Here is a 115,343-nt window from a genome sequence, read left to right on the forward strand (position 1 = left end):
TTTGAGAATGGTCAGGTGAATCAATATGGCATCGAGGAAATCAGTAAAGATCACTTAAACGACGACGCCAATCACTTTGGTAATTACGTGCAAAAAGGCTTATTTGAAGAATACGCCACCTTTGGTCGAGAACATGGACATGACCTTGCTCCTTACGAAAGATACCATCAAGAACGAGGTTTGCGCTGGCCAGTAGTTGACGGTAAAGAAACGCAATGGCGATTTAAAGAAGGCTCAGATCCTTATGTAACAGCAGGCGCGGGTTGGGAATTCTATGGTAAGCCAGACGGTAGAGCCGTTATTTTTGCCTTACCATACGAGCCACCTGCAGAAGAGCCAGATGATGAATACGATATGTGGTTATCCACCGGTCGAGTACTGGAACATTGGCACTCGGGATCTATGACCCAACGTGTACCTGAGCTATATCAAGCAGTACCCGATGCACTGATTTATATGCATCCAGATGATGCTCGTAAAAAGGGTTTTAGACGAGGTGACGAAGTTAAAGTGATTTCACGCCGAGGCGAAATGAAATCTCGAGTGGAAACCCGTGGCCGTAACAAACCACCTAAAGGGCTGATATTTGTACCTTGGTTTGATGCCAGTCGTTTAATTAACAAAGTGACATTAGATGCCACTGATCCCATATCTAAACAGACTGACTTTAAAAAGTGTGCAGTTAAATTAGAGAAGGTGTAACAAGATGAATAAATTCATAACTTTACTCACTATTTTTGGAGTATTGACTGCCAGCGCCTTGTTTGCCCAAGATATTGCAACTCTGCGTAATGGTGTGGAAATCTCTAAACAAGAAAAATCTCAACCTATCCCTAACCCGATTAAAGATGACATTAAAGTCGGTCGTAATTACCCTATGCAACCACCTATCATCCCGCACAATATTCGAGATTATCAAGTAGATCTGAATGTTAATAAATGCCTGTCTTGTCATAGTAGAAACCGCATTAGCGAAAGCCAAGCCACTATGGTCAGTGTGACCCACTATATGGATAGAGACGGTAACTTTTTAGCGGAAGTGTCACCTAGGCGTTATTTTTGTACCCAATGTCACGTTACCCAACATGATACAAAACCCTTAGTTGAAAATGATTTTATTGATATGCAAAAGTTAATAGCAATAAGAGCTGAAAAAGCCAAATAAGGGAATACCATGAAAAATTTGATTGTTAAATATTGGCAAATACTCAGAAAACCCAGTGTCCACTTTAGCTTAGGCTTTTTAACCCTAGGCGGCTTTATCGCTGGGATCTTTTTTTGGGGGGGCTTTAATACCGCTTTAGAAGTGAGTAACACAGAAGCATTTTGTATTAGTTGCCATGAAATGGAAGATAATGTTTACGAAGAACTTAAGTCAACCATTCACTACACTAACCGCTCTGGAGTAAGAGCCACCTGCCCAGACTGCCACGTGCCTCACGAGTGGACCAACAAGATTGCCCGTAAAATGCAGGCCAGTAAAGAGGTATGGGGCAAGATTTTTGGCACCATAGATACTCGCGATAAATTTTTGGAGCATAGGTTAACCTTAGCTCAACATGAATGGGCTAGATTAAAAGCTAATGATTCTTTAGAGTGCAGAAACTGCCACAACTTTGAATTTATGGACTTTACTGCCCAAGGTAAACGAGCGGTTCAACAGCACTCCACGTCTTTAGCCAATGGTGACAAAACCTGTATCGACTGTCACAAAGGTATTGCTCATCAGTTACCAGACATGAAAGGTATAGAAGGTTGGCACTAAAATACTCTAATTGGTAAAAAATCGATTATAAATTTCAATGGGCGAGACCGATTAGATTTCGCTTTTTTATTTCTATATCGCTATACCAATAAGTTCACCACAACCAGTAATAAACCAATTAAGCCTAAAACAAAAATAACCCCGACTACCACAAAAGGGATAAATGACGGTTGCTCGAAATCACTTTGATAATTGGCGTTACTTTGCACACCTAACATGCTGGCTGCTACACCTTTAAATACCTGCCACCAATTGGCTTTTTTTTGATTTTTTTTCATACAAGTTACCTAATAAACTAAACACTCAATACAAAAAAAGCCAGCAAACGCTGGCTCAGTATCTAATAAACAAATTTAAAACTTAACCTTGGTACTTCTGCATTACCAGAGTACAGTTTGTACCACCAAAACCAAAACTATTTGACATAGCGGTAGTCAATTTAGCTTCGCGAGTTTCGGTCACCACATCCATACCTTGTGCTTCATCGTCTAGGTTTTCGATGTTAATTGACGGGGCAATAAAATCGTTTTCCATCATCAAAATAGTATAGATAGCTTCATTCACACCCGCCGCACCTAAAGCATGACCTGTCATAGCTTTAGTGGCACTTAATGCTGGCGTTTTGTCACCGAACACTTCACGGATGGCCCACAACTCTTTTACGTCACCCACTGGCGTCGAGGTACCGTGTGTATTGATGTAATCAATTGGCTCTTCAATCCCTTGCATAGCTTGTTGCATACAACGCACTGCACCTTCACCTGAAGGAGCAACCATATCTGCACCATCTGAGGTCGCACCGTAACCTACGATTTCACCGTATATTTTTGCACCACGAGCTAGAGCATGTTCTAGTTCTTCAACCACTACCATGCCGCCACCGCCAGCACCCACAAAACCATCACGGTCTTTGTCGTAGGTACGAGAAGCTTTAGTAGGATCATCGTTATATTTAGTCGACATGGCACCCATAGCGTCGAACTCAGCTGACAAGGTGTAATGTAATTCTTCACCACCACCAGCAAATATAATGTCTTGTTTACCAAGTTGAATTTGCTCTAAAGCATTACCAATACAGTGAGCACTTGTTGAACAAGCAGAACTAATTGAATAGTTCACACCTTTAATTTTAAAAGGTGTAGCTAAACAAGCTGAAACCGTGCTGCCCATACAACGGGTTACCATATATGGACCAATACGTTTTACGCCTTTTTCACGTAAAATATCAATGGCATCCACTTGGTTTTTTGAAGAAGCGCCACCAGAGCCAGCAATGATGCCAGTTCTTAGATTGGAAACCATATCGTCAGTCAAACCAGAATCTTCAATAGCTTGTTGCATAGCGATATATGCATAACCGGCCGCTTCACCCATAAAACGTAAAATTTTACGATCTATGTGTTCTTTGATATCTAGATCAACTTTTCCCCAGACTTGGCTACGCATGCCTGCATCTGCAAATTCCTGTGAAAATGTAATACCTGAACGGCCCTCTTTTAAGGACGCTGTTACTTCTTCTTTATTGTTACCAATACTAGATACTATGCCTAGTCCAGTAATTACCGCTCTTCTCATGATTTACCCTTCAAGATAATTTTGCGCACATTTTAATGATTTTCGTAACTCAAGTGGTCTGCTTTGAGCGTACAGCTGTTAGCTTAAATTAAAATGCTTGGATATACTAGTTTATCCCAGCCTATTGCAAACATTTCAAAGCCACCTCAAAATACGCCAAAGCATTATTACGTGCATCATCTGGCCAAGGTTTACAATTGAGCATCAAACAAGCAAATATTGAATTTAACGAAAATGGCGCCCCTGTTGCCACAGAATTTGCCGATATATATTTTTCTGATGCTGGCGCGTTTGAAGAAACCCAACATGTGTTTTTATCAAATAACTCAATTCCCTTACGTTGGGAGACATGGCCACAAAAATATTTCACCATTGCTGAAACTGGTTTTGGTACTGGTTTAAACTTTTTAATTACCCTAAAGTGCTTTAGTGATTTTATTGAACAACAGCCTGATACCAATTTTAATTTACACTTTATTTCTATCGAAAAATTCCCTATTAGTTTGGCAGATTTAAAACAAGCGCTTGCCGTTTACCCTGAACTACAAGAATTCAGCAATGAGTTGTTGAACCAATACCCTGAACCGATAGCAGGTTGCCACAGGCTGCATTTTTTACAAAATAGAGTCACCCTAGATTTATGGCTAGGTGATGTACATCAAGTATTGCCACAAATTAACGACAGACCTGACGGAATAGTTGACGCTTGGTACTTAGATGGGTTTGCCCCGAGTAAAAACCCAGATATGTGGACCCAAAGTTTATTTGAGCACATGGCTAGACTGGCGACAGAATGTTGCACCTTTGCGACCTTTACTGCTGCTGGTTTTGTGCGTCGTGGCTTAATTCAAGCTGGCTTTGATGTACAAAAAAGACCAGGTCATGGCCGTAAACGAGAAATGTTAGCCGGCCAAATAAACAAAAAGCAGGATACTCCTACTGGTTTGCCCTATTTTGTGCGTAACTCCTACCAAGCTGCAAATCAGCCCAGCACAAATCAATACTACACAAGTCAACACAAAACAAACAAACCAAGTATTGCCATTATTGGCGGCGGTATCGCTGGCGCCAATTGTGCTTATGCATTGGCTAAAAAAGGCCTTCAAGCAACTATCTATTGTAAAGAATCACAATTAGCCCAAGGGGCTTCGGGTAACCCCCAAGGAGGGTTTTACCCACAATTAAATGCTGAAGCCAGTGTTGCTAGCCAAATTCAGGTGAGTGCTTTTACTTATGCAGCAAGATTGTATAAACAATTGTTGGCAGATGGATTTAACTATAGCCATGATTGGTGTGGCACTTTGCTTATGGCCTTTAATGACAAAGTCACAACTCGCTATCAAAAAATGGTCAGCAACCAAACTTGGCCAGAATCGTTAATCCATTGGGTTGATAACCAACAAGCCAGTGACAAAGCGAATATGCATATTCCCTACTCAGGGTTGTTTGTGCCCAGTGCAGGATGGATTAATCCACCAGAGCTAACCCAGGCATTAATCAAAGCCGCCCAAACACAAGTCATAACAAATCATCAGCTAATGTCATTAGACAGAGATGCAAATCAATGGTGCCTCACTTGGCAAAACCAAACGCTCACTCAGGCAGATATTGTTATATTTACCACCGGCAGCGACAGCGTAGACATGCCATATCTTGAAGAATTACCATTTAGATTAGTGCGTGGCCAAGTAGAAGCGATCCCAACCAATAACGAGCTTGATAAACTTTCCACTGTGTTATGCCACAAAGGTTACTTCACCCCCAATTGGCAAGGACATCATGCTTTAGGCTCTACTTATGTAAAAGAAGATAGAAGTTGTGAATATAGACAGTCAGAACAATCTCTCAATCTAGGCATGCATCAAAGGTCACTAGATAAATGTGACTGGATCCACAATATTCAAGCCGAAGGAAAAGGCAGAGCGGCAATTCGAGCTAGTACTCCAGATCATTTACCTATGGTAGGGGCAGTGCCTAATGTCGAACAGCAAAAACAGCAATATCAGGATTTATATAAAGCCTTGCCTAGCCATTGTTATCCAACAGCAATCGATCACCCTAACCTGTTTATGTTAACTGGTTTGGGCTCTAGAGGATTAAGCACGGCTCCGCTAAGTGCCGAGATATTAGCTAGCCAAATTACCGGACAAGCCCTACCACTGAGTGATAAATTATTAGATGCACTCAATCCCAACCGTTTCTTAATAAGAGCTTTGATTCGTAGGCAAGAGTAACCCCTGCCAAACCCCCAAATATTTCCAGTTTTAAAACTTAGGTGTATACTTTTTATACAGAAGTTTGTTATCCCATTATCTATTAACTCGGGGAACGGAAATTATGAGCGAGCATCCAAAGTCCTTTTTTCAATCATTTACTGGCGTCATCACGGCCATTGCTTCTTTAATCGTGGCGATTACAGGTTTATATGCCGCAACTGACGGTTTTAATTTTGGCTCTAATACTCAACAAACCGAAATTGTTGAACCTAACAATGAACAAGATCATCTAACACAATTACAAAACTTAAAACGCCAAAAAGAAATTGATGACTTACGAATTCAACAAGAAAAAAGAAATTTACTAGCCCAACAAGAAATCGCCGCACTTAAAGCTCAATTACACCAGACAGCGCAAATAGAATCCGTCGACGTTTCATACCAACAAACCAATTCACAATACGCGACACCAAATATTTCTGGTAATTGGACGTTAACCAATCAAATTGGTACCTATGTGTTTGTCATCGAACAAAACGGCAATCAATTATCTGTGCAAGAATACGACAGCTTTAATAACAATGTTGGCAGCGGTAATGGTGTCATTAATGGCACAGATGTAGAGTTAAATTGGACCGAACCTTACCTGTTTGTCATGACAATAGATTTGGAAGCAGACTTAACCTTAAATGCCAGTGGCACGTTATTAAGCGGCACTATGTATTCTGAAGAAAGCCAAGTTCCGATAAGACTATACCGGCAGTAAAAACCTTTTGCTTAATTGTAGTAGGCTACTTAACCGAGATTAGACCTCAAGCAGCATATGCAGATACACTCTGGGTATATTTAGCTTACATTTTCTCTACTGTAGCCAACATCTGGCTAAAGTCGGCCAGTTCCACCTCTAGATATTCGCCGCCATCTTTCCACTCCACACCTATCATCACATTGTCTTCGGCTAAATCTTCTACCCAAAATTCTAACCAGTCAGCTAAGGTTATCGCCACAGGCACATAATCTTGCCATTCATCAATACAATGTTGTTGAGCTAATTCTTGGCTTGACCATAAAGGCATGACATCCGCATTTTCAAAATTGATTGAATCGAGGATTACCCAACCTTCGCTGGCTTGGTCTTGCAAAGCCCAAAGTGTTTGGGTGTTTTTTACTTGTGCCATAAAGTCGGCTGATGGTTGCTCGTTACTTGTCATGATTATTCACTCTCTCATAGCTGATAATTAATCATACTGAGTAACCAGCAAAATGACACTTAAATTGAACAAGTTAATTTTTATAGTACTACACGTATATATGCAGCCGTCTATACTGTGAAGGTGTCATGTTAAAACGTTTTTTAAAAGCAGTCACAAAATTGGAAACATGTGAATAACCCGCCATATATGCGATTTCGCCAATAGATAATCCATCGATTATGAGTGAGGATTTTGCTCTATCTAGTTTTTTAAAACGAATATATTCAATTGCTGTAAGTTTATATTTGTTTTTCACTTTTCGTTGTAATGTACTCACGCTTACCCCTAGTTCCCGCGCAATAATATTTAACGAGCCACTTTGCAAAGCCATGACATTAAATAGGTGAAAGAACTGCTCATCTTGCTCCACTAATTTGGTTAATTTTACCGCAGGTAAAACTGGCCGATTACTTTCAGCCAAGAGTATTGGCACACATGCAGCAATAATATTAAGTGTGGTATGTTCGACTTGTATTTTCCCTGCAAAATCAACACGCTGTCGATTACATATTAAATTTTCACTTAGTTTCACCAAGCCTGAGGGAACCCTAAGCTGATAAACTCGCGGCGTTTTATCAAACAAGTCGTCAATATTTTGCTTTTCAACAACAGATTGACTTCTGGCTAAAAGCCAGTGTTTATCAATTGACACATTGACCTTTTTGACTCTTTGATTTTCAACCAGTCGCCGAGTAAAAATCTCAGTTTGGTCACAAACAAGAATAAACAGAGTGGCATCATTGGTCTTGTTTTCAAAGGTATATTGTTCGTCACCTAATCCAAACGAAACTTTGCCTTGCAACAAAATATTAATGCTCATACAAGGGGCTAATTCAGCGCTACTCGTGGCATTTTGTTTTTCAGTGGTATCGCAACAATGCACACTCATACCAGAAGCTAGCGTATCAAAAGACAAGTTACCTTCCAGCAAAGGCTGATTATTCAACAGAGGCAGGCGCACTTGGCTGGGTACCTGATGTTGTTCAAGCATAGACTTAAGTTCATGCCTATTCATTTTTAACCTCACTCCACTTTCATAGTCATTCTACCTAGCCAAACTCACTAAACACCCTATTGACCTTTTCTCATAATTAAATGGCGATTTTGCATAACAAGAATCACTGAAAACCTTAACAAAAAAGGTATATTAATGATAATTATTCGCATTTACAATAAATTAAGGTTTGTCATGTCTACCAAGGGTTTTACTAGAAGTGTTATTGCACTGAGCATTTCATCATTATTATCTTATGCGGCTAATGCCGAAGAAGATAACGACATTACGCAAGATGAGATTGAACATGTTGCAGTATGGAGTACCGCTATTTCTACTTCGTCTTTATATTTAAAAGGCGACGACATTATCAATAAACAAGCTGATCATATTTCAGACTTATTAAGAACCATTCCTGGCGTGGATGTAGGTGGGGCACACTCGTTAAACCAACGTATTACCATTCGTAGCATGGATGATAAAGATTTAAACATCTCCATCGACGGAGCCGCGCAAAACACCTACATGTACCACCATATGGGTAACCTACAGATCCATGCAGATATCTTAAAATCAGTAGACATCGAAATTGGTTCTAACTCAGTAATCAATGGTGGTTTAGGTGGTTCAGTTAGATTCGAAACTAAACAAGCTAGAGAATTATTAAAACCGGAACAAACTTTTGGTGGCCGTGTTCAAGTCAGCTCAGGTGATAATTCTGGCAATAACTATTCCATCACCGGATATGGCTTATTGGGCGAGTCTTTTGATTTTATTGGCTATTACAACTTCGTAGACAGATCTAACTATGATGTAGGCGGTGGCCAAATATTAGATGCTGATGGAAACGAACTTGCCGATACCGATGGTGAAGTAAAAGGCTTAGAAGGTGAGTTAGATGACTTATTGATAAAGTTTGGCTGGAACATTGGCAACGATCAAAGAATATCTGTAGGTTACGAAAGTTATCAGGATGAAGGTAATTATAGCTATCGTCCAGATATGGGATTAGCCACTGACTTAGCTATTACCAATTCATTACAAGTTCCTTTGTTATGGCCGACTGAATTTACTCGCGATACGTTAACTCTAAATTACGATTTATCCTTTGCACAAAGCTCTCAATTAAAAGTATCCGCCTTTTCAAATACTAGCGAACTATGGCGAGATGAAATGGGCTGGGCCGACAATGAAGCTTACACAAGCTGGGCTGCAATAGTGACTGGCGAAGCAAAAAACACAGGTGTGAATGCACTTGCCACTACTAACTTTGACGATAATTTAGCTGGCGATCATGAACTCACTTATGGTTTAGATTATATTAAACACGACACTGAATATGCGGCGCAATATATTGCGTCTTTAGATACGTCTGCAGAACAAAGCACCAGCTTAGCCTTGTTTTTACAAGACAAAATTCAACTGAATGAATCCTTTGCCATTATTCCAGGGGTTCGATATCAAGACTATGAAATTGACTCTACAGTAGTAGACAATAATTTCGATGACATCACTTTTGCTCTAGCAGCTGAGTATCAAGCCACTGATAACCTCTTGCTTAAAGCCAGTACTACACAGCTATTTAAGGGCCCTGAAATTGGCGAAGTATTTGTAGGCGCTGGTTTATTTGACTCTGCAAATCAAAACATCGAAGCAGAAACCGGCACCAATACTGAGTTAGCTTTTGCTTATCAAAGTAGCGCTAATAAAACCAATCGATTAGCTTTAGGCGCCACTGTATTTAAAACCCAAATTGACGGTTATATTTACGATTATGCAAGTTCGCCAGAAGGCGGATATTGGAAAGACAATATTGGTGATATACAAATTACTGGGTTTGAAGCTTACATTGGATACACAGCCGATAAATTAACTGGACAAATCACCTATTCTTCTGCTGAAAGTGACTTAGATGCTTACGCAGATTATCAAGATCTAGACCAAGCAAGGATAGATCGTGAACAGGGTGACACCTTCACAGCCAACATCAATTACGAGCTAAGCCAATTCAATCTCAGCTTAAACTGGGAAGCCATGCAAGTACAAGATATGGCAGCAGGGATCAACCTAGATGGTGCCACACTAGACAATGCCAAAGATGGCTTTACTGTACATAATGTATCAGCTAATTGGTCACCAGAGAGTATAGAAGGTTTAACGGTTATTTTTGGCGTAGATAACTTATTTGACGAATATTATGCTTCGCAATCTTCTAGAACAGGTACTTCCTTCCATCCTAGATTCGGATCTTTGTACCTACTTGATTACGAACCGGGTCGTAATATTAAAGCCACACTGTCTTATCAATTTTAAACTAAGACTGGCGCTACAAAAGTAGCGCCAACAACAATATTAATTCAAAGCAAAGTATGAATAAAAAGACATTTTTTTCGTGGTCAAGGCTGTTGCACATTTATATGTCAACGGCCTTATTTAGCTTACTGATATTTTTCAGTGTGACGGGTATTACCTTAAATCATTTAGACTGGATAACTAGCAGCAAAGACCCACAACTATGGCAAGGAGAGCTAGATAACACAGTACTTGAGGGTTTTACTCCTCCTGCAACGGACTCTCTACTAAGATGGATGGAAAACAAACACAGTTTAGCTACTGCCTCAAATATTGAATGGGATCAAGATGCCCAAGAAGTCTTACTCGATTACCCATTCCCCGCTGGATACGCTTACGTGATTGTGGATGTTGAAAGTGGTCAATACAGTATTGATTATCAAAACGGTAGTTTTTGGCAAATCATAAATGATTTACACAAAGGCCGACATGCTGGCCAGTCATGGGCATGGCTAATTGATATTTCAGCTGTATTTATGGTGTTGTTTTCAATTACAGGTTTGATCATTCTTTGGCAAAACCGACCTAAACGCCAAGTAGGTATAACGTTAACCTTGTTAGGTACCGGCACGCCGATCCTAATTTTCTTTTTATTAGTTCCTCATTTATCTGGAGTATAAAAATATGCTGACACGCTCTTTATTGGCTTTATGCCTATTATTTGGTGTAGGACTACCAGCTATTGCTGCAAACCAACTAACCATAGACATTAACATTCCTGAATTAGACGTTAACCCCTATCACAAACCTTATGTAGCAATATGGCTTGAAACGCCCAAGCGTCAATACGTGACAACCATACAGCTGTGGGCTGATGACATGGAATGGTACAAAGATCTTCGCCAGTGGTGGCGAAAAGCCAGTCGATCCAAACAAAGTTTTGATGGCGCAACAGGCGCAACCAAAAAACCGGGCAATTACCAAATTAAATGGACAGCAAAAGATGCCAATGGCAAACCACTTCCCGCTGGTGACTATTTATTAAAAATAGAAGCCTCTAGGGAAGAAGGCGGCAGAGAATTTATCAAAAGTAAAATCACTATTGACCAGCAAGCAAACCTTAATCTGGTTGGAAAACGAGAATTGGGTCAAATATCAATCACTACACAAGTACAGGAATAAATAATGCAATCTTTTAAATTATTATTTGTATTAAGCACAATATTTTCATCTAGTGTTTTTGGCCATGGTCGCTGGTTATTACCCAGTCATACCAATCTTACGGGTACTCCTGAACACGCTGTCACCTTTGATATGAGTATTTCTAATGACCTGTTTCAAGGCCATTATGGTTATATTCAAGCATCAAAAAATTTAAAGATCCCAGCCACTCCCGCTTCCTTAGACGTAATTGAGCCCAATCAAGAATGGCGTAGAGATATACCATTTCATTGGTTAAATATTAGAAGTTCAGGTTTCGATACTTTAAAACAAGATGGCACCCATCATTATGTACTCAATCAATCACCTGTTTACATTTCAGTTTTTAAAGATGCTGCAGGAGAATTACACAGACGTTTCAGTAAACCTCAAGATTTAACCTTAGCTGAAGGCGCCAAATTAGAAAAAGCTATGCGTTATATTCCCACCATACATACTTTTGTATCTCGCAATAAATTAACCACACCAGGCAGGTTAAACAATGGCTTAGAGCTAGTAGCTAAGGGCCATCCAAACGATTTATTTGTGGGAGAAAGCCAAAGCTTTGAAGTTTATTTTGAGGGCAAACCACTTACTCAGGAATTAGAAATTCAAGTGGTGCGCGGCAATACTCGTTATCGAAACGAGCGAGAACAACAGACTTTCGTTTTAAAAGGTACCAATCAGTTTGAGGTTATCTTTGAGAAAGCTGGTATGTACTTAGTTGAAGCAGAATTAGTCCAGCCATCTGCTGAGAAAGGTATAGAAATTGACAGGTGGGCACTGTTTACTACCTTAGAAGTGAATCCAGAATAACTATTCGACACTAAGATTTTATAAATAACGATTAGGCCCAGATCTAGGGCCTTAATAAAAAGGCAAAACCAATGAGAAACCAATTCGCAACCAGTTTACTGCTAGCTAGTATTAGTTTTACCATATTCGCAACAGATGTAGACCACTTTAAAGGTACACCTTCACCAGACTTAAAATCCGCTCTATGCAATCTACAAAAGTTTGATAACACCTTAAAAACAATTACCGACAAACCGTTGAGCGCTAATGATATGGTACAGATCCATCAGCTTACCTATACACTAGAAGTCGCCCTTCAAAAAGTTCAGCAAGAGCTGAAAGTAGCAGCTGAAGAGTTGGAAAAAGTACACAAAGGCTCTGAAGTAGTGAGTAAAGAGCAAGTTAATACAGCGGCTAAAAAATACTTATCAAAAACACAGGTGTTAACATCAAACTTAAACTGCGAGTAACACCAAAGCTTTTAAATTATCTAAATCGAATTAGATAACTTATAAGCCTGTATGGCTAAACCTTCACATACAGAGTTAAAGGCATCACCTTCTAATACAGGTAAATCGACTAAACTTATTTGCTGGGTTTCAATACGCTGGATTTCTTTTTGTACAATTGGCGACAAACTCATGCCCCCCGTGACAAATAACATTTCTGGTGGCTCTAAGCTGTTTTCTAAACATTCAGTGACTAAACTTTTCACTTTACGTAACCAAGACTGCATAGAGCGGTTTAAATCCTCTAAGCTGATGTCGACGTTATAATCTGGCTCAATATAATGAAGTGGCAGGGTAATTTGTTGTTTTGATGAAAGCATCTCTTTAGCTAAGCGAGATGAATTCACTAGCCTAGCAGAAAGTTTCTCTTCTTGTACGGTTTGTAAACGCATCAATAATTTAGGATCTTTGAGCATACAGCGGGTTTGGGCGATTTCTAAACCATACTCATCTGAAAAGAACTGATCTAATTTTGGAATGTTATCCACTGCGCACATATCTGAAAAATAGGTAGGTGGCACAGGCAAGTTGTTAAACATCAACTGCCCCATGCCCATAGTTGGAGCGATCCCTTTGACTATCAGGTTTTTATCACATTCCATACCACCTAAGCGAGTGCCAGTCACCGACAACACATCTTGTTGACGATCTAGGCAGGTATTTTTATCGGCTGATAAACGAATACAACAAATATCTGTGGTACCGCCACCTATGTCAACTACAAGGGTGTTTGTTGGTTTATCAAGAGTTTGTTCAATCTTATATGCCGCGGCTATAGGCTCTTCCAAGAATTCAACTTTAACAAAGCCCGCTTTTTGCGCGGCTTGAGTCATAATATCGATAGCTTGACTATTACCTTGCTCTCCACGAGTGCCATGAAATTTTACCGGTCGTCCAATAACAGCCGTATCCACAGTTTGTTGCATTTGAGTTTCAGCACTGGTACGAAAAAAGGCTAATTGTTTGGCAATAATGCCTACAAACGCTTGCTGCTGTCCCGCCACTAAACTGGCACCTAAAAAGTTCTTAGGGGAATAAATCAAACGGCCTTTTTCCGGTGTTTTTAAATAACGTCTAAAACCTTCTTCACCAAAAGCAAACTTTCCGGTTTCAACTAACTGCTGTAATGACAAATCTTGAACTGTCATATCTTTTAACAATAGTTGAATAGCTTTGCGCTGTAGCTCAGGTAGGTTATGAAATTCAGATCTTAAGTCAGAAATTTTATCGCTATACACCTGCTGTTCACGAGGATCTTTGGCTTCGTAATAGCTGTCTTTGGCTTTATCAATTTGTTCGGTGATACTGCGTTTAATTTGCGCCACTTTAGCTTCAATAACTGCCACAGGTGGGTTAGGTAATTCGTGCTCATAATAAATAAACACAGAAGAGCGAATTTTATTCGCATCTTCCATAGCAGGATCTAACTTAATAAAATGGTGTGTTTGACCATCAAAATATACCACCTCTGAATTTGAGGTGCCGTAATCTATACCAATTGCTGCCATTGTGACTGTGTATAACCTAAAGTAAATTATCTAAAAAAATAAAGCCGCGAATTGTAAAGTAAAACGACTTAAGCTTCATTACTTGTTTTATACCAATTACAGCTTCTAGTGAATCGCAATTCTGCATAACACAAAATTGAAAACCTAGAGATTAAAACATAAAAAAACGAGCCGTCGCTCGTTTTTTAAATATATGATAATTACTCAGTCACACTATTAGAAAGCATAGGTGAGGCCTAAGGAGCCGTTGATTGGCGCTCCGTAAAAACCAACTGTAGTTAAACTATTTATGTATTTTTCATTAGTGATATTGTTAACATTGGCCTGTACCGAAAGACTATCTGATATGTCCCAACGGGCAAAAGCATTAACTAATAAATACGCACTTTGTTGAACAGTTTGCTCTGCATTTTGTATTTTTGATTGCCATTTCCCGCCAATTCCTACAATCAGCTCTGAAAAATGAGGAAATGAATATTCAACCGAATAATTAACCAAATCACGAGCTGCCCATAAGTGTTCTTTCTCATCGTTTTCATCTTCTACATCTAAATTTGTATAACCCAGTACCACGCTTAAATATTCGGTAAGCTTTCCGGTTAACTCGAACTCAAAACCTTTCGACTCGACATTGATGCCTTGATATGCATATTGTCCTGCATCCGTGAACCCAGCAAATTTAGATAAATTATCTTGCTCTGCGCTAAAAACAGCAAATGTAGCAAGCAACTTATCATCAAACATTTGCGCTTTAATACCTAGTTCATAATTTAGGCCTTTAGTCGGCGCTAAATAAACACCATCAAAGTCAGTTTGTTCTTGCGGTTGATAGATGTCTGAATAACTCGCGTAGGCATTTATATTATCTGTAATCCCGTAAGTCACCCCAAAATAAGGACTGATTTCACTAGCTTCTTCATCAATAATGACACCGCTATTATGACCTTTACGGTTATATTTAATACCATTAAAGCCAGCCACTACGAATAGACTATCGGTAAAATTAATCTTGGTTGAACCAAATAAACGAGAAAATGTTACATCCATATCTGAATAAATTTCTTTGTCTCCCCAATCAGGCTCTGCAATAGCATCTAATGCCCAAGGAAAAGCCGGGGCAGGAGCAAAGTCCACAGCAAAATCAATAGGGTGTACATACATAAGTTTATCACTTGTAGCATGACTAACCCCTAATGTTACTTCATGCTCTTGGCCAAACAGTTGATAACTACCAATGGTAGTAACATCTAAAAGATCAGCTGTGTAATCGTCGTCATATCGGCCTGGATAACTATATAACCCCAAATTAGTTTCACTATTAAACTGACCATAAGGATCGTAGGCGTAGTGCAATTTATCTTCTGCTTCGAAGTTTTGTCTATTAAATGTGGCTTTCACCTGCCAATCATTAGCAAATAAATAAACATACTCTACAAACGCTGTAGTATTGATGGTATCCCACATTGTCCAATCTAGAGTAGGGCTAGCACCAACATCCCACTCAGCTTGAGGGCTACCGTCTGCATAATTGAAGGTTAAGCCCCCCCACATATTGCCATCGGTATTTGCATCTTGATATGACAAACCTAAAGTAAGGGTAGCGTTATCGGTTAATTGTCCATCAACCACACCATATAAATATACACGGTCATCTTTTAACCCGTCTAGATAGGATCCCTTGTCTTCAGTTACTGCCACTACTCGTGCTGCCCAACTGCCACTTTCAGTTAATAAAACAGAATAATCAGCCTGTAAACGTTTGAAATCCCACGAACCAAGAGACACACCTACATTACCTTGGTTTTCATTTGTTGGGCGTTTACGCACATAATTAATTGTTCCTGCGGCGTTACCGACCCCAGTTAATATTCCATTCGCTCCACGAATCACTTCAATTTCTTCATAACCGTAAGCTTCCATTGCGCCGGTTACAATGCCCCAATCGTTGGGTAAACCTACACCGTCAATTTGTGTGCTCTTAAGTTCAAAACCACGCGACGTATACTGTGTTCGATTAGTTTCCCATTCTTCAACCGTAATACCGGTTGCAAGTTTAAGGGCATCATTTAGATCATTAGCTGCAAAGTTTTCAATTAAATCAGCAGAAACAAGGCTAATAGATTGAGGAGTTTCGTCAATTTCCATAGTTAAACCAGTAGCTCCTTGGCTTACTCGATTTTGTCTAACGCCTACGATTTTTATTTTTTCTATTTGCTCATCATTTAATTCTGCGTTTGCTTGATTCTTATTTTCTTGTGCATACGCTTGGAACCCCATAGCCAACAGCAGCGAAGAAAGTACAAAAGTACGTGTGTTCTTCATGTTCACCCTTATGTGTAAATTAGTTTGCTCTCAAAAGAGAAATAATACTACTACACACAAATGCAAATAACAATTATTACCATTTAAATTTCATACTGGTAGTGATAATTGTTTTTATTTAAGGTTTGAGTTATGCTTACAGCACCATTATTATTATTAGGCTCTATAAAAGAGCACCCATTTAGAATTATTATGTCCAAAATTAGTAATCGTTTCTGGTTCCAACTTCATGGTTGGTTTTCACTTCCAATATGGCTCATATTTTGTTTTGTCTGCCTAACCGGAACAATTTCAGTTATTAGCCACGAATTAACTTGGCTAACTAATCCAGCTGCACGTGCAAGTAACCCACAAGATCTACCAGAAAAACCAACTGCAGAGTTAATTTCAGTTGTACAACAAGCTTATCCGACGGCAAATGTATCTATAGCATTGTCATTTGAGCCATATTTAGTTAACGCTATTGTGTTTAATGACAGTGATAAACCTGTCGCTGTTGCTTACGTGAACCAATACACAGGTGAGATCCAAGAAATCAATTTAGGCATCACCTTTATCAACTTTATGCGCTCGTTACACGGCTGGTTGTTATTCCCTTGGCAGCATAATTACAGTGTGGGTTATTACCTAGTATGTGCCATGGCAATAGTGATGTTAGGTGCGTTAGTGACAGGTTTGCTGGTGTATAAAAATTTCTGGCGAACTTTTACTCAACCCAAACTTCGCTTAAGCCAAGGTAAAAAAACATTACTCTCTGATTTACACAAATTAGCTGGTGTTTGGTCAATATGGTTTCTCATGTTGATGAGCTTGACTGGTTTATGGTATTTGGTTCAAGCCATCATGTGGCATGCAGATATTGATATTGAACCCCACCCACCTACTGTAACAGTCGAACAATTACCTAAATTTGCTGAACAAACTGCCACTATGCCAATTTCAGCAACGGATGCATTTGAAATTGCCGAACAAAGGTTCCCTAATTTTAAAAGTACATACGCCATGTTGCCTGAACACAATCGAGATACTTATAAACTGTATGGTGATGGTGACTTTATTTTTTTCGATCAATATTCTTTAGGCGTCATGGTTAACCCTTGGACGGGTGAAATTGAAGATGAAAGGAATCCAGAAAAAATGGCAGCCTTAGAAACCTTAACCAATGTGGTTAATCCACTGCACTACGGCACCATAGGTGGTATTTGGACAAAGATAATTTGGTTTATATTTGGCGTGTTACTGACAGGTATGTCGATCACTGGCTTTTTAATGTGGGGCACCAGAACCGTTAAAGCAGCCAGAAAACCGACTGTTGAATTAGACCATAACCAGCAAACATTCATTCAACAGGAAACTCACTAATGGCGCGTACTACTCAATCATTCTGGGGCCGAAATAAATATGAAATTAACGGCCTCGTCTTAATTTTACCGCTTTACTTTTTGTACCAGTCATTAACGCCTGTTTTTCCAAAAGCTTGGGCCACTCAAAAAGTAGGAACCTTTGAAATAACCCCCACCCCTTACGACATGGATCAGCCATATCAACATGAAGGACATTTCACTAAAGATTTTTTATTGATATTTAGCCAAGGTAAAGTGGCACACATTCGCCAAGCTTATTTTAATATCGGCGAAGCGCCTATTCCCTTAGCTGAATTACAAACGGGTGATGAAGGCATACTGCATGGCAGCCAACATGGCCAAGAGGTACATGCTATTGCCCCCAAACTCATTAGTGCTGGCCATAAAGCTTGGCTCACCATAGAAAACTGGCAAGGCGAACAATTTATCACTAGCTGGGATATTCCACAGGAATTACAACAAAATTAATAAGCCTAACTTGCGACGAATAGCTTATAACACCACGCCGACATCTAATTTATTTTTTTCAGTCACTCTACGCGCGTGTTCTTGTTTAGCCGCATTTAACAACTCTTGAGCAAAAGAAGAGTGCTGCATAATATGTTGATTTTTGTCTGTAGCTGTTACTGAGTCATTGTAATTCTTGCAACGTACTTCTAATCTGGGAAAGCTATCTAAAGCTTCTTCGCTATGGTCAAACTTTACTCGGCACTTTTGCTTGGGGTCGTTAAATTTAAATAGATAATAAATCCAGCCATCATCAGCAAAGCTATCATCCAAGTCTACGGATTTTGGTTGCCACTGCTGAGTGTAAAAATCAATAATTTTTTGCATCTTTACTGGTGTTTGATCATGTAAGATTTGCACAAGTTCGAGCTCTATTAGCGTGCCAAACGCTGGCACCATATTAAAATTTAACTCCAATAATTTAGGTAGGTTTAATTTATCAAAATAAGGTGCGACTAATTTAGTGTGGTTAGCTATTAAGTTTTGATAATTGCTACGTTTTTTTACGCTTAGTTTTTGGTATTCCTCGCTCTCTTGCTGATTAACTAAAAAGGCTTGCACATCTGTTTGAGTATAATGACTGAGCATGCAATACAAATTTTCATATTGATATAATTCGGGCTTTTCTACTTGGGGTAATACAGATTCAATCAAGTCGGATAGGTAGCCATATTCATCTATTCCCTGCATCATCTCCAATTTTCCACTCAGTGCTGATTTCACCGCTGAGCGTACTTCAAAATAAGAACGGCCTGTTGATTTAGGGCAAATATCGGCCAGTCTCCATTGTTCAAACGCTTTGGGGCTAATATTTAAGTTTTCGTAAAAGGTGTCTGACATGTTAAAGCCAGAAAACTTGATATCTGCAAACACATTGCTACTACACAAGGCAATTAGCCCAAACAATACAAAACGCACGTTAACCCTTAATAACTGAATTTTTAAAATGTAATATATACGAGAAAAAATCAGAACAATAGTTTGATAAACATAAATTTATAACTTTATTAATAAAAAATACTAGGCTATTTTCCAATTGAAATACAAGAACTAAATAAGGTATTAATATGCCCCATCTCACCATAGTCGCGAATATTACTGCAAAGGCTGATAAAGTTGAATTGGTTAAAAATGAGCTGCTAAAACTAGTTCAACCTAGTCTAAAAGACGCTGGTTGTATAAATTACGTTCTACATCAAGATAACGTTAACCCTACGCTATTTATGTTTTATGAGAACTGGCAAACCCGAGAATTGTGGCAAGAACATATGAATACATCTCATGTAAAAGCCCTTAACGAGGCAACGGAAGGGGCTATTGAACATGTGAGTTTACAGGAAATGACAGGGATAGAATAAACACCTCACCTACTGTTTGTATTTACTGTAATGGTCAAGTATTCATGCAGATTCTTAGGAACATTGCAATAATTCCATCGCGTATTGTACTAGTGAGATATTTCCCAGTTTATAATATCTTCGCTTCTGATTAAAAAATGGTTCAATGTAATCAATAATATCAGCTTGTGCTTGATGGCGAGTTTCAAAAAGACTTAATCTACGTTCTAGGACTTTGAAATAGCACTAGCTGTCTTTAATACAGAGCTGTCAATAATGCGCCTTGTTTAAGCCTTTTTAAACTCTCGCTCAGAGGCTACTTATTAGGGTAAATTGGTATTAGTCTAGCCTAGATTTTGAGTGTCTTTAGCCATTTGTATAGACTTAGCTTCAACTTCAGGCGAGACTTTATTTTTCAATTACTAATTTAACCTAAGTTTTCAAGTCTTATTCATACTGATTATCGGTTTTCGAGTCGATTATAATCTAACCAACCACCTTCTATAGGATTTTGTTCCATGAAGGTATAGTTAATTTTATCACTAAACTCCCAGAAGTTTTTGTCTGTACGGCGTACCCCAAATGAATCCAGGAATGCAGCGTAATCTTGTTCGGTAGAAATTTGTTGAGCTTTGGCAACCATTTTAGCTAGGTCTGATTCTTTTACCCGCCAAAATGCATCTGGGTAGCTACCCAGTAAACCATGAACAAGCGTGACATTATCATTTTTAGGATCGCGATTATCTTCTTCACTAAACAGACTATTAACATTGAAATGAGCACTGTTACGTACCAAGGTAAAAATTTCAGTATGTTCGCTACCCTTTGGCTCCACCATAATCATGCTCAACTCAGGTAAAATCGAAGCCCCCATACCTTTAATATTATTAAGCTGTTGTAACAAGGCTTGACTGTTGCTGCTTAAATCACTGTCCTGTATTTTAAATTTTGTTGGTTGTACTTTTGTGACTCGTTTAGCAAATATCTCGAATAGTTCTTTTTTATGCTCAGTGGTTTTAAAATCTATAGCTGTGGGTTGTTCAAAAGGAGTGATTTTACCTTCTACAAAAGACGTTAATTCTGGACTGGCTTTTTGATACCAAGACGCTAGCTCTGTGCGGCGGGTTTTAGCTGGCATATAAGCCAAGAAATTAGACTCTCCTTCTATACGTAAAAAATCCATATATAAACGGGTCATTAACTGATGACCGTAATTGCCATACACATCAAAACCAGCAACCAGCAGATAATGAATTCGTTCAAGCAAAGCATAATCAATGACCCAGGCCGTTTTAGGTTGCTTTCCAACTAAACCTTTAACCACAGTGGCATTATCAAAATGTCGAAAAACAGTTAGGGTGGCATTGTCATTTTCACCGTCACCATCCCAAATATCATTAGCAGTAAAATGCTGGCCATCTTCTAGGGTTTCCGTCATAAAAGTATGCCTAGCTCGCATATAATCGCCTTGGTGTGACGCATATTCAAGCCAACCAACAGCAAATGCTGTGCTGTCTTTTTCTGCAGGGAGATGTAAATTATCTTGTTGAGAAAGGTAGAATTCATTAACTTTGGAAGAAGTGGCTAGTTCAGGTTTAATAAAATATACCCAGAATCTATCATTAATCACATTTAACGCTACCTGGCCACGACAAACCGGCCCCTTGATGTACCCCATAATGGTATTTTGTGCCCGTTCCAACATAAAACGATATCTAGCATTGACTGGCAATTGTGTAAAAGCAGTCAATGGATTAGCTGCTACCTCAGGTTTATAACTAGGTAATTTTTTTACCGTATACTCAGCATCCACAAACCACTTCTGCCATTTGTCAGTTAATTCCTGATGAATGGCGTATGGTTGATGTGCCTTAGCTACAATAGTCGAATGCACTGCTTGTAGGCGGTAATACACACGCTGAACACCCGGCTCATCAAAAGGACGACGAGTGGCAATTGGTACTATAGGTTCTCCTGATGGAGTTTTAGAACGCACTAAATTAAAAAATTGCGGCTGGGTATCGTCCTCGGTCAACTCACTAAAATACAGATGTGAGCTAAATAAATGCTCGTAAATATAACGCGCACTCAACTGCATTTTTAGGTTTTTGGCATTAAGAAAAGCTTCTAGTTTATCTGCTGCTTTTTGCAAAGTGGCAGATATCGGAGCTGGCCCAGGCATATGAGCCCCATCTTCAATCCATCCCATTAAAATATTATGTTCTTTGTCAGTTAACTCTGGCAACGCATAAGGCATACCCGCATACGGCTGATTTTTAGCATAGCTAGGATATTCCTCCATTGTTGGACAGCTTTGGCTGCGATCAATACTCACATCAAACCGTTGGTCTAATAATTTACCATCGGGTTGTGGATATTCTTGTTTCAAGGTCAACATTTTTGCTAAAACAGAAGCCTGCGTATTGGCTTGAGATGTTTGCTCCCTTTCATTTAAAACAGGATAAAACCCACGTTCTCGCCATTTAGGAGTAGTTAAAGTATCAATAAATAATCGCTGTGGTGTAGCAGCTAAAATACGATCTCCATGATAAACCTTTGCTTTATTTGCCCCCCGCTCAATTCCTTCTGGTGAGGTCATTTTCAACTGGCAAGGCGCATCATAACAAGCATGACACACAACGCAGCGCCCCTCAATGATCGGTGCTACCTGTTCCACATAAAGTAAATTTGTAGGGCTATCATTGGTAGGCTGTAAAGTTTCCGGTAACTTGCGGTTACTGGTATTCTCTTGGCCATATAAACTGTTTAAGTCTAGGTTGACAATAGTGGCACAACCAGAACAGATGAGAATAATAAAAATAAGGATTTTAATAGGCTTAATATATATATCTTGCATGGGCATAGTTTTTGAGAATTCTATAACAAGGATTTAAAAAATTTCTGATAATTAACAGTGTACTACATGCACTAGCAGGATGTTCTAGTAGAAATACATCCCCGCACATAATTATGTACTAAGCTTATACCAATATAGGTAAATAATTGGCTACTCAGCGAGAGTTTAAAAAGAAACAACCATTACTACATAGCGATGCCTTGATCAAAAACCGCTGTACGCATTCTGAGTGACTACTTATTTACCTATATTGCTACTAGAGCTATTCACCGACATGGAACGCATTGAATATGACTTCATCAACAAACTGCAAATTATTGTTAATTACTTTCTTATTATCTACGCTAATGCTGTTATCTACTCTTAGTCAGGCTAATGTCGCTGAGAACACCCAAGATACAAGTTATCAACAATTCGCCACTCGTTATCAAGATAAAACTCAGGTAGACGACTATTGGATCAGTGAAAAACTCGATGGTATTCGCGCTCGCTGGAATGGCTCTATACTCATCACTCGAAATGGTAATAAAATCCATGCACCCAATTGGTTTGTAAAAGACCTTCCTGCGCAAATTTTAGATGGCGAGTTATGGCTAGGGCGCAACAGTTTTGAACAAACGACCTCAATCGTTTTACGGGACACGCCCAACCAAGATTGGCAAAAAATAAAATTTATGCTGTTTGACTTGCCTGCACATACCGGTAACTTTAATCAGCGTTTATCTGCTATGCAAAGTTTAGTAAACAAAGTATCTAGCCCCTATTTACAGGTTATTCCACAATTTAGGCTAAACAGCCAAAAGCAATTAATGCACACCTTAGATGAGTTAGTTGCCCAAGGCGCCGAAGGACTCATGCTACATCATCAAAACGCTTATTATCAAGATGGGCGCAGCTCACACCTAGTTAAACTAAAGAAGCATCAAGATGCCGAAGCAAGTGTCATCGCCCATATTCCAGGCAAAGGAAAATACAAAAATATGTTGGGTTCCTTGTTGGTTGAGCTGGTTGACTCAGAACAAAACAAACAAGGCCTACAGTTTAAAATTGGTACAGGTTTTACCGATGCTCAAAGGCAAACCCCACCAGCCATTGGCAGCGTAATTACCTTTAAATATTATGGATATACGGCCAGAGGCATTCCCCGTTTTGCGAGTTTTTTACGGGTAAGGCAAAGTGAGTGAAAGAAGAAAAAAATAATTTTTACCACAGAGGGCTCGGAGGAAAAGCACATAAAACAAAAGAAGTTAAATTGGACTAAAATAGTTTATTTAGACACCCAAAATAATAAAGTATTCAATTGTTGTGAAATCAACAAGTAGAATGTAGGTAAATCCGTGCTTTTTAAGGTGTCAAAATGAAAAGTTTGAGAGCACTTGGGTGCCAATGTATTTCTAACTATTTACAATGAGGTTCAGTTCAAATTTCAAGCAACATAAATAGCGCTTTAATTAGCGGGTAGTAGATTAAGTCAATTCGGGCTGTGGCTTAAGCGTTTTGCAGTAAAGCTCTGGCCTTTGCCATCCCTCGTATTCGTTGATGGTCTGTGTGATTTTTAAATTGTTGTAACATATGTTCGCTACCTACAGCGATATTAAAGTGTTTCTCGAATTCTGTGGTCAGCGTCAACCATTGTTCTGAATTAAGTCCAAGTTTTGCTAATATTGGGCTAAGGTGATGATCTATATAGCTAGCTTTACCTTCTCGGATACACCGACCGGTTGAATCAACCAATTCACAGTAATCAATCAAACTATAAACAATGCCTTTTGACATATTTTGTCTGTGATTGCCTGCAAACCGCATCAGCGTTTTAGGTTGTTCGCCTTTGATAAGCGAGTGAATTCGGGATTGAATGCTAGTGTATTTTGATGTTTCCGGTGCGCTTTCCATCTTGGCGCGAATGGGATTTAAATCCATATAGGCCATACAGGCTAGCACTGCAGTTTCATCTAGAAGTGCTTGAGATTTGAATCGCCCTTCCCAAAATCTACCGGTGCAATCATCTTCTTTATTGGCTTCACGGGCTATGTGCTCATTGAGATTACTCATCAGCCAACTGATGTCGTATAAACGCTGGCGATAAACCTCAACGGTATCTTCTAAGCTGAGCCATTCATCACGACTGAGTTTATCCCCTCGATGAAATTTTTGACTTAATAACGTGCCTTGATAAAGCTGCTGCCAGCGAAATATCACCTCCTTCATAGACCAGCTTTCAGCTAATTCTTTATCTACACACAGCACCACATGAGTATGATTAGCCATGACCGCATACGCACAAATGTCAATGGCAAATACAGAGGCTAAAAACAATAAACGTTCCTCTACCCACCCTCGGCGATGCTCGTAACTATTACCAGTAAATTTATCTATCCCACACAAAAAAGAGCGACGCACACAGCGAGAAACACAATGGTAATAAGGGGTGTCGATTAAACTGATTTGGTTTTTACGTGGTTGAGGCATTACAGACCATCCTTGGTTGTCCGACTACCTTAAAGTTTAGGACAAAGCTGCTAATTTGCTACTTTTTAAAAATGGGTGTCATCATAGTGCTTTAAAATTCTTCGCTTCCTTGTACATACGTATTCACAAACTCTAAATCACCACAGCTGATTAAATATTCGCTAATATTACAATAACCGTACTTAACCAGACGCGACCTAACCTTATGAAACACTTGTTATTAGGAAGTTTTTTTCTACTTTTTTGTTCGTATAGCTTGGCAACAGAAGAGACGTTTAATATTGGCGTAATAGGCCTCACCCATACACATGTACATTGGATATTTGAAAGTGAAAAAAAAGGTGACTTTACTATTGTAGGGATCGTAGAAAAAAACCGAGCATTAGCCAAACGTTATGCTAAACAACATAAATTCAGCATGAACAAAGTATATGATTCGATGGACGCTTTATTTAAGGCTCAAAAAGTCCATGGGGTAACGGCTTTTGGTAGCATATTTGAACATTTAAGTGTGGTCGAGCAGGCTGCGCCATTAGGTATCCATGTCATGGTTGAAAAGCCATTATCAGTCAATATGCAAGATGCACAAAAAATGTATTCACTCGCCCGAAAACATAATATTCATTTGCTCACAAACTATGAAACCACATGGTATCCCACCAATCATGACCTTTATAATCGGGTGCATAACGCTGAGATTGGAAACATTCGTAAAGTCATTGTCAGAGACGGTCATAAAGGACCAAAGAAACTCGATATTAATTCCGAGTTTTTGGACTGGTTATTAGACCCAGACTTAAATGGTGGGGGCGCGTTAATTGATTTTGGTTGCTATGGAGCTAATTTACTCACCTGGTTGATGAAAGGTACTAAACCACTACGAGTCACAGCAATAACCCAACAATTACAACCAGAAAACAACCCCAAGGTAGAAGACGAAGCGACAATTATTCTCACCTATGCAAAATCACAAGCCATTATTCAAGGATCGTGGAATTGGCCTATTGGTAGAAAAGATATGGAAATTTATGGCGAAATCGGGGCTATTTATCAAGATAACCGACACGACATGCGTGTACGCATTGCAAAAGGGTACGATAATTACCAAGAGCAAAGCTTCACCCTCCCAGAAAGGCCCAAACCTTATGATGATCCCTTTTCCTATTTTAAAGCCGTGGCTAACGGAAGTATTCAGGTGTTACCTCATGAGTTATCAGCATTAGAAAACAATATGATAGTGATGGAAATTCTAGATGCAGCCAAACTCAGTGCAAAAACGGGAAAAAGTGTAGACTTGCTGCCTACTATGATAACTAAGGGAGTACCTTAGATTTATTTCGTCAACACCTTATTTAAATGAACATAACAAATTAATTAAATTTATTTTTTAATTACATGAACTAAATCAAAAGTCCTTAGTCCTATTTAGTGTGTGTTTAATTTCATGTGTGTTCCCTAGTATGTGTTTAGCCCAGATATTATCTGGGCTTTTTTTTTGCCTGTTGAATGCTAGATGCTAGTAAAACAGGGTAAAAAATGGGAAGGGTATTTAGGTAAGTATATTTTACTCGCAACCTCGAATATTTTACGCATCAAGATTTTATTTATTTTCTCTGTGTACTCTGTGAACTCTGTGGTTCAACCTCTTTTAGATCCTATCTTTTGGGGGTAGTGTCAGGTAGCTTACTTTTATATTTAGCTTCTTGTTCTAATGCTTCTAAGTCATTAACAATCAGTTGGTTACGCTTTTTGTCTATGGTGCCGTCTTGTTTCCACTCTTGTAATTGTTTATTGACTATTTGGCGCACAGTGCCTGACATACGCGCTAACGTTTCGTCGCTTAATCCTTTGACTATATGCTGTTGTTCATCTTCTCTGCCAGTTATAAAAAACTTAATTTTATTAATATGTTTTAAAATAATCCGACTCAGGCGAGTGGTGACATTGTGCAACACTAAACTGCTGGCGAGTTCCTCTTTTTCACGCATTTTTTGCGCTAAATAAGGCATAAACTGTTGATTGAATGCGGGGTAGTTCCACAACCATTGACGCATAGTATCGAGTTTAACTGACAGTAACCGTACATTGGTTAAAGGCGACACTGTCACATCGTGGGGTTGCCCATCTAATAACACAATTAAGTCAAAACAATCCCCAGCATATAACATATCAAGGGTGGCTTCGCGGCCGGTTTCAGGATTAGTTTGTTTAATTTCAACCTGCCCTTCTAACACCACAAAAAAACGCTCGGTTAATAACGCAGAATTAAAATAATCTCCTTTGTGCCATTCGTTTAGTTGAAACTCTTGCTGAAAATCCTCGATTAACTCAGCTGGTAAATCAGCAAACAGGTTGGCTTGTTTAACTAATACGGGACTAGCTTTGTGAGGCAGGTTTGAAACGGGTTTGTGCATGATAAAAAGTGATGAAGCTCTAGCCTAACAAGTGCTTTCATTCTACCTAGATGCAAGCACATAGTAAAAGTTAATAGCCAATTCATCATAACTGTCACTTTTGTGACAGAAGTAATTTTAGCAGCTGAGTAATATAGCCCCACTTACTGAGCAGCCAAAATTAAATCAGCAATGTTAGTCGATTTATAAAAGGTTGTTTACATAGTCAAACAGCTTGTTGGTTAATAGCCATAAGCAACAGACTTTTTACATTATTTATTAAATAACAGGTGATTATTATGACTAAGATTATTGGAATTGATTTAGGTACAACCAACTCATGTGTAGCGGTGATGGAAGGCGGCAAAGCTAAAATTATTGAAAATGCCGAAGGTAACCGCACCACCCCATCTATTGTGGCTTATGCAAACAACGAAACATTAGTGGGTCAACCCGCTAAACGACAAGCCATTACCAACGCTAACAATACATTATTTGCCATCAAACGTTTAATTGGCCGTAAGTTTGACGACAAAGAAGTGCAAAAAGACATTAAGCTCGCCCCTTATAAAATTGTTAAGGCTGACAATGGTGATGCTTGGGTTGAAGTAAATGGTAAAGCTCTGTCACCACAAGAAGTATCGGCACAAATTTTACGTAAATTGAAAAAAGATGCAGAAGCTTATTTAGGTGAAACGGTAACCGATGCCGTGATTACAGTACCGGCTTATTTTAACGATTCACAACGTCAAGCTACTAAAGATGCGGGTAAAATTGCAGGCTTAAATGTTAAACGAATCATTAACGAGCCCACAGCCGCAGCTCTGGCCTATGGGGTGGATAAAAACGCTAAAGCCGACCAAAAAGTGGTGGTTTACGATTTAGGTGGCGGTACCTTTGATGTGTCTATTATTGAAATATCAAACGTTGATGGTGAAAAACAATTTGAAGTGTTAGCCACCAATGGCGATACCTTTTTAGGTGGTGAAGACTTTGATTTACGCTTGATCAATTACCTTGCTGACGAATTTAAAAAAGACAGTGGTATTGACGTGCAGCAAGACTCGTTAGCTTTACAACGTATTAAGGAAGCAGCAGAAAAAGCCAAAATTGAGTTATCTTCGGCTATGCAAACAGAGGTGAACTTACCTTACATTACCGCAGATGCCAGTGGCCCTAAACACTTAAATGTAAAAGTGACCCGAGCAAAATTAGAGTCGTTAGTTAATGACTTAGTAACAAGTACTGTCGCTCCGTGTGAACAGGCATTAACAGACGCAGGCTTAAGCAAAAGTGACATTAGTGAAGTGATTTTGGTAGGTGGTCAAACACGTATGCCTAAGGTACAAGAAGCTGTAAAAGACTTCTTTGGTAAAGAGCCTCGTAAAGATGTAAACCCAGATGAAGCGGTAGCTATGGGTGCAGCCATTCAGTCTGGCGTGTTGTCGGGCGCAGTTGATGATGTGTTGTTACTAGATGTCACACCATTAACCTTAGGTATTGAAACCTTAGGCGGCGTGATGACTAAACTCATTGAAAAAAATGCCACTATCCCCACTCGGGCGTCTGAGGTATTTTCTACCGCCGAAGACAACCAATCAGCGGTGACAGTGCACGTGTTGCAGGGCCAGCGTGAAATGGCTGCAGACAATAAGTCGTTAGGTCAATTTAACTTAACCGACATAAAACAAGGGCCTCGGGGTTCGGTGCAAGTTGAAGTCACCTTTGATATTGATGCTAACGGTATTTTAAATGTGTCAGCCAAAGACAAATCAACAGGCAAGGAGCAGAGCATTCAAATTACCGCATCCAGTGGTTTAACCGAAGACGAAATAAACCGTTTAGTAAAAGATGGAGAACAACATGCTGGTGAGGACAAACTAAAACGTGAGTTAGTTGAACAACGTAATCAGGCAGATCAACTCATTCATACGGTACAAACGTCAATAAGTAGTTTAGAGACTAGTTTAAATGAAGAACAACAAACCGAGCTTAAAACACTCATCGAACAACTAAAAATGGCGGTGAATGGTGATGATAAAGCTGCAATAGAAACGCGCCAGAATGCTTTGCAACAAGCATACTCTGGCTTAATTCAAGCAGAGCAAGCGCGAGCCCAACAGGCTCAAACTCAAGGGGCACAGCAGCAAGGACATGCAGGCCAGAATAGCGCTAGAAATAGCGCTAACGACGACATCATAGATGCTGATTTTGAAGATGTGAGTAACGGCTAGTCGAAAATAGCTAAATGAGTAATTAATTGTTAATTAACCATAGTGGGAGTAGAAAAACCAAAACCTCTAATAGAAATATTAGAGGTTTTTTTATAGCTTAAAAAAATCACATCCCCCCCCCCGAGTCCTACAGATTAATATCTACAACCTTTAAATCAAGTCACACTACACTATGTTTAAATATCGAGGAGGTTAAGTTGTGTGAAGAAAGGCACTGAGTTTGAATAGCAAGAGGAAGGGTTTACCCCCCTCATACTTAGAACTATTCACATACAAGTTTCGGAAATGTATTTTGGCTGAGGTGTTTTTGCATAGACTTGTCTCTCTGGCCAGAATTGATGAAACTAGATATTTGCTGATTAATTTTATCTCTTTCCTCTGTCAATTTTTTTCCCATAACAAATGTCAGACCAACCAACGAAATCGGCACAGAAGATTGGTGAAATTCATATTCACAAAATTGAGGATGAGACATAATAGCCCAAGCATTTTCTTGACTCATTACAGCATAATCACAGCGTCCTTTACCTAACATATGGGTCATAGTCGTTTGGCTAATAGAGTCAACACGAAGTAGGCTTTTGTTATCAAAATAAGGCTGTAAGTAAGGGTACTTATATCCACGTCGCGTGCAAATAAGCGCTTGATTATGAACATCAAATGAAAATGGGGTTTCAAACATTTTCGTAGAATAAAGAAAACTGGTATGGGTCATAATAGGGGCTGAATATAAAAATCTATCCGGATCGGTTATCCAAACCGAACTTCCAAAAAACAAATCGGCTTTTTCTGTAAACACTAGCTGTTCATTGCGCGAACGACTGGAGTCTATATATTCAACATTAAATACATCACGTTTATTAAAACTATTAAAAAAGTCTACAACAACTCCCTGATAACGGGATTGTTGCTTATCAAAATAAATATAAGGTGCAGCCCCGGGAGCATTAATGACAAAACGCAAATTATTCTCAGCGGCAAAACTATATGAGCCAAACACTGCAGCCATGCTAAATATGAATATCAATCTAGTTAATAAAAGCCGATGAGCGTATTTCCAAAGATTCATAAATCCCTATTTTCTTTCAACATATTATAACTAGAAGGCTCTAACCAATTGCTGAAAGTTGACTATTTAAAGTATATGCTAATTTTTATTATCCCGCTTTTCAACAAAGATAACCAATCAGCCTAAACTAAAAGAACCTCATACCACACCAAGGAAGTAACATAAATTTTTAACTAAGAAGTTTTACAAAACCTGTCAATATTTTTTACAGTTAACTTCAATTAGTTACAAGCTTAATTTTCATACTATTGAAAGTAATCAATATTATTTTAATGGCCTAAAATATGCCTAACTTATACGTCGTTATATACGTCCATTTGGGCATCACTTTTAACTCAATTCTACCGATTACCAACTTGAAGATTCATATGATGTGCTGGTGATACTTAGATTGAATATACCGGAGTTCAAGCACTATGTTTAGATATTTTAACCTGCCAAAAGCCTTGCAATTACTAATACTTATGGCTGTTATAGCTGTTACTCCAGCTAAAGCCTCCTTAATTAATTTTTCCGCTCTGATAAACGGAGCTCAAGCGAATGCAGGAGTAGGTACAGGCAGTTTAGCTACTGGTTCAGCTTCTATGTGGCTGGATGATGTAACCAATGATTTTTCATGGGAAATTAGCTGGAGTGGTCTGACTGATTTGACAGCTGCCCACTTCCATGGCCCAGCAACACTCTTTCAAAATGCCGGAGTACAGATACCCATCGATATTGCTAACAACCCTTCAATAGGCAATACACTATTAACTAACGGGCAAGTCTCAGATCTACGTGACGGACTGTGGTACATAAATATACACACAGCTCAGTTTGCTGGAGGTGAAATACGCGGCCAAATTTATGAACAAGTGAATGTATCAACACCAGGTGCTACATCCATATTATTTATTTCTATGATGACCTTATTTTTAGTTCGTCGCCGTCGTTTATAACGACCTCATTTCAAAACCTATTGAAAGTAAAAGCCACACTTCATAAGTGTGGCTTTTTACTTTCGATTGTTTCATCTTGAAAAATGAGTACAGATACCTACATCAGGTGAATACAGACAGTCCTTCTTCCCCATAAAAGAAGGCAGTCATTGCGAATAGCTGCTGATTAGTTTACTGCCGCCATGCAATTTAAATTATTTCTAGCTTAGTGTTTAAACAATACACAAATGGGCTCTGGCACATTTACTGTTTTACCTGTTTGGTATTGTAACAGCCCATTGGTTTGGTCTATAGCAAATACCGAAACCGTATTTGAATGTTGGCCCGCAGCAAATAACCATTTGCCCGTATTATCTAAGTTAATATTACGAGGATAAGATCCGCGTACAGACTCAGTCTCTTGTAAAGCTAATTTACCACTCACTTCATTATTGTGAAACACACTCACAGAATCGTGGCCGCGATTAGCCGAATACACAAATAAACCTGAAGGATGGACTAAAATTTCAGAAGCTGAGTTAAAGGCTTCTTGTCTTTTTAATCCTTCATCTAAAGTAGGTGTTACACTCATCAATGTAGCTGTTCCAGCTTCTTTGTTATAGGCAAACGAACTCACGCTAAGGGCAAATTCGTTCAACAAATAAATATATTCCCCATTGGTAGAAAAACGCATATGACGTGGACCACCACCAGGCACACTATCCGCTCGGCCATGACTAATGAGCTGAGGTTTATCCGTTGCTACTCGATAAATCATTATGGTATCCATACCTAAATCTGGCACAAATGCATATTGTCCATCAGGTGAAAATCCAACCCAATGTGGGTGAGGCTTTTTCTGACGATTTGGTACAACGTTTGAGCCACCTTGGTGTTCGATAAGTTGCGCACGCTCGATTAGAGAACCTTTTGCATCCAGAGAAAATAAAGCCACAGAATTGCCACCGTACTGAGCAGTCAGTAAAAACTTGCCTGATGAATGTACCGCTATATGTGCACCGCCTCCATCGCCAATTTCTACAGAATTAATAAAACTTAATTGGCCATTTTTAGCCATTTTATAAGCTGCCACAACTGGCTTTTTATCAATTGAGGCAACCGCATAAAGCACTTCAAGACTTGGATGTTGAGCCAAAAAACCTGGCGCTTTGATGTCAGCCACTTTTTTAGGACTAGACAATTCACCGGAATCATCATTCAGTACGGCATGGTATATACCATCGCCTAGTTTTGAGCCTGTTCCAAAATAAACATCTTGCTCAGCGAGTGCGAGTTGGGAGAATCCAATCATGCATAACAAGGCTCCAAATGTGTGTATTTTCACCCAGTTAGAGGTGGTGAATCGAACCGTATTTAATACCATTACCCTTTTCCTAAAATGTTAACAACCAGTTAATTTCGACTACTAGACCACCGTTTTAACGAAATTGCAAAGATAGATATGCCTTGGTTAAAACAAGTTGAATATAATTAATAACTAGGGGCTGTATCATTCATGTATGCGTGTTTGCTTGTAAGTAAAAGAACGTAATATTTTTAACTATTAGACTGATATTTGTTATGGTGGAAAAGATTTTTGAAATCAGCCCAATTCATTATTTAGGATCTATTATGAAATTTATTAAAGTATTAACTCTAGCTTCGTTGTTTTTTGTAATAAATACCTCGTTTGTTTCAGCAAAAGTCGTGACTTCTGAGAGTGTTATGCAAATTCAAAATACCACTTATCAAAAACAGCAAATTCTTAAGATGGTTAACACGACTGCGGTTCAAGATAAATTAGTACAGCTAGGTGTGACCGAAGAAGATGCTGTAAGCCGAATCAATAATATGACGCCAGAAGAAATCCAAGCGTTAAATACCCAACTTAATGAAGCCCCAGCAGGTGGGATTGTAGGAACCGTTGTTACCGTATTAGTGGTAGTCGCTGTATTAGATTTAATGGGTTTAACAGATGTTTATCCATTTATTCGCCCAATCTAATTAGTGCAAGGTGCAGTTAATACAGTAAAGTGCTGGCTATTCGTTAGCACTTTACTACTGTTTCAAGCTTGTCAGACATTGCCTCAGAGCGAAAATATTCGTTTATTTCCGCCACAAAACCTAGCAGCCTCAGCAAATATTCAATCACTGCCTTTTTATCCCCAAGAGCAATTTTTTTGCGGCCCAACAACCTTAGCTGAGCTCTTCAATTACCATGGAATGAACGTTACGCCAGCGGAGCTTGCACCAAATCTTTTTATTCCAAGTAGAGAAGGAAGCCTGCAGTTAGAAATGATTTCAGCCACACGACAATATAACTTTGTTCCCTATTCTCAAGCTGGCTCCATCCTGCAAATTATTCATTTAATTAGTCAGGGGATCCCTGTAATTGTTTTGCAAAATAACTCCATATCTTGGTTACCCATGTGGCATTACGCCGTTGTGAAGGGATATGATTTACAGAAATCAGAATTAATCCTCAATACAGGAAAAACAGAAGATCATAGAATGAGTTTCGAGCTCTTTGAACGAACTTGGCAACGCAGCAGTTACTGGATGCTGGTTCCATTGCCAAGCGTAAAAACTAGCCAACACTTAGAATCCCATATTTACATCAAAGCCGCGTATGACTTAATGCGTATCGGTAAGGTAAATACCGGACTAATGAGTTTAAAAAGCGCCATTAAAGAGTGGCCTGAACAATGGTTGAGTTATTTTTTGTTAGCAAACCATTACCTGAATTCTGATGTTGCCGAATCCCTAAAATGGTTTCATGCAGGGTTAACCTTTGCCCAAACCGAACCTGATTATTTAAACAACTATGCTTACGCACTCGCCATGGCTGGATGTGATGAATCAGCCAAACACATCATTCATCAAGCCTTATTATTGGCACCAAATAATGCCAATATTCAAGATACTCAGCGACAAATTAATTTTACTAAAAGTGCGACTCAAACAGCTAAAGTAAGTTGTACCATTATTCAGTAACGTTAGAACTAGTCTTGATAAACACGCATGATACACCTTAATACTATTTTACTACCTACTGAAGATACAGGAAGCTTGCTTGTTAAACCATCACCCTTGGTTTAAATTTATTTAGTCTCAAACAGCAAAATAAAAAACTAGGAAAACAAAAATGCGGTTTATACACTTCAAGTTACCAATAGTTAAGGCATTTTGTTTAATCGTTTTCTCCCAGCACTCCATTGCTGAATTAACACAAAATCAACACCATACAGAAGGCAAAGTATTAGTCGAACAAATATGCACGGCTTGTCATGGGCTTAATCAAATTACTCGAAGTTCTGGATATACATTGAGTGACTGGAAGTCACTCACTCGCACTATGATTGACCTGACCGCTCAACCTGAAATTGAGCAAAAAGTATTTAGTTACCTAGCAACCAATTACCCACCAAATACCAAACGTGCACCCACTTTGATTGCTGGTGATGTGAAGATTGAATTCACTGAATGGCAAACTCCTACACTTGGACAAAGATCCCGTGATCCCATCGAAGCACCAGACGGCATGATCTGGTGGGCAGGCCAACGAAAAAACCTAATCGGTAGCATCAATCCAACTACAGGCAAAATGCGAGAATATTCTCTACCGCCGAACTCAATGCCCCACTCAGTGACAGTGGGGCCAAATAGTCATATATGGTACACAGGCAATAAAAACAGTTCAGTAGGCAAAGTCGATCCAGACACAGGTGAAGTTAAGGTGTTCAACATGCCTAACCCAAACGCCAAAGATCCACACACAGCAGTGTTTGACGCAAATGGTATACTTTGGTTCACGGCCCAACACAGTAACTTTATAGGTCGTTTGAATCCCAACACCGGAGACATCAAACTAGTCACTTTACCTAGGCCAAAATCCAAACCTTATGGTATTAAAATTGATGCCAAGGGAAATCCCTGGGTAGCCTGCAACGGTAATAACTGTTTAATCAAAGTTGACCAAAATACTATGCAGTTAACGGAAGTGCTATTACCTAATTCTGCCACCCGAGTGCGCCGCTTAGACATAGCGAGCGACGGCACAATTTGGTACGTCAATTCCTCACAAGGAAAACTAGGCCGCTACAATCCAACCACTGATAACATTAAAGAGTGGCCAACACCAAGTGGTAAAAAGTCTCATCCATACGCCATAGCAGTGGTTGATGATATTGTTTGGTTTAACGAGTCTGGCATGCGTCCTGATCCTCTAGTACGCTTTGATCCTAAAACAGAAACCTTTCAGAGTTGGCCTATCCCATCTGGCGATGTGTATGCAGGCATCATTCGCCATATGCGACCTACGCGGGATGGTGACTTATTAATCCATCAAAGCAGTACCAACAGAATAATTAGAGTGAAAATCCAATCGCCGTAAGTTAAAACTAAGCCGGCCTAGACATAAAAAGCACACTAATTATCAATATATTATTGAAAGTGTTTATATTTTATACCCATTATTATTAGTCAACTAAATAGTTATGATCTTGTAATCCATTAAGTAACGACTTACGGGCCCTTTTTATGTTTTTAAAAACAACTATTTTGACACTGGCTTTATCTCTAAATTGTATCAGTAATGCAGCTCCAGTTAACGCTTCAAAGCCAGTATCTAAACTTGTACCTGCAGCAGATATAAATTGGGGCTATCTAAACCCACTTCGAGGAGACAAAAGCCCTGGAGCCGCTGATTTATGGGGAGATAGAACTAAAAACGTTGCAACAGGCATGTTAGTTAAATTTAACAAAGGTTTTTCTTCTCCACCCCACATTCACAATATTAGCTACCGGGGAGTTGTTATTAAAGGCGCGATGTTTAATGGCGATCCAAACGCTAAAAGTATTTGGATGCCAACCGGTTCGTTTTGGACTCAGCCTGCAGGTGAAAATCATATTACTGCCGCTAACGAGTCAGAAAATCTTATTTATTTAGAAATAGATAGTGGCCCGTATTTAGTTAAATCACCTGCTGAACAATTTGACAACGGCGAACGCCCTATCAATTTACATCAATCTAATATGGTTTGGTTAGACCAAACTTATATGAAACCTATAGTTGGACAAGATATAGAAATCACCTTGCTTTGGGGCAGCCCAAAATCTGGCTCTTTAGCCGGAACTATGCTAAAAATTCCTGCAGGTTTTTCAGGCGTTATCACAACCCCAGCGACAGAGTTTAAAGCCATAGTTATTAAAGGCGAAATTGACTATCAATCAACAGAGACTGCAAGTACTAAATCCTTAACCGCAGGCAGTTACTTTAGTTCTACCAGTCAATTTAAGCATGTTATTTCAAATGTAAAAGAACCCACTTTGGTCTATGTGCGTAGCAATCAAATGTATCAAGTATCATCAAACTAAAAGTACAATGGAGCCCTGAAGTGGCTCCATTTCAAATTTGTATTAACCTTAGCATCAGCAAACTTGATAGCAACTTTTAAATTTCAGTGAATTAAACTAGGCGTTCTCCTGTTTTAGTAATAATTAATTCGCCATTTTCTTTACTGTATGGTCCAGTCTTCTTGTAAATATTCAATGACTTGTGGCTGATATTCTGCGTCTTGAATGATTTTCAAAACGTTACGGGAGTGCCGCAACCAGGGTTGTGATGAATGGCTATCATGATGAACATACCTTCATTTAATGATTATTAAACAAGTGAATAAATTTTGTTGCCATAGGCAATTAACATACATAAAGTAGGGCTACGACAAAATATATGACAAATCATATATGAGTGAATCTCAAAAACGAGCCAAGTCAGTTTACATTTTTAAGACAATAAAATGAGTGGCTCTGTTATTCTAATAATCAAAACTTACTAAAAAACACTTAGGATTGGGAAATGAGTTTACTCGCATCTGGAATGGTGTTTTTGGCTGCAACCGTTGTTGCCATTCCCATATTCAAAAAATTAAAATTAGGCGCTATCTTAGGTTATCTAGTCGCCGGTGTAATTATTGGCCCTGCTGTAATGAATTGGGTTAACCACCCAGATATTATTCTGCACTTTGCCGAGCTAGGAGTGGTCTTTTTACTTTTTGTGATTGGCTTAGAACTAGAACCTGAAAAATTATGGAAAATGCGTCAGCAAATCCTTTTATCTGGTGGCGGTCAATTGCTCACCAGCGCCGTAATCATTACGACAATTATGCACCTAATTCTATCTTACTCCTTAATCACCTCTGTTGTGGTGGGGTTAGCTTTAGCTTTATCCTCTACAGCGTTTGCATTGCAATTAATGGCTGAGTATAAGGTTTTAAAAGCTCCACCTGGCAAACAGGGGTTCGCCATGTTATTGATGCAAGACTTAGCGGTTATTCCAATTTTGCTTTTAGTTGAAGGTCTGTCAACCAATACAGATAACACCTCTCCAGCTTGGTGGGTAAGCGTGGGAGTCATTGGTTTAGTACTCATTATAGGTCGCTATTTTATTAATCCATTTTTACGCTTAATCTCAAATTACGGCAGCACCGAAGTCATGACTTCGGCTGCTCTACTCATTGTCATGGCCACAGCTTTAGGTATGCAAGAAGCTGGACTATCCATGGGAATGGGGGCTTTTATCGCCGGCATATTGTTAGCCAATTCAAGCTTCAGACATCAATTAGAAACTGAGATAGAACCATTTAAAGGATTACTTTTAGGCTTATTTTTTATCGCCATAGGTATGAATTTAGACTTAGGTTTATTAGTCAGTGAACCCATATTTATTTTGTCCTCGGCCCTGTTGTTAGTAGTGGTGAAAACGGGTGTTATATATAGTATTTTAAAACTGGCAAAGCAAAGTAAAACCGATGCTATTCGCATAGGTTTAATGTTATCTCAAGGAGGCGAATTTGCCTTTGTGGTGATGACACAAGCAGCAGGTAATGGCGTACTTGAGCCCCACCTTGCGAACCAAGTCACGTTAATTGTGGGGATTTCTATGGCCCTCACCTCGCCTTTAGTCATTTTGCACAGTATTTGGTTTAATAGTAAGAACTGCCCACCTGTATACGATACAAATAGTGACCTAGATGAACCTCAGGTGATCATTGCGGGTTTCGGTAGATTTGGGCAAATCAGCGCACGTATATTAGCAGCCAATAACATTCCTTTTACTGCTCTGGATAAAGATGCTCAACATATTGAGTTTCTTAAGCAGTTTGGTAGTAAAGTATTCTATGGTGACGCTAGCCGCCTAGATTTATTAAAAACAGCAGGCATAGAACACGCACGAGTGATATTAATTGCCATAGATAATGATCAAGAAGCCATAAAGTTAGCGAAAATTGTAAAAAACGAATATCCCAAGATTAAAATTATTGCCAGAGCTAGAAACCGCTTTATCGCAACCGAATATTCAAGGTTAGGCATTAAGAACGTGGTAAGGGAATTGTTTGCAGGTGGACTAGAATCAGCTGAATTATTACTTAAGGAATATGGTTATCAAGATGATGAAGCCAAGAATATGGTGCATATATTTGCCCGCCATGACAAACAACTATTAGAAAAAACCTATACCGAAAAAATGGACTTACAACAAGTAATTGACGTTACCAAACAAGGAAGAGAAGAATTACAGTCACTATTTACCAAGGACAAACAAGTTACAAAGGGCAAGCAAGATATACAAAACTAAAGCCATAGACTAAACCAAGCGTCATCGATTTGGCTTTAGCAGCACCAGAACAAATAACCCGCCCTGGTGCGTTAAACTTTGATCATTCTATTTTATTAAAGCACGTACTTTAGGCTCAATGGCTTGGGCCCAAACTTTGTATTGGTCTTGGTTTGGGTGCAATAAGTCTTTCATTACTGACTGACTTAAATTGCCTTTTTCATCAAGAAAAACATGATTAATATCTAAATAATGTACTCGTTTTCCATCATGATAATTTTTGATAATGGCGTTAATATCATCATTTATTTTACGTAGTGGATCTTCAACACTTGCACCACGGGGAAATATAGCCAATAACAATATTTTTGAGTTAGGAAGTTTAGTTTTAAGGGAAGTTAAAATATGTTTAATCCCTAAAGCAGTGTCGGCCGGTTTATCTTGTCTATGGCCGGTATTATTGGTGCCTATCATTAGAACAACTAGCTTAGGATCTATGCCGTCAATCGCCCCATTATCTAAGCGCCACAAAACATTTTCAGTTCGGTCTCCACTAAAACCAATATTTAATCCATTACGCGGGGCATAATATTGCTGCCATATTTTTTGGCCCTTGTTATCAAAAGCATGGGTGATGGAGTCACCCAAAAATACCAAATCAACTTGACCCATTTTATCTTTTAAGGCTAACTTTTCTTCGTGGCGAGGCATCCACCATTTCACTGCCCATTCATCCGTTTGTATATTGGACTGAATAGCTAAAGGTTTTTCAGGTGTTGCTGCACAGCCACTAACAATTAGCCATACACTCAAAATTAAAACAATCTTCTGCATAATACTTCCCGAGTTTTTTATTAAGTTTATTATCAAGGTCTTATATTTTTCTAGAAAAATCTTGTATCAAAGTTACTCATTTAGACCAAGTCTTTTAACTTCATAGTGTTTTCAAATAATCTTGGGTCATCAATTTGTTTGAGCATGGAGACAGTCGGTAAACAATCATCATCTACATAATCAGCAAAATCACCTGCCGGATCAAACACTAAAATATCCCACGCTAACCTGTCCATTCCGTATAAACCACGGTGGATCATGTCTGCCGAAAACACTAATAAATCCCCAGCTGCCAAAGGTATTTTTTTGCCTAAAGAAAGATCATCACTACTCAATTTTCCATTTTCTTCTTGGCGTACATCGTGCTCTTCTTGATTATCCCAGCGTTTGTGAGTTCCTGGTACTAATTCCATGCCCAACTCATCAAATAAAGGCACTCGTAGGTGCACCACTTGGGTTTCTTGAATAGCCTTTTTTTGCCCTGCAAGATCATGATCATATTGACAATCTCGATGCCAGAAATCTTTTTGTTCTGGCCGCACAGGATTAAAAAATAATTGGGTGTTCATAAAAGCAGGGCTTGTCGGAATTAACAAATTAATCACCTGCATCATTTTAGCTGAGCTGATAAAGTTGAACAGCTTTACCCTATCTTCCCCAAGCAAATACTGACTGCCAGTAATTAACGAAGAATTAAAGGCCTCTTCTTGGTAAAAAGTTTTATTATCGTGTTTCCATGCTTCATGAAATTTTAAGATGACTTTTCTAAGTGATGATATTTCAGCTACAGTAAAATAGTTTCGAAGGATAAAAAATCCTTCATCTTGATACTGGCTATTCCAGTCGTTTTTTTTATTTATCACTGTTATTGCTACTTATAGGTCAGACTAACCAAAACAAATTTACTGTACATGTATTTCACTCGTATCATCATTGATAAAACCATGGCAAATGTAACCCACTAATAATCGAGGTTTTTTATTCAGAGATAAAAAATGCTCATACCCCACCGAAAAAGCAAAAGGGTTGGCGTTGTAGTCTGCATAAGATTGGTCTCTGCCTAACCTGGCCTCACTCACACCTGAAGAAAACCCACTTAAAAAATCATCGCGATTATTCATAATGATACAGATTAAACCGTCTTGATTATCCACCAGCTCTAACAAACCTTGGTCAATGAACTTGTTGACTAAAGCTTGGTTAAAATATCCAGTGTATTGTTCAGTTTCAGGCTCATAGGTGACAGGTGTACCTTGTGGCTGGGCTTCCATCATAGAAGCAAAAAGTTCACGTATTTTTTTGGAAATCACTATTATCTCTATTCTATTAAGCGTGTTGACTAAAGACAGTTTTTTTCATTAAGCGTATCGTTAAACCATCTAATAGTGTGTGTTAAAACCCGTTCAACATATTGCTTATCAGCAGACAAAGAATGATAAATATGATCTGCACCACTGATCAGCACAGACTCTTCAGGCGAGGCGTTAGCGCTGGCAAAGATTTTAGGCTCTTGTACTGGCACATAGTCATCACTTCCTCGAATTGACAACAAAGCACCAGTATATTCGGCTAATGGGCTAAAAATATCATGCCCTTGCATACCTTGTAGATGTTTGCGAGTAATGGTCAAGTCTACCCATTGCTGTAATATTGCTTGACCAGTTTTCATTACTTTTTGCACAACTTCTGTAGGCATGGTATCTAACATATTGGCTGGGTTGCCCGCGCTAGACCACAGCACTACACTACTAATTTTATCTGGGTTACTGCCAGTTAACGCCAATGCTGTTGCACCACCCAAACTAAAACCTACAACTGCAATGGGCGTATTGGGGTATTGCTCAAGCAAAAAGTTTAATCCAGCTTGAGCATCTGCGACCCGAGAAGCAAAAGTACTGGTCATTTTAAAATTGTTTTTTTCACCTTCACTTTCGCCACGAATATTGATCCTTAAAGAAGCATAATCTTTAGCAGCTAACCTAGCAGCTAATTGCAAATACATATCACCTACTTCATTCATTTGACTGGCCCAGCCGTGGATCAGTAAAACCGCAGCTTTAGGCGTTTGAGTAGACTTTTTACTGTCAGCCTTGTTGTGAATTGCAACCAGATCATTATCAATGTTAATTCGGTACTCATTAGCTACGGCAACATTCGCCACAAATAGTAAGATAGAAATAACAGCTCGGCTTAGTAATTTAGGCATAAACTAGTGGGTCTCATTTCTAAGTTGACTGAATAAAACATTGATTAAAGTATTGAATATAAAAACTACCGACAAACATCTTCAAATAGTTGCTGCGCTAACTCTTTCAATACGTCGCTAGAAGGGTGACTATGAGCATAAGTTCTTAACCCATAAATACCCATAACCACACTTTGGGTGCGTTGTAATGGCGTACGTGAATTGTCAATCTCATTCGCATCTAGAGCTTGTTCGAACAAGTTAGTAAAACCGTTTTTCCATTGTTCTACATTAGTTGCAATGACTTCTTCGACTATGGGATCTGGATGAGATAGATCACTTAAAACTTGCTGAGAGAAACAGGCTTTTTCCGCTCCGTCTAACGAACACTCTGACACTGTATTTTCAATATATTTTTTTAAACCCGCTAGCACAGAATTGTGCCCAGATACTAATTGAATAAACTTGGCTGAAGAATCTTGGTTGTATTGCTCTAATGCAGCGATTAATAATCCTTGTTTGTTTCCAAAAGCACAATAAATTGACCCCGGATGTAACCCAGTTGCTTGTTTAAGATCTTGCATGCTCGTTTTGTTATAACCCTTGCAAACAAAAGCTTTAATCGCCGCTCTTAATACTTGTTCTTTATTGAATTCTGGATTACGCATAGCTTTAGGAATTTACTTCAATATCTCATCTAAGTAGTCATTGTAATCTAATTTGAATGATTGTTCAAAAAAGAACTTGAATGTTCATTCAAGAAAGCCTATCTTGAATGAACATTCAAATTAGAGAGAGACCTAATGACCGACAACCTATTTAAACCTTTTGCCCTAAATGACAGCATTCAATTGAAAAACCGCATTGTTATGGCCCCACTCACCCGATGCATGGCAGACGATAATTTAGTGCCGACTCAAGCAATGGCTAACTATTATGCCAAACGGGCAGATAGTGGATTAATTATCACCGAAGCCACTATCATTAGGCCTGACGGTCAAGGTTACCCTAATACACCCGGCATATTCTCAAGTGAACAAATTAAAGGTTGGCGTAAGGTTACTCAGGCTGTCCACGACAAAGGTGGTAAAATATTTTTGCAACTTTGGCATACAGGCCGGGTGGCACACCCGTACTTTTTTGATGGTGAATATGTACTAGCCCCCTCAGCAGAGAGGATAGATGACTCAGTACCAAGAATGCGTGAATTAACTTACACCACACCTAAACCAGCGAGTATTCCTGAAATCCAACAACTAGTTCAGGATTACGTTCAAGCAGCCAAGAACGCTATGCGAGCTGGTTTTGATGGAGTTGAAGTACACGGCGCAAATGGCTATTTGATTGACCAGTTTTTACACCATGATGCCAACAAACGTACTGACGAATATGGTCAAACACCAGAAAACATGTCTCGCTTTGCCTTACAAATTGTCGACCAAATAGCCCAAAATATTGGCTGGGAGAAAACCGCTTTACGCATCTCTCCAGGCGCTTATTTTAATATGACAGGCGATGAGCGAGACCGTGATGTATTTGAATATTTATTAGCTCAATTAGAAAAAAGAAACCTAGCCTATTTACATATGGGTTTATTTGACGATTCGATGAAGTTTGACTATTTAAGCGGCAGTGCCACTGATTTTGTACGTAAGAATTACTCCAAAACCTTAATGGGAGTAGGCGGTTATAACGCGCAAACGGGTAGTGAGGCTATCGAGCAAAACCGTTTTGATTTATTAGCCATTGGTCGCCCCTTTATTGCTAATCCAGATTACATTGGAAAATTACAATCGGGTGAAACGTTAACAGAATATAATGATGAAATGTTAGCAGAGTTGGTTTAACTCAAGGTTTCAAATATAGGCCACAAGTCAATTGTGGCCTAATTTTAAAACTTTAAACAAGCCTAGTTAGGATTCATAGGTGCGTTATTCTGCTATTGTGATCTCAAACTCTGGCATAGCTTGGATTACTTTTTTAACCGTACAAGTATTAGCTGAAGCCAATAATGCTTTTTTATATTTTTGCGGAAAACCATCTGGCAAAGTCACCACTAGACTAAAACGTTTGTGGTACTTATCTTCACCTACATTAGTATTATCTTGTGTGACTGAGATCCCATCAGTGCTGATATCTCTTTGCTCACAAAATTTTCGAATATAAAAAGCGGCACACAAAGGCATACTTGCCAGAAAATAATCAAAAGGTTCGGGATGAGACTCATCTCCACCAGCAGAAATACTTTGATCACTGATGATCTGATGTTTGCCAAAATTGGCTTGTAACTTTTGACCTTCGAGTAAATTCACTTCAATTTTCATTTTTGTTTCCTGTTTGCCTAAACCTAGTAAGTGGCTTGAGTATAAGGTGCTACAAAACTATGGCAACAACACAATTCTTAGCAAGAAAAACACCTTAAAATTGATAACTAACTCCAAGCCTCAAAGTACGTGGTTCAATGGGGTGATAATGTACATCTTCAACACCTTCAGCTGCTTCATTTGGTAAACGGCTGGTGTATAAATAGTCAATGTCATGGTGATCGCTGTCGAGCAAATTCAATACAGATAAGGCTATTTGCCAGTTATCAATTTGATATTGAGCATTGGCATTTACCACTGTAAAGCTATCAGATCTTGTTTGGTTAAAACTATCTAATGTGCGCTTTCCAAAATGGCGAACCCTAAGGTTTGATTTGAGCTTTTGGTTGATTTGCCAATTCACGCCAACACTTGCCACAAATGGTAAAGCACCATCAATATGATCACCTTCATCTACAGCAGACTCACTAAAACGTGAATGAGTCCATGCAAGTTCAATGTCTGTGGTTAGGTTGCGACTTATCCAAAAGTTACTGGCGAACTCTATTCCTTTACGAATCGAAGCTCTGCTAGCTTCTGTGCTGCCCGCATCGCCTACAAAAACTAATTCAGAATCATTTTCTAGCCACCATAAAGATAGCGACATACTGTATGCGCGCCATGAAGACACTCTTAGTCCTAATTCTGCACCTTGTCCTCTAACTAATAAGTCCACTGGTTCAGCTGCCTCTAAAGTCACTGGATCAACACTGATTACTACACCTCTAGCATCGTTCGAATGAAACGATTGGCCCAAGTTGGCGTAAGCTTGCCATTGGTCATTTATCAAATAACTCAGCCCGGCTTTAAAATTGGTCATACTATCACTCGCGTCACCACTGTTTAACGCCAGGTCACTACTAACATCTACCGCTAAATAATCATGGCGAATTGCAGCATTGGCAATCCACTTGTCACCTAAATAAGCGTCAAGGGTATAAAAAAGACTGGCTGACCACTCATTGACGGAATCTGTGCGTACTGTCGACAAACGCTCTCTAGCTTTGGTCTTATATAGGCCTACTTCAGCAATGTCATCTATTTGTAGGTCTAGTCCAAAGGTTTGATGAAAATGTGAATCCCCAGAATCCACTGAGAGGACTCTAGTGATATTGCCACCGTAAGTGTTTCGGTTATCCACTTGTTCAAACTGATCTCCGTTAACAGGATCTTCTAAAAAGTAAGTAAAGTTTGAATATAAGTCTAAATCACTACTGATAGCAAAAGCTGATATTAACCAGTCTGTATTTTGCCAATTAGCTGACACACTATATCGATTTGAGTCGCCACCTACTGTGGTGTCTAATGAGCCAAGTGGGTCTATTTGACCTGAGTTCACCGCTCGTGATGGAATTTGGTCAGCCGAACTCCAACTATTATCGTAACCTAAAAAGGTCACATTTAAGTTACCACCTGCAACAACTTGTTGGTAACTTGCAAAGACATTGGTTTTGTTAATGTCTTCATTCACATCTGTCCAAGGGCCATCGTATTGCTGCCACTCAGCCCCAAGAGCTAGGTTACCTTTTTCAGTGGCGAAGTTATTACCCACTACGCCACGAATATAACCATTTTCACCTACCTCTACTTTGGCAGCTGGTGATTGCAGTTTTGACATCAATGAAAAATTTGCTGAGCCTGCACTGGAAAAATCACCCTGTGTACCTTGGTATGGGCCTTTTTGATAATCAATACGATTGATAAACTCTGGAATAATAAAATTCAGATCTGTATAACCCTGCCCATGTCCATGGGTTCGCATATTGACAGGCATACCATTTAAGCTAGTACTAAAATCGGTGCCATGATCTAGGTTGAACCCCCGCAAAAAATACTGGTTGGCTTTGCCTGAACCACTGTGCTGGGTCACTACCATACCTGGAATAAATTCCAGCACTTCCCCCGCCCTTAAGGTTGGACGTTGCTGGATATCACCAAAACCAATCACGCCTTCAGATGCCGATAACGAATCGCCAATCAGATACTCTTGTTTGCCGTATACAACAAAACGTTCAATACCTGGGCCGTCGGCAAAGGCACTGGTACTTAAGGCAATAAAGGGAAGGAAGGGAATACAAAAAAAGGCTTTCATAGACAGAGACTTATAATTAATAGCATTGGGGGTCCCCAAAAAACAATGGCGGCATAATACAAGGAGATGCCTCTAAGCTCAAATATTTACGATATGCGTTATACCATTCCACGTTAATCCCCTTTACACAAAAATTAAGTAGCCTAAGCCCTATTACAAAGAGAACAACAACATGGTTTCTAGATGTGCGGTTTGCGGGAACATATCCATCATGCCAGCCTTCTTCACTTTATATCTGTTTTCAAGTAAGTACTCTGCATCGCGGGCTAGGGTGGAAGCATCACAGGACACATATAAAATATGTTTAGGTTTGAGTTTTATTAAACTTGGTAAAAATTCAAAAGCGCCCGCTCTGGGTGGATCTAACAATACTTTAGTCACGCCCAAGGAGGTAATATCTTTGTTAGTCGCTTGGGTTAAATCAGCTGCTACAAATGACAGATTAATTAGTTGATTGGCTTTGGCATTTGCGACACCGGCTTGCACCATGCTTTCTTGTACTTCAACCCCCACAACTTGCTTGGCATGTTTGGCTAAAGGCAGAGAGAAATTACCCACTCCACAGAACAAATCGAGCACAACATCATCTTTATTGGGTGCTAACCAATCCATTGCCTGGGCCACCATTTTGGCATTCATTGCTGCATTAACTTGGATAAAATCTTGAGGGTGATAACTCAGGGTAAAGTCTTGTATTTGATAAAACCTTCTAGCTTGTTGCGAAGCTTCAGCTTTATCTTGACCAGCTTGTTGCCAATATAATTCAAGCTGCTGTAGTTCTGCCCAATCTTGCCATTTACTTTTTACATCTGCGCTAATGTTATCCGTTAAACGCAACAATACAGATACACCTTTATCATCTTCTAACAACTCAATATGACCGAGTTTATCAGCTATTTCGTTGGCAATAGGTTCGTCAATCAATGCTGCTTTTAATGCACCAAAGGTATGCTGCAACTGTGGAGTTAACACAATACAGTTTTCAATAACGGTTATTTCTTGAGAAGACTTACCGCGAAATCCCAATAACAATTTACCTGCAACCATACGTACAGCAAGTCTAGCTCTTCGCCTGTAACCCAAAGCGGCATCAGTAAGTAAAGTAATATCTTCTGGCGAACACACTTTACGTAACTGCCCTTGTAACCACTGTTTTTTTGCTACTCTTTGCTGTTCAATTGTTAAGTGTTGAAAACTACAACCACCACACTCGTGATAATGCGGGCAGGCAGGCTCAACTCGATGCTGGCTAGCCTGCTCAATCGCAATCAACTTCGCTTCGTCATAACGACGATTAGATTTAACTACTTGTGCTTTTACTGTTTCGGTAGGCAAAGCCCCTGCTATAAAAGTGACTTTTCCGTCTACTCGCGCCACACCTTTTGCTTCATGGGTTAAACCTTGAATACTAAAAGACTTAACCGGCCCAATTGGCTGAGACGTTTTTTTACGCCGAGTATTTTTTGTATGACGACCCGAATCGGCTGATTTAGAAGAACTAGAAAAACGTTTTGTCAAAAGGAACTCCGACTGTAAGAAAAATTAGGGTGCTTATGCATTATATCAGTTCATTAGGTCAGATAATCAGGAACATATCACCCCATGAAACTCATAGATATCCTACAAAATACTAATTGATGTGGATCTTTCAGACTAAGATGTATACTGGCGTTAGCCTCAAATGGAACCGAGCTTGACCAATATGGAAATAACAAAAAAAACCAAAGCCAAAGCTGATTTACTTAGCTCCCAACGTAAGACCTTGTGGATCGCTAATTTAACAACCGCTTTGGTAACTGCTTTTATCTATGGTCTTGAGGGACAGGCTCTACTGGCAACTATCTGGTGTATCGCACACTATACCTTGGCAGCAATCCGCTACGTAGATATTCGAGCCTACCAACGAGGGGATTACGACAGTGAAGAAAAGCTTCAAGTCTGGTTCAAAAAATTCGTCTTTTATACCAGTCTAGCCGGCGGATTATGGAGCATCTGTGCCTACTTTATATACGTTATAAACCAACCGTCAGTATTGATTTATTCAGTGATCATTATGCTGAGTATGGCCACCGGTGCCCTACTTGCGCTAACTGCACACTTTCCGGCTTATCTTGGTTTTATACTGCCCATTTTTTTTGGATTATGCCTAAGTCTGTATTTTAGCGATTTCAGTTACAGTAACATTATCGCTTTGTTGGTTTTTCTTTACGGCTGCTGCATTATTTCGTTCGGGAAAAACCTGTCACAGCAATCACTAAAGTCAATTACCAACGAATTACAAGTTCAAGATTTACTGGCTCAAACGTCAGCAGCTAAAGAGGGTATCGAAAGAGCCACCCATGAAAAAAATCGTCTTTTAGCCCTAATTAGCCATGATCTGAGTCAACCAATCTTCACCATCAGTCTACTGACTCAGTCTTTGCAAAATACTCCAGACTTAATAAGCATGAAGGAGCTAGCCAAACGTCTGCAAACCAGTGTTGAGGGTTTGCAATCCCTATTCTCTGCTTTCATGGAGTTTGCAGCCATAGAAGATGGACGCACCCCAACTAATTTCAGCCATTTTCAAATTCACAATATTCTGAATAATATTGAAAACGATTTTCGCCCGCTTGCAGAGGCAAAAGGCCTTGAATTTGTTGTAGATGATTGCCAAGAAACCGTTCGCAGTGATTCTCTGTTACTCGGCAGAGTTCTGCGTAATATAGTTGGCAATGCCATTAAATATACGCCCTCAGGTAAAGTAAGAATAAAAGTTGAACATAACGAAGCAAGTTTGATAATTCATGTGCTTGACAGTGGAGTGGGTATTGCGAAGCGGCATTTGAACGAAATATTTTGCGAATATACACAATTGGACAATACCAATAATGATCTAGACAAAGGTCTAGGGCTGGGGTTAACTGTAGTTAAACAATTGTGCCTAATTCTCGACCACCCCTATAGTTTACTGTCCACTCCTGGCAAAGGGACAGATTTTAGTGTCGAAATTCCGCTTATAAATGAAATAGGCTGCAGTACAAACATTACCGAAGATAAACCTGATTTTAAAGATATTCATGTACTAGTCATTGAAGATGATGAAAGTGTAAGAGCCGCTCTTTGCATTTTATTGCAGCAGTGGGGATGTCAAACCAGTAGCGGCGAGAACCTAAACATAGCCCTGTCCGTAAGCGCAGAAATTAAGCGCCCACTAGATATTGTGCTATGTGATTACGACCTCGGCGAAGGTATGAATGGCTTGCAGTGTATTGAACAACTGCGATTAACAATTGACCCTCAACTACCTACCATTCTCATCAGCGGTCGTCACTCTGAAAAAACGAAATTACAAGCCCAGCGCAGCGGCATAACCTTTTTAACTAAACCCTTAGCTCATATGGCGTTGAGAGAGCAATTCAACAAACTTTTATAGCCTAATCAACTGTGATTAATCACACAGACCAAAATATCGAGCTTGTTTAATGCAAGCTGTGCGGTTATCTACTTCCAACAAATCAAATAAGGTAGAAACGTGACCTTTTACTGTGCTTTCACTTATCCCCAAGTTTTGACTTATCTGTTTATTATGTTGACCATCAGCGACGAGCAATAAGACACTACGTTGGCGTTTAGTTAAAGCGATTTTCCCACTGTTTTGCGCGCTTACTCCTACTCGAAAATCATCAAGCCCTTGTCGAAGCCGAGATGACAGAAAAAGCTGATCTTTTTGCAAGGCATTTATCGCTTCAACAAACTCCAATTTATCTCCTGACTTTGAGATAAAACCCTTGGCCCCGGCTAACAAAGCCTGATTAACCCAACCAGCTTGATCCTGCCCAGAAACCACTATCACAGGTAATTTGACATACTTTTGTTTGAGTGTTTTTAGGAAATCTAACCCGTGTAAACCCGGTAGATTTAAATCTAAAAATACCAGATCCCACGGACTATCGTTTTGCAGCATCAACAACGCCTGCTCACCAGAGCTTGCTGCAAACAAATCAAAGCTCATGCCTGCATCACTAAGGTTTTGGCGGATACCACTGGCGATGAGCGGATGATCATCAACTACTAATAATTGCAGTTTTTTACACATAACATCTAGCTGTTCTTATGTTGAAAAAGACATTCTTGGTGTGCTGAGTTTGCTTATCTTTCACTTTTTTGCAAGTGGACTGAATTAGGCAATTAGCCTTATACAAATATCGACTCTCAACCACGACTCTGTGTGCGCCTACGATTTATCAACAAACCTAATAATCCAGTGGCGAAAACACATAAGGTTCCAGGCTCAGGTACGCTGACACTATTATGGACATCGCTGGCTAAGGGATTAAAGCCGACATACATGTTGTCAACTATGCTTCCATCAGCTGAATTAGCACTATAAAATTCCGGCAAAATAAACACCGGAGAGCCGCCTAGTACAGTAGCAAAACCACCATAACTTGAACGTACTGCCGATTGAACCTCTGGCAGTTGATTAGCAATACTCAATTCACTGAAAATAGTCAGGGTCAAATTAGTCCCCACGGCATAAAGCCCCTTAATATCCCAAACACCACTTAATGGCTCCTGACCATCTGCATACAGTGTTTTACCTGTGTAAGAGAAACCTGACCCCTGGGCACCTAAACTAAAGGTGGAATTGCCATTTAAATGAGGGGCAAAATTAGCATGGTAAGTTATATGATGTTCTCCAGGTACGTGAGTTTCGGCCGTTTGGTTACCGGTATAAGAGATAACTATATCGTCAATGGTAAATGTACTGAAAAGTCTTATCCCCCCATCGACAATCCGAGACGACGCGCTACCACTTGCCCAACCAAAACCCGTAACCGTTTGCCCTCGATAAAATCCACCATCAGGGTATGTTTGATAGTAAAAGGCGGTACTCAAAGCATGCTCGTGTACACCGGTGGAGTCCCCAAAACCTTGAGATGACTGGTTGAATGCTAATACCTTTGATTGAATTAGACTTGCGGCAACAGGCGACGACACACTAAAAATAGTGGTGGCGATTACTGCGTATTGCAATATTTTAACTTGTACTTTCATATGAAAAACTCCCTTTCAATATTTATTTTTGATCCACTTTGAACAACAACGCGTCTGCATTACAGGTGGTGATTATGTCATTTTCCTATTGAGTTTGAACGAATACAGCAAGCGGGTAATAGTACAAAAGTACTGTTTATACCAATCAATTAGCTTAATAGGTCAAAAGAGTTTTCACTGGAATATATCTTTGTGTTATCTCTCTATTTTAAAAACAGTCAATTTTACATAGACAGCAAAACGCTATAAACAGACTAATATTATTTTATTGCCCTAAGTCAGATCTTGAAATGAGTTAAAAAATATCTTTCATACAATTTGAATTATATTCAAGGAGAAATCATGCAGGAAAATCCAGTAGGTTGGTTCGAAATATATGTCGATAATATGGACGAAGCAAAACAGTTTTATCAATCTGTTCTAGCAGTATAGTTGGAAGTATTGGGCCATCCTACAGACGCCAATATGGAATTGCAGGCTTTCTCATAAAACATAGAAAGTTACAGAGCCTCTGGCGCATTAGTAAAAATGGAAGGCTTTCAAGCAGGTGGCAACAGCACACTAGTGTATTTCTCATGTGACGATTGTGCCCTTGAAGAGTCTAGAGTTGAAGCCGCCGGTGAGTTTATTCAACATTCAAAAATGTCTATAGGTGATTACGGTTTTATCACTTTAGCCCTAGATACAGAAGGTAATATATTTGGTTTACATTCAATGCAGTAGTTTAAATATATAACTTAGGATAGGTTGATTTGATGGAAAATATCTCTCAACTTCAACCTAAAACCACTTCACTAGTCCTGAGCGCTTCTTGAAATTTAGCGCCTGGTTTTTACGATAAAGTTACTTAAAATAATAGATCAACTAAAATTCATTAAATTCAGTCCATTGTGTAAAATGTCAAGTTTGTTAAGCTGGTTTACATCAAAGATTTGAACAAAAATTTACTCCAAGTTTAGATGTTTGATTATTCTAATGGACAGTTTAAATTGAAAGGAAATTTAATGCTTAGCAGACTCACCGTATTTGTATTTTTTACATATTTAGTTCAATTATCGGCTTTAGCCACCCCTCTCCCCGTTGAACACTTTGCCAATTTACCTGATGTGTCCAACCTAAGTTTGTCACCTAACGGCAAAAAATTAGTGTCATTTGTGCGCATAGATGCGGCTGGTAATAAAGGAATTGCAATTCAAGTCACACAGCTAAAAACCGGTAAGCAAGATTTTGTATTGTTTACCGACAATACAAAATATTTCTTAAATAACGTTAATTGGAAAGATGACAAAACCTTGTTAGTCACCACTATGTATCCGTCAGAGCGGGATACGTGGACAGGTGTGAGTCAACTTAGATATAAAACCCGTGAGTTCCGATTATTAATTATTAATACCGAAACAGGTGAAGTCAGCCCCCCCTTTGGGCCAAACTATCTGAAGAAATATAAAATATTACCTAATGTCCTCAGCCAAGTGGTTGATACCTTACCAAACGATCCAGACCACATTTTAATGTCTATCCCAAGTATAAGCGCAGGTTTTCCCTCTTGGCCGATTGTCATTAAGTTAAACATCAATACCTTACATAAAACGACTGTACAAAACGCTGAGATAAAAACCTCAGTATGGGCTACCGACAGCCAACATAGAGTCCGTATATCTGTAAAACAAGATAACGAACTTATCAGTAATAATATTCGTGATATAAAGACTGATACTTGGCGAGAACTTTGGCCTTATGAAATGTTTACCAAAGAAGAAGTGAACGTTTTAGGCTTTGACAAGGATCCTAATGTTATCTACGTCAGTGCTTATCATAACGACTACAAAGCTGTTTTTAAGGTAGACCTAAATGACAAAGAACTAACACGTGAATTGGTTTATGCAGATGCCAACTATGATGTTAATGGCCAATTAGTATACTCAAAGAAAGATCAAAGAATATTAGGAATAGGCTCAGGCAAAGAAGAAGGCACTAAATTTATAGACCCAACTTTTAGCTCTATTCAAGCCAGTGTAGACAAAGCGCTACCAAATAAACGAAATTTCATATATTCAATTACCCAAGATGAAAACAAGTATCTTGTCTATTCAACTGGGCCAACCGAATCCGGCACCTATTACATTGGAACAAGAAACCCAACTAGCCTGAATGCAATTGCTTACAGATACAATAAACTGTCTCCCGATACTCTTTCTAATGTTACAAAAATGGAATATAAAGCTCGTGACGGTTTATCCATAGAGGCATATTTAACCCTTCCTAAAAATGTAAAAGCGCAGAACCTTCCCACCCTGATGTTTCCCCATGGTGGACCAATTGGTCGCGATTCAAAATCATTTGATTATTGGGCCCAGTTTTTTGCCAATCGTGGTTATGCGGTATTGCAAATGAATTTTCGAGGTTCTTCTGGGCAAGGTTTAACATTTCGCAATTCAGGATTAAAAAAATGGGGAAAAGAAATGCAGGACGACATTCAAGATGGCGCCCTAGCATTAATTAAACAAGGTATTACCGATCCAAACCGTATATGCATTGTTGGCGCCAGTTATGGTGGTTATGCATCCCTTATGGGTATTGTTAAAACTCCTGATTTTTATCAATGCGCTATTAGTGTAAATGGTGTTAGTAATGTATTTGACCTAGTTAAAGACAATCGAGTATTTTGGCAATCTTACAACGTTGTTGATGAACAAATTGGAAACGATAACCAAACCTTACGAGAGATATCCCCAGTCAATTACGCAGACAAAATAAAAGTCCCCGTATTATTAATTCATGGCGAGCTAGATAGACAAGTAGATATTAAGCACAGTTATCAAATGCGCGACGCGTTGCAAAAAGCAAATAAAGAAGTGATTTTTATTGAGCAAGCCGGTGAAGACCATTATTTATCCAGCGAAAAAATGCGTGTTCAAGCATTTAAGGCTATGGATGCGTTTCTTAATGACAACTTACCTGTAATTAAAAAGTGATCTAGAGTCATAGCTAGTTCTCTATCATCGACTTATTTGGAAATACAATAAGGTTAGCAAATAAAAAACAGACCAAGAACATCAATATGTTTGATAACACCCGTTTTTTTACATTGCCAATCATTTCATTTTTGTTAGCTGCGAGCAGCCCTAGTAATGCTAAACCAAGTATTACTAGGCTCTTACCCTATAGCTGTCCAATTCAACATGTTGGAACTGGCTTATTTAACAAATTCAGCAGGCTAGAGACTATTGATCTTTGATGTATACATTTTGTTCTGCTTAAACGCTTTTAACTGACTTGCTCGCAGGTGAGCTACAAAGATGCAGCAAGTAAAAAGCGTTTAGACAGACCTACTTTCTTTTTAAAAAATGATACAACGCTTGTGTAATATTTCTACTGTTTGAGCACCCTCTCATGTACAACAACTACACAACACCCAAACTTCCCCTGCACAAATACCGTACAAGCAGCTGCAAAATAATACACCAAAGATCAATCCCCCTAAAATGTCAGGTTTTTATACAAACATATTAAAACCACCACATAAAAAACAAAAAAAACACATAAAAATCAATAAAATAAAACATGGCATGATAATAGCTTAAACACGTATTCAATTTATTTAAAAAGAGTTAAACAATGAAAAAATTACTAATTGTTATGTTGTCCTTTTTAGTTTCTACCCAGACATTTGCCTCACTTATCGGTAATGAAGTTATTGATAGAACTTCGATTGACGGAGCTTCAAATATTAACTTCGTAGACACATCTCTGATTTTCCAACATGATGGGTTTATAACATCTTGGGATATCTATGCTGGACGTGCAAATTCTGAATTCTCATTACAAGTTTTAAGAGCTACAGGCACCGCAAACGAATTTAGCCTAGTAGGTGAAAACTATTTTAGTGCTGCAGGCAATACAGGCCTAGTTCATTTTGAAATTCCAACTTTAGAACAAATCGCAGTTCAAACTGGCGACGTAATCGGTTGGTGGTTTGGTAATGGTCAAGGGGTAATCGACTTTACCTATAACTCTTCAGATCGTGTTAATTGGAAATATGAGCATGGTACTCAGGTAAATGTTGGAGATACTGTTTTATTAGCTTCAGGTGGTAATAGAGAATATTCTATTAGCGCTACTTATACGAAAGTACCTGCCCCCTCGGCACTGACTTTACTAGCTCTTAGCATTATTGGCGTAAGCTTATCAGCGAGAAAAAGAAAAGCTTAATTAAACACAGTCTAAGCTAATTAAAGGCCTCATTAATTTGAGGTCTTTTGTTATGAGTAAAAATGAAATAAGTTTCAAATAAATAGCAAATCAGTAAGTTTCACTTAATTGCTACATTCAAATCCATTAATAGTCATTTTTACCTCAAAAAATTTAATTTTATACTTTTAAGTTATATGCTTTAGAGCAAACGGGAGTTGACCCAAACGCCCTTCCGCGTTACAACTACACTTATAATTTGTAAGTTTAAAATTTAAAGAATTTAAAAATGAAAAACGCTTTTTCTACTTTATTACTCCTGCTGGCAGCAAGACTGCACGGGTAGGTTGTAAGCAAGCGTAACGCATTTACAAAAAAACCCGTGCTAAGCACGGGTTTTTTTGTATGTATTTTTCATTTTTATTATTTCGTAACTGAACAATATTTAACAATAGAGCACATTAAGGAGAAGGTATGTCTAGCGCGGTTAAGAATAACCAGGTTAAGATTTTTGACACCACCTTGCGGGATGGCGAACAAGCCTTACCTGCCAGTTTAAGCGTAAAAGAAAAGCTGAAAATTGCTCTTGCACTAGAACGTTTAGGTGTAGATATCATTGAAGCAGGATTTCCAGTTTCATCACCCGGTGATTTTGAATCAGTACAAACTATTGCGCGTGAAATTAAAAACGCTACAGTGTGTGGTTTGTCTCGAGCATTAGCTAAAGATATTGACGCCTGCGGCGAGTCGCTGCGCGTAGCCGAACAATTTCGAATTCATACTTTTATTGCCACCTCTGATATTCACGTCAACACTAAGTTACGTAAGTCACAAGACCAAGTGGTTGAAATGGCGGTACAAGCAGTTAAACATGCTCGTAAATATACTGACGATGTGGAGTTTTCATGTGAGGACGCAGGTCGTACCCATATTGATTATTTGTGTCGTATGGTTGAAGCCGCAATAACTGCTGGTGCCACTACGGTAAATATCCCAGATACTGTGGGTTATACCACGCCAACTGAATTTGGTGGCATCATTCAAAACTTGTTTAATCGCGTACCTAATATCGACAAAGCTACTATTTCGGTACATTGCCATAATGATTTAGGTTTAGCGGTAGCTAACTCGTTAGCCGCGGTAGAACAAGGCGCTCGCCAAGTAGAATGTACTATTAATGGTTTAGGTGAACGTGCAGGTAATTGTTCTTTAGAAGAAATAGCCATGATATTGCAAACTCGCGAAGCTAAATTAGGCTTACAAACCAATATCAACAGTGAACAAATTTCCCGCACATCTAAGCTTGTAAGCAACATTTGTAATATGCCAGTACAAGCCAATAAAGCCATAGTGGGAGCCAATGCCTTTAGTCACTCTTCTGGTATTCATCAAGACGGCGTATTAAAAGGTCAAAACACATACGAAATCATGACCCCAGAAAGTGTCGGTATCAATAAAAACAATTTGAACCTAACTTCGCGCTCCGGTCGCCATGTAATCAAACATAGATTGATTGAGCTTGGTTACAGTGAAGCTGACTTTGATCTTGAAACTGTCTACGCGGCCTTTGTTAAATTAGCCGATAAAAAAGGCCAAGTATTTGACTACGACTTAGAAGCTTTATTGTTTTTTAGTCAACAAGAACAAGACGAACAGCATTATCAATTAAAATATTTACAAGCCAACTCAGGTAAAGCCATCATTCCAAGTGCCACTGTATGTATGCAAGTTGGCGGCATTGAAATTACCGAGTCAGCCATAGGCAATGGCCCAGTAGACGCGGCTTACAACGCTATCACCAAAGTATTGGGCCACGAAAACGTAGACATAGTTGACTTTAAACTTGATTCAAAAGGTGAAGGTGCAGATGCCCTTGCCCAAGTATCTGTGGTAGCCGAATACAATGGCCGCCGTTTTAATGGCATTGGTTTGGCCACCGACATAGTTGAATCTGGGGTAAAAGCCCTTATCTACGTACTCAACAATACACATTTAGCCGATCAAATTGATCAGCAAAAGCAACAAAACGTTAAAATTTCAGGGGTATAAAAAAGAATGTCTGACTATAAATTAGCAGTCTTAGCAGGCGATGGCATCGGTCCAGAAGTCATGGTTGAAGCCAAAAAAGTATTAGCCGCAGTAAGCAAAAAGTTCGACATTAATTTTGAGCTTAACGACTATGATGTAGGTGGCATAGCTATCGATAATCATGGTCAAGCTTTACCACCAGAAACCCTAAAAGGTTGTGAAGAAGCCAGCGCTATATTGTTTGGTTCAATTGGTGGGCCCAAATGGGATAGCCTGCCTTTAGAACAACGACCAGAAAGAGCAGCATTGTTAGCCTTACGTGGTCACTTTGACTTATTCAGTAATTTACGCCCAGCTAAAATTTATCCAGGCCTTGAAGCTTTATCACCGTTACGAGCAGACATAGCTGCCAGTGGTTTTGACGTATTAGTAGTTCGTGAGTTAACTAGCGGTATTTATTTCGGCCAACCTAAAGGCATGGAAGGAGAAGGTGAAGAAGAATTTGCCTTTGACACTATGCGTTATAGCCGAAAAGAAATTCGTCGTATTGCGATTACCGCTTTTGAAGCGGCACAAAAACGTGGCAAAAAAGTCACCTCAGTGGATAAAGCTAATGTTTTGGTATGTAGCCGATTATGGCGCGAAGTGACCGAAGAAGTCGCCAAAGATTATCCAGATGTTGAGTTGGAACATATTTATATCGACAACGCTGCTATGCAGTTATTACGTTATCCAAATCAATTCGACGTGATGTTATGTTCTAACCTATTTGGTGACATTATCTCTGACGAATGTGCCATGATCACAGGCTCTATGGGGCTATTACCGTCAGCTAGCATTAATGGTAGTAAATTTGGTATGTACGAACCAGCAGGTGGATCAGCTCCTGATATCGCAGGCCAAGGCATTGCAAACCCAATCGCTCAAATTTTATCAGCATCTATGTTGTTACGTTTCAGCCTTGGCGAAACAGATGCAGCTGATGCAATCGATGCAGCTGTGATGAAAACCCTAAGCGACGGTGTCTTAACTGGCGAACTTCTAGCACCAGAAAAACGCGACCAAGCTAAAAGCACCAGTGAAGTAGGCGACTATGTGGTAGCACAAATCGTCTAGTTCTAGAGCTAATTAATTGAAGCGACGGGTAGATATTCCTAACGATAATCAGCCCTGTCGCAATGTAACAAACAAACTAAAAGAGTACGCATAATGGCGACCACCTTATACGACAAAATATGGCAAGACCATATGATTGATAAAAACACTTCATCTAGCCCTTCTGTTATAGATAAAGAAGGCACTGAAGGTTTAATGTACATCGACCGTCACTTAATTCATGAAGTGACTTCACCTCAAGCCTTTGCTGGACTTGATGATAAAAACCGCAAAGTACGTTGCCCACAGCGCACCTTCGCCACTATGGATCACAGTATTTCGACTCGCTCTTTAGCGATTGATGCTTGTGGCCCCACTAACCAATTACAATTACAAACCTTGGCCAACAACTGTAAAAAACACGGTATTTCCTTGTTCCCAGTTGGCCATCAAAAACAAGGTATTGTGCATGTAATGGGTCCAGAGTTAGGTTTGATCCAACCAGGTATGACAGTCGTTTGTGGTGACTCTCACACTGCTACTCACGGTGCCTTTGGTGCCCTAGCCTTTGGTATTGGTACCTCACAGGTTGAACATGTATTTGCTAGCCAAACCTTAAAACAAAGCAAAGCTAAAAGCATGTTGGTTAAAGTAAACGGTGCATTGCCAATCGGCATTACTGCTAAAGACGTGATCTTAGCCATAATTGGTGAAATTGGTCACGCTGGCGCAACCGGCCATGTTATTGAATATAGTGGTGAAGCCATTTCAGCTTTAAGCATGGAAGAGCGTATGACAGTGTGTAACATGAGTATCGAAGCCGGTGCTAAAGCAGGCTTGATTGCACCAGATCAGACAACATTCGATTACCTTGAAGGTCGTGAATATGCCCCTAAAGGTGATGATTGGAACCAAGCAGTGGCTTATTGGAAAGGATTAGTCACAGATGAAGGTGCTGAATTTGATTCTGTGATTGAGTTAAACGCAGCTGATATTACACCACAAGTCACGTGGGGAACCAACCCAGGTCAAGTAATTGGGGTGAATACACCTGTACCAGCTGTGACAGATTTTGATGATCCAATCGATCAAGACTCAGCGGTTAAAGCTTTAAAATATATGGACTTAACCCCAGGTCAAAAATTATCAGACTTAGCCGTGAATAATGTATTTATTGGTTCTTGTACCAATGGCCGTATTGAAGATATGCGCGCAGCAGCTGCCATTGCTAAACAAGGCAAAGTCGCTGATGGTGTAACCGCTATTGTGGTGCCAGGTTCAGTAGCGGTTAAAAAACAAGCTGAAGAAGAGCAGTTAGATCAAATATTTGTCGAAGCTGGTTTTGAATGGCGCTTACCAGGCTGTTCAATGTGTTTAGGCATGAATGACGACATCCTGCAAGAAGGTGATCGTTGTGCCTCTACTAGTAACCGTAACTTCGAAGGCCGTCAAGGTCGTGGTGCTCGTACTCACTTGGTAAGCCCAGCAATGGCCGCAGCAGCAGCCTTAGCCGGTCACTTTGCCGACGTGCGCGATTACCAATAACCCACCCAAAAGGACAGACTTATGACAACTCAAACATCTCCTGCTGGGATTGACGTACATACAGGTACGGCGGCGCCATTAAATCAGGCTAACGTCGATACAGATCAAATTATTCCTAAGCAGTTTTTAACCGCCGTGACTCGCAGTGGTTACGGTAAACACTTATTCCATGATTGGCGTTATTTAGATCAACACGAACAAGTGTTGAATCCAGAATTCTCACTTAATAAGCCTGAGCATCAAGGTGCTAGTATATTATTAGTACGTGAAAACTTTGGTTGCGGTTCAAGTCGTGAACATGCGCCTTGGTCATTAGATGACTACGGTTTTAAAGTGCTAATTGCCACTAGCTTTGCTGATATTTTTTACGGTAACTGTATCAACAATCAATTATTGCCAGTACAGCTAGAAAGCGACCAAATGGATCAGTTATTTGCTTTAGTTGAGCAGGACTCTACGACTCAAATCACAGTTAACTTGCAGCAACAAACTGTCACAGCCGGTGATTTAAGTTTTGGTTTTGACATTGCTGAGCAACATAAAAATAACCTGCTAAAAGGTTTAGACGCCATTGGTCAAACTTTAGAGTTAGACGCACAAATAACTGCATTTGAAAATAGTCGTCCGGCCTGGCAACAAGCCTAAGATAATTTTAATCGCAGACCATACCAAGCCTCTCGATAAAAGATATCCAGAGGCTTTTTTTATCGCCACTCTCCATCCCTAGCAAAAATCAACCCCGTTGTATTAAAGCATTTAACTCGTTATTCTGAACACAAATTACAATCAAGAGAACCAATCATGAAGTCATTCATTACCGCTATTTTTGCGCTAACGGTTATGCTAAGTAGTGTTTGTGTATATGCCCAAACAAAAGTGTTATTTATTGGAAATAGTTTTACCTATGGGGCTGGCTCCGCGGCCAAGTATTATCGAACAGACAGCGTAACTGATCTTAATAATCAGGGCATTGGTGGCGTACCAGCGCTTTTTAAATCATTCACTGAGCAAACCGGTTTTGATTATGAAGTGTACTTAGAAACCCAACCCGGTAGTGCACTCGATTATCACCTAGCTAATAAATTAGAGCTGATTGGCAAACATCCATGGGATAAGGTTGTCATGCATGGCTATAGCACGCTAGATAGCAAAAATCCTGGCAACCCCAGTATGCTAGTTGAAACGACGGAGAAGATGGCAAAATTTCTGCAAGAGCTTAACCCCAAAGTAGAGGTCTTTCTTACCTCCACTTGGTCTCGTGCAGATTTGATTTATCAAGCTAATCGTCACTGGTCGAATACGCCGATAGAAAAAATGGCTTTAGACGTACGTGCAGGATACAACAAAGCTGCGGCTGCAACTCCTGCCGTTAAAGCCGTTAATGGCGTGGGACAAGCGTGGACAAGAGCCATAGAATTAGGTATTGCAGACCCTAATCCTTATGATGGAATCGAGTTTGGAAAAATTAGTCTGTGGACCGCAGATCATTACCATGCAAGTACTTACGGTTACTATTTACATGCTCTTGTTGTATTTGGAAACTTAACGGGTACCGATCCTCGTTCCCTAGGAAAAAATGAGTGTTCTGGATACGAGCTTGGCATGTCACGCCATGCGATAAGTATGTTACAACAGGCCGCTTTTGAGCAATTAGCCAGCGAAAATAAAGTAAAGCCAGCACCGCTAATTATTCCTAAATCTGTCCGCCCCAAACCTTGCGCTTGAAGTTCATAATCGGTCAATTCTAAAAATATAAAAAAAGCGACTCATTTGAGTCGCTTTTTACTTTCCATAAACAATTAATCAAAAGTAATAAACAAATTAAACAGCAATAATATGTTTTCTTCTACGAAAACCGAGTCCCATTAATCCAACGCTTAACAATACTGACAAAGTACCTGGCGCAGATACATCTGTTGAATTCTGTACAAGGCTAGTTAAAGATAAAGACGCTTCAGTTAATAACGAAAAGTTAGATGTATCATAATTAAATACTGTTAAATCAACTAACCCATCAAAAGTTAAAGATTCACCAGCACCTAATAGAAATGAAAAATTTACGAATTCAGAGTTAACTTGTGAATCGTCACTATACAATTCAAATTCAGAAGAAAATATCGCATCTCCAAAGTCATCTGTTAAGTTAATCTCTGACAATATTCCTGCATCATCACCATTGACTGATGCCGTTTGCTCTAATTCAAAGCTGAAAAAGAACTCAACTTCATTAGCTAGATTATTCACTAAGTCCACAGAAAAAAAGTAAGAAACAAAATCAAAATCCACATCAACATTTGATGCTGACAGATTAGAATTAATAAATAACGGATCTGTTAACTGCTGAGAAATTGAATTAGTGGGTGCGGCACTTCCGCCAGTTATAGAACTAATACTCGTTCCAATTCCCATCGAATCATCTTGCACTGCATCAAAAACAAATGACGAAGAATCGTCAAAACTAACTGTTCCTTCTATCGATACGCCCGCTGGTATCACTATCGCGTTTGCAGCTCCTAGCGGTAATATAATTGAAAACACCATTAACCATTTACTCAAATTTTTAAACCTCATGCATCACCAATTCATATATTAAAAGTTACATTCATTTTTAATGTTAATATGAAGTTAACTACAAAGCAAACGATTAAAAAACATAAGCATAAGAAATGCATCAATTTTACACAAACATCAGTCCCACCAATATCTTTAAAAACAACAATGATAGTAATTTGTTAACAATGAACATCAATTTAATAAATACCACCTTAGTTATTAGAAAATGACATCATTGAAAACAACCATCAAAATAAAATCAAATTTAACGTTTGTTATTTATATGTGATCAGTGTTAATTTATTGATTGAAACAAAAACAAACATTGAGACAAGTAAGATGACATTCAAATTAAACAAAACTTATTTGGCAATCGGACTGCTATATACAAGTGCGCCTTTTTTCTCTTTCGCAGAAACCGCTAATGTCGAGATTGACCTGTCTACTCAACATTACTTGGGTGACACCTCCCAACTGCAAAGAAATAAATTTTTTAATTTACATGCTCGTGGTGGTAATTCACCCGTAGCTGAAATTGACCAGTTATACATCCGAAATGAACTTAATGCGGATTACGGCCGATCATTTTGGGGGCCATTGAGTGAAGCAGGCAATGCAAATTACCCGTCAACCGAATACGCTATGGAGAAGGGCCCTATTTCAAACGCAGCAAACAGAGCCCACCCATTATTTAACTATGGCTCAAACCGCACAATCAATACTGAACACCCAAGTAATGTAATGGTAGAAGGTTATGATCAGGTTGAAGGAGCTCGATGGGCAGCTGATTATTACGAATATTATTTTGATGACGAAACCCGTCCGCTGTTTTATGAACCCATGAATGAACCTTTTGTGCACGCTTCTGACTTTGTAGATGGTCCTTGGGATAACAACGCAAACCAAGCTGTGCAAGTTGAAATGGCTAAATGGTTTAACGAAATTGCTCGCGAGTTTAACGCCCGAGGATTAAGTACCAAGGTCATTGGTTTTTCTTCTGCTTGGCCATCATTTGAGTTAAATGACTTTTCTAACTGGGAAACTAGAATGAAAATGTTTATTGATGTGGCTGGTGAAAATATCGATGGTTTGTCTTACCACTTATATGACGGAGTAAATGTCACTGGACAAAGTAACTATCGCTCGGGCAGTAACGCCGAGGCCATCATTGATATGATGGAAACTTACAGTCACATTACATTGGGAGTCGTAAAACCTCATGCTATCACTGAATATGGTGGGATTGTCAAGGGTTACCCAATTGAGTACAGTGCAGAGCAAAGCTCACAATCGTTACGCTCATACAACCACTTATTGTTTCAATTCTTAAATCGAGAAGATAGACTTCTGACTTCTACACCATTTATCACAGACACTGCCAAATGGTTTTATGAAGCTAACGACTTTAATCCCTATCCCTGGGTAGTATTACGACCTGATCCAGACAGTATCGTAGCCGGCAAGGTAAACAACTTTCTACCTACAGAAAAAGCTAATTTCTATCATTTATGGGCCAATGTAAAAGGCCATCGTGTAGCAATTGACACACAAGATCCGGATTTAGGTGCACAAGCATTTGTTTATGGTGACAGAGTATTTGTCGCTTTAAACAACTATGAAGACGGCAGTAAAGACGTTCAATTAGATTTTTTGCCACATGATGGCACGCTAGAAAATGTACGAATCAAACGTTTAGATGCCCCTTATAAAGAAGCAGCTAAATATACTGATGAAGTGGTAAATAACGCACCTAATGCCTTGACATTAATGGGCCATGAAACAGTCGTGTTAGAGTACAAGTATCAAGCCCCAATCGAACATACACAGGCTTCTAAAACGACTAACTATTATGCTGATACTTACTTGCAACCTATTGCTGCAAACTCGCCAATTATGTTCACCTTCGATGGCGTGGAAGTAGACCAACACAGTTTAAGCTTTACCGATGCTTACGCCTCTGGATTTGAATACGACCAAGCTGTTGTAGACAGCATTAGTAACAATAGTACCAAACGTTATGAGTCAGTATTACGTAGCTATAACAAACAATTTGAAAAAATTATCGCTGATTACCCAGACACTTGGAGCAGCAGTAGTGATTATCAAAAGTTAGTTGCTCGAGCACAGCGCTCTAATACTACAGTGACGGCATTACATTATCACTACTCTATGCATGGTTACAACGACAGTCAAAACAAGGCTGTGCTTAAAATGAGTATTGGCCGTAAACACGATAAGTCTAAACAACCTATTGTGAAGGTAAACGGCCACACAGTTGCGGTTCCGACAGATTGGAAAGGCTATGACCAAGTAACACGAGATGACTTCTTTGGTAGTATAGAAATCCCAGTAGAGGCAAAATATCTTAAAGAAACTAACCATGTCTCTTTAGAGTTTCCAGATACCCAAGGTCACGTAAGCTCGTTAGTATTAGAAGTGGATACACAAAAGGTTTACGACAAAGTAGCCATAAGTGAGCTTGCGTTAACCGAAACCGATGTGGTTATTAATAAAGACAAGCCATATCGTATCAAGTCCGTAATATCACCTGCTAATGCAACCAATCAATACATTACTTGGACATCCAGTGATAACTCGGTTGCAACTGTAGACGCTGATGGTGTTATCCACCCTGTAGTGCCTGGTTACACCTCTATCACAGCGACTACTTATGACGGCGGCCATACACAAAGTGTAAATGTTGAAGTCGCGGATAAGTTAACTGTACGTAATACGGTTTCTATCAAAAATGACGTGTCAAAAATGGACCCAACCAACGCCATAACATTAGAGCTGGCCTATTCAAGCGATGAAGATAGAGAAGTGTCCTTTGAGCTGTATTCGCCCACTAACCAATGGTTAGGATTAGCTAAAGTGACTGTACCAGCTGGAAAAGGCGACACTAGCTTAACCTTGAGCTTTGCTGAAGAATTACCAGCTGGCAAAGGTTACCGAGTTATCGCCTCATTGCGCGCAATCGATGGCGATTGGAGAACTTCAGTTGATGGCCATACGATTTCAGATGTAGAAATTACCTCTCCATATGTGCCACCAACTCCTGAAGAAGGTAACTTGTTGGGTATTAATGGCGGCTTTGAAGTCGGTCATCTAAATGATTGGAAAATTGCGTGGGACGCCTTAGGCTCTGCCGAAGTGTTATCTGAAGCTGCCAAAGACGGAGAGTTCGGTGTTAAAATTGATACCACTGATGGTAAAATTGGTATTTTGATTGATGAAGATATTTTACCTTTAGGATTAATCAAAGCAGGTAAAACCTTCAAACTATCTTTTTATATGAAACGAGTATCAGGAACGAATTGGGCCGGTGGATTTGCTCAGTTAATTAATACCACCGATGGCTGGAAAGCCTCTCCACAACCGCCTTGGCATGGCACTGCTGCTTCACCTAGCGATTGGATTTTAGTCGAAAAAGAGTTCTCTGGACTTGATTGGCCTGATACAGGAACTTCTTTGCAAATTAATATGCAAACAGCAGGACAAGTTTGGTATCTAGATAACATTAAGCTCGAAGACACCTCACCTGTGATAGTTGCGCCAGAGACCAACATTCTTGCTAACGTCAATCCAAGTTTTGAAGATGCTACGATTGCCCCTTGGGTTGGTTACTGGGAAAACAACACATCCACAAATATGCTCATCACAGCTGATGCCGCGTCTGATGGGCTACAAGGATTACATTTGACCTCTGATGGTTTAACGAATACTGGCATAAACTTAGCTCCTGAGGTTATGCCGCAAGATTTAGGCTTAGGTGAAGGCAAAGATTACACAATCAGCTTTGACATTAAGTCAAACAATGGCAATGTCACTGGGTATATTCGCAACGTATCAGGTGAGTCATGGGGCACTCGCATCGAAACTTGGTTTGCTGCAGGCACCGAGTGGAAAACCGTGACTATCACCAGAACACAACAAGATTGGGCTGGTTTAGCAAATGCCAGATTAGACTTATACTTGTTTGGTAACGGTGGCAGTGCTGATATAGACGTTTATATTGACAACATTATCATCCAACCAGTAACACCATAAATAAAACCAATAAGTTTTTACAAAACTCACAGCGTCTTAATAACAATATTAAGGCGCTTTTTAATATTAACAACAACATTTTATTGTTAGGAAACTATATTTACCAAATATATTTGGAGATTCAAAAACGTTAATTTGACATATAAGACTTTTCTATATTTACTCAAAAGAAAAGTTTACACTCAAGTGTCAATCCATTGCAGCAGGTATTAACAGATTAATAAACTCAGACAACTAATTCACTCTTTTTCAAAAGTAGAAATTGCGCTTGCGTTGTTGGCTAGTTTATCTGTCATCTTGCTTGTTATTCCAGAAAAACTATTTTTTACGACGCAATCCTTATCGCCGAACGATTACCCCTCGGGTATTTTTGGTGATCAAGCGTCAGGCGGAAGTTCTACGGTAAAATGGTTAAACAAAGATAAATCACACTGGTTATGTGAATTAAACGACACATCTGCCAACCCCTATTGCAGCTGGCAATTAACAGTTGTAGGAAAAGATGGAAAAGGCATCGACATGTCTAATTTCAGCACTATCACACTTTATGGTAAGTCCACCGGTGTTGCCGATTATTTTAGGGTTTATCTACGTAACCGTAATCCAGAGTATTATGTTTTTAACGATACCAGTACAACTAAATATAACGTGATTGAATTACCTACCTCGAGTTTATCAGAGGGTATTAAGATAAAACTTGCAGATTTTAAAGTCGCCGATTGGTGGTTAAGTGCCAATAAAATTGCTCTTGAGCATTCGCACCCTGAATTTAATGACGTCATATATATCGAATTACAAAATGCTACTTTTCACAGAGAGGGAAAACAAGAGTTTCAACTTGACAGAATTGAGTTAGAAGGCGCTATTTTTAGCCAAGAACTATTATACAAAATAATAGTTTTAACTTGGATCAGTTGTATTTTAGCATTGCTAATATTTCGTGTTTTTACATTAAACAAAAACCTAAAAGAAAACATTGCCTACCAACAAGAATTAGTATCAATAAACAAGTTGCTTAATCTGGAAAATCAAAAGTTTGAAGACTTAGCTAAAACCGACATGCTTACAGGCCTACTAAACCGCTTAGGCATTAGAGATATTTTATATGAGGGGCTAACAAGCTGGAAACGCAATAAAAAACCCTTTTCGTTTGTATTATTGGACATAGATCATTTTAAATCACTTAATGATACATACGGTCATGATGTCGGAGACAAAGTACTAAAAACCTTGGCCAAATTATTGACTGAAAATGTCCGTTCATCAGATTATCTTGCACGCTGGGGCGGTGAGGAATTTATATTAGTCTGTCCAAACACTAACTTAAGTGAAGCCCAACAATTAGCTGAACTATTGAGAAGCAAAATAGAACAAATGAAGCTAACTGAAACAGGACCGATTACAGCAAGCTTTGGTGTCGCGACTATGGCAACGGCTAGTTTAGATAGCTTATTTAAATCCTCTGATAAAGCCCTGTATCAAGCAAAAGAACAAGGTCGAAATAAGGTCGTTATTCACAGATAAGAGCCATAAATAGGGCACAGCAAGTTACCCTAATTAGCCGCAATTCACTTGACGGCCAACACTCGTCGAGTTAGGGTTAAACAGCACACCGCTCTGCCAAAAACCTCACCAAGAGCAATGTCAGGTTTTCTCGTCGTGATTTATTGGGCCAGACCGCGTAGTAGCCTAAAGGTTTTAATTTCCAATCTGGTAACACATGAACTAAGTCACCGGTTTTAATATCGTCAGCAACAATATGTTCGGGCACATAGGCTAAGCCCATGCCTTGCTTAGCAAAGTGCGACAAGGCGTCGGCGCTGTTTACCGTCAGACTAGAGTTCTCAGAGATTGAAATTTTTTCACCACTCGCCGACTCAAACTCCACAGAGTTAGAACGTATATCAAACTTAATCCAGTCCCAACTGAGTAAATCGGAAGGATGGGTGGGTGTTTCTCTGTTCGCCATGTATGCTTTGCTGGCCACCAACAGCCGCTGACCTTCGTATAACTTTCGGGCCATCATAGTGCTGTCTTGCAGCCACCCTACCCGAATGCTCATATCTATGCCTTCATTTAAAATATCGACTATGTGATCAGAAAAAGTCAAGGATAACGAAACTTTAGGATATTGCTTGGCAAACTCAGCGATGGCACTCGAAATACTAGAGGAAGTAAGAAATACCGGCAGCGACACCCGCAATGCGCCAATATGCTGTTGTGACAAGGCATTCAACTCGTTTACTCCCGCCTCAGCATTTCTGACGATTTCTAAGGCATGAGCATAAAACTTACGTCCTTCATTGGTCAGAACCAGTTTGCGGGTAGTTCTGTACAACAAGGTTACACCTAAGTATTGCTCAAGATCTGCCACAGTCTGGCTAGTACGAGATGGCGCTAAGTCTAAGGTTTTTGCTGCTCTGCGAAAAGAGCCTTCATCTACTACCCGGGCAAACACTGCCATATGTCGTAAGTAATTTATCATTGTTCTGTTTTTAAGGTTTATAAAATCAAATTATTGCATATATTCAGATCAATAGTGAAGGGATATGATCACCTCGAACTCAACAAACCCAGTTAAAAAACACTAGAGGACCCATCATGCACAACATTAAAAATACATTAGCATTAAGCATTGCCTTATTACTCACCGCTCCTTCATTAGCACAAGCAGAAGGGTTTTACGGCAGTGCCCAATTAGGTATTAGCCAACAAATAAATGATTCTCAAGCCATAGGCAACAACATAGCCCTTGATGCTGATTTCCCTGCAGAATTTGATGCCGGTGACGGCACTGTAGGTAGCTTAGGTTTGGGTTACGTGATTAACCCACAGTTTCGTGTAGAAGCGCGCCTTGGCTATCGCGAAAGTAGCTTCGATGAAACCCTATTTGGAACCGGAGCACGAGACGGCGAGGAGTATATTCTTGATGGTGAAATACAAAGTACCACGCTTACCCTTGAAGGCTTTTACGATTTTCAAAATAACACAGCCTTTACCCCTTATATCAAAGCGGGTTTAGGGATTTCAGATAACAGCTATTCAGCCAAATTGGGCGGTACCGGAGTAGCAGCCTTTGATGCATTTGATGGCGCAGCAGATGGTTTTTACGATGCGTACGCAGACGACGAGTCTACTGAGTTTTCATGGAATCTAGGCTTTGGTGGCCATTACCAAGTGAACGAAACGACCTCTGTTTTTGCAGAGTATCAATATGCCTCATTTGGCGATGTACAGACCGGTCAAGACTCTTTTACAGATGGCTTCATGATAGAAGACCTATCCACTAATGAAGTGTCTGTGGGTATTCGTGTCAACTTTTAGATGATTGAAAGCATGAGGTAAGTGCTAGTGTTTACCTCAACAATCTATTCATGCAAATTATTTGGGGAGCCTTATGAAAAAACCAGCACCATTACAACTAACCGTTTTAGATTCAATTCAAGTCACTCCAAATATGCAGCGCTTGGTTTTAAAGGGAGATGGACTGGTTAATTTTCCTGAAGATTGCTCAGGGAGTTACATCAAATTTTTATTCAATCAAGCTGGCGGCCCAGATTTAAGTCTTTTGGGATCAGGTCAGCGTCCTTCAATGCGCACCTACACCATAAGAGGTTTTTCAAAGGCCAACCGCAGTATTGAAGTGGATTTTGTGCGTCACCTGAGTAATGACTTAACCAATGGTTTTGCTGCTCGCTGGGCGATAAATGCGCAAGTGGGTGACACAATAAACATTGCCGGACCTGGCAATATCAAAGCAATCAATACCCATGCGGACTGGTTTTTGATGGTGGCGGATATGACCGCATTGCCCGCTCTATCGGCCAAAATTCGTCAACTACCCGGCACTGCTAAAGGTTATGCAGTGATTCAAGTCACAGAAAAAAGCGATATTCAACCTATCGAAGGGCCACAAAATATGCAGCTTATTTGGCTAACTCAGCAAGAGTCGCTAGCCGCCAAGGTCAAGTCACTGGATTGGTTAGACGGCACAGCATCGATTTGGACGGCCTGTGAATTTGATGCCATGCGCGAACTACGGAGTTACTTTCAAGATGACAAACAAGTGGACCGCGAACATATCTACATCAGTAGTTATTGGAAAAACGGCGTGACAGAAGACGGCCATAAAGCGATTAAACAGCAAGATGCTCAACAAAGTTAGTTACTGCGCTATACAGGGGCAAAACTTTCCATGGGCAATTACTAAAAACTCGACACAAACAGTATCAAAACCAAACCTTTAAACCTTTAAACCTTTAAACAAACGAGAGAAATTCAAAATGAAAAACAAATTAATTTTAACCTTAGTAGTAATTGGCAGCTTAGTGACTTCTTTAGCACAGGCTAAAGATATAGAAAAAGGCGCTCTGGCGACTAAGGGAACACTGGCTACTGCTCAAGCATTCTTAGAAGCCGCGGGATCAGGTAATGGAGAAGTGCTAAACCAGTTGATGACAGATGATTTTGTGTGGCACAACGAAGGCGACAAATCTATTCCTTGGATTGGCCCATGGCAAGGTAAAGACGTAGTATTCAAAACCTTTATGCCTGCATTTGGCGCTGGCTTAAAAGTCACCAGTTGGACAACTGACTATAGTTTTGAAAATGGCGAGCAGGCAGTTTTTATGGGAACCATGAGCGCTATTGCCAACAATACAGGTATAGATACCGGAAAATTCACATGGGCGGTGCGTGTACATGTAGTGGATGGCAAAGTAAAAAGTTGGAATTGGATGGAAGACAGCTTTGCGGTTTCTCAAGCCTACCACGGCTCGAAAAAAGATAAGTAAGCACTAACAAGCATACTTAACTCAAGCTATTTTAACTCCATTAAACGTATTAACCTGACAGAGACTCACTCGGTCTCTCTCGGGTTATTCCCATCCAATAACTTTACACTCTGCTCATCTCTCTGCTCACCTTCCACCTATTATTTAACACACCAACAAACTTTAACTAACTAATTACAAAATCTCCGCCCATCCTCTTTCGGTTCGAGGTAAAATAGCCAACTAGTTGCCATATAATTCGAACAAGAAAACTCTATAACTCGGAGAACCAAATGACCCAAACTGCTTATGAACAAGCTGCAAAACTAATCGACAACGCCAATAGTGAAGACCCGAATATAGAACAGGCTAACGGCAAAGATTGGCCCAAAGAGTTGCTCTATGGCATGCGTATGGCAGACATGTTAGAACGTTACAATAGTGATGCAGATTTTCCAATTAAGCTGGCTATTCGAGGTCAACACATTCAGCGTTGGCAATCCCCGCGTAGTGATTATCCTATGGATCGACAGGGTTACCATAAATGGCGTAGTGATCTTTATGTTTTTCATGCTGGTAAAGTGGCTGACATCATGGAAAAAGCAGGGTTTAGTCAAGAAGATATACTTCGAGCGAGCAATGCGGTAGCCAAAAAAGGCATTAAATCTAACCCAGATACTCAGTTGCTTGAAGATGTAGCTAGCTTAGTTTTTATTGAACACTATATGTTAGCCTTTGCTGAAAAACATCCTGACTACACAGAACAAAAGTGGATAGATATTGTGCGTAAAACTTGGCGAAAAATGTCTTCTCAAGCCCATGATTTTGTCTTAGCAGGAAACATTACCTTACCAGAATCATTAACCCCTTTAATTTTAAAAGCCGTTCAAGCCTAAATTTTAATAAGTGAATGGATAAATTATGAAAAAAATAATAATTTTTGGCAACTCAGGAGCAGGCAAATCCACTTTAGCCAAACAACTGAGTAGCCAACACAACTTAGCCCATTTAGATCTCGACACGCTAGCTTGGCAACCGTCTGCACCTCCAACAAGAAAGCCGATTGTAGAGTCGGCTGAATCAATCAGTCATTTTATAAAAGAAAACCAAACTTGGGTAATTGAGGGCTGTTACGCAGATTTAATTGAAATCGCTCTGCCTTTTTCAAATGAAATCATATTCTTAAACTTACCCCTAGGGTTATGCATTGAAAATGCCCGCAAACGCCCTTGGGAACCCCATAAGTATGAATCTAAAGCCGCTCAAGACAAAAACTTAGATATGTTAATAGAGTGGATAAGCCAATATTCAAGCAGAACAGATACCTTTTCTGAAGCAGCACATACTCAGTTGTATCAAACGTATTCAGGTAAAAAACAACTAATCACTAGCAACCAAGGAGCGATATAACACTTGGAATTACTTTGAAAACGCACCTAAAAACAACGGAATGTGTTTTTCCAAATGCAAGGCTAATAACTGTTTACATTTATTGATACGCGCTGAATAACGCAGGTCGACATGGTTTAATAACCAAATCCCCCAGTTAGACAAATCCTGCTCAATGGGTAATCTAATGACTGAAGCATCATTGACTGAATCTGGATAAAAACAGGGCATACGTGCCACCCCCATCCCTGCTCTTACCGCTTCATACATAGAAGACAAATCATCAACATACATTGCAACTTGGGGATTCGAAAAATGACTCGACCACTCGGGTAAACCTTTTATATGAGGCCACAATACTAGAGGTACATTCTGCGCCCCATTTTTAATTTTTTCTGCCCAATGAGCATTAACATACAATCCATGTTGCATGTAGGTAACACGTCGACCAATCAGGTATTCAGGTGGTTCAGGGGTAATGCGTACCGCTAAATCGGCTTCACGATTTGCGATATTTTTTAAGCCTGGTTTTACTCCTAAATTTATTTTTATCTGGGGATAATCAACGCAAAATTGGGCTAGAGGCTTAGCTAAAAAACGATCAAATATTTCATGGGGCATAGTTAATTTTATTTCACCCTCTAACCTATCATCATGCCCGCTGAGCATTCTTGATGCTTGATTCGTAGCTTCACTAGCCTGCAAAACCACATCAAAAATAGCTTCGCCAGCATCGGTTAATTGATACCCCTTAGTAGTACGTTCAAATAATTTCACCCCATGTGCAGACTCTAAATTTTGAATGCGCCTTGAAATAGTCGAGTGATTTACGCCCATTTTACGAGCTGAAGCCGAGTAGCTACCCGTTTCAGCGACAGATAAAAATATTTTGAAATCATCCCAGCTGTGCATTTTTGCATACCATATTTGTATTTTTAGTGAATTTATCAACAATAATACTAAATGTATAGTAACAATTCGAGCTGACCTACTAGCCCGTTTTAATTAATCACTAAAGGTAATTTGTATGTACACACTGTATTCCATGTCTGGGAGTTGCTCTACCGCAATTCATATCTTGCTCAATAACCTAAATATTCCGGTAGACATAAAATACCGAGAAGAGGTAGATAATTACTCAGATATTTGCCCCACTGGGCAAGTCCCTGCGTTACAAACAGAAAATGGCATAATGACGGAAGGAGCTGCAATTGTTCAATACCTAATGGATAAACACCAAGTTTCCATATTAGGCGATAAAGCAGTGTTTAACCGCTGGTTGATGTTTAACTATGCCACGCTGCACCCCGCTTACTCCAAAATGTTTACAGTAAATTTTGAGATGCCTAACGGTGAAGTTAAAAACGACTTTATGGATTTGTTAGCTAAAAAAACCTCTAATTTATGGGCAATATTGGATAACAAATTAGCACAGCAAGACTTCATAGCAGGGACGCAAGTTAGCATTTTGGATTATTTAATCACCATCTATGCGAGTTGGGGCAATGTATTTCCAGAACATGATATTAGATTAGGAGAGAACGTAATTCGTGTTATCAAACATGTCATGACTTTACCTGAATTCCAGACTGCAATAGTTAAAGAAAACATGCAATTTTCTATACCCACTCTGGCTTAGTCGTTATGAATAACCAAGACTTTCAAACTGTCACCGCTGTATTACAAGATTACTTTGAAGGATTACATCAAGCTAATACTAAAAGACTGAGCCAAATATGTGTTGAGGAATTAGTACTAAGCTCTCCTAACCTTAGACGCTCCAGAAAAGAGTGGTTTGAGTTAATAATGGCAAGGCCTATTCCACAAGTTGAAGGACACCCATTTAACTACAAAATATTGTCGTTAGATGTAATTGGCGATCAGGCTATGGCAAAACTATCTTGCCCATTGTTAGGCAGTGAATATATTGATTTCATTGGCCTGCTCAAAGAAAACGGCGAGTGGAAAATTATCAACAAAATGTATGTAGATTTAATAGAAACTAACTAAACAGGAGCATTTATGCCATACGTAAACATAAAAGTCACCGACGAAGGGGTGACCATGCAGCAAAAACAACAACTTGTCACCGGTGTAACTCAATTGTTATCTGACATATTAAATAAAGAGCCTAAAACTACCTTCGTGGTAATCGACGAAATAGGGCTAGACAACTGGGGGATTGGACATGACTTAGTGTCAGATTTAAGGCAAAAAACAAACCAATAACGTCTTTAACGATATGCTTTTTTTAATACAAACGGCCGCTTGCGGCCGATTTGTTTGTGCTGTTTCGGAGATTATTCCAATCCGCATTAATAATTGCCCACTCACTAATTAACGCGAAATGGTATTAGATATCCGACACAATATTGAAGCCACCATAAATCAAACGTTTACCATCAAACGGCATAGGATTATTTTGTGGATCCATTCGAGGATCTTGCTGTGCAGCTTCCCATCCAGCTTCGCGCACTTCCTTTGACGGCCAAACTATCCAAGAAAAAACCACAGCTTCATCTTCTTTCTTGTTAACCGCTAGAGGCAGTGAAGTAACTTCTCCATCCGGTACATCATCGGCCCACGTATCCACTATATTCAAGGCGCCATTATCTTTTAAAACAGCAGCCATGATCTTTGCATGAGCGATAAACTTTTCTTTACTATCAACCGGCACAGCTGCAACAAAACCATCTACATAAGACATAAATTTTTTCCTCTAATTATACCATTCGGCTTAAATAATTGGCCTCTCAGCGAGAATTTAAAAGCGTTTTTAAACCTAGTCTGAAAGAAATGCCCCAGCGGATTTTGCTTGGCGTCCTCACTATTTGAAAGGAACAAGCAATTACTAGGGGTTCAATCTAGCAGAAGAATTCAAACGCACCATACCCTTTAATTTTGGAGCACTAAGGCCTTCACAATGTTGCGTAAAGTTCACAGCCAATTTATCTAATTGCCCATTTTCTTCGTATTCAATCTCCAAAATCTCAAACTCGCCAAAACTCTGGTTACAACCTCTGCCATTGCCTGTAAATGATAGACCAGGCTTAGTTTGCGATTGAAATGGATATCGAGTTGCTTCTTCATATTTCTTTGCCTCTAAAATTTCATTATTTGGGGAGGCTAAATCCAAACTCCACCTTGCGTCACCAGTGTATCTAACCTCTACATAATTAGGTCGATCACTATCCGAGCTTGAGAAAATCGAGCCATCAGTATCTGTATGAAACATAGTCTGCCCACCACCGATGTAATCTCCACTTTCACTGTCATAAAATAAAAAATTAGTAGACAAATTGGCTTGGTAAATAGTCATCTGTTTAGAAGCTTTATCTTCATATTCATTGCTGACCGTCAGTTTAACTACTACATCACCTTCTATATCCACTGGAACAGTGAACGACGTAATCGCTTCAGAAGGCGCATCAAATTCAATTCCATGGTTACTGATTTCTTCCCAGAAATAAGTTATGTTTTGCCCTTCATTGAGCTGGCTAAGGCTTGCATTCAATATTGGTGTATCACCATATCTGAATACAGATGATTGAGCTTCAAACTCGGGTAATACGTTATCGCTAGTCGTAAAATATGCACTATTCGAGTAGGCAACTGTATCAAATTTACTTACAACGCCTAAGGAGCTGCTTCTGTACTTAGTCCCTGCTTTTAAAGGCTCTACTGGAAAGAGTGTAAGAATAGCACCGTCAAGTTCAGCCGATACATCAATTTTACTGTAGGGCCATTCAGACTCTTCAAAGTAAAGTTCAGTACTTTGAATTTGTTCTATTTCTCTAGAAAATAAAAATGAGACTCCAGCTTCCAAAGGTAATTCGGTATCAGCTGAATTCAATACATCAATAAATTGAAAATTATCAGAGCGGAACTCTTTAACTCTTTGATTATAATTGTCGCCATACATCCATAAAGATCCCTCTACAGCATCATTCCAACGGTACGAATACTGCTGCTCATCCGTGGCTAAATTAAATAAATAAGAATCCGTAACAAAATTACTCAATAATACAATTTCATCTTCATCATTATTGCTAAGTATCAACTCTCCTTCATGCGGATACTCATTGAAATGACCGGCCCATGGGACAGTTTGAGAAAGTTGATAGCTACCACCAAGCAATATATCCTTAATTTCACCATTAACCGTGACGTAATATTTGGCAACGGCCAAGTCTTCTATTTTCGAAACATTAACATCTACAAACTCAACAACTTCTTGATCATCAATATATAAAACTACATTTGATTGCTGATTAATCTCAATACTATTCTGGTTATCACTGGAGCCTAATTTGAATTCAAAACGGCTGGGGAGTTTGACTGTTTGATCATCAAGAATGAGCAAATGATTCATATCTATGACTCCAGAAACATTTCCTACGGAATCTATATTTGAAACATTGATGTTTACATCTCCAGACACCACCTCGTTAAAAGCATCAAGATAACATTCACTATACGTAACTAAAATATCGTCTTGATTTGACAACTTACCATCGGAATCTTGATCAGAAAGTGTGACCTTAGCAATACCGCCATTACTGCAACTATATTCAACCATATCAGTAAGGTACATATTTTGATTAATAACATCTCTGGCTAATTGCCCTATCTGCAAAAAGCTTTCGGTACTAGACAAAGATATAACTGACGCCTCTAGATAACTTTCTTGAAGAGAAAATGAGTCTTCCACTAACAACTGAAAAGTTGCGGCAGAACTAGAGTTTTTCCCATCACTTACAACTAGCTCAAAGGACATTTCATAATCAGCATAAGCAGTGGGTGTGGTAAAAGTTAAAGAACTAGCTGATGCATCAAAGGATACATTTAAGCCAGAAGTCTGAGTCCATTGATAATTTGCTTCAGTAGCGCTAACGTTAGTCGCCGCAACAATTGTAACTTCTGTCCCTTCCGATGCATTTGAAGGACCAGAAATACTAGCATTAGGCAAAGTGACTATAGGTTTGGGAGAGCTATCTGAGCTTGAAGAGCCTCCGCCACAAGAAGTTAGAAGAATGGTATTAACAAGTAGCGTCAAAGCAACAACAGTAATACTAAGAACACTGTTCATATAAATTCCTTTTCAAATTTAATTAAGAATAAAAATTATTTTGTGAAACCGAATTCTATATTAAAAATACGAATTAACAACGGCAAGCTGTTAAAGGCGATTACAAACTCGCCTTTTTTTATTTAATCGTTAACTTAGCTTTATCACTCGAATTTATTAGATAACTATTTCAACAGATTTTTATACTTTCGGGGCTTGCGCTTCTTAGGTTTCAATATTTTCAGTCGTAGTTCTTTAATCAGCGCTTTGCTTTTATCAGCTGCGACTCGAGCTATTACACTAGACGTACCATCATCGTTAGAACGAGTACTGTATTGTTGAACCACCCCATCAGTTTGCCAATTTTTGCCGTCTTGCCATGCTCTGCCGTCAGTGCTGCCTTCTACTATAAAAAAGTAATCATAACCCAGCGCATCATTACGCTGAAATTCAAGCGCTACATATTCACCTTGTGCATCACTGACTTCAATTAAATGCGGTTTTTGCTCTGCACTTGGAGATGTAGGATCCTTTGGGTTTGTTCCGAAAACAAATTCGTGAAAATTGTCGACCCCATCACCGTCAGGATCATCAAAGGCATCTGACACTGCATATTTATTCTCAAACTCATCCGATAGTCCATCACCGTCTGCATCGGCTGGCGGCAATGGTGCTTCTGAATCCGTGTTATAAAGATTGTATTGCGCCAGCATGGGCTCAAGCTTTGCTTTTTCAGCCAGTAACATGGCTTTATGCTCACCTTCTGGAAGATCATTTATTTTAACAAAACTGTCGTAGTCAGCCGGCGTCTTGGTTGCGTCATACCAGACACCATATCCGTCCCTGAGTACCTTATCATTGCGGATCATCTGAGCGTCAAGACGCATCGCGTAAATGTAATCACGGTGCCTATTGGTTTTTCCGGTTAGGTACGGCCACATGCTTTTTCCATCTAGCTTGTCGTAGCCTTCAGGAAATTCGAAGCCCATTATGTCAGCCAATGTCGGTAACACATCCGTCAAATCAGCCTGGATATTCTGCCGTCCTTGAACGAGTCCCTCTACCCCTGGCGCATAAATCATCATAGGCACATGAGGGCCTTTCTGGCGATGAACCGAACTTTTTCCCCAACCTTGAGTAGCATTATCGGCGGTAAATATAATCACGGTATTTTCAAGCTCGCCAATATCCTGCAGTTTTTGCAGATACTGCCATAATTGGTAATCGAGATACTCTAGGTGATAACTGATCCCTTCAGGTGTGATATTTTTTGCGGTATAACTTCCATCTGTTTGCCGAATATATTTTGCATCGGCGCGGGTATAGGTTCCAAACTCCCCCTCGTCTTGGTTATAGGTGATTTTAGGTGTGGGTACCCAATGTGTTGGGTTGTCTTCAACAGCAGGATCACGGGCCGTATGACCTAAATGCGGAGTGTGATAAACGAAGAATGGTTTTCCCGATTCTTTTGAACGATCCATAAAATCAAAAATATACTCCATCTCCAGATCCGGCGCATAATCATTCAATGTGGTTTTGACATACTTATAGGGATCAGCTGGATGATCCGGATGATTGATAAGCTGTATTTCAGGCCACCAGTAAAAAGACTTGTGATCCCAGTGTTTAGGATCCGCTGTTCTGAAAATCTCATAAGGATTCTTATTCGGCGTGCCAAATGGATTCCAGCCTGCACGTTTAGTTTCAGCAGGATTAAATACACCCTCATTAAACCCCATACTAAGGGTATCTGCGCCGTCAGTGTTATGGGTTTTAGACACCCAAATATTGGCATAGCCCGCATCTCGGCTCATATTCCCTAGGGTGATCGGCGCGCTTTGATAGGCGACATATTGGGTGTGACTATTGCCGCCCATATGGCTGTTATCCCAATACTTATTTTGATGGGCATAGGTGCCGTTCATGATTTGCACACGGGTAGGCTTACAAATGGTACTGGCCCAAACCGTTTCAATAAAACTGCCACCTTGTGCAGCTATCTTGTCCAGCACTGGGGTTTGTGCCCGACGATCACCATACCATTTGGTCGACTCATACATCGGAAACTCCCTGGCACTGATATCGTCTGCCATAATCAAAATAACATTCATTGGCTTTGCCGCAACAACCCCAACAGAAAACAAACCTAATAGCGCTAACAATACTTGCTTCATGCTCACTCTTCTAAAATCGACTTTCTATATATCTCCTAAGCATATAGAAATAATCTATCACCACTTAAATAAATTTATATTTAAAAATCATTTTTTATATTTATTTTTTTTGAATTAGTGAAGGATCATAGTTAGAAGAAGTGACGAGTTAGTAGATACTAGACAGTGTGCAGCTAACAGCGGATTGGCAAGATAAAAACAATGGCTAGCCCTGCGGGATTAAAGCCATGACTCAACAAGCCTTAGTGTTTAGATAATAATTGTTTAATTCTAGCTAATTCTTCTTCGTTACTATTTTCTAACCAAGGTTGATTGGCTCGCCTATACCAATATGCGGCATTGGAAAGATCACCTTCAATTCGATGTAAAAAGCCATGTAACAAAGAGCCAAACATACAAGGCTCATGTTGCACCAACTCATGAGCGCCATCCCAATCATCTTGCTCAATTAACGCAACCGCCCGTAAAAATACATCTGTCATAATCACCTAATTAACTTATACCAATTACATTCATTGGCTGAATATACCTACGTCTGTGACTAGATAAAAGTGGTGACTAGATAAAAGCGGTGGCAAGTTAAACGAAGCGGCTAGTAAATAGACAATAGAAAGAGCCTAGCTAGGTTACTAGAACATTTGAACCACCGAGCACACAGAGATCACTGAGAAAAGATGAATGTCTCTCGAGCAAGACTAGCCCTGTGTAACATGCCAAATAAAGGGAAAAATGGGCTGTTACCTCAAGCTGTTTTATCTGCGGGACTAGGTCCAAACCAGTTCAATTCTAAATTGGTCCGGAGCCTCCCATCAACAAACATGAAAATGCTTAGAGTTTAATCTGGCCTTTAATTTTTTCTAATAACTTAGGCCCAATTCCCTTCACCTTCAACAAATCGTTTAAGGTTTTAAAAGGGCGGTCGGTTAATATGTTCTGCGCAACGGTTGCTGACACTCCCTTTATCGCTCTAACTTGTTCTAACTCCGCGCGATTTATAGAAACTGCGCTAGCTTTAGTTGCCTTATGCTTGGTTGAGGGTTTCTTAGTTTTGCTGGCTTTAGCTTTTTTATTAGTTGTCTTTGGGGCCGCCTTTGCCGTTGACAGCATATCCTTCGCTGTTACTTCTTCAACTTCTTCAACTTCTTCAACAACGCTAGTATTGGTGTTTGTGTCGGTAGCAGCTTCACTTTTTACTGAATTGCTTTGCGGTTCAATTTCAAGATTGGCAAAATCGACATGGATCACCGTATTGGCGCCGCCATCTATAATGCTAGGCTTCCAAGTTGAAATATAAGGAAGGTCAAAATTAACAGCGTCACGAGTAATATAGCCATTTTCTGTCCACTCTCTCAACATAAGGCAAATGTACCACTGCCCAGTCGGCGGCTCTTGAAATTCTAAGTTATAAACACTAGGCCCCACATAATGCTGATCCAACAGTTCTCCTATGGCTGTTCCCGCCAAAGCTACGCCATCAAATTGTCCGCTGTAGTAAGGTTGTCTTAGAGCCCAAAGTTCTAATGCCAGGGTACCACTGATATTTTCAGCATTACGATTGTTTTGAATGGCTGAAACATCAATAGAAATCTGATTATTGTGAATGCGGTACCCGCAAGGTTGCTGTATTTGTAATGCTTCAGAGCCCGTTAAATCTTCTGATAAGACCTGTGTTGCTGTCATAAAAATATCCTGTTAAAAACCGGTGAAAAAAGTTGGCGGATTTTAATACAATATTGCCGAATTAGTAAACAAATTGTGATGACATTTTTATGAATTTAATGTTATCTCTTAGTTGAGTTTAGATTAATTAATCTACATGAATTATTGATTACATTTTAGTGGATAGAAACTAGTAAATAGAGGCTAGTGATTAGTAAAAAAACGGCTATGCCGCAAGGAGTTGTAACCGCGGAGATCACAGAACGCTGCGCTGTACAGAGAAAAATGGCTCAACATTTACAGAAACCAATATTTACACAGACAAACATTTTAATTTTTTGCCCCCGCAGATCCTTGCTCTAACCCCGACATTTATGCTTTTTGTTAAGCTTATTGAATAAGCACCATTGTTTAAGTTTATAATGGCGGTCAAATAGTTTTCGCAATTGGTAGACTCAGGTAAGTAGAAAATGGCCCATAAAGTACGTTATAAGTTTAATGGTGTGGCAAAGGAAATCAGTTTTTCTTACAGCCGCCATCAAAATATGCATGAGGCAGTGGCCGATGCTGAAGGAGTAGACCTTAGCCACTTTTTGCAAACTGAGCAGCAAATTGCCGCCATCAGTAAAGGCAAAGCTACAGTAAGAAATTTTAGAGATGCCGAATTTATAAAAATGGGGTTTACTGAATTATACTTCTTAAAAAATGGCCAAGAGTGATGGATGTTTATGTTCATGTACTCAATAGTATCGTGAACAGTTGAGATAATGGCTTCGCCACTTTATGCGCTGCGCTTATTGTCATCCATGACTTTTTTCAAACGAAATCCATTTCGTCCAACTTACTTCTTTGCAACAGCTCAAAGAAGTAAGCAAGAAAAGCCGCGCTAAAACCAAGTTCTTATGCCTGCGCGACTTGCCAAATAAAGGTCGCAATGATCTGCACCCTACAGGCATTGCTCAAATTACATCTATGTAATTTATCCTCTATTTGACTGCGTTGCTCGGCGAACTTGGAGTCGCGAGAAAATCAAAAGCATGGCTGCGCCACTGACAAACTATTAAGCATTAAATTCGGCCTATCAACTTTTATTATAACCAGTTGTTTTTGTTGACATTTAATAAAATAAGTTGTTAGATGAGTTAGCCCAAAAAAATACGCCAAGTAAATTAATGCAGAAAATTAATCAGATACTCGCAGCGATTTCAAGAAGAGCTGAAAGAACTAAAAAGGTCGAACATTTAGTAAATTCATTTGTTGACGTTGGCTCTTTGCAATCAATGATTTCAAATTATGAAAACCAAGTCATCTACGGCCGAAAGGGTACTGGAAAAACTCATGCACTAATTTATTTAAATACTAAAAATAATATAAATGGTCGCGTGTCCATTAATATAGACCTAAGGACTATAGGATCTTCTCAGAGCTTTTATATTAACAACGAATATACTGAAAAAGACCGAGCGTTAAGGTTGCTGTCCGACATATTAGGCAATGTACACGAAGCTATATTGGAAACAGTTTCAGAATCAGATGAGATAGACTTGTCTGCAGTAGTTCCAATTTTAGATGAATTTGTAGAATGCATAACTAACATAGAAATTTGCGGAACTATTGAACGAGAATCACAATCTGAAAGTAATCACTCAAATAAATTACAATATAATTTAACAGCAAGTTCGTCAAAAGGTCTCACCGCCTCACTATCGGAAACTACAGGATCCTCAGAAAAAGCCTCAGCAAAACAAACTAGAGCTGGTTATGAAAACCTTCGTATTCACTTCGGTTTGTTAATTAAAAGTGTAAAAAAACTAGTAAAATTGATGCCTGAAAACGAGCTTTGGATTCTGCTAGATGAATGGGGCAGCATCCCTTACGAACTTCAACCATATGTAGCAGATTTACTTAGGAAAGTCCTGTTCCCAGTCAATGGAGTAATTGTAAAAATTGCGACAACCCCCATGCGAGCAAATTTTAGAAAAACAACTGAAACTCAAAGCTTCATCGGATTCGAACTCGGTGTAGATGTGTCTTCAGTAATAGACTTAGATGAATTCCTAGTCTTTGAAAATAATTACGAAACCGCGAAAAGTTTTTTTAAAAACCTCATACACAAACATGCTCTAGCAATCGATACAAATAACATTTGTAGCCTAGATGAAACAAAATTTATCAACCATATTTTTACCCAAAGATCTTCCTTTGAAGAGTTTGTCCGCGCATCCGAGGGAAGTCCAAGAGATGCGATTAATATTTTGTCCAAGGCAGCATTTAAAGCTGCGGATAGCAAAATAGCAATTAAACATATAAGAGAAGCTGCTAGAAGTTTTTATCATACCGATAAGCATAATGAGTTAAATTCGAACGCTGAAGCTTTAGAGCTATTAGATTGGATTATTCGAGAAGTCATCAGTACTAGAAAAACTAGAGGCTTCTTACTGTCATGTGACTCTAAAGATAAATTAATTGATTACCTTTACGATGCCAGAGTATTACACATACTAAAACAAGGAGTTTCCGTTTCAACTATGGCAGGTAAACGATTCAACATATATAGTCTAGACTATGGTTGTTACGTTGACTTAATTGGTACTCAAGGCTACCCAAAAGCATTACTAATTGCATCCAGTAAGAATAATGAAGATACTTATGTAGAAATCCCCGCGGCTTGTTTCGCTTCAGCGAAACATTCTATTCTAGAATTACAGAGTTATTACAACCAACATCAAACGAGCTTTTCATTTGTTAATTCCGCCAAAGACTTAACATTGGCTGTAATTAATTTAAATAGTAAAAAAGAATTAGAGAGCAGCGTACCAGATTCCCTTTTGGATGGAATACCCAAAAATATCGAAAATAAAAAGATTGATAATTCTATCTTCAAGCCTCTCATATTTGTTGCCTTAATAATAAGAAAGGCACAAAATCATGAATATAGCACCGGGGTACAAATAACAAACATAATCAATGAGTATTTGATTCACGAAAGTAAACCTAAGAAACCGAATAATATTTCCCGAGAGTTAAGAGACCAAGGCAAGATAGAAAAAATGCCGTGGCTTACGTTGATGTCGAAAACCGCTGGTTCAGGTAACGTATTTTGTATAAATGAATTATGGAAGGTTTATTGGAAAGAATACTTCGACTCCCCTCCTCCTAATATAATGTAACTCTTCATACCTGCGGGGGCTGGTTCGCTGAAAAACGTAAAGGTGCAATCGTACCTGCGGGGTCAGGTTCGTTGAAAGCAATTAACAAAACACCCATTTTAATTTAGAAACGAATTGACAGCACCAGCTCGCATTCCCATAATGGGAAATATCGGAGAGAGCATGAATATAAAACCTATTAAGAACCAGCAAGACTATGAACTTGCTATGGTTACGATTGAAAAGCTTTGGGATGCTCGGCCGGGTTCTGCTGAGGCTGATGAATTAGATGTGTTGGCCACGTTAGTTGAGTCATATGAAAAGAAGCAATTTGAAATTGCAGCGCCTGATCCTGTGGCGGCCATAAAGTTTCGAATGGAGCAGCAGGGCCTTAGCGATGCAGATTTAGTGTCGGCATTAGGGCAAAGAAGCCGAGTATCTGAGATTTTAAACAAAAAAAGAAAACTCAGTATTTCAATGATCCGCAACTTACACCAACAACTACAAATACCCCTAGAAAGCCTTATTTCTGATTATCCGTTAGTAAAATAAGAGCGAGTCGATACTCAGCTCTTATCAGTAAACAAAATCTCTAAATACGGATACCTAGCTAAATTTTATTGAACGCTTTTATAAAGGGCTTTTGATCTTGGTAAAATTTTATATTGTCAGTGGAATTTAAACGCTTCCTGTATACATACCTGCGGGTGAGGTTCGTTGAAAAACGTAAAGGTGCAATTAACCGGAATTATCTCATCACCCATCGTAAAATAAATTAATTTTATTTTACGATGGCGAGAACTAAATCAAAAAACCTGAGTCCTATTTAGTGTGTGTTTTATTTTGTGTGTGTCTCTAGTATGTGTTTAGCCCAGATTTTATCTGGGCTTTTTTTTTGCCTGTTATAAAACAAAAAAACGAGCCTAAACTCGTTTTCTTAATCTATAACTTGTCCAGTTTCTACTGAATCATTGGAGTATCAGCAAAGCTGCCGAGCTAAGAGACCCGATGAGCATAGTAGTCCTATGTGATTTGGGCGAGTAGCGATGGCAATGCAGCTGAGGCTTCAAGGATGACGTAAAAACTAGTCTCCCATATACGTCTCTATAGAAGGACAACTACAAATAAGGTTGCGGTCCCCATAAACATCATCTATCCGATTAACTGATGGCCAAAACTTGTTACGAGCCACTGCTGCTACTGGATAAGCGGCTAGTTGCCTATCATAACTACGAGTCCATTCACTGTCACAAATATCATCTAGTGTATGTGGTGCATTAAACAGTGGGTTGTCGGTTGCGCTCCACTCCCCTGCTTCTACTTTGGCTATTTCTTGACGAATACTCACCATGGCTTCAATAAACCTATCTAGTTCAGCTTTGGCTTCTGACTCAGTCGGTTCTATCATCAAGGTGCCCGCTACTGGAAAGCTCATAGTGGGGGCATGAAAACCATAATCGTTTAAGCGTTTGGCCACGTCCATTTCTGTTACACCACTTGATTCTTTAAGCGGGCGCAAATCAATAATACATTCATGAGCAACACGGTCGTTACGGCCACGGTATAACACTGGGTAATGGCTACTGAGTTTATTCGCTACATAGTTGGCATTTAACATAGCCACTTCGGTAGCTTTTTTCAGGCCTTGGCCACCCATCATTTTGATGTACATGTAACTAATTGGCAAAATAGATGCACTGCCCCAAGGTGCCGCAGATACTGCGCCCATTCTGTTTGATGAACCACCCTCGCGCACTTTAGTGTCACCTGTGTTTTCAACACCTACTACTTTGTGGTTAGGTAAAAACGGCGCTAAGTGGGCTTTTACACCAATTGGCCCCATACCTGGGCCACCACCACCGTGGGGAATACAAAAGGTTTTATGCAAGTTTAAATGAGATACATCTGAGCCAATTGAGCCAGGTGATGTCACACCTACTTGGGCGTTCATGTTGGCGCCATCCATGTAAACCTGACCGCCAAACTCGTGCACTATGTCACACATTTCGCGAATAGTTTCTTCGTAAACACCATGGGTAGACGGGTAAGTGATCATGGCACAAGACAAGTTTTCACCTGCTTCAGCGGCCTTTTTACGTAAGTCGGCTAGATCCACATTACCGTTTTTATCACAGGCAACCACTACCACTTTTAAGCTAACCATTTGTGCAGATGCGGGGTTAGTGCCATGAGCTGAGCTTGGGATTAGGCAGATGTTTCTGTGCCCTTGGTTATTACTTTCGTGGTATTTTTGAATCGTGATTAAACCCGCATATTCACCTTGAGCACCAGAGTTGGGCTGCATAGACAAAGCGTCGTAACCGGTTATTTCAATTAACCATTCACTTAACTCATCAATCATGAGTTTATAACCTTGTGCTTGGTCAAGGGGAGCAAACGGATGCAGTTGACCAAACTCAGGCCAAGTCACTGGTAACATTTCAGCAGTGGCGTTTAACTTCATAGTACAAGAGCCAAGGGAAATCATAGAATGATTTAAGGCTAAATCTTTGTCTTCCAAGGATTTGATATAACGCAACATTTCAGTTTCGCTGTGGTAACTATTAAATACTGAATGGGTTAAAAACTCGCTCGTTCTGATTAATTCGGCTGGGATAGATTGGCTGCCTTTTTCTACTATCTCAGTATCAAATGCTTTAATGTCTAACTCTACGTTTGCACCTACAAAGGCTTGGTAAATAGCCTGTAAATCGTCTCGGGTAGTGGTTTCATCTAAACTAATACCTAACACAGCATCAACGTCTGTTCGAAGGTTTAGGTTTTGCTTTAAAGCGGCAGATATGATTTTTTGTTTGTTAGTACCTACTTTCACGCTTAACGTATCGAACCAAGTATTATTAACTAATTCAAAACCTGATTTTTGTAACCCAGCGGCTAAAACATCAGCAAATCTGTGCACACGAGAGGCGATTGTTTTAAGACCTTCTGGGCCATGATAAACCGCATAAAATGAAGCCATGTTGGCTAATAACACTTGAGCTGTACAAATATTAGAATTGGCTTTTTCGCGACGAATATGTTGCTCACGGGTTTGCAGAGCCATACGTAATGCGGGACGACCACGGGTATCTTTAGACACACCAATAATCCGCCCAGGCAGAGAGCGTTTGTAGCTATCTCGAGTGGCAAAAAATGCTGCGTGTGGACCGCCGTAACCCATAGGCACACCAAATCGTTGGGCACTACCTAACACCACATCGGCACCTAGTTCACCTGGCGACTTAAGTAATACCAAACTCAATAAGTCGGCAGCCACTGCCACTATGCCTTTATTTGCCTGTACCGCTTTAATAATGTCTTCAATATCATTTATCGCACCCGACGTGCCTGGATATTGTAATAATGCGCCGAATATATTGTGCTCGCTAGCTTCAACTGCTTTGCCCACTACCACTTCAAAACCAAACATATCCGCCCGATTTTGTACTACGTCTAAGGTTTGCGGATGTACATCATCGGCCACAAAGTAAATATTAGCCTTACGATTTTTAGATACCCGTTTGGCTAGCCCCATAGCTTCGGCTGCTGCTGTTGCTTCGTCTAACAAAGAGGCTGAGGCCAGTTCCATGCCCGTTAAATCGATTGTAGCTTGTTGGAAGTTTAGTAGTGCTTCTAATCTACCTTGGGCAATTTCTGGTTGGTAAGGAGTATAAGCGGTATACCAACCTGGGTTTTCTAATACATTTCGTAGAATAACGTTAGGCGTTAAAGTGTTGTAATAGCCCATACCAATGTACGAACGATTAATTTTATTTTGACTGGCCATCTCTTTTAATTGAGCCAATGCTTTAGTTTCAGTGTGCGCTTCGCCAACATTGATCGGTGATGATAAACGAATACTTTCGGGTACCGTTTGTTGCATTAAGTCATCTAAGGAGCTTGCGCCAATGGCAGACAACATCTCGTCCATCTCAGCTTCGCTAGGACCAATATGACGACGAATAAAATCCTGTTTTTGTTCGAGTTGAGATAAAGAAAAATGAGTTAATGACATGACTAAATATGACTTCCAGACTAAAAATAAGGGAATAAATAAAAGGTTTACCCACTAACAGTAAACCTTTTGTTAATACAATGAATTAAAACGCACTTGGTATGAGGTGATTACTCGTCTTCGATGCTGGTTTCATAACCTTCTGCATCTAATAAAGCTTCAACTTCTTCTGGGTCTTCCGCTTTAATTTGGAATAACCAACCGTCGCCGTATGGGTCTGAGTTAACTAGTTCAGGCGAATCTTCTAAATCTTCGTTAATTGCAACCACTTCACCAGTAAGAGGTGCATACACATCTGATGCAGCCTTAACCGATTCAGCCACGGCTACATCATCACCTGTAGCGACTTCTGAGCCAACATCAGGCAATTCAACAAACACCATGTCACCTAACAATTCTTGTGCATGCTCACTAATACCGACGGTAAAAACACCATCACCTTCAGGACGTACCCATTCATGAGTGGAGGCATAACGTAAATCTGTTGGAATATTGCTCATTCTTGTTCCTAATAATTATCAACGAATTTTATAAATACCAAACTGGTATGACGGTTAAAAGACTTTTTTATTATTTCAAGCTAAGTTAAATTACAAAACACTTTTGCCATTTCGGACAAAGCTAGGTTTAACTACATTTACTGTAACCCACTTTTTACGGATTTCCACCTCAGCATTTTCTGTTACTGATGCAGGCACACGAGCCAAAGCAATACTATGACCTAAAGTAGGCGAAAAAGTCCCCGAAGTGATCACACCTTCGCCCCCGGCTACTTTGACTGTTTGGCCAGCACGTAAGACACCCTTGTCGGTCATGACTAAACCTACAAGCTTGTCGGTACCGTCTATTTTTTGTTGCTCTAATACTTCTCGACCTACAAAATTTCGGTCGTTAGGTTGCCAAGTAATTGTCCAAGCCATATTTGCGGCAAGTGGCGAGGTGTTTTCGTCCATATCTTGGCCATACAAGTTCATGCCAGCTTCAAGGCGCAATGTATCTCGTGCGCCTAAACCACATGGTTTAACACCTAGATCAAGTAACTTTTGCCAAAAATCAGCGGCGTCAGCATTAGGTACCATTATTTCGTACCCTGCTTCACCGGTATAACCCGTGGTAGCAATAAATAAGTCTTCGGCTTGCACACCATAAAATGCTTTCATTCCAGCTACCGCTTCTTTTTGAGCAGCAGAAAACAACTCAGCTGCTTTAGCTTTTGCATTCGGACCTTGCACGGCTATCATGGCGAACTCTGGACGCTCTGTAATAGCTACATCAAACTCTGCTGCTTGCTTAAGCAACCAATCCATATCTTTTTCGCGGGTAGCTGAATTCACCACTAAGCGGTAATTTTCAGTCGAAAAGTAATAAACAATAAGGTCATCTACCACGCCACCAGCATGATTCAACATACCGCTATACAAAGCTTTACCTTTGTCTTGTAATTTGGCTACATCATTGGCTAACAGGAAGCGTAAATAGTTTTGAGCGTCAACGCCTGTGACATCCACAATTGTCATGTGCGATACATCAAACATACCTGAGTCTTGGCGCACTGCGTGATGCTCTTCGATTTGCGAGCCATAATTAATGGGCATTTCCCAGCCATGAAAATCAACCATTTTGGCTTTCGATTCTAAATGTTTAGCGTGTAAAACCGTTTTATTTGGCATGTGAAGAGCGACTCGAATGTAATCAATGAAAGCAGTATAGGCAGTCAAGAAACTAACAACAAATTGAAATAATTTATCTATACATAATAATTATTAATGTATATATGTATAATCATTTAAATTACTTATTTAAATAATTATTAACCTGACTTTTAAACTGATTGTTAAAACAAGGGAGCGAGCTTGAAGCAACTATCTTTAGATAATTTACGCACCTTCGTGACTGTGGTAAATGAAGCCGGGTATGCTAAGGCTGGTGATGTATTGGGTAAATCCCAACCTGCTATTAGTTTACAAATTAAACGTCTTGAGCAGCAACTATCCATACGTTTGTTTAATAAAAAAGGCCAGAGGCAGATAGTCAATCACGAGGGGCTTAAACTATATAAAACAGCCTTAAAGATGCTTGCATTAAATGACGAGTTATTCAGTCAATTTCAACCAACACTATTAAAAGGTAGGATTCGTTTAGGGATCCCCAGTGAATTTGCCACCACCTTATTACCGAGTATTATTGGTGAGTTTAGTAAGTTATATCCTGAAGTTTCACTAGAAGTCACATCCGCCTTAAGTAAAAACCTATTATCTAAAGACAACGAAAATACATTCGACTTAACCATGGCCCTAGTCAACCCAAATAGTAATCCAGACACAGAAGTTGCAGGGCAACTTTTACTTGATGATGATTTAGTCTGGGTGGGTGATAAGTCTAACTCCTATGGAGAAAACACGATTTCTTTAGTGGTAGCGCCAGATGGTTGTGTTTACCGTACTCGGATAATTAATACTTTAAAACAACAAACCCAAGCATGGCGCATTAGTTACACCAACGCTGATTTAAGCGGTATTACTGCTGCTATCAAACAAGGTTTGGGTATCAGTGCTTTAGCAAAAAGCAGTGTGCCCAAAGAGTTAGATATTATCCAACATACCAGCCTACCGCCGTTAGGGCGTATTAAAATATGTTTATTCACAGGAAATACCCAACACCCACAGGCATGTGCCAAATTGGCTGAATTTATTCAATCAAAACTATACCAAGCATAAAACGCAGGCATAAAAAAACGCCAGTTGTAAACAACTAGCGTTTTCAAAGAATACATAAGCGAAGCTACACGCCTTGTTTTGCCATCAATATCGCAAAACCTGTCACGACTAATAACAGTGAAAACATTCTTTTATGGTACTTTCCATGGTAATAAGCTTTACGTCGTTCCTTGAAAAACAGACCTCCAGAAAACTCTTCTGATGTATGTCCGTTGTCATTCAAATCGTGTTTCATAAACACCTCCCAAAAAACAGACTAGTGTGATCAAATTAATTATTATTTAGCAATTTATGATCATCGGACAGAATAGTACCCGATAAGTTCCATAAAGAAAGCTTTTTTTTACAAAAAATTAACTTTTTACCTTAATCTTGTATTTTTGGGAAAATAGTCTACCGATTTGTAATTTACTATTGCTTAACAAAAGCAACCAGAACCAGTTAAGTTAATCGTCAGACTTCAATCTTACGTAAGTTTTATATTTTTTCTGTAATAACTTATCAATGTACCGGGTAAGTTTTATTTTTTGGCTCAAAGCATTATCTAAGGCATCGACTAACTCAGTTAACATGGTTTTATAATATTCTACGTCTTTGACCTGGCCTTCTGCAGTAGGCAGATCTAAAATTCCAGTGGGCTGGTCAGACTGATTAACTGCACTTGAATCAGCTACTTGTGGCGCCTTTTCAGGGCGGAACATTTCTTCAGAGACCTCTTTGATAACACACTCAATAGCTTCGCCACTAAATGTTTCCAATTCTTCAAGAAACCCATAGAGCAATATTCTGTCCATCAAAGTGTTTATTCTGCGGGGCACACCTGTAGTGAATTGAAAAATATTATCGAATGCTTCGTCGGAAAATAACACTTTACCATCCCAACCGGCATGACTCATTCGATATTCAATATAAGCTTTACATTCATCTTCTGTAAGTGGAGCTAAATGACAACTCGCCACGATCCGTTGTCTAAACTGCTCCATATTAGGTGCACGTAAAATCGGTTGTAATTCTTCTTGGCCTAACAAAAAGCTTTGCAATAAAGGTTTACCTTCGGCCTGGAAATTCGACAACATACGCAGTTCTTCGATAGTTTCCAAGGGTAAGTTCTGAGCTTCATCAACTAATAAAAGTGCTCGTTTGCCTTCTTTATGTAAGCTCATTAAATAAGCTTCAAGATCATTTAAAATATCAGTCTTAGTACTACCTTTAGTAGTTACTTGAAACTTACTAGCGACCATTTTGACCAATTCATCAGGACTTAATTTAGGTGAAACAATTTGCGCTGCAACTATGTCTTGCTGCATTTGATCCAATAAACTGTTAGCAATAGTGGTTTTACCGGTACCAATATCCCCAGTAATCACAATAAAACCTTCGGCTTGAGATAAACCATATTGTAGATATGACATGGCTCTTTTATGCCATTTACTACCAAAGAAAAAACTAGGGTCTGGCGTTAATTGAAAAGGCTTTGAATTAAGGCCGTAATAATTTTCATACATAATATTGAGTCACTTGATCCGAAGATAAATTTAACATTTATTAGGAGAGTAAGCTTAAGCGATATGAGACCTGCATAGCAAACTTTTAAACTACTTTAGATCATACATTTTGATATATAGAAAAATAATGACAAACACATCCAGCGACCACAAACAGATGCCAAACCGCATGGGTATAACGAGTAGATTTAGCCACATAAAAAGCCACTCCTACTGTATAGCAAAAACCACCAGCCACTAGCAGCCAAAACCCATTAGAAGTTAATTGTTGATATAAAGGATATATAAATCCTAAGGCTAGCCAGCCCATCAATAAATAAGTAAGCAAAGATAATTTAGGAAATCTATGCTCAAAAAAACACTTAAATGCGACGCCAAACAAGGCAATTATCCATATAAGTGAAATGGCTACTAGGCCTAAAGTTCCTCCAACAACAAGCAGCATAAAGGGTGTATAAGTGCCCGCAATCAACACATAAATAGCACTATGATCAAGCGTTTTTAGCTTGGCTTTTAATATAGGGTTAGAGACTCCATGATATAAGGTCGACGATAGAAACATCATCATCATTGATAAACAGTAAACAAAGCAGACAACTTGTGCGAATAGGTTATCTACCCGCATAAGTAAAAAAATTAATCCCAAAATCGCAGCGATAAAACCAGATGCATGACTAGCAGTATTCAACCACTCTTCTGAACTAGAATAGGGTTTATTTTTCAGAACCAATTTATCAACTGAAGTATCAAGCATATTTATTCGACTATCTCTGCTTTACCATCTTTGTTGTCAGTACTGCCAATTCCTTTAAGCAAGCGTCCAAGTATATCTGCCCCCGTTATCACCCGTGGTTGGGCTGACCAAACCAAGATAACGTCAGTTTGTAGGACTTCATCTGATTGAGGCTCTAAATCATGAGCAAGTTTAAGGTGTTTCATCGCTTCGCCAAGCGAACATTCTTCGTTGTCTATAATCACTGGTCGATGACAATAGGCATAGGGATCTTTATTAGCATCTTCGGTAATAGTAGCCCGAATAAACCCGTCAGCATCTAACATTAATAGTGGTGTATTATTTTCATTTGTAAGCAACACCCATTTATGACCAGAACGATTAACCTCAAAACTAAACGCTTGAAATTCATCACTGCCCACTTCAGGTAAAATAGGCAAATCCAATTTACATGGCATTTTTAACACACTAGTTGGATCAAGGCTCTCACCTTCCTGACTAACCGTAATTTTATCAACCTGTAGAAAATTTAACGCCCCAACACCTTGTACATGTTCCATATCCGTATCTTCTGATTCAATATGGGCGTTAATAATTGCGGTTAACTCTTTCTCACGAAAATAGGTAATACCTTCTCGGCCTAACCAACCATCTAAAACAAGTGCCGTTAGCTTGGCCACTGGAAACAACAAAATCTGATAAAACTTAATAATAGGTGTGAGTTTAGAAGCAACAGACAAGGCATTACGTGAAAAATACGCTTGAGGAAAGATTTCACCTAAAAAAGTGATCACTATAGTGGAGAACATAAACGAATACATACCAGCTAGAACCGAGTCAGATAATAGTGTGAGTAATACGTTTATCGATACGTTTCCCCACAAAATAGTCGATAATAGAAAGTTAGAATCTTCTCGCATAGAAAGAATGATCTTGGCACTTTTTTGCCCTTGTTGCGCCTCGACTTCGAGCTGTAAACGACTCAAACTAAAAAAGGCTAGGTTTAAGCCAGAAAATATTGCCGACTGCGTGACACAGACTGCAATGCCAATCCAAATAAAAATATCGTAGGTCATTAAAATCACATTTAGTTAAAAGGTTAAACTTGTCGATCAACAGGCAGATCAACAGCCGTTATGGATGTTACAACTCGGCACAAAATAGTGAGCATGGCTCACTACCGAATAATTTCTTGAGGCTAGCATACAATCATTAAATAACAGCAACATATTCGTTACTTGTTCCTTTATTTAATCGTAATACCACCTAGTATCTAAATACCCCCTAAACTTTTAAATAACTTCCACTAAGTGAGACAACAATGAAAATTGGCATTCTTTCCCGTAACAAAAACCTATACTCCACCCGGAGATTAAAAGAAGTTGGCGTAGCCAGAGGCCATGAAGTCGATATTATTGACACACTACATTGTTATATGGACATCACTAGCAGCAAACCTATGGTGCGCTATAAAGGTAAAGAACTACCGCAATATGACGCTATCATTCCTAGAATAGGCGCCTCAATTTCATTTTATGGCACAGCGGTTGTGAGGCAATTTGAAATGACAGGTAGTTTTTGTGTAAACGAATCTGTGGCTATTAGTCGCTCACGAGACAAACTACGTTCAATGCAACTATTGTCGCGAAAGGGTATAGGTTTGCCTAGAACCGGTTTTGCCAACCGCCCAGATAATATTAAAGATCTAATTAAAAATGTGGGTGGCGCGCCTTGTGTCATTAAATTGCTTGAAGGCACACAAGGAATTGGTGTGGTATTAGCCGAAACCTCAAAAACTGCAGAAGCCATAGTCGAAGCCTTTATGGGTTTAGAAGCAAACATTCTTATTCAAGAATTTATTAAAGAAGCAGGTGGCGCGGATATTCGATGTTTTGTAGTAGGCGACAAAGTAGTGGCGGCAATGAAACGACAAGGTGCAGAGGGTGAGTTTAGATCTAACTTACACAGAGGTGGCTCTGCCGTTTTGGTTAAGTTAACCAAAGAAGAACGAGCCACGGCTGTTGCAGCGGCTAATATTATGGGCTTAAACGTATGTGGTGTTGATCTTTTACGTGCTGAACGTGGTCCAGTAGTAATGGAAGTCAACTCATCACCTGGTTTAGAAGGAATAGAAAATGCCACTAAAAAAGACGTTGCGGCATTAATTTATGAATTTATAGAAAAAAATGCCAAACCTCATCGTACTCGCACCCAAGGAAAAGGGTAATACCATTAGACATAAATAATTTCCCTCTTAGCGAGAATTTAAAAGCCATATTTGTTAATCACAAACATGGCTTTTTCGATATAGAAAGTCTACTAAGTGCCACATTTTAATATGACACAAGCCCACCCATTAATATTTGTTTGCTTGCTGGTCAGGATTAAGAATTCTAACTTCACGTTGGGGAAAGGGTATTTCAATACCATTAGCTCTTAATGTTTCAAAGATTATCAACATTAAATCCCCACCCACTCGGTTTTTTCCGTCATCAATACCAATCATCCAAAACTCTACAAACATATTTACACCTGAATCGCCAAAGCTGTCTATTTCGCAGTCTGGACGCTCCTCAAAGGGCACATCTAAACCACTTATCACTTGTGGGTGTGTCGCGACAGCCTCTTTAATAAATTCAACCATACTGCGAATGTCAGTAGCATAAGGCACTGAAAAATCAACACGATAACGTTGTTTCGGATCTTTGTGTGTCCAGTTAATCATTAACGACGAAATAAATTTTTCGTTGGGGACTAAAATGTCTTTTCCGTCGTAGGTTTCTAATACGGCATAACGCATTCTAAACTCACGGACAAAACCTTTTTGTCCGTCATCTAACTCAACAAAATCTCCCACAGTTAGCGAGCGATCGAGCAAAATGATAATGCCCGAAATAAAGTTTGAAGCTATTGACTGTAAGCCTAAACCAAGTCCCACACCCACAGCACCACCAAATACAGCTAAAGTAGTGAGATTCACTCCCATGACATTTAACAGCAACAAGATCACAATGCAAAACAAGCCAACTTCAAATAACTTGGTAAACACCTCTTTAGTCGGTATATCTAAGGAAGTTTGTTTTCTGATTACCGCTTTACCAAAGTTGTTTGAAACACGCCCCAACCAAAATAAAAAACTACCGAAGATCAGCACCCTAAATACACCATAAGCTGACACGCTAACATTACCTACGGTCAAAGAAACTTCTTCGAGTCCAACAATAACCGTTGGCAGCAAACCCAATAAATGTAGTAATAAAATAGGTTGGCCAACCCACCTAAACAAAGAGGCAGCAAACTTATGCTGTACAAAGGCGCGAATAAGAGAATTAAAAAATAGCAAGATTGCTATGGCTAATGCCGTTTCAATTAACCAGGGTGTGTACTCTAAACTTTTACCCGCTTTAGTAGAGACTTGTAGCAGTATAATCGCCAATAAAGGAAACAATATGCCCCCCACTCGATAGGCCAGTTTTCTAACTGGGTGAGCACTGTCTAACGGTTCGTTGTGAGTTAAGCCCACACTGTGGCGGATCTTATAGGCAATACCGAAAGAGCACGAATAAATAGTTGCCAGAACACATAACTGAATATAAGTACTAGTATCGCCAAAAGCTTGTTCGGCAAGCTTTAGAAAATCTGAGATCAAGGTTGAGATTGATGTAAAGTCCATTCTCTTAGAACCTTTATATTTAGAAAAAGCATACTATGAACGATTTCCCTGACATTGCATAGCCGTTTGATCTGCTTGCTTAATATTGTATTTGCCCCTAATGTTAAATGACTCTTCATCCACAGATCTATTTGTGCTCTATTATATGATAAGCAACTAAATTACATATAAAATATCACACCATATATATAGCGGTGTATTTATTCTATTCGTAAATTCCCGCTCTTGTTCAGTCTCAAGAAATAGATTTGGGTTTCGACAATAATACGATTGTTTCACGTTAATAAGTATTCACTCTGCGAGAATTTAAAATGACTTAATCAAAATCTGCCGGATGTATTCTGAGTGCTGACATATTAAGATAAATTGTTATTAAATCCCCGTTTTAGGAATACTCTGTAGCAAATCATCATAGTGGGCATAAATTTTGGTAACATCCATTTTGTTCAAGAAACCTGAACAGGTAAGATAAGCTAATAAATAACGGGCATCCTTAACCCAAGGCGGTAGGTATTTTGCAGGTTGACACAGTCCCATTTTTTCCAGTTTGTACAATACTGGGATATCTTCAATATCTAACTTCCCACAAAACAATAATTTAAGACAATCTGCTCTACCATTCGCCGCTATGGCCTTTAAAAAATTATGAACACGGATAAGACCTTCTAAATAAACCCCGTCTTTTGTGAAAGGTGCCCCTCCAGAAACAACTCCACCTCTAAACACTCTGCGAGTATTTTCATAAGCTTGGGATTCATTGCCGATACGCCCGAGAAAATAATCAAAAACCTGCAGAAAATCGGCACCGTCAATCGACATTTGAATCGCAATGATACGATCAGCGAGTCTGCGTAAGCGATCTAAATCAATTGAGTTGGTAATATATTCAGAAAAAACCGCTAATCCTTCTTGGGTTTTAGTGGTGCCGGGATGCCCTGCCGCCAATATTTTCAAGTCAGTTTGCTGTAAACCATTAATCGATGTTGCCACATGAATATGGGCTTCATGATGAATTAATTGTTGTGCATCAAAATCTGTAAAACAGGCGGACTTTCTAATTCTAATCAACTTAGCACTCGCTAAGGCATTAGCGGAAAGTTCATCTACTATTTCAACTTGAGGTGCGTCTTTGCCAAACATATCAAGCACAGCTACCTTCATTTGTCGGGCAATATCAGATGCGAGGTAACACATAGCTGGCGGTGCGCCTAAATCGTAACCATTGTAACTAGCAATTTGTTTATCAAAGGTTGCAGCTAATTCCAGAGGTGTTGATTTACCATCGACAAAAGGATTAGTCGGCTTACCATATAATTTTTCTGAAAACTCATAGAATTGTTTATTGCCAGTTGAAGCCATCATTAAAGCACTGTATTCCAGCTTAATCGCTATTCTTTCCAGCCATTGATCAATATCTGACTTACCTAACAAGGACCTAGCTTGTTTCACTAAAGAAAGCGTCTGAGCTGCATCAAATTCAGGATAATCTACCTTAGGTAACGCTTGGCATTTATCAGCAAAAAATTGTGTTTTAACCTCTCTGCGCCACTCCACATGAGACAAAATTCGAATGGATTGACTAGCGGTATACAAGATTGCACTGACATTACGAATGCGTTCTTTTTCTGATCCAATACTCATTATTTATTCACCTTTGCATCATCATCCGACTTGCTTTTTGCGGCCTTAGAGTAGGTGTTTTGCATAGCAATAGGCATAGGTTTTGTTGCTTCGCCACTATATATACTAAGATGTGGAAAGGGTATTTCGATCCCTTCTTGGTCAAATACTTTTTTAATTTCTTGATACATAGTATTTTTTAACGCCAAAAAATTCTCTCGCTTTGACCAAACAGAAAATTGAATATTCACTGCAGACGAGCCAAAACCTAATAAAATAAATAGCGGCGCAGGTTCATCCAAACACTTAGTATTTTTGTTAGCAACTTCGCTTAACAATTGTTGAACTCTTGCAATGTCTTCTTTGTACGCAATACCTATGGATAAATCTGCTCGACGGATCGGAAACTTAGTCAAAGTGGTCACTTGAGTTTTAATCATGCTCTCATTTGGTATACGTACAAATAAGTTATCAAATGTTCGGAGTTTGACTGACAATAAATCAATCGAAATGACTTCTCCGGTAGTTTCGCCGACACGGATCACATCACCTATTGAAAAAGGTCGCTCCATCATTAGAAAAATACCACTAATTAAATTTGAGGCCGATGTTTGTGAAGCAAACCCTATGGCGACACTTAAAATCCCTGCGGCTCCCAATACTACGCTTAAGTCAAAACCGAGTTCTCGTAATGCCGATATCGCCATTAAAATAAAAATGCCATAAAACACAGCGCGCTTAAGCTGCACTTTTCCATGAGCACTTAAGTTGGCAAACTCTATACGTAATAGAGAGCTACTGGCGATTTTCGCTAAGAAATACCCCATGACTAAAATCAATAGTGCTTTACTAATTTCAAACAAATGTAACTGCTCAATTAAACTCATTAGTGATCTCGTTTCTTGCACTGCGTACTCCAAATGTGTGACTTTCTAAGCTAACAAACTCTTAATCGACTTGACCAATTGATGTTGGTTAGATTTTTCTCTTGCCATTGATATCACCTTATTATCCTTAACCATATGTTGAGGTAGATGATGACTAAGTTGCAAAACCGCTTTATCAGAATCATCATGCCGAGTGATCTCTACTTTTTGCGTCCAAAACTGCTGCTCGTCGTCTACATATAAATTTAATAACAGAGCCGGAAGATTAATTCTGTCTATGGTCAAAACGTCTAGGTGTTCATTTTTGATTAATATAGGTGTAATTGCTCGGTGACAACGTTTTTCTATTTGTGACAAGTCAATTCGAGCATCGGTAAATTTGGCGTAACACAATTCACCGTGCATAGTCGACGAGCCAAACCAAGAGTCAGATGGGCGCCAAAAAGGTATATCCACCATAGAAGTATGACTTTCTCTAATATTGACTGAAAACCACAAAGGCGAGCTGATGTACAACTCAACGTGTTCACCCGGCAAGACGTTTAATGAGGTCGCTGGCCTAGCAACGATGGACCTATCCGCTAATTTAGGTTGGACTTTTAGACTGTCCGTGGTGTGGGTGACTAGATGTCTTGAATAAGGCACATCTTGTAGCGTTTTGGTTGTTTTTAATGATGAGGTAACAATTTGTGCATGACTTTCTGTATTAACCTCTTTATTCCAAATAATCCACTCTTTATCTAAACGCTGGATAGCTATTTTTCTATCACCAACACTCCAAACTTTAATATCGTTTAAGCCAAAGGCAACGTCTCCCCACCACTGTGTATTTTTAGCCATACCGACTCCGAAAAACTAAATAAACTGAAGTTTGTCTAACGCTAACTGCCGTTTAATCATAGCCAGTGTTAACTTTACTCCACATTAAATCCACAAATATTGTGGCGCTTTATTGCGTTACTGAACACAACCCCAATCCATAGAAAAGGATAAACAGCCTAAGAAGGTAAACAGTTACAAGGCGGCTCCTATAAAAGGCCCCTATACACTTTTACCAATTTGCTCTCTCAATAAGATTGACTTATAACACGTAAACTTTAAGCTTCAAATGATAAATACCGAATCAAAGAGATAGTGATATTAAGCAAATAAAGTTCGATGCAACAACCGACATCAATAATAAGGCTAGTTGGTACGTATATATTATCGAAAATAGATTAGGCCAGTTTTATACGGGGATCTGTACCAATATAACAAGGCGTTTTGCTGAACACCAATCAAATGGCCCTAAATGCGCAAAAGCCCTAAAAGGTAAAGGGCCTTTAACCTTAAAATTTTTTAGCCAAGTTGACGATCATTCCCACGCATTAAAAACCGAAATTTGGATAAAAAAACAGTCTAAATCCAATAAAGTTAAATTAGTTGAAGGTCAGTTATCCGATACTTCACTTAAAAATATGTTGCACCTACAGGAGGTAAAATAGAATGCAAACCTCGCTTTCAAAAGAATTAGCAGAATTAGGCAAACAACGCTGGGATTGTTTAACTGAACATAAAGACTTTGATCCGCAATTCAACACCTATCAAAATCAAATTGAACAAGGTTTTGCACTGAGCGAATTTATTTTCGAACATTGCAGCATCAAAACCGACTGGTTACGCCAATTGTTGACTGAACAACAGCTATTTGCCGACACAATAGATTATGCGCATGAGCTAAATGAACGACTAACTCAAGTAACAGACGAAGTTTCTTTACATAAGGTACTACGTCAATTTAGAAATTATCATATGGTACGTATTGCCTGGCGAGATCTTCTTAACATGCAGACTATTGAAAGTTCTGTAGCACAAGTTTCTGAGCTGGCCGTACAATTGATCAATCAGTCTAATTACTGGTTGTATCAATCTCTCACCCCTAGGTTTGGCACTCCGCAAGGCGAACATGGCCCGCTACCTATGCTAATTCTAGGTATGGGGAAATTAGGTGGCAAGGAGCTAAACTTTTCTTCAGATATCGATCTTATTTTTACCTACGCCAATCAGGGGGATACCCAAGGTGGACGTAAATCAATCGAGCACCAACAGTTTTTTATTAAATTAGCCCAAAAACTGATTACCTCTTTAAATCAAATAACCGCTGATGGACAGGTATTTAGAGTAGACATGCGCTTACGGCCATTTGGTGAAAGTGGCCCCTTAGTCATGCATTTTGATGCCATGGAAGATTATTACCAAGAGCAAGGCCGTGATTGGGAAAGATATGCCATGTTAAAGGCGCGTATTCTTAACCCCCCTTGCGAATATACCCAAGAGTTAAGTCAAATACTTAGACCTTTTATCTATCGTCGTTATTTAGATTTTAGTGCGATAGAGTCACTCCGCACCATGAAACACATGATCCAACAAGAAGTCAGACGCCGTGGTTTAGTCAACAATATAAAATTAGGTCAAGGAGGCATTCGCGAAGCCGAATTTGTAGTACAAAGTTTGCAGCTAATTAATGGTGGTCGTGAATCCAGCTTACAAACACAAAGCTTACAAGCTGCTTTACTCGAACTGACGGCGCTGGATATCATCCCTAAACAAAGTGCTCAACAGATATTAAAAAGTTATTTATGGATGCGAAAAGTTGAACATTGCTTGCAACAATTTGCCGATAAACAGACTCAATTATTGCCGGACGATGAACTTGATCAAAGTCGCTTAAACACTATTTTAGGGTTCGATAATTATTCTGAATTTATGCAGACCTTGCAACATCATCATGATGCCATCCACCAGCAGTTTTTATTATTAGTGAAAGACGAAACCAATGACCAACAGCCATCGGCTGATAAATTAAATCAATCAGCTATGGAACTATGGCATCTAGATTTAGAGCAAGCTGAAGCGCAATTACTATTTATCCAGTTAGCTGAACAACACAAGATGACCTTATCAGTAGAAGAATTTACCGATGAGTTTTTTCAACTATATTCAACTTTCAAAGATAGCTTACAGAAAAAAAGAGTGGGTCAGCGGGGCTTAAGTATTTTAAATCAGTTAATGCCATTGGTGTTCAAACTAATTTGGTCATCCAATTCCCATAACCCAATTAAATTGCAAAATAGAATATTAACAGTTTTACAGGCGATTTTAGGACGCACAGCCTATTTACAACTGTTATGGGAAAACCAAGGCGCATTAGGTCAACTCATTAAGTTATGTGATGCAAGCCCTTGGGTGACAGAACAAATTTCTCGTTTTCCTTTGTTACTGGATGAATTGTTAAATCCAGTCACCTTGTATCAACCTATTGAAAAAGGCCAGTATAGTGATGAATTAAGACAGTCTTTGTTACGAGTTGAACCAGAAGATTTAGAGTTACAGATGGAAACATTGCGCCAATTTAAACTGACTCAGCAATTGAAGATTGCCGCAGCGGATATATCCAACGTTTTACCTGTGATGCAAATAAGCGATCATCTGACCTATTTAGCCGAAGCTATTATTCATCAAGTTGTGGATATTGCATGGCAACAAATGACTGACAAATATGGCTCTCCAACCTGCCAAATCCAAGGCCTTAGAAATATCCAAGACAAGGGTTTTGCTGTGATCGGGTATGGAAAAATGGGCGGCTGGGAACTAGGCTATGGCTCCGACTTAGATCTAGTATTTTTACATAATTGCCAAGGAAATGAGCTAACTGATGGTAATAAACCCATTGAGTCAGCTAATTTCTATTTCAAACTAGCTCAACGAATTTTACATATTTTTACCATCAAAACAGGTTTAGGCTGGTTATATGAGGTGGATATGCGCCTGCGGCCCTCAGGTAATGCAGGCTTGTTAGTGTGTCATATCAATGGCTATATTGAATACCAAAAAAGTGAAGCTTGGACATGGGAGCATCAAGCCTTGTGTCGAGCACGCTTTATTAGTGGTTGCGCAGATATACACAAAATATTTGTAGATTTACGCTTAGCTGTTTTATCCCTGCCTAGAAAAACATCTGAATTAACATCTGAAGTGACTGAAATGCGTGAAAAAATGCGTAACCATTTAGCCCAAGGTAACGAGTACAAATTAGATTTAAAACAAGATCAAGGTGGTGTGGCTGATATTGAGTTTTTAGTGCAGTTTATGTTGTTAGCACATACTAAAGAAAATCCGCAGATAGCTATCTGGACCGATAATTTTAGAGTATTAAAGGAGTTAGCTAAACTAAACATCATCACTGAAAATGAGTCAGATTTACTCATTCAAGCTTATTTAGAGTACCGAAAACACACACATAGACTTGCATTACAAAATGCAAAATTGATCAAAACAACACCTGAGTTAATTAGTCACCAAAAAAATGTCACCCGTATTTGGAATAAGTACTTAACCTGAAGTTAATTTGTCGTCTTGGCTCGTATGTTAACGGCGAGCCAAGGCACAATATTTTCTCAAATAATCCGTGTCTTTTTCTGTGATAACTAAAGAACGTTGTTTAGGGCACATATAAGCTTTTACTTCGCCATCAAAATTAGCATCGATAGCGGTGGCTATCATCCTCAAACTGCCAAGTATAGAATCATCTAATTGAAAGGTATGCTTAATAATAAAGTCTTGATCTAATTCCCAAATAACTTGCATGCCTTCCAACTCAGCATAATCAGTAATGGCACTGCGTAATGTACTACCTGATTTAAAAGAACGATGTTTATGTTCTCCTACCCAACGTCCTGATGTAGGTTTTTGTAATCTTTCCATCTTTCTTAAACGATTAGTCAATGGTTCCTGCGGCGTTGTCACGGGTAACACAAAATCTCCTAACTCCTCTACCAAAGGATCACGAGAGGTTAACTTATAGTCTGAGTAAAAATCACTCATATTTTCAGCAATAGATTTTGGTCCTTCCCCATCGGGACGAACCGTCGAGACTCGACTGTTTTGCAGATATAAAACAATCCCAGCTATCACCAAAATGACAATAGCTAATGACACATGTTTCATCCAAAACATTGAATTCGTTACCCTCTTATTTTTTGCCATAGGTTTACAATCAATTCCTCTGCATTCTAATCATAAAGTGAAGGTGCATTTTCATCAGGCCTAGTTTTGAACCTTTTATGCATCCATAAATACTGCTCTGGCGCTAACATGATCATCTTTTCTATCGTTTGATTAATTCGAGTCACATCATATTTATCGTCACCAGAAGGGAAATTCTCCAGTCCGGGTAGCACTTTAATTTTATATCCGGTCTCGGTTCTAATCGAAACTAAAAAAACCGTTTCACAATTTGCCTCTTTAGCAAACAACAGAGACCCCGTAGTAGTCGCTGTTTCTGGTACTGCAAAAAATGGGGTAAACTCACTTCTATTCCGTCCATAATCTTGATCGGGTAAATACATACATAATTCACCATCATTTAAAGCTTGAATCAAACCTTTAACATTGCGCTTATGGATCATGTATTTATTGGAACGGTTTCGCCCGTAGTACTGCATGTATTCCATCAAAGGATTGTTATGTTTACGATAAAAAACTACTGAAGGTATTTTATTACCAGCCACTCGACATGAAAACTCCAAGTTCATATTGTGAATAGCATAAGCAAGCACCCCTTTCCCTTTTGCCTGTATTGCCTCTATAATTTCATATCCATCGTACTCAGCTTTTCTTTTTACTCGCCAATCTGGCCACCACCACCCCATACTTGCCTCAAGGATCGCTAAACCTGCGTTATTTAAATTTTGTTTTAGAATATCGCTGCGCTGCTCTTGTGAGTAATCAGGAAAGCACAACTCTAAGTTTCGTTTAGCCACCAAATAGCGTTTTTTCGCCAATATTTTCAATATTTGACCGAGCAATTTAGCTAACAACAACTGCCCTTTATAGGGCAACCAAGAGATTGTGTACAAGACAAATATACTCAACCAAGTTAACCAATACTTGGGTAACAAAAATGCCATTTCAAATTTAGGTGCGACTACCTTTTTTTGCTGCAAAACTTAACCTTTTAGTAAAATTTGAGGTATTGTAATCTAGTCTTTATTCTTAGTTAAACTGACCAGACAACAATTGTTGTTAATTAATTTATATGAAGAGAGGTTCATTATACTGGTTATACAAGGAATTTTTAGCTAATCTAAGTTTCTTAGGCCACAATTTTTTGTATCTTTTTTACATTATTTTTTTTCACGCTGAAAAGCTGATTAATTGCCTAAACAGAAAAACTGGTTAATTATGCCTTAAGGTAGTTTGTTATCACACACGACGATTCATTAAAACAGAAAATAAACTCTCATACAGCTCAATTGTTGTACGATAACAGCCTAATCGGCATCATGTTTAGCTCCTTAGCTAGCTCTGTTTTAACTTTTGTTTATGCCAGCGGCGTTCAAGGCAAGTTCACTTGGTGGATAGCCATTAGCCTAGTGATGATAGTTAGAGTTGTCGATTTAATAGAATGGCAATTTCGTAGTAGAAAAAATTTAAATAATGGCTTTTTCGGTATTGTCAGATTTGGAACAGGAGCTATTTTAACCGCCATCTTATGGTCAGTGCATACACTATTATTTATGCCTAGTATGGATGTAGCCGAGTTTTGTTTTAGCGCCATAGTATTATCGTCATTTGCAGCAGGAGCAATTCCATTATTATCTCCTAGTCGTTTTGTTTCCTTAAGTTATTGTCTAATCTTATCTTTGCCTGTTGGAATAATCTGTTTTATATCTGAACAAACATACCAGCAGTTTCTAGGTTACGTAATTTTACCCTCCTCACTTTTACTAATTCCATTGTGTTTTAAAACCGCAAAGTTCACCCAAAAAGCAATCCATCAAAATCATCAAAATGAACACTTAATAGCACAAATGACATTGGAGAAAAATCGTACAACAAAAAGTAACCATGAATTAAAAATTGCCTCTTCAAAGCTTGATAAATCAAACTCCGAGCTCGAACAAGAAATAAAAAAACGTACTGAACAAATCTTGCAAATGAGCAATATTGACTCACTAACTAAATTACTGAATCGAAAAGCTTTCACAATTAATCTCGAAAAACTCATCAATACAGCGCAATCTAAAAAGCATTCTTTAGCTCTATTATTTATTGATTTAAATGGCTTTAAAAAAATTAACGACACTATGGGCCATAAAGTGGGTGACAGTGTGTTAACTCAAGTCACTCAACGCATTGTTGCCTTTGCAGAAGTAAATCGGGTAGGCCGATGGGGAGGAGATGAGTTTTTAGTCGCCCTGCCCTACAGTGATGAAGATACAGCTATGTCAATTGCCAGTGCGATTATTACCAGTATTGATCAGCCTATTTATGTACATGGTAATGAACTTCATTTAACTGCCACAATTGGTGTTGCTTTGGCGCCTGTTCACAGCACGTCGGCGACTGAATTAATTCAACTTGCCGATCTAACTATGTGTGAGCAAAAGAGCACTTCCTTAAGTGCTCCTCGAATGTTTACTACTCATTTAAAAGAAAAAATTGAAGCGTCACAAAAAATCTTAGAAGGCCTTCAACATGCAATACAGTACAAACAATTATACCTATGTTACCAACCCATAGTCTCTGCTGATGAACACGTGCCTTGGGCATTTGAAGCACTATTAAGATGGGACTTTAATGGCACCTTTATAGGGCCTGATGTATTTATTCCACTTGCTGAAAAATCAGGGTTAATTAAAGAAATTGGTGCATGGGTACTTAATCGAGCCTGTATGGATGCAAAACATTGGCAACATTGTGCAGATGCAACTGTTTCGGTCAATGTTTCTGTGATTCAGTTAATGGACGATGGTTTTATTCGCCAACTGGACAATTGCTTACAAAGCAGTGCTTTACCTCCCCATAGATTACATATAGAGGTAACTGAATCCACATTTGCCGAAAATGAAAGCAAGGTGCTTTTTCAATTAGAACAAATTCGCCAACGTCACGTAAAAATATCCATTGATGATTTTGGCACAGGTTATTCCTCACTATCACAATTACAAACCTTGCCAGTCAACTACGTAAAGATAGACAAAACTTTTGTCGATAATATTAACGACAAGGGTGAAGCCATTATTCGTGCCACCCAATTTATAGCCCAAGAGCTTAACTGTAAAACTATTGCCGAGGGAGTAGAAAGTCTGGACCAAGCCAAAATGTTAGCCTCAATGGGAGTTGACTATTTACAAGGATATTACTTCGCTAAACCCATGAAAAACGATGACTTAATTATTTGGCAAAATCCTATCTCAAATTCATCAATATAAATACCGCAAACGAGAAAACCACATGGCCCAGCTTTATTTTTATTATTCTGCGATGAACGCAGGAAAATCGACGTCTTTATTACAATCTGCATACAATTATGCTGAACGAGGTATGCGCGCTGAAATATTTACCGCAGCACTAGATAATAGGTATGGTGAAGGAAAGGTCGCTTCGCGCATAGGTCTTGAAGCTAAAGCTCAGTTATTTACACCTCAAACAGATTTACTGTCAGCAGTAACACAACGATCTAGCGCAAAAAAAATAGACTGTTTATTTATCGACGAAGCCCAGTTTTTGACTAAACAGCAGGTTCAGCAACTTGTTGAACTGGTAGATGAATTAGACATTCCAGTATTAGCCTACGGCTTAAGAACTGACTTTTTAGGTGAAACCTTTGAGGGAAGCCGTTACTTAATGGCTTGGGCAGACAAATTAATAGAATTAAAAACCATTTGTCATTGTGGTAGAAAAGCCACTTTTGTAGTTAGGATTGATGAACATGGCACAGCCGCGAAAGAAGGTGAACAAGTAGAGGTGGGTGGTAACGACAGGTATGAATCTATGTGTCGAAAACATTTCAAAGATTTAGTTTGGTAAACAAAAAGCAGCCTATTGGCTGCTTTTCATTAATACTAGATACTAAAAGTATTAGTTATTGTGCAATAAAATCTAATACATCTGTTGCGTTATTTTTTTCAAAAAACTCAACCAAACTCACACCGTCACAAGAAATATTGTTTCCTTCAAGTGCAATACTAAGTACTTTTTTTCTTGACGAAGCTAGTGTACCAACCTTGTTATTAACCGCACGTTTAAACTGACCTAAATCATTGTTTAAAGCTGATTTACAAAAACTAGCATAATCATTGTCGCCAACAAATTTATATTTGCTAGAAGCTTGCTGTATAACAGGTGTAGCGCTTGCTTGATTACCCGTTAAATAGTTAACTGCTGCTGTTGAGCCGCGTACTTCAGCAAACTCAACTAAATTTTGACCAGAACATTGAAAATTATTCTCTTGATTCAACACATTTAACATTTTACGTTCACTATAACCAAACTCACGTGCAGTTTGAATCACACTCTTTTTCAACTGACCTGCATTATTGGTAGCAGCAGCTTCACATAATGGAGCATATTCAGTTTCACCAACAAATTTCATTCCCGCGTTAGCAGTAAAAGACAAACTGGCAGTACAAGCAACAACAACTGATATTAATAAAGTTTTCATAACAACACCTCGGTAGAGTAAATAAGAAAATGGGGAGTCAATTTGTTTAACTCGATGGACAAAGTGTAATTTAATTACAGAATTTAGTTGTTTTATTTACTGAGTGAACATCAAACAAATGTAAATGAGGTTAAATCATGAGCAACACAAATACCAAGGCGTTGTTTTTATTGGATAAATTAAAACCTATATTTCTTTTTAGAATAGAAGTAGAATAAATTACTATTAATAATAATGTAATTTAATTACATAAATTATTTGGAGAGGCTATTTGTTACACAAATGTGCTAATTTTTAACCCTATTTGAGTTTAATTTTCACGAAGACCGTTATAATGACCAAGAATTGCTTTAAGTTTTGAAATTAAATTACAGACATAAAAAAAGCCCCGTAGGGCTTTTATACAAGAACTAGTTTTGTTGTTAAGGGCTGGGGTTATAAGCGCAAAGCCTTTTCACCACGAGCTAGCCCACAAACACCTGAACGAGATACTTCAATGATCTCGGTACTTTGACTAATAGCATGGGCAAACCCATCAAGTTTGTCACTCGTACCTGTGACTTGAATTGTGTAATTAGCATTATCTACGTCAATAATTTGCGCTCTAAAGATATCAACATTACGTTTCACTTCTGCTCTTACAGATTCTGAGCGAGTTGCCACTTTAATTAACATAAGTTCACGTTCAACATGCACACCATCTGACAAATCAATTACCTTGATCACATCAATTAACTTATTCACCTGTTTAGTAATTTGTTCAATTACTTTGTCATCAGCTTCAGTAACAATCGTTAATCTAGATAAACTTTTATCATCAGTAGGTGCCACATTCAAAGAGTCAACGTTATAACCACGTTGTGAAAATACACCAACTAATCTAGATAATGCGCCAGGTTCGTTTTCCATTAATACAGATAAAATTCTTCTCATTAGGTACGCTCCGTCTTACTTAAACGCATATCGTCCATCGCACCATATTTAATCTGCATTGGGTACACATGTTCATTTTGATCTACTCGAATATCCATAAATACCAAACGATCTTTTTCTGCAAAGCAACGGGCCATCGCATCGTCTAACTCTTCTGGTTTGTCGACCCGAATACCAATATGACCGTAGGCTTCTGCCAGTTTTACGAAGTCTGGTAAAGAGTCCATATAAGAATGTGAATGACGACCTTTATAAATCATGTCTTGCCACTGACGGACCATACCTAGTGCACGGTTGTTAATTGAAATAATTTTCACTGGAATATTATATTGTAAACAAGTAGCTAACTCTTGAATATTCATTTGAATGCTGCCATCACCTGTTACACAAGCTACCACAGCATCTGGGTGAGCGATTTGTACACCCATAGCGGCTGGAAAACCGAAGCCCATCGTGCCAGCACCACCAGAATTTATCCAACGTCTAGGCTTAGCAAACGGATAATACAAGGCGGCAAACATTTGATGCTGGCCCACATCAGAGGTCACATATGCATCACCATTCGTGTGTTTGTATAAAGACTGCACCACTTCTTGCGGCTTTATTTGTTCTTTATCTAACTTATAGTCTAAACACTTAGTATTACGCCACTGAGTGATTTGCTCCCACCAATCGGCTAAACTTTGTTTTTGAGCAGATTTATCAAAACCTTTTAGCCTTTCAAAAAATTGTTCTAGAACCGTTTCTATAGATCCAACTACAGGAATATGGGCACTGACTGTTTTTGAGATCGATGTTGGATCAATATCAACATGTACAATCGTCGCATTAGGGCAAAACTTGGCTACGTTGTTCGTGACTCGGTCATCAAACCTAGCACCCAAAGCAATAATACAATCAGCATTATGCATAGTTTTATTGGCTTCAAAGGTGCCGTGCATACCTAACATGCCAACAAATTGTTCATGAATACCAGATACCGCACCTAGTCCCATAAGGGTAGATGTAACCGGACAACCCAATAATTCAGCAAATCGAGTCACCTCTTCGCTAGCCTCGCTCGCAATTACACCGCCACCAATATACAAAACAGGCTGTTTAGCTGCTTTGATAGTATCTATGGCTTTTTTGATTTGTTTGTTGTGCCCTTTAAGAGTCGGATTATAAGAGCGCATTTGCACTGACTCAGGAAACACATAAGGATGCTCTTCAAGGGGGTTAACAATATCTTTTGGTAAATCGATAACCACTGGGCCAGGGCGACCTGTGTTCGCAATATGATAAGCCTTAGCGATGGCTGCAGGAATATCCACTGCTCGCTTTACTAAAAAGCTATGTTTAACGATAGGGCGAGAACAACCGATCATATCTGTTTCTTGAAAAGCATCTTCGCCAATATGCATGGTAGGCACTTGACCAGACAAAACAACCATTGGAACTGAGTCCATATAAGCGGTAGCAATACCAGTAATAGTGTTAGTTGCACCAGGACCTGAGGTCACTAGCACTGTTCCTGTATTACCAGTTGAGCGCGCATAACCGTCTGCCATATGCGCAGCTGCTTGCTCGTGTCGTACTAAAATATGCTCTACATCATCTTGCACATATAGTGCATCGTAGATGTCTAAAACAGAACCACCCGGATACCCGAATACATGTTTTACGCCTACATCTTTTAACGCTCGCACAACCATTGCGGCGCCTGACATCATTTCCATTAGAAACTCTCCAGAAATTGGTGATTATTAAGTCGATGGCGGCACTATACTTGAGGGATTAGAAAGATTAAACAGCAAAACACAAAAAAGCGAGACGCATATCCTAATACAGGGAAATATTAGGATGAAAACACTAAAAAGAATAGGGAATTCTAATCGATTTAGGATGTTTTACACAATATTAACAAAAATAGAATCAAGATTGGCTGGTTAACTTAATCTTCGTCTAGTTCAATTTCAATATCGTTGTCTTCATCTATCGAATCATCGTCTTCAAGCTCAGTGTGATGAGTGCCATAAATACTGCCTAATTTAGGTCGATTGATGCGTTTTTGATATTTAACCCAAGCTTTTTCGGCGGGAGTTTGAGGGTCTTTTTTTGCAAACGCAGCAGCTAACAATTCTTTATCGTCGTCGGTTTCAGGTGCAATAAGCCCATCTACCAAAGCAGCAATCAAACAACCAGATTGCACCAAAGCTTTACTTTCGTTAATTGAAAAATCCCCAGAGCGAGAAAAGCCATAAGGATAGTTTTTGGGGTCAGCAAACATCTGGTTAAGCAAAGTATCTCTATTAAGTTTTGCCATAATTATTCTCTCAATAGCAAATTGATAATATAAAGTGATTGAGCAAATTACAAATTGTCATGCTCTATCCTGTTTTATAATGCAAAATTGAGAAGTTTCAATGTAGTTTGCATGAATTTTTTATTATTTTAAGAATTAAAGAATTTTCACAAACAAAGCGATTAACTGCGTTTTTCTACCCAAGCCCAAAGCATTTCACAGATAACAGGCTCGATACCTGTTGAGTCAGTAACTTTTACGGCAACACTAACCTCGCCTCTATCAGTGGATTGCATTAACTTAATTTGCTCGTCAGTTAAACTTGCTACAGCCGTCATGTCGCCTGTAGCTCGTTTAATATATTGCAGATCCATACGTTTAATTAAGGGTAATTTGTCACCTGGCAGATTAATCCCCACAATAAAACCGGTACAAGACTCCGCTAACAAAGCTGTAGCAGCTGCATGCACACTACCAATATGGTTTTGCGCCTTGCGATAATTTTTTTGACGGTAGGTAACGGTTTTACCATCCGTATGTAACATCTCAATGCCTGTAGTACCTGCTAACTTCACTTTAAAGCGAAAGACTTTAGTAATTAACCAAGAACTTAACCAAGCTGGCCGGCGATTGGCAAAATCAACAAATTTTCGAAGAGGATTAATTGGATATTTTGACTGGGGTTTTAACTCGGACATACGCCCTCCTGGTTAGACCAGTTAATTGTGCAATTAAAACGCTAGTCATGCAACTTGAATATGTTTCAACGCAACTCTACCAAGGTTAAAGTAAATCAGATTTTATGTAGGCGTTATCCCCTATAACGCACTCTATTTTTGAGAGTTCACCTAAACATCAATACCTAAAAACAGTGTTTAATACTATCGTCATTAAATTATTAATCACTCAGTGAAAAGTGAAAGGAAGTAAACATTCTTAAACAATAATGTCTTGCTCAAAATCCACAGACCGTAGTTAGGTGGCACTCAGGTCGCCCAATTGAAAAGCTTAAGTGAATTAAATAGGTAGTTGAGTTAATTTAAATCAATTAGAAAATAATTAGTGTTTATTAGCAGTTTCTCTGACTCTGTACAGTAAAATTCCTACATTTTATTATGCAATCATATAAGGTAATAATATTGACCACCCCTCCCCTCTTCTTCTATACAATTTTTTTGGTTTCAATTAGAAACTTTAAACATAAGGAAAAAGGAAATGAGTGTTAAAAATCGTATTGCTCTATTAACTCTGGGCGCTGCTAGTTTTGGGAGTTTAGCAGATCCATTCGGTGAAAAAGTAAATTGCAGAGAAGAAGCTAAAGGTCAACAAAATATGTATGCTGGGGAAGCTACATGTAGTGCTCAATTAGTATATGTAAATCACTCTAAAAGTAGTCCAACTGCCAATCTATGTATGGAAACTGAAATTGTAGAAAAATGGATACCTATCAGTGAAGACGTTGCCGAATCATCTAACCCAGTAGTTGCGATTGGTAAACTACATCATTATAAAACTAAAGGCATAACAACAACTATGTCCGATGGTGTATGCACAATATTAAACGAATCTGATTGGATTACTTGTGCTGCGGAAGTTCCGTTTTCACATGTTGCCGATGTTTATGGAGAAGTCTGTGACTATAAGCCAGTCTCCTCAACTTCTTATTATGGCGAGCGAATTGGGATAAACGAGTATATCACTTCAATTGGCACGACGGGAGCGGCTGACTTTGACGGTCACATAGTATCAAGAGAGTTATGGATTAATGGAGTCGAATACGATTTCAATACGATTCAAAAATTTACAACCCAGAGTGGGGCTCAATTTGCGGTAAGAATAAGGGTCACTGACAATGATGGATACCAGACAGAAGATACTCAAACTATAAGAGCAATTGATTCATCTAATCATGATCCTTCAAGACCCAGAGATGTTAGGTAGCATTTTTTATATATCTTAATAATTCCCACTGAATTACTACTCCGTGGGACATAACTTTTTAATTCAATAAATTCATTCAAAAGGAATAGCGTGCTGCTTAAAGTATGCTTGTAATTCTAAGGTCGACTTTCGAAATTTTTGCCAACGCCCAATTGAGCGAGTATTAA

102 protein-coding genes and 1 pseudogene (2 of these 103 cut by a window edge) are annotated in these 115,343 nt (G+C 39.1%); 53 read left to right on the top strand and 50 right to left on the bottom strand.

What is annotated here, in order from left to right; all coding sequences use genetic code 11:
• The 3 genes in view from napA to L0668_RS07715 are tightly spaced (at most 9 nt apart) and all read left to right on the top strand, a layout consistent with a single transcriptional unit that may run on beyond the window.
• Positions 1-702, top strand: the 3' end of a protein-coding gene (gene napA, locus L0668_RS07705; RefSeq protein ID WP_235311526.1) for a nitrate reductase catalytic subunit NapA. It extends 1,794 nt beyond the left edge of the window; 702 of the gene's 2,496 nt are visible here — the last part of the coding sequence; its start codon lies off the left edge, out of view; its stop codon occupies positions 700-702.
• A 4-nt stretch (positions 703-706) separates the two neighbouring features.
• Positions 707-1,165: a nitrate reductase cytochrome c-type subunit gene (locus L0668_RS07710; RefSeq protein ID WP_235311529.1), complete on the top strand. Its 459-nt coding sequence runs from the start codon at positions 707-709 to the stop codon at positions 1,163-1,165.
• A 9-nt stretch (positions 1,166-1,174) separates the two neighbouring features.
• A complete protein-coding gene (locus L0668_RS07715; protein WP_235311531.1) occupies positions 1,175-1,765 on the top strand; it encodes a cytochrome c3 family protein in 591 nt (196 codons plus the stop codon).
• Between the two features lie 80 nt (positions 1,766-1,845).
• Here the strand turns inward: L0668_RS07715 and L0668_RS07720 are convergent, their stop codons facing one another.
• Positions 1,846-2,043 carry a DUF2970 domain-containing protein gene (locus tag L0668_RS07720; protein WP_235311534.1) on the bottom strand — a complete coding sequence of 66 codons (198 nt, stop codon included), beginning with the start codon at positions 2,041-2,043 and terminating at the stop codon, positions 1,846-1,848.
• An 82-nt stretch (positions 2,044-2,125) separates the two neighbouring features.
• Positions 2,126-3,340: a beta-ketoacyl-ACP synthase I gene (gene fabB / locus L0668_RS07725; protein ID WP_235311536.1), complete on the bottom strand. Its 1,215-nt coding sequence runs from the start codon at positions 3,338-3,340 to the stop codon at positions 2,126-2,128.
• A 197-nt stretch (positions 3,341-3,537) separates the two neighbouring features.
• Here fabB and mnmC point away from each other — a divergent pair, with 197 nt between their 5' ends.
• Both mnmC and L0668_RS07735 read left to right on the top strand, forming a co-directional pair.
• The gene (gene mnmC, locus L0668_RS07730) at positions 3,538-5,574 is read left to right on the top strand and encodes a bifunctional tRNA (5-methylaminomethyl-2-thiouridine)(34)-methyltransferase MnmC2/FAD-dependent 5-carboxymethylaminomethyl-2-thiouridine(34) oxidoreductase MnmC1 (protein WP_235311538.1); all 2,037 of its coding nucleotides are present in this window, start codon (positions 3,538-3,540) and stop codon (positions 5,572-5,574) included.
• A 103-nt stretch (positions 5,575-5,677) separates the two neighbouring features.
• On the top strand, positions 5,678-6,322 hold the full coding sequence (locus tag L0668_RS07735; RefSeq protein ID WP_235311540.1) for a hypothetical protein: 645 nt from the start codon (positions 5,678-5,680) through the stop codon (positions 6,320-6,322).
• An 85-nt stretch (positions 6,323-6,407) separates the two neighbouring features.
• Here L0668_RS07735 and L0668_RS07740 read toward each other — a convergent pair whose 3' ends face one another.
• Together L0668_RS07740 and L0668_RS07745 are read right to left on the bottom strand one after the other, a co-directional pair.
• Positions 6,408-6,767, bottom strand: coding sequence for a DUF2750 domain-containing protein (locus tag L0668_RS07740; RefSeq protein ID WP_235311542.1), 360 nt, complete (start codon positions 6,765-6,767; stop codon positions 6,408-6,410).
• 88 nt (positions 6,768-6,855) lie between these two features.
• A complete protein-coding gene (locus L0668_RS07745) occupies positions 6,856-7,824 on the bottom strand; it encodes a helix-turn-helix domain-containing protein (RefSeq protein ID WP_235311544.1) in 969 nt (322 codons plus the stop codon).
• A gap of 174 nt (positions 7,825-7,998) precedes the next feature.
• Between L0668_RS07745 and L0668_RS07750 the strand changes: the two genes are divergently transcribed.
• From L0668_RS07750 to L0668_RS07770, 5 genes are all read left to right on the top strand, one after another.
• A complete protein-coding gene (locus L0668_RS07750) occupies positions 7,999-10,116 on the top strand; it encodes a TonB-dependent receptor domain-containing protein (protein WP_235311547.1) in 2,118 nt (705 codons plus the stop codon).
• Between the two features lie 56 nt (positions 10,117-10,172).
• Positions 10,173-10,775: a PepSY-associated TM helix domain-containing protein gene (locus L0668_RS07755; RefSeq protein ID WP_268820241.1), complete on the top strand. Its 603-nt coding sequence runs from the start codon at positions 10,173-10,175 to the stop codon at positions 10,773-10,775.
• Positions 10,776-10,779: 4 nt separating this feature from the next.
• Positions 10,780-11,277, top strand: coding sequence for a DUF2271 domain-containing protein (locus L0668_RS07760; RefSeq protein WP_235311551.1), 498 nt, complete (start codon positions 10,780-10,782; stop codon positions 11,275-11,277).
• A gap of 3 nt (positions 11,278-11,280) precedes the next feature.
• On the top strand, positions 11,281-12,111 hold the full coding sequence (locus tag L0668_RS07765) for a DUF4198 domain-containing protein (RefSeq protein WP_235311553.1): 831 nt from the start codon (positions 11,281-11,283) through the stop codon (positions 12,109-12,111).
• A 71-nt stretch (positions 12,112-12,182) separates the two neighbouring features.
• Entirely contained in the window at positions 12,183-12,560 is a 378-nt protein-coding gene (locus L0668_RS07770; RefSeq protein WP_235311555.1) for a DUF6746 family protein, read from the top strand.
• A 20-nt stretch (positions 12,561-12,580) separates the two neighbouring features.
• On the opposite strand, the gene L0668_RS07775 is transcribed toward L0668_RS07770, so the two are convergent.
• Positions 12,581-14,107 carry an Hsp70 family protein gene (locus L0668_RS07775; RefSeq protein ID WP_235311556.1) on the bottom strand — a complete coding sequence of 509 codons (1,527 nt, stop codon included), beginning with the start codon at positions 14,105-14,107 and terminating at the stop codon, positions 12,581-12,583.
• Between the two features lie 216 nt (positions 14,108-14,323).
• A complete protein-coding gene (locus L0668_RS07780; protein ID WP_235311557.1) occupies positions 14,324-16,429 on the bottom strand; it encodes a TonB-dependent siderophore receptor in 2,106 nt (701 codons plus the stop codon).
• A 192-nt stretch (positions 16,430-16,621) separates the two neighbouring features.
• Here L0668_RS07780 and L0668_RS07785 point away from each other — a divergent pair, with 192 nt between their 5' ends.
• Both L0668_RS07785 and L0668_RS07790 read left to right on the top strand, forming a co-directional pair.
• Positions 16,622-17,791, top strand: coding sequence for a PepSY-associated TM helix domain-containing protein (locus L0668_RS07785; protein WP_235311710.1), 1,170 nt, complete (start codon positions 16,622-16,624; stop codon positions 17,789-17,791).
• Positions 17,791-18,261 carry a PA2404 family protein gene (locus tag L0668_RS07790; protein WP_235311558.1) on the top strand — a complete coding sequence of 157 codons (471 nt, stop codon included), beginning with the start codon at positions 17,791-17,793 and terminating at the stop codon, positions 18,259-18,261. Before L0668_RS07785 ends, L0668_RS07790 begins: the two co-directional genes overlap by 1 nt.
• A gap of 24 nt (positions 18,262-18,285) precedes the next feature.
• Here the strand turns inward: L0668_RS07790 and L0668_RS07795 are convergent, their stop codons facing one another.
• Positions 18,286-19,218, bottom strand: a complete 933-nt coding sequence (locus tag L0668_RS07795) for a hypothetical protein (protein ID WP_235311559.1) — start codon at positions 19,216-19,218, stop codon at positions 18,286-18,288.
• A gap of 149 nt (positions 19,219-19,367) precedes the next feature.
• On the opposite strand from L0668_RS07795, the gene L0668_RS07800 reads away from it, so the two are divergent.
• Positions 19,368-19,658 (top strand): putative quinol monooxygenase, encoded by a 291-nt coding sequence (locus L0668_RS07800; protein WP_235311560.1) that lies wholly within the window; start codon positions 19,368-19,370, stop codon positions 19,656-19,658.
• Positions 19,659-19,712: 54 nt separating this feature from the next.
• Here L0668_RS07800 and L0668_RS20890 read toward each other — a convergent pair.
• Positions 19,713-19,838 (bottom strand): annotated as a pseudogene (locus L0668_RS20890) (hypothetical protein); the annotation flags it as partial.
• A 259-nt stretch (positions 19,839-20,097) separates the two neighbouring features.
• The gene (locus tag L0668_RS07805; RefSeq protein WP_235311561.1) at positions 20,098-22,494 is read right to left on the bottom strand and encodes a fatty acid cis/trans isomerase; all 2,397 of its coding nucleotides are present in this window, start codon (positions 22,492-22,494) and stop codon (positions 20,098-20,100) included.
• A gap of 290 nt (positions 22,495-22,784) precedes the next feature.
• On the opposite strand from L0668_RS07805, the gene L0668_RS07810 reads away from it, so the two are divergent.
• Positions 22,785-23,678 carry a DNA ligase gene (locus tag L0668_RS07810; RefSeq protein WP_235311562.1) on the top strand — a complete coding sequence of 298 codons (894 nt, stop codon included), beginning with the start codon at positions 22,785-22,787 and terminating at the stop codon, positions 23,676-23,678.
• A 304-nt stretch (positions 23,679-23,982) separates the two neighbouring features.
• Here the strand turns inward: L0668_RS07810 and L0668_RS07815 are convergent, their stop codons facing one another.
• Complete coding sequence (locus L0668_RS07815) at positions 23,983-24,963, bottom strand: transposase (protein WP_235311563.1); 981 nt, start codon at positions 24,961-24,963, stop codon at positions 23,983-23,985.
• Between the two features lie 256 nt (positions 24,964-25,219).
• On the opposite strand from L0668_RS07815, the gene L0668_RS07820 reads away from it, so the two are divergent.
• Positions 25,220-26,293 (top strand): Gfo/Idh/MocA family protein, encoded by a 1,074-nt coding sequence (locus tag L0668_RS07820; protein WP_235311564.1) that lies wholly within the window; start codon positions 25,220-25,222, stop codon positions 26,291-26,293.
• A gap of 325 nt (positions 26,294-26,618) precedes the next feature.
• On the opposite strand, the gene L0668_RS07825 is transcribed toward L0668_RS07820, so the two are convergent.
• Positions 26,619-27,377, bottom strand: a complete 759-nt coding sequence (locus L0668_RS07825; protein ID WP_235311565.1) for a Crp/Fnr family transcriptional regulator — start codon at positions 27,375-27,377, stop codon at positions 26,619-26,621.
• A gap of 278 nt (positions 27,378-27,655) precedes the next feature.
• On the opposite strand from L0668_RS07825, the gene dnaK reads away from it, so the two are divergent.
• Complete coding sequence (gene dnaK, locus L0668_RS07830; RefSeq protein WP_235311566.1) at positions 27,656-29,590, top strand: molecular chaperone DnaK; 1,935 nt, start codon at positions 27,656-27,658, stop codon at positions 29,588-29,590.
• A gap of 262 nt (positions 29,591-29,852) precedes the next feature.
• Here dnaK and L0668_RS07835 read toward each other — a convergent pair whose 3' ends face one another.
• Positions 29,853-30,659 (bottom strand): substrate-binding periplasmic protein, encoded by an 807-nt coding sequence (locus tag L0668_RS07835; RefSeq protein ID WP_235311567.1) that lies wholly within the window; start codon positions 30,657-30,659, stop codon positions 29,853-29,855.
• A gap of 416 nt (positions 30,660-31,075) precedes the next feature.
• On the opposite strand from L0668_RS07835, the gene L0668_RS07840 reads away from it, so the two are divergent.
• Positions 31,076-31,597 carry a CHRD domain-containing protein gene (locus tag L0668_RS07840; RefSeq protein ID WP_235311568.1) on the top strand — a complete coding sequence of 174 codons (522 nt, stop codon included), beginning with the start codon at positions 31,076-31,078 and terminating at the stop codon, positions 31,595-31,597.
• 205 nt (positions 31,598-31,802) lie between these two features.
• Here L0668_RS07840 and L0668_RS07845 read toward each other — a convergent pair whose 3' ends face one another.
• A complete protein-coding gene (locus L0668_RS07845) occupies positions 31,803-32,960 on the bottom strand; it encodes a lactonase family protein (RefSeq protein ID WP_235311569.1) in 1,158 nt (385 codons plus the stop codon).
• A 248-nt stretch (positions 32,961-33,208) separates the two neighbouring features.
• On the opposite strand from L0668_RS07845, the gene L0668_RS07850 reads away from it, so the two are divergent.
• The 5 genes from L0668_RS07850 (at position 33,209) to L0668_RS07875 (ending at position 39,215) form a co-directional block, all read left to right on the top strand.
• The gene (locus L0668_RS07850) at positions 33,209-33,580 is read left to right on the top strand and encodes a PA2779 family protein (RefSeq protein WP_235311571.1); all 372 of its coding nucleotides are present in this window, start codon (positions 33,209-33,211) and stop codon (positions 33,578-33,580) included.
• Positions 33,581-33,658: 78 nt separating this feature from the next.
• A complete protein-coding gene (locus tag L0668_RS07855) occupies positions 33,659-34,570 on the top strand; it encodes a PA2778 family cysteine peptidase (RefSeq protein ID WP_235311573.1) in 912 nt (303 codons plus the stop codon).
• 151 nt (positions 34,571-34,721) lie between these two features.
• Positions 34,722-35,969: a Vgb family protein gene (locus tag L0668_RS07860; protein ID WP_235311575.1), complete on the top strand. Its 1,248-nt coding sequence runs from the start codon at positions 34,722-34,724 to the stop codon at positions 35,967-35,969.
• Positions 35,970-36,115: 146 nt separating this feature from the next.
• The gene (locus tag L0668_RS07865) at positions 36,116-36,952 is read left to right on the top strand and encodes a DUF4437 domain-containing protein (protein WP_235311576.1); all 837 of its coding nucleotides are present in this window, start codon (positions 36,116-36,118) and stop codon (positions 36,950-36,952) included.
• Between the two features lie 484 nt (positions 36,953-37,436).
• A complete protein-coding gene (locus tag L0668_RS07875) occupies positions 37,437-39,215 on the top strand; it encodes a monovalent cation:proton antiporter-2 (CPA2) family protein (protein ID WP_235311577.1) in 1,779 nt (592 codons plus the stop codon).
• Positions 39,216-39,302: 87 nt separating this feature from the next.
• Here L0668_RS07875 and L0668_RS07880 read toward each other — a convergent pair whose 3' ends face one another.
• The 5 genes from L0668_RS07880 to L0668_RS07900 all read right to left on the bottom strand — a co-directional run bounded on the left by L0668_RS07880 (position 39,303) and on the right by L0668_RS07900 (position 42,881).
• Positions 39,303-40,028 (bottom strand): GDSL-type esterase/lipase family protein, encoded by a 726-nt coding sequence (locus L0668_RS07880; protein ID WP_235311578.1) that lies wholly within the window; start codon positions 40,026-40,028, stop codon positions 39,303-39,305.
• Positions 40,029-40,108: 80 nt separating this feature from the next.
• Complete coding sequence (locus L0668_RS07885; protein ID WP_235311579.1) at positions 40,109-40,891, bottom strand: phytanoyl-CoA dioxygenase family protein; 783 nt, start codon at positions 40,889-40,891, stop codon at positions 40,109-40,111.
• A 39-nt stretch (positions 40,892-40,930) separates the two neighbouring features.
• Positions 40,931-41,338: a hypothetical protein gene (locus L0668_RS07890; protein WP_235311580.1), complete on the bottom strand. Its 408-nt coding sequence runs from the start codon at positions 41,336-41,338 to the stop codon at positions 40,931-40,933.
• A 29-nt stretch (positions 41,339-41,367) separates the two neighbouring features.
• Positions 41,368-42,234, bottom strand: a complete 867-nt coding sequence (locus tag L0668_RS07895; RefSeq protein ID WP_235311581.1) for an alpha/beta hydrolase — start codon at positions 42,232-42,234, stop codon at positions 41,368-41,370.
• 65 nt (positions 42,235-42,299) lie between these two features.
• Positions 42,300-42,881, bottom strand: coding sequence for a TetR/AcrR family transcriptional regulator (locus L0668_RS07900; protein ID WP_235311582.1), 582 nt, complete (start codon positions 42,879-42,881; stop codon positions 42,300-42,302).
• Between the two features lie 135 nt (positions 42,882-43,016).
• Between L0668_RS07900 and L0668_RS07905 the strand changes: the two genes are divergently transcribed.
• On the top strand, positions 43,017-44,060 hold the full coding sequence (locus L0668_RS07905) for an alkene reductase (protein ID WP_235311584.1): 1,044 nt from the start codon (positions 43,017-43,019) through the stop codon (positions 44,058-44,060).
• An 84-nt stretch (positions 44,061-44,144) separates the two neighbouring features.
• Here the strand turns inward: L0668_RS07905 and L0668_RS07910 are convergent, their stop codons facing one another.
• The 3 genes from L0668_RS07910 to rlmD form a co-directional block, all read right to left on the bottom strand.
• Complete coding sequence (locus L0668_RS07910; RefSeq protein ID WP_235311585.1) at positions 44,145-44,537, bottom strand: OsmC family protein; 393 nt, start codon at positions 44,535-44,537, stop codon at positions 44,145-44,147.
• A gap of 94 nt (positions 44,538-44,631) precedes the next feature.
• Positions 44,632-46,668, bottom strand: a complete 2,037-nt coding sequence (locus L0668_RS07915) for a TonB-dependent receptor (protein WP_235311586.1) — start codon at positions 46,666-46,668, stop codon at positions 44,632-44,634.
• 153 nt (positions 46,669-46,821) lie between these two features.
• Positions 46,822-48,186, bottom strand: a complete 1,365-nt coding sequence (gene rlmD / locus L0668_RS07920) for a 23S rRNA (uracil(1939)-C(5))-methyltransferase RlmD (RefSeq protein WP_235311587.1) — start codon at positions 48,184-48,186, stop codon at positions 46,822-46,824.
• A gap of 184 nt (positions 48,187-48,370) precedes the next feature.
• Here rlmD and L0668_RS07925 point away from each other — a divergent pair, with 184 nt between their 5' ends.
• A complete protein-coding gene (locus L0668_RS07925) occupies positions 48,371-50,083 on the top strand; it encodes an ATP-binding response regulator (RefSeq protein WP_235311588.1) in 1,713 nt (570 codons plus the stop codon).
• 15 nt (positions 50,084-50,098) lie between these two features.
• On the opposite strand, the gene L0668_RS07930 is transcribed toward L0668_RS07925, so the two are convergent.
• Both L0668_RS07930 and L0668_RS07935 read right to left on the bottom strand, forming a co-directional pair.
• On the bottom strand, positions 50,099-50,746 hold the full coding sequence (locus tag L0668_RS07930) for a response regulator (RefSeq protein WP_235311589.1): 648 nt from the start codon (positions 50,744-50,746) through the stop codon (positions 50,099-50,101).
• A gap of 116 nt (positions 50,747-50,862) precedes the next feature.
• Positions 50,863-51,708, bottom strand: a complete 846-nt coding sequence (locus L0668_RS07935) for a PEP-CTERM sorting domain-containing protein (RefSeq protein ID WP_235311590.1) — start codon at positions 51,706-51,708, stop codon at positions 50,863-50,865.
• 342 nt (positions 51,709-52,050) lie between these two features.
• Here L0668_RS07935 and L0668_RS20990 point away from each other — a divergent pair, with 342 nt between their 5' ends.
• The 9 genes from L0668_RS20990 to L0668_RS07975 all read left to right on the top strand — a co-directional run bounded on the left by L0668_RS20990 (position 52,051) and on the right by L0668_RS07975 (position 62,292).
• Positions 52,051-52,140 (top strand): VOC family protein, encoded by a 90-nt coding sequence (locus L0668_RS20990; protein WP_370659888.1) that lies wholly within the window; start codon positions 52,051-52,053, stop codon positions 52,138-52,140.
• Between the two features lie 96 nt (positions 52,141-52,236).
• On the top strand, positions 52,237-52,431 hold the full coding sequence (locus L0668_RS20895; protein ID WP_349815633.1) for a VOC family protein: 195 nt from the start codon (positions 52,237-52,239) through the stop codon (positions 52,429-52,431).
• A 281-nt stretch (positions 52,432-52,712) separates the two neighbouring features.
• Positions 52,713-54,683 carry an alpha/beta hydrolase family protein gene (locus L0668_RS07945; protein ID WP_235311592.1) on the top strand — a complete coding sequence of 657 codons (1,971 nt, stop codon included), beginning with the start codon at positions 52,713-52,715 and terminating at the stop codon, positions 54,681-54,683.
• Positions 54,684-55,326: 643 nt separating this feature from the next.
• Positions 55,327-55,920, top strand: a complete 594-nt coding sequence (locus L0668_RS07950) for a hypothetical protein (RefSeq protein ID WP_235311593.1) — start codon at positions 55,327-55,329, stop codon at positions 55,918-55,920.
• A 453-nt stretch (positions 55,921-56,373) separates the two neighbouring features.
• Positions 56,374-57,948, top strand: a complete 1,575-nt coding sequence (gene leuA, locus L0668_RS07955; protein WP_235311594.1) for a 2-isopropylmalate synthase — start codon at positions 56,374-56,376, stop codon at positions 57,946-57,948.
• A 6-nt stretch (positions 57,949-57,954) separates the two neighbouring features.
• Positions 57,955-59,043, top strand: a complete 1,089-nt coding sequence (gene leuB, locus L0668_RS07960) for a 3-isopropylmalate dehydrogenase (protein WP_235311595.1) — start codon at positions 57,955-57,957, stop codon at positions 59,041-59,043.
• A 93-nt stretch (positions 59,044-59,136) separates the two neighbouring features.
• Positions 59,137-60,567 (top strand): 3-isopropylmalate dehydratase large subunit, encoded by a 1,431-nt coding sequence (gene leuC, locus L0668_RS07965; RefSeq protein ID WP_235311596.1) that lies wholly within the window; start codon positions 59,137-59,139, stop codon positions 60,565-60,567.
• A 21-nt stretch (positions 60,568-60,588) separates the two neighbouring features.
• A complete protein-coding gene (gene leuD, locus L0668_RS07970) occupies positions 60,589-61,212 on the top strand; it encodes a 3-isopropylmalate dehydratase small subunit (protein ID WP_235311598.1) in 624 nt (207 codons plus the stop codon).
• 156 nt (positions 61,213-61,368) lie between these two features.
• Positions 61,369-62,292 (top strand): PEP-CTERM sorting domain-containing protein, encoded by a 924-nt coding sequence (locus L0668_RS07975; protein ID WP_235311600.1) that lies wholly within the window; start codon positions 61,369-61,371, stop codon positions 62,290-62,292.
• Between the two features lie 96 nt (positions 62,293-62,388).
• Here L0668_RS07975 and L0668_RS07980 read toward each other — a convergent pair whose 3' ends face one another.
• Positions 62,389-63,123 carry a PEP-CTERM sorting domain-containing protein gene (locus L0668_RS07980; RefSeq protein WP_235311602.1) on the bottom strand — a complete coding sequence of 245 codons (735 nt, stop codon included), beginning with the start codon at positions 63,121-63,123 and terminating at the stop codon, positions 62,389-62,391.
• A gap of 336 nt (positions 63,124-63,459) precedes the next feature.
• Between L0668_RS07980 and L0668_RS07985 the strand changes: the two genes are divergently transcribed.
• On the top strand, positions 63,460-67,170 hold the full coding sequence (locus L0668_RS07985; RefSeq protein WP_235311604.1) for a carbohydrate binding domain-containing protein: 3,711 nt from the start codon (positions 63,460-63,462) through the stop codon (positions 67,168-67,170).
• A gap of 276 nt (positions 67,171-67,446) precedes the next feature.
• Positions 67,447-68,694, top strand: a complete 1,248-nt coding sequence (locus L0668_RS07990; RefSeq protein WP_235311606.1) for a GGDEF domain-containing protein — start codon at positions 67,447-67,449, stop codon at positions 68,692-68,694.
• A gap of 76 nt (positions 68,695-68,770) precedes the next feature.
• On the opposite strand, the gene L0668_RS07995 is transcribed toward L0668_RS07990, so the two are convergent.
• Positions 68,771-69,655: a LysR family transcriptional regulator gene (locus L0668_RS07995; RefSeq protein ID WP_235311609.1), complete on the bottom strand. Its 885-nt coding sequence runs from the start codon at positions 69,653-69,655 to the stop codon at positions 68,771-68,773.
• Positions 69,656-69,771: 116 nt separating this feature from the next.
• On the opposite strand from L0668_RS07995, the gene L0668_RS08000 reads away from it, so the two are divergent.
• The 5 genes from L0668_RS08000 (at position 69,772) to L0668_RS08020 (ending at position 73,352) form a co-directional block, all read left to right on the top strand.
• A complete protein-coding gene (locus L0668_RS08000) occupies positions 69,772-70,494 on the top strand; it encodes an outer membrane protein (RefSeq protein ID WP_235311610.1) in 723 nt (240 codons plus the stop codon).
• Between the two features lie 73 nt (positions 70,495-70,567).
• Positions 70,568-71,335: a siderophore-interacting protein gene (locus L0668_RS08005; RefSeq protein WP_235311611.1), complete on the top strand. Its 768-nt coding sequence runs from the start codon at positions 70,568-70,570 to the stop codon at positions 71,333-71,335.
• A 118-nt stretch (positions 71,336-71,453) separates the two neighbouring features.
• Complete coding sequence (locus L0668_RS08010) at positions 71,454-71,963, top strand: nuclear transport factor 2 family protein (protein ID WP_235311612.1); 510 nt, start codon at positions 71,454-71,456, stop codon at positions 71,961-71,963.
• 272 nt (positions 71,964-72,235) lie between these two features.
• Positions 72,236-72,838, top strand: coding sequence for a DUF4202 domain-containing protein (locus L0668_RS08015; RefSeq protein WP_235311613.1), 603 nt, complete (start codon positions 72,236-72,238; stop codon positions 72,836-72,838).
• Positions 72,839-72,863: 25 nt separating this feature from the next.
• Complete coding sequence (locus L0668_RS08020; RefSeq protein ID WP_235311614.1) at positions 72,864-73,352, top strand: AAA family ATPase; 489 nt, start codon at positions 72,864-72,866, stop codon at positions 73,350-73,352.
• 9 nt (positions 73,353-73,361) lie between these two features.
• On the opposite strand, the gene L0668_RS08025 is transcribed toward L0668_RS08020, so the two are convergent.
• On the bottom strand, positions 73,362-74,243 hold the full coding sequence (locus tag L0668_RS08025; RefSeq protein WP_235311615.1) for a LysR family transcriptional regulator: 882 nt from the start codon (positions 74,241-74,243) through the stop codon (positions 73,362-73,364).
• Positions 74,244-74,358: 115 nt separating this feature from the next.
• On the opposite strand from L0668_RS08025, the gene L0668_RS08030 reads away from it, so the two are divergent.
• The 3 genes from L0668_RS08030 to L0668_RS08040 are packed head-to-tail and all read left to right on the top strand — an operon-like array spanning position 74,359 to position 75,560.
• Positions 74,359-74,970 carry a glutathione S-transferase family protein gene (locus tag L0668_RS08030; RefSeq protein ID WP_235311616.1) on the top strand — a complete coding sequence of 204 codons (612 nt, stop codon included), beginning with the start codon at positions 74,359-74,361 and terminating at the stop codon, positions 74,968-74,970.
• A gap of 5 nt (positions 74,971-74,975) precedes the next feature.
• Positions 74,976-75,341, top strand: coding sequence for a nuclear transport factor 2 family protein (locus L0668_RS08035; RefSeq protein ID WP_235311617.1), 366 nt, complete (start codon positions 74,976-74,978; stop codon positions 75,339-75,341).
• Positions 75,342-75,353: 12 nt separating this feature from the next.
• Positions 75,354-75,560, top strand: a complete 207-nt coding sequence (locus L0668_RS08040; protein WP_235311619.1) for a 2-hydroxymuconate tautomerase family protein — start codon at positions 75,354-75,356, stop codon at positions 75,558-75,560.
• A 124-nt stretch (positions 75,561-75,684) separates the two neighbouring features.
• Here L0668_RS08040 and L0668_RS08045 read toward each other — a convergent pair whose 3' ends face one another.
• The 5 genes from L0668_RS08045 to L0668_RS08065 all read right to left on the bottom strand — a co-directional run bounded on the left by L0668_RS08045 (position 75,685) and on the right by L0668_RS08065 (position 82,253).
• Positions 75,685-76,038: a DUF1428 domain-containing protein gene (locus tag L0668_RS08045; RefSeq protein ID WP_235311621.1), complete on the bottom strand. Its 354-nt coding sequence runs from the start codon at positions 76,036-76,038 to the stop codon at positions 75,685-75,687.
• Between the two features lie 144 nt (positions 76,039-76,182).
• On the bottom strand, positions 76,183-78,420 hold the full coding sequence (locus L0668_RS08050; protein WP_235311622.1) for a hypothetical protein: 2,238 nt from the start codon (positions 78,418-78,420) through the stop codon (positions 76,183-76,185).
• A gap of 164 nt (positions 78,421-78,584) precedes the next feature.
• Positions 78,585-80,573: a sulfatase-like hydrolase/transferase gene (locus L0668_RS08055; RefSeq protein WP_235311623.1), complete on the bottom strand. Its 1,989-nt coding sequence runs from the start codon at positions 80,571-80,573 to the stop codon at positions 78,585-78,587.
• Between the two features lie 242 nt (positions 80,574-80,815).
• Positions 80,816-81,055: a hypothetical protein gene (locus tag L0668_RS08060; protein WP_235311624.1), complete on the bottom strand. Its 240-nt coding sequence runs from the start codon at positions 81,053-81,055 to the stop codon at positions 80,816-80,818.
• Positions 81,056-81,401: 346 nt separating this feature from the next.
• Positions 81,402-82,253: a ComEA family DNA-binding protein gene (locus tag L0668_RS08065; protein WP_235311625.1), complete on the bottom strand. Its 852-nt coding sequence runs from the start codon at positions 82,251-82,253 to the stop codon at positions 81,402-81,404.
• 449 nt (positions 82,254-82,702) lie between these two features.
• Between L0668_RS08065 and L0668_RS08070 the strand changes: the two genes are divergently transcribed.
• The 3 genes from L0668_RS08070 (at position 82,703) to L0668_RS08080 (ending at position 85,933) form a co-directional block, all read left to right on the top strand.
• Positions 82,703-82,951 (top strand): DUF2960 family protein, encoded by a 249-nt coding sequence (locus tag L0668_RS08070; RefSeq protein ID WP_235311626.1) that lies wholly within the window; start codon positions 82,703-82,705, stop codon positions 82,949-82,951.
• A gap of 411 nt (positions 82,952-83,362) precedes the next feature.
• Positions 83,363-85,402, top strand: coding sequence for an ORC-CDC6 family AAA ATPase (locus L0668_RS08075; RefSeq protein ID WP_235311627.1), 2,040 nt, complete (start codon positions 83,363-83,365; stop codon positions 85,400-85,402).
• Between the two features lie 162 nt (positions 85,403-85,564).
• Complete coding sequence (locus tag L0668_RS08080; protein WP_235311629.1) at positions 85,565-85,933, top strand: helix-turn-helix domain-containing protein; 369 nt, start codon at positions 85,565-85,567, stop codon at positions 85,931-85,933.
• Between the two features lie 532 nt (positions 85,934-86,465).
• Here the strand turns inward: L0668_RS08080 and gcvP are convergent.
• The 3 genes from gcvP to gcvT form a co-directional block, all read right to left on the bottom strand.
• Positions 86,466-89,396, bottom strand: a complete 2,931-nt coding sequence (gcvP, locus tag L0668_RS08085) for an aminomethyl-transferring glycine dehydrogenase (RefSeq protein WP_235311631.1) — start codon at positions 89,394-89,396, stop codon at positions 86,466-86,468.
• 110 nt (positions 89,397-89,506) lie between these two features.
• Entirely contained in the window at positions 89,507-89,896 is a 390-nt protein-coding gene (gene gcvH / locus L0668_RS08090; protein WP_235311633.1) for a glycine cleavage system protein GcvH, read from the bottom strand.
• A gap of 90 nt (positions 89,897-89,986) precedes the next feature.
• Positions 89,987-91,066, bottom strand: a complete 1,080-nt coding sequence (gcvT, locus tag L0668_RS08095; RefSeq protein WP_235311635.1) for a glycine cleavage system aminomethyltransferase GcvT — start codon at positions 91,064-91,066, stop codon at positions 89,987-89,989.
• 183 nt (positions 91,067-91,249) lie between these two features.
• On the opposite strand from gcvT, the gene L0668_RS08100 reads away from it, so the two are divergent.
• Complete coding sequence (locus tag L0668_RS08100; RefSeq protein ID WP_235311637.1) at positions 91,250-92,113, top strand: LysR family transcriptional regulator; 864 nt, start codon at positions 91,250-91,252, stop codon at positions 92,111-92,113.
• A gap of 64 nt (positions 92,114-92,177) precedes the next feature.
• On the opposite strand, the gene L0668_RS08105 is transcribed toward L0668_RS08100, so the two are convergent.
• From L0668_RS08105 to L0668_RS08120, 4 genes are all read right to left on the bottom strand, one after another.
• A complete protein-coding gene (locus L0668_RS08105; RefSeq protein WP_235311638.1) occupies positions 92,178-92,348 on the bottom strand; it encodes a hypothetical protein in 171 nt (56 codons plus the stop codon).
• 211 nt (positions 92,349-92,559) lie between these two features.
• On the bottom strand, positions 92,560-93,618 hold the full coding sequence (locus tag L0668_RS08110; RefSeq protein WP_235311639.1) for an XrtA/PEP-CTERM system-associated ATPase: 1,059 nt from the start codon (positions 93,616-93,618) through the stop codon (positions 92,560-92,562).
• A 100-nt stretch (positions 93,619-93,718) separates the two neighbouring features.
• Positions 93,719-94,372 carry a PAQR family membrane homeostasis protein TrhA gene (gene trhA, locus L0668_RS08115; protein WP_235311640.1) on the bottom strand — a complete coding sequence of 218 codons (654 nt, stop codon included), beginning with the start codon at positions 94,370-94,372 and terminating at the stop codon, positions 93,719-93,721.
• Positions 94,373-94,374: 2 nt separating this feature from the next.
• On the bottom strand, positions 94,375-95,427 hold the full coding sequence (locus L0668_RS08120; protein WP_235311641.1) for a DUF21 domain-containing protein: 1,053 nt from the start codon (positions 95,425-95,427) through the stop codon (positions 94,375-94,377).
• A gap of 245 nt (positions 95,428-95,672) precedes the next feature.
• Here L0668_RS08120 and rimK point away from each other — a divergent pair, with 245 nt between their 5' ends.
• Positions 95,673-96,578 (top strand): 30S ribosomal protein S6--L-glutamate ligase, encoded by a 906-nt coding sequence (rimK, locus tag L0668_RS08125; RefSeq protein WP_235311642.1) that lies wholly within the window; start codon positions 95,673-95,675, stop codon positions 96,576-96,578.
• Positions 96,579-96,707: 129 nt separating this feature from the next.
• On the opposite strand, the gene L0668_RS08130 is transcribed toward rimK, so the two are convergent.
• The 4 genes from L0668_RS08130 to L0668_RS08145 all read right to left on the bottom strand — a co-directional run bounded on the left by L0668_RS08130 (position 96,708) and on the right by L0668_RS08145 (position 101,371).
• Positions 96,708-98,024, bottom strand: coding sequence for a mechanosensitive ion channel family protein (locus tag L0668_RS08130; RefSeq protein ID WP_235311643.1), 1,317 nt, complete (start codon positions 98,022-98,024; stop codon positions 96,708-96,710).
• Positions 98,025-98,396: 372 nt separating this feature from the next.
• Complete coding sequence (locus L0668_RS08135) at positions 98,397-99,665, bottom strand: peptidase MATCAP family protein (RefSeq protein WP_235311644.1); 1,269 nt, start codon at positions 99,663-99,665, stop codon at positions 98,397-98,399.
• Positions 99,665-100,552 carry a mechanosensitive ion channel family protein gene (locus L0668_RS08140; protein WP_235311645.1) on the bottom strand — a complete coding sequence of 296 codons (888 nt, stop codon included), beginning with the start codon at positions 100,550-100,552 and terminating at the stop codon, positions 99,665-99,667. The genes L0668_RS08135 and L0668_RS08140 overlap by 1 nt, the downstream gene beginning before the upstream one ends.
• A 24-nt stretch (positions 100,553-100,576) precedes the next feature.
• Positions 100,577-101,371, bottom strand: coding sequence for a DUF432 domain-containing protein (locus tag L0668_RS08145; RefSeq protein WP_235311646.1), 795 nt, complete (start codon positions 101,369-101,371; stop codon positions 100,577-100,579).
• A gap of 362 nt (positions 101,372-101,733) precedes the next feature.
• Between L0668_RS08145 and L0668_RS08150 the strand changes: the two genes are divergently transcribed.
• Together L0668_RS08150 and glnE are read left to right on the top strand one after the other, a co-directional pair.
• A complete protein-coding gene (locus L0668_RS08150) occupies positions 101,734-102,015 on the top strand; it encodes a GIY-YIG nuclease family protein (RefSeq protein WP_349815634.1) in 282 nt (93 codons plus the stop codon).
• A 1-nt stretch (position 102,016) separates the two neighbouring features.
• On the top strand, positions 102,017-104,911 hold the full coding sequence (gene glnE / locus L0668_RS08155) for a bifunctional [glutamate--ammonia ligase]-adenylyl-L-tyrosine phosphorylase/[glutamate--ammonia-ligase] adenylyltransferase (protein ID WP_235311647.1): 2,895 nt from the start codon (positions 102,017-102,019) through the stop codon (positions 104,909-104,911).
• A gap of 27 nt (positions 104,912-104,938) precedes the next feature.
• Here the strand turns inward: glnE and L0668_RS08160 are convergent, their stop codons facing one another.
• Positions 104,939-105,526 carry a toxin co-regulated pilus biosynthesis Q family protein gene (locus L0668_RS08160; RefSeq protein ID WP_235311648.1) on the bottom strand — a complete coding sequence of 196 codons (588 nt, stop codon included), beginning with the start codon at positions 105,524-105,526 and terminating at the stop codon, positions 104,939-104,941.
• Positions 105,527-105,582: 56 nt separating this feature from the next.
• Positions 105,583-106,515 (bottom strand): LpxL/LpxP family Kdo(2)-lipid IV(A) lauroyl/palmitoleoyl acyltransferase, encoded by a 933-nt coding sequence (gene lpxL, locus L0668_RS08165; RefSeq protein ID WP_235311649.1) that lies wholly within the window; start codon positions 106,513-106,515, stop codon positions 105,583-105,585.
• Positions 106,516-106,854: 339 nt separating this feature from the next.
• On the opposite strand from lpxL, the gene L0668_RS08170 reads away from it, so the two are divergent.
• Both L0668_RS08170 and L0668_RS08175 read left to right on the top strand, forming a co-directional pair.
• A complete protein-coding gene (locus tag L0668_RS08170) occupies positions 106,855-108,786 on the top strand; it encodes a putative bifunctional diguanylate cyclase/phosphodiesterase (protein WP_235311651.1) in 1,932 nt (643 codons plus the stop codon).
• A 22-nt stretch (positions 108,787-108,808) separates the two neighbouring features.
• Positions 108,809-109,384, top strand: coding sequence for a thymidine kinase (locus L0668_RS08175; RefSeq protein ID WP_235311652.1), 576 nt, complete (start codon positions 108,809-108,811; stop codon positions 109,382-109,384).
• 55 nt (positions 109,385-109,439) lie between these two features.
• On the opposite strand, the gene L0668_RS08180 is transcribed toward L0668_RS08175, so the two are convergent.
• The 5 genes from L0668_RS08180 to L0668_RS08200 form a co-directional block, all read right to left on the bottom strand.
• Positions 109,440-110,018, bottom strand: a complete 579-nt coding sequence (locus L0668_RS08180; RefSeq protein ID WP_235311654.1) for a DUF3718 domain-containing protein — start codon at positions 110,016-110,018, stop codon at positions 109,440-109,442.
• Positions 110,019-110,453: 435 nt separating this feature from the next.
• On the bottom strand, positions 110,454-110,951 hold the full coding sequence (gene ilvN / locus L0668_RS08185) for an acetolactate synthase small subunit (RefSeq protein WP_235311656.1): 498 nt from the start codon (positions 110,949-110,951) through the stop codon (positions 110,454-110,456).
• The gene (locus L0668_RS08190; RefSeq protein ID WP_235311658.1) at positions 110,951-112,669 is read right to left on the bottom strand and encodes an acetolactate synthase 3 large subunit; all 1,719 of its coding nucleotides are present in this window, start codon (positions 112,667-112,669) and stop codon (positions 110,951-110,953) included. Before L0668_RS08190 ends, ilvN begins: the two co-directional genes overlap by 1 nt.
• Before the next feature lie 215 nt (positions 112,670-112,884).
• Positions 112,885-113,256 carry a MaoP family protein gene (locus L0668_RS08195; protein ID WP_235311660.1) on the bottom strand — a complete coding sequence of 124 codons (372 nt, stop codon included), beginning with the start codon at positions 113,254-113,256 and terminating at the stop codon, positions 112,885-112,887.
• A 161-nt stretch (positions 113,257-113,417) separates the two neighbouring features.
• The gene (locus tag L0668_RS08200) at positions 113,418-113,933 is read right to left on the bottom strand and encodes a DUF4442 domain-containing protein (RefSeq protein ID WP_235311662.1); all 516 of its coding nucleotides are present in this window, start codon (positions 113,931-113,933) and stop codon (positions 113,418-113,420) included.
• A gap of 517 nt (positions 113,934-114,450) precedes the next feature.
• On the opposite strand from L0668_RS08200, the gene L0668_RS08205 reads away from it, so the two are divergent.
• The gene (locus L0668_RS08205; RefSeq protein WP_235311664.1) at positions 114,451-115,176 is read left to right on the top strand and encodes a hypothetical protein; all 726 of its coding nucleotides are present in this window, start codon (positions 114,451-114,453) and stop codon (positions 115,174-115,176) included.
• A gap of 72 nt (positions 115,177-115,248) precedes the next feature.
• On the opposite strand, the gene L0668_RS08210 is transcribed toward L0668_RS08205, so the two are convergent.
• Positions 115,249-115,343 carry the final stretch of a tetratricopeptide repeat-containing sulfotransferase family protein gene (locus L0668_RS08210; RefSeq protein WP_235311665.1) on the bottom strand. It continues 1,480 nt past the right edge of the window, so 95 of the gene's 1,575 nt are visible here — the last part of the coding sequence; its start codon lies beyond the right edge, outside the window; the stop codon is at positions 115,249-115,251.

Origin of the sequence: Paraglaciecola algarum, from assembly GCF_021532655.1 — a bacterium.
Taxonomy (GTDB): Bacteria; Pseudomonadota; Gammaproteobacteria; order Enterobacterales; family Alteromonadaceae; genus Paraglaciecola; species Paraglaciecola algarum.

What these genes read in the sequence shown, in the direction of transcription:
- L0668_RS08145 (WP_235311646.1), bottom strand. Translation starts at nt 101,371, where the DNA reads ATGGCTAAAAATACACAGTGGTGGGGAGACGTTGCCTTTGGCTTAAAC.
- L0668_RS08055 (WP_235311623.1), bottom strand. Translation starts at nt 80,573, where the DNA reads ATGAAGCAAGTATTGTTAGCGCTATTAGGTTTGTTTTCTGTTGGGGTT.
- L0668_RS08080 (WP_235311629.1), top strand. Translation starts at nt 85,565, where the DNA reads ATGAATATAAAACCTATTAAGAACCAGCAAGACTATGAACTTGCTATG.
- L0668_RS20990 (WP_370659888.1), top strand. Translation starts at nt 52,051, where the DNA reads ATGCAGGAAAATCCAGTAGGTTGGTTCGAAATATATGTCGATAATATG.
- L0668_RS07860 (WP_235311575.1), top strand. Translation starts at nt 34,722, where the DNA reads ATGCGGTTTATACACTTCAAGTTACCAATAGTTAAGGCATTTTGTTTA.
- L0668_RS07720 (WP_235311534.1), bottom strand. Translation starts at nt 2,043, where the DNA reads ATGAAAAAAAATCAAAAAAAAGCCAATTGGTGGCAGGTATTTAAAGGT.
- L0668_RS07735 (WP_235311540.1), top strand. Translation starts at nt 5,678, where the DNA reads ATGAGCGAGCATCCAAAGTCCTTTTTTCAATCATTTACTGGCGTCATC.
- L0668_RS07865 (WP_235311576.1), top strand. Translation starts at nt 36,116, where the DNA reads ATGTTTTTAAAAACAACTATTTTGACACTGGCTTTATCTCTAAATTGT.
- L0668_RS08045 (WP_235311621.1), bottom strand. Translation starts at nt 76,038, where the DNA reads ATGTCTTATGTAGATGGTTTTGTTGCAGCTGTGCCGGTTGATAGTAAA.
- L0668_RS07925 (WP_235311588.1), top strand. Translation starts at nt 48,371, where the DNA reads ATGGAAATAACAAAAAAAACCAAAGCCAAAGCTGATTTACTTAGCTCC.
- L0668_RS08035 (WP_235311617.1), top strand. Translation starts at nt 74,976, where the DNA reads ATGAATAACCAAGACTTTCAAACTGTCACCGCTGTATTACAAGATTAC.
- L0668_RS07715 (WP_235311531.1), top strand. Translation starts at nt 1,175, where the DNA reads ATGAAAAATTTGATTGTTAAATATTGGCAAATACTCAGAAAACCCAGT.
- L0668_RS08120 (WP_235311641.1), bottom strand. Translation starts at nt 95,427, where the DNA reads ATGACCTACGATATTTTTATTTGGATTGGCATTGCAGTCTGTGTCACG.
- L0668_RS08190 (WP_235311658.1), bottom strand. Translation starts at nt 112,669, where the DNA reads ATGGAAATGATGTCAGGCGCCGCAATGGTTGTGCGAGCGTTAAAAGAT.
- L0668_RS08070 (WP_235311626.1), top strand. Translation starts at nt 82,703, where the DNA reads ATGGCCCATAAAGTACGTTATAAGTTTAATGGTGTGGCAAAGGAAATC.
- dnaK (WP_235311566.1), top strand. Translation starts at nt 27,656, where the DNA reads ATGACTAAGATTATTGGAATTGATTTAGGTACAACCAACTCATGTGTA.
- L0668_RS08130 (WP_235311643.1), bottom strand. Translation starts at nt 98,024, where the DNA reads ATGGACTTTACATCAATCTCAACCTTGATCTCAGATTTTCTAAAGCTT.
- L0668_RS07760 (WP_235311551.1), top strand. Translation starts at nt 10,780, where the DNA reads ATGCTGACACGCTCTTTATTGGCTTTATGCCTATTATTTGGTGTAGGA.
- L0668_RS07995 (WP_235311609.1), bottom strand. Translation starts at nt 69,655, where the DNA reads ATGATAAATTACTTACGACATATGGCAGTGTTTGCCCGGGTAGTAGAT.
- L0668_RS08170 (WP_235311651.1), top strand. Translation starts at nt 106,855, where the DNA reads ATGTTTAGCTCCTTAGCTAGCTCTGTTTTAACTTTTGTTTATGCCAGC.
- L0668_RS07935 (WP_235311590.1), bottom strand. Translation starts at nt 51,708, where the DNA reads ATGAAAGTACAAGTTAAAATATTGCAATACGCAGTAATCGCCACCACT.
- leuC (WP_235311596.1), top strand. Translation starts at nt 59,137, where the DNA reads ATGGCGACCACCTTATACGACAAAATATGGCAAGACCATATGATTGAT.
- L0668_RS08060 (WP_235311624.1), bottom strand. Translation starts at nt 81,055, where the DNA reads ATGACAGATGTATTTTTACGGGCGGTTGCGTTAATTGAGCAAGATGAT.
- leuD (WP_235311598.1), top strand. Translation starts at nt 60,589, where the DNA reads ATGACAACTCAAACATCTCCTGCTGGGATTGACGTACATACAGGTACG.
- L0668_RS07875 (WP_235311577.1), top strand. Translation starts at nt 37,437, where the DNA reads ATGAGTTTACTCGCATCTGGAATGGTGTTTTTGGCTGCAACCGTTGTT.
- L0668_RS08135 (WP_235311644.1), bottom strand. Translation starts at nt 99,665, where the DNA reads ATGAGTATTGGATCAGAAAAAGAACGCATTCGTAATGTCAGTGCAATC.
- L0668_RS07915 (WP_235311586.1), bottom strand. Translation starts at nt 46,668, where the DNA reads ATGAAAGCCTTTTTTTGTATTCCCTTCCTTCCCTTTATTGCCTTAAGT.
- L0668_RS07780 (WP_235311557.1), bottom strand. Translation starts at nt 16,429, where the DNA reads ATGAAGAACACACGTACTTTTGTACTTTCTTCGCTGCTGTTGGCTATG.
- L0668_RS07785 (WP_235311710.1), top strand. Translation starts at nt 16,622, where the DNA reads ATGTCCAAAATTAGTAATCGTTTCTGGTTCCAACTTCATGGTTGGTTT.
- trhA (WP_235311640.1), bottom strand. Translation starts at nt 94,372, where the DNA reads ATGCTTGATACTTCAGTTGATAAATTGGTTCTGAAAAATAAACCCTAT.
- L0668_RS08175 (WP_235311652.1), top strand. Translation starts at nt 108,809, where the DNA reads ATGGCCCAGCTTTATTTTTATTATTCTGCGATGAACGCAGGAAAATCG.
- gcvT (WP_235311635.1), bottom strand. Translation starts at nt 91,066, where the DNA reads ATGCCAAATAAAACGGTTTTACACGCTAAACATTTAGAATCGAAAGCC.
- L0668_RS07845 (WP_235311569.1), bottom strand. Translation starts at nt 32,960, where the DNA reads ATGGTATTAAATACGGTTCGATTCACCACCTCTAACTGGGTGAAAATA.
- L0668_RS08000 (WP_235311610.1), top strand. Translation starts at nt 69,772, where the DNA reads ATGCACAACATTAAAAATACATTAGCATTAAGCATTGCCTTATTACTC.
- L0668_RS07745 (WP_235311544.1), bottom strand. Translation starts at nt 7,824, where the DNA reads ATGAATAGGCATGAACTTAAGTCTATGCTTGAACAACATCAGGTACCC.
- L0668_RS08180 (WP_235311654.1), bottom strand. Translation starts at nt 110,018, where the DNA reads ATGAAAACTTTATTAATATCAGTTGTTGTTGCTTGTACTGCCAGTTTG.
- L0668_RS07930 (WP_235311589.1), bottom strand. Translation starts at nt 50,746, where the DNA reads ATGTGTAAAAAACTGCAATTATTAGTAGTTGATGATCATCCGCTCATC.
- L0668_RS07895 (WP_235311581.1), bottom strand. Translation starts at nt 42,234, where the DNA reads ATGCCTAAATTACTAAGCCGAGCTGTTATTTCTATCTTACTATTTGTG.
- L0668_RS08110 (WP_235311639.1), bottom strand. Translation starts at nt 93,618, where the DNA reads ATGTATGAAAATTATTACGGCCTTAATTCAAAGCCTTTTCAATTAACG.
- L0668_RS07750 (WP_235311547.1), top strand. Translation starts at nt 7,999, where the DNA reads ATGTCTACCAAGGGTTTTACTAGAAGTGTTATTGCACTGAGCATTTCA.
- L0668_RS07790 (WP_235311558.1), top strand. Translation starts at nt 17,791, where the DNA reads ATGGCGCGTACTACTCAATCATTCTGGGGCCGAAATAAATATGAAATT.
- leuB (WP_235311595.1), top strand. Translation starts at nt 57,955, where the DNA reads ATGTCTGACTATAAATTAGCAGTCTTAGCAGGCGATGGCATCGGTCCA.
- L0668_RS07805 (WP_235311561.1), bottom strand. Translation starts at nt 22,494, where the DNA reads ATGCAAGATATATATATTAAGCCTATTAAAATCCTTATTTTTATTATT.
- leuA (WP_235311594.1), top strand. Translation starts at nt 56,374, where the DNA reads ATGTCTAGCGCGGTTAAGAATAACCAGGTTAAGATTTTTGACACCACC.
- L0668_RS08020 (WP_235311614.1), top strand. Translation starts at nt 72,864, where the DNA reads ATGAAAAAAATAATAATTTTTGGCAACTCAGGAGCAGGCAAATCCACT.
- ilvN (WP_235311656.1), bottom strand. Translation starts at nt 110,951, where the DNA reads ATGAGAAGAATTTTATCTGTATTAATGGAAAACGAACCTGGCGCATTA.
- L0668_RS07975 (WP_235311600.1), top strand. Translation starts at nt 61,369, where the DNA reads ATGAAGTCATTCATTACCGCTATTTTTGCGCTAACGGTTATGCTAAGT.
- L0668_RS08030 (WP_235311616.1), top strand. Translation starts at nt 74,359, where the DNA reads ATGTACACACTGTATTCCATGTCTGGGAGTTGCTCTACCGCAATTCAT.
- fabB (WP_235311536.1), bottom strand. Translation starts at nt 3,340, where the DNA reads ATGAGAAGAGCGGTAATTACTGGACTAGGCATAGTATCTAGTATTGGT.
- L0668_RS07850 (WP_235311571.1), top strand. Translation starts at nt 33,209, where the DNA reads ATGAAATTTATTAAAGTATTAACTCTAGCTTCGTTGTTTTTTGTAATA.
- L0668_RS08010 (WP_235311612.1), top strand. Translation starts at nt 71,454, where the DNA reads ATGAAAAACAAATTAATTTTAACCTTAGTAGTAATTGGCAGCTTAGTG.
- L0668_RS07775 (WP_235311556.1), bottom strand. Translation starts at nt 14,107, where the DNA reads ATGGCAGCAATTGGTATAGATTACGGCACCTCAAATTCAGAGGTGGTA.
- L0668_RS08065 (WP_235311625.1), bottom strand. Translation starts at nt 82,253, where the DNA reads ATGACAGCAACACAGGTCTTATCAGAAGATTTAACGGGCTCTGAAGCA.
- L0668_RS07910 (WP_235311585.1), bottom strand. Translation starts at nt 44,537, where the DNA reads ATGAAAATTGAAGTGAATTTACTCGAAGGTCAAAAGTTACAAGCCAAT.
- L0668_RS07905 (WP_235311584.1), top strand. Translation starts at nt 43,017, where the DNA reads ATGACCGACAACCTATTTAAACCTTTTGCCCTAAATGACAGCATTCAA.
- L0668_RS08200 (WP_235311662.1), bottom strand. Translation starts at nt 113,933, where the DNA reads ATGTCCGAGTTAAAACCCCAGTCAAAATATCCAATTAATCCTCTTCGA.
- glnE (WP_235311647.1), top strand. Translation starts at nt 102,017, where the DNA reads ATGCAAACCTCGCTTTCAAAAGAATTAGCAGAATTAGGCAAACAACGC.
- L0668_RS08025 (WP_235311615.1), bottom strand. Translation starts at nt 74,243, where the DNA reads ATGCACAGCTGGGATGATTTCAAAATATTTTTATCTGTCGCTGAAACG.
- L0668_RS08195 (WP_235311660.1), bottom strand. Translation starts at nt 113,256, where the DNA reads ATGGCAAAACTTAATAGAGATACTTTGCTTAACCAGATGTTTGCTGAC.
- L0668_RS07825 (WP_235311565.1), bottom strand. Translation starts at nt 27,377, where the DNA reads ATGCACAAACCCGTTTCAAACCTGCCTCACAAAGCTAGTCCCGTATTA.
- L0668_RS07740 (WP_235311542.1), bottom strand. Translation starts at nt 6,767, where the DNA reads ATGACAAGTAACGAGCAACCATCAGCCGACTTTATGGCACAAGTAAAA.
- L0668_RS07770 (WP_235311555.1), top strand. Translation starts at nt 12,183, where the DNA reads ATGAGAAACCAATTCGCAACCAGTTTACTGCTAGCTAGTATTAGTTTT.
- L0668_RS07945 (WP_235311592.1), top strand. Translation starts at nt 52,713, where the DNA reads ATGCTTAGCAGACTCACCGTATTTGTATTTTTTACATATTTAGTTCAA.
- L0668_RS07810 (WP_235311562.1), top strand. Translation starts at nt 22,785, where the DNA reads ATGACTTCATCAACAAACTGCAAATTATTGTTAATTACTTTCTTATTA.
- L0668_RS20895 (WP_349815633.1), top strand. Translation starts at nt 52,237, where the DNA reads ATGGAAGGCTTTCAAGCAGGTGGCAACAGCACACTAGTGTATTTCTCA.
- L0668_RS07835 (WP_235311567.1), bottom strand. Translation starts at nt 30,659, where the DNA reads ATGAATCTTTGGAAATACGCTCATCGGCTTTTATTAACTAGATTGATA.
- L0668_RS07950 (WP_235311593.1), top strand. Translation starts at nt 55,327, where the DNA reads ATGAAAAAATTACTAATTGTTATGTTGTCCTTTTTAGTTTCTACCCAG.
- L0668_RS08160 (WP_235311648.1), bottom strand. Translation starts at nt 105,526, where the DNA reads ATGTTTTGGATGAAACATGTGTCATTAGCTATTGTCATTTTGGTGATA.
- L0668_RS07900 (WP_235311582.1), bottom strand. Translation starts at nt 42,881, where the DNA reads ATGCGTAATCCAGAATTCAATAAAGAACAAGTATTAAGAGCGGCGATT.
- L0668_RS07755 (WP_268820241.1), top strand. Translation starts at nt 10,173, where the DNA reads ATGAATAAAAAGACATTTTTTTCGTGGTCAAGGCTGTTGCACATTTAT.
- L0668_RS07880 (WP_235311578.1), bottom strand. Translation starts at nt 40,028, where the DNA reads ATGCAGAAGATTGTTTTAATTTTGAGTGTATGGCTAATTGTTAGTGGC.
- gcvP (WP_235311631.1), bottom strand. Translation starts at nt 89,396, where the DNA reads ATGTCATTAACTCATTTTTCTTTATCTCAACTCGAACAAAAACAGGAT.
- L0668_RS07765 (WP_235311553.1), top strand. Translation starts at nt 11,281, where the DNA reads ATGCAATCTTTTAAATTATTATTTGTATTAAGCACAATATTTTCATCT.
- L0668_RS08105 (WP_235311638.1), bottom strand. Translation starts at nt 92,348, where the DNA reads ATGAAACACGATTTGAATGACAACGGACATACATCAGAAGAGTTTTCT.
- L0668_RS07840 (WP_235311568.1), top strand. Translation starts at nt 31,076, where the DNA reads ATGTTTAGATATTTTAACCTGCCAAAAGCCTTGCAATTACTAATACTT.
- L0668_RS08205 (WP_235311664.1), top strand. Translation starts at nt 114,451, where the DNA reads ATGAGTGTTAAAAATCGTATTGCTCTATTAACTCTGGGCGCTGCTAGT.
- L0668_RS07800 (WP_235311560.1), top strand. Translation starts at nt 19,368, where the DNA reads ATGCCCCATCTCACCATAGTCGCGAATATTACTGCAAAGGCTGATAAA.
- L0668_RS08005 (WP_235311611.1), top strand. Translation starts at nt 70,568, where the DNA reads ATGAAAAAACCAGCACCATTACAACTAACCGTTTTAGATTCAATTCAA.
- rimK (WP_235311642.1), top strand. Translation starts at nt 95,673, where the DNA reads ATGAAAATTGGCATTCTTTCCCGTAACAAAAACCTATACTCCACCCGG.
- L0668_RS08050 (WP_235311622.1), bottom strand. Translation starts at nt 78,420, where the DNA reads ATGAACAGTGTTCTTAGTATTACTGTTGTTGCTTTGACGCTACTTGTT.
- L0668_RS08040 (WP_235311619.1), top strand. Translation starts at nt 75,354, where the DNA reads ATGCCATACGTAAACATAAAAGTCACCGACGAAGGGGTGACCATGCAG.
- L0668_RS07985 (WP_235311604.1), top strand. Translation starts at nt 63,460, where the DNA reads ATGACATTCAAATTAAACAAAACTTATTTGGCAATCGGACTGCTATAT.
- L0668_RS07710 (WP_235311529.1), top strand. Translation starts at nt 707, where the DNA reads ATGAATAAATTCATAACTTTACTCACTATTTTTGGAGTATTGACTGCC.
- L0668_RS08015 (WP_235311613.1), top strand. Translation starts at nt 72,236, where the DNA reads ATGACCCAAACTGCTTATGAACAAGCTGCAAAACTAATCGACAACGCC.
- gcvH (WP_235311633.1), bottom strand. Translation starts at nt 89,896, where the DNA reads ATGAGCAATATTCCAACAGATTTACGTTATGCCTCCACTCATGAATGG.
- L0668_RS07815 (WP_235311563.1), bottom strand. Translation starts at nt 24,963, where the DNA reads ATGCCTCAACCACGTAAAAACCAAATCAGTTTAATCGACACCCCTTAT.